Genomic DNA, 115,343 nt, shown 5'->3' with positions numbered 1-115,343 from the left:
TAGCAGGCGATTTGCTTAGCTTTGAGGGAGATGCTGCAATAACTTTTAAAATTGTTATTCAGTTGGGTGCAGTGATGGCAGTTTTAATTCTTTATTGGAAAAGGTATTTGAAGATTGGGGTTAATATGATTAGAATGGATTTTTCCAAAAGCAAAGGATTAAATGTCATTCATATGATTTTGGCTATGTTACCAGCATTAATCCTATATCTTCTCTTCAAGGACACAATAAAAAGCCAATTATTTGGCCCAACCCCTGTTTTGATCGGTCTAGTTGTTGGTGGCGTGTTGATGATCATTGCAGCGCGGAATAGGCGGACTGAAACCGCTGGTACTATCGATGGGATTAATTATAAACAGGCTTTCGGAATTGGTCTGTTCCAATGCTTGGCGTTATGGCCGGGATTTTCGAGATCAGGTTCGACGATTTCAGGTGGCCTGTTGCTTGGCACTAGCCAAAAAGCCGCTGCAGATTTTACATTCCTTATTTCTGTGCCTGTTATGTTTGGTGCAAGCTTGTTGGATTTGTACGATAGTCGTGATTTGCTGAGTTCTGACGATTTGCTTCTAATGTTAATTGGCTTTGCGACATCCTTTCTTGTGGCAATGATTGCAGTAGTGACGTTCATCAAACTGATTAAGAGACTTCGATTGGAGTGGTTTGCTCTATACCGGTTTGTTTTAGCAGCTCTCTTCTATTTAATTGTCATACAGTAATTGGGCAAATGTAAAGAAAATTGTAGCCTTAATGGATTACGGGGGAAACCCTATCGAAACCGTTATTCAAAATAGCGGAATGGAATGGACAATCTTAAGGCCGTCAGAATTTATGAAGAATGCATTATATTTTTGGGCAGAATCCATTCAAAAAGAAGGAATTGTAAGAACGGGATTCCCTGATGCTTTGGGCGTTAGAATTCACGAGGCAGATATTGCCGCTGTTGCAGTCAAAGTGCTCACTGAAGAAGGCCACCATGGGAAAATATACGCTTTAACTGGTCCGCAATCGTTATCTAACGGTATGTATTGTAAAATTACGAACTTCGCAACTTGCTAGCTTGCTAGCTTGCTAAATTATTCCTAAGGATAATTTGCTAATCAACTGCTTAAAGTTTATATACAAAATAGTCCAGACGAACCATACTTAACTTATTGATTCGAAAGTGCCGAAACCCTGCCAGATGGCGGGGTATTTCGTTATCAGGAGGTTATGAGATGTGAAGCAATGTATGATTACAAAAAAATGTATAAATTTTATATTGGAAAAACGATCTAAAGGTAAGAGACCAGTCTAAAGATTCGTTATATTACATAGGAATGATCATGTTGAGTAATGTATACAAAGTCCTTAAGACAGACTCTGAATTTTTAACGGCTGCTCTGTCACAGTCTCATATACTACGGGTCCATCAAAATTGCTGGAGCCCGGTTCGTTCGGGACCGATTTGAACTCAGAGCATACATAAAATAACCCCCCCAGTGAGTTTGCACTAGGAGTTCCAGTGAAGGAAACAAGGTTAGAGTTTCCTTATCAATATATGCACTATAAAGGTTGTAATCGGATATATTTTACTACCCAAAGCGGAAATGAAATAATACCATTACCTGTGTTTAAATGGACGAATTGGTCACTAAAATTTTCTTCGCAAATGCCTTCAAAGGTTTCGCCACTGATTAAGTATAGGCGCACTGGTGAATGTTCTTTTATTGACTCTTCGACTCTTTTGTTGATCAAAACAAGCCACCTCTTTTTTTAAGTGATTACATTATCACTAATGCTATACCTATAAACACATTTATCCCAACTCAACAATAAGTGTGAATTTATATGTGAAAAATAATACATATATTTATGTTTCAAAAGAGTATATACTGGATTCACTATCAAGTTGTGATTACCAACTAGAATTTTTTTGGTGAGTTTAGATCACATCTTCTTATCATTTGGGGAGGTGTCTTATTTGGAAAAAACCCTTAATTATGTACAAGATTTTAAATTGCTTGAAGAACGAATTAATGCATTTATAAATTATGATTCATGCATTGAATACGTAGAAGGATCTGAAGAAGTTGTAGCTGGCGGGGCCTTTGCCTGGACCAAGTTAAAATCGGCGGAGAGCTATAAACAAGAGCACATTGATGCTGACTACGTAGAATTAGCAGAAAGGGTACGTACAGTACTGGAAAACGAACATAGTCCTAACATTGAAAAGTTTGAGCGTAGTTATGAGCTAGTAATGAATTATATCCGACAAGATACTTTTCTCTGGGTACCTGGTTTGAAAAGTGTTATTGAGAGTATAAAATCTGAATTGGATTTGCAACAATTTTTTCTTAATCAATATAAATAGTAAATTTAATGCGTCAATCATAAGTGGTGACTAGCTATTTCATAGGTGTCTTATAAAAAGCTTAATTATATAAATTGAGAATGATACTTTTAATTCAATTAATTCTACATACAGTTTTCTTCCTTTGAATTTGGGAACAATACTAAAGCCTCCATTTATAACTTCATAAAAAAGCCCGTCAATTTTAAATGGTTGGCGGGCTTTTTTTGTTTATTAAATTGTATACTCACTGACTTCAAAGGTTAGTATTTTATCGTAAATGACATAATCTTTTCTACTGGTAAAAGGCCCCTTATTATTATCGTGCTTATTAATGGCATAAGATGCAGTTCCTGCACCAGTTTGTTTATTCTCATACCAATTTATAAAGGCATTAACCTCATCCATACTTAAATCAAATTCTTTTTCAAGTCCTGTATTCATTGTTATGACAAGTATAGCGCGATCACCAGTAGGTTGCTCCGGACCCGGTGTTGGTTCAGGGGTTGGTGTTGGTGTAGGAGTAACTTCAGGTATAGGTATAGTGATTGCTTCTACTGTTGATATAGCGGCAGTTTGATTCGAACCTCCGATGATAAAAATAGTGTTGTTAATTACCGCGGCTGAATTTTGAAATCTCCATGAAGTTAAGTTGGTAAAAACACTCCATGTATCAGTTTGAGGACTGTACTTCTCAACAGAAAGACCATAACCTAAATAATAGATCTCTCCATTTATTACAACTGCGGCACCACCGGATCTTTGAGTGGGCATACTCTTTTTTTCAGTATATGTGTCTAACACAGGATCATATTCATAAAGATTTTTGAAGAATATTGAAGCACCTGCTGCAACATTGGTCCCGCCAGTAATGTAAATTTTATCATTAACAGTAGCGATAAAAGGGCCATTCGGGTTAATAGGCATATTATTTTTAAAAGTCCATTGATTAGTTGATGGATCGTATTCCTCGACGGTAAATAATGAAAGTCCGCTGCTATCTTTTGATCCACCAAAAACGTATATTTTCCCATTGACTACCGCTGAACTTGACCATGATCTAGGAGTTTGTAATGGTGATTTTGTTTCCCAACTGTCTGCTATAGGGTCGTACATTTCAACAACGTTGGTTCTACCCCCGCTATAGTAACCTCCAATAACATATATCTTATCGTCTATAACTGCAGCAGTTGTTGCGGCTCTAGCAGTGGGCATACTTTTTCTTTCAGACCACTTGTTAGTTTCTGGAGTGTACATGTAAGTTTTATTTGTTCTTGTTCCTGTAGCTGCCTCTCCTGATCCATTTGCTCCCCCGAAAATATATATCTTTCCATTCAACTCTGCTGATGCTGATCCCATCAAGTTTATGGGCAAACTAGCTTTTGTTTCCCATTTTACAGTTTCTTCAGCGGATACAGAAAAGGCTGAGAACAGACTTAAGATAAGAATTATAGAACTAAGTAGTAATGTTGTTTTTTTTAACAAAAGAATACAACTCCTTATGTATATTAATAACTATACAAATTTATCTAACTCATCAAAGATTGTCCAAACATAAATTCCTATTTATGAAATATAGTGATAGATAATCAATATATTCTTTTATATTCCATAATAATAATAATTTGTTATTGTATAAAGAATGTATGTAAAACAAAGGGGATAAATATCATGCGGTGTATAACAATACGGCAGCCTTGGGCGACCTTAATTGCTCTTGGTGAAAAAGAGTTTGAAACTCGTTCATGGAGAACAGCCTACCGCGGCGAGTTAGGCATCCATGCCGGAGTGAGGATTGACAAAAAGATTTGTGAACAGGAACCGTACAAATCAGTATTGGCGAAACATGGCTATACAGCGAATAATTTGCCGACAGGAGCTATTATTGCTACAGGTCAGCTCGCGGGATGTTATGTGGTTACTCCAGAGGTGGATTTAAGGGAATGGATCAATGGGAACGAATATGATTTTGGCGACTATAGTGAAGGACGGTTTGCCTGGAAGCTTGAAGGGGTTCATCCATTAAGCCATCCAATTCCAGCTAAAGGTCGGCTAAGCTTGTGGGAGCACTCTACTCACTTCTGAACGGCGAACAATATTTTTAATGTAATTTTTATGTGCCTATCAGCTTTTTTTCAGGTTCGAGGTATATATTAGAGACACCAAACACCCCCCAGTGTTTTGTGGTATATCTCTCTCAGGTCTTGCCAACTCCCATGGTAAGGCCTATTTTTTTGTTCACTAATTGATTGGGGGGAGAGAGCGCAGCGGCTTCTATACAGCTTTACTTAATCTGGTACTGTTCTTCGTAACTCTTAAAAGATGAAATATCCAGCCCTAGATATCTGCGCATATGGATGGCAGCCTGAGCCGCAACAATGTCATTCAACAGCAGCATTCGTTCATGATAGCCACGACATATATACTTGGCTTCAATTCCCGTATTAAGTCTGTTTTGCTCATACACCTTGATTCCCCGTCTTCTCATTTCTGCACGAACATCCCTTAGATCTGTTGTAGCTACTGCAGCAGCTGTTCCAAGCACCTCCAGATAAGGGGCGGGTGTTCGTAAGTGTGTAGATAAAATGGCGGAGTCCCGTTCGAAAGCTGATAAAATCATCGGAAGCAATAAATAAGATTTCACCAGCATGTTGTCCCTGCTTTCTGCTCTATGCATGAATCTCATCACCTCTAATAGGAACGTATATTCGTATTCTACCCCGATATTCCAAAAATAATCAATGGTATTTCTAAACAGCTTATCCAATGTGATAAAATTCACAACTAAATAACGAAGAATAAATTATATTAAAAATTGTAATAATAAAAATTAATGTATCGAACGCAAATAAAGGAGAATTATGATGGAAAAAGAGGGCAGCCTCCAGCGTGGATTGTTTTTTGGTTTAATTCTGAGTGTTCCCTTATGGATATCCATATTGGGCTATATACAGTTACTTTAAAATTTAATGAAAAACCTTATGCGAAGCGCCTTTAGGCGCTTTTTTTGTGTGGTACTAATGCGGGGAATTATCGAAAGGAATTGATTGACAATTGTGGGTGTCGGGAGCTAAACTGTTATTAATTCAAAAGTATTAAAAGTCATAGACTGTTATTGGATAGAATGCTTCAGCTACCAGTTCTGGACTTGCAGTGTAATACATATATATAGTCATGATAATAGCAAACCGTCTGAAAGGGCGGGACGCAAAGTCCAGGAGTCTAAAGTGTCTTAAAGGCACAATGACCGTCCGACTGCCATGAGAAGGGAATTTCACTTCTTTTTGGCGGTCTTTTTTGTTGTTAGGTCCTTTAGAGTTTCTGGTAATTATTCTGATTAATATAAATCATAGTTTTAGGAGGTGTGCCATTTGAAAAGAAGAATAAAACCGTTACTCTCGCTTGTATTAGCTGGGATTTTGACGGTAGGTAGTGGGCTTTCCTCATTGGGAGCTGGAGTTGCTGGAGCTAGCAGTTCTTCTACATTGGGAATTGCAGCGGTCTACAACGTGTTTATTCTAGGGGATATAACGACAGTTTCGGATACGGAAGGAAGGTTTGCTGCTGGAGGTAACGTTAACTTAACCAACTATAGTGTTGGAGATAGGTTGACCGCTGCAGAGGTTTCCCTGACTGACACACTTGTTGTTGGAGGGAATCTTACTTTCAACGGAGGTACTGTTTATGGGAATATCGTGCACGGGGGAGATTTTTCAGGGAATGTAACGCTCCTCAAGGGTGGTACAAAAAGACAGGGGAGTACGATTGACTTTTCAGCAGTAGGTCAGTCTTTGAAGGACAAATCAGCAGAACTTGCAGCATTGCCGGCGAATGGAACAACAGTGTACCAATATGGCAGCCTTACCCTGACAGGTACAGATCCTGCGGTCAATGTTTTTAATGTTTCAGGAGATAACGTCTCTAATACCTACGGAATTACAATAAATGTTCCTTCAGGATCTACTGCAATTATTAATATTGATGGTTCTAACGTAAAAATGAAAAACTTCGGATTTCTACCTAATAACGTGTTGAACAGCAAGAAAATTTTGCTTAACTTTAGCCAAGCTGCGTATCTTGATATGGCAGGCATAGGTGTAATGGGAAGCATACTTGCCCCCTATGCTCATGTTGATTTTATTAATGGTCAGATTAACGGTACTTTAGTGGCGGCTTCACTCAAAGGTACTGGTGGTGGTGAATTTCACCACTATCCATACGATGGTGATGAACCCGGACCAACGCCGACACCAACGCCGACACCAACACCAACAGTGACGCCGACACCAACAGTGACGCCGACACCAACACCAACAGTGACACCAACGCCGACAGTGACACCGACACCAACACCAACGCCAACGCCAACGCCAACGCCGATAGTGACACCGACACCAACACCAACGCCAACGCCGACACCGACGCCGACGCCAACGCCTACAGTGACACCAACGCCGACGCCGACAGTGACACCAACGCCGACACCGACGCCAACACCATGTCCGACGCCGACAGTGACACCAACGCCGACGCCGACACCAACGCCGACAGTGACGCCAACGCCGACAGTGACGCCGACACCAACAGTGACACCAACACCAACGCCGACAGTGACACCGACGCCAACGCCGACGCCAACGCCAACAGTGACACCAACGCCGACAGTGACGCCAACACCGACGCCAACGCCGACGCCAACGCCTACAGTGACACCAACGCCGACAGTGACGCCAACACCGACACCAACGCCGACAGTGACACCAACACCGACACCAACACCGACACCAACACCGACACCAACGCCGACAGTGACACCAACACCAACGCCGACAGTGACACCAACGCCGACGCCGACAGTGACACCAACGCCGACGCCGACAGTGACACCAACGCCGACGCCGACAGTGACACCAACGCCGACGCCAACAGTGACACCAACGCCGACGCCAACAGTGACACCAACGCCGACGCCGACAGTGACACCAACGCCGACGCCGACAGTGACACCAACGCCAACGCCGACAGTGACGCCAACACCGACGCCGACACCAACGCCGACACCAACGCCGACGCCGACAGTGACACCAACGCCGACGCCGACAGTGACACCAACGCCAACGCCGACAGTGACACCGACGCCGACACCAACGCCGACGCCGACAGTGACACCAACGCCGACGCCGACAGTGACACCAACGCCAACGCCGACAGTGACACCGACGCCAACGCCGACGCCAACGCCGACAGTGACACCGACGCCAACGCCAACAGTGACACCAACGCCGACAGTGATGCCAACACCGACACCGACACCAACGCCGACAGTGACGCCGACGCCGACGCCGACGCCGACACCGACACCAACGCCGACAGTGACACCAACACCGACACCAACGCCGACACCAACGCCAACGCCGACACCAGCGCCAACGCCGACAGTGACGCCGACACCAACGCCGACGCCTGAAGCAACACCAACACCGACGGTAACGCCAGAGGTAACACCAACGGTAACACCAGAGGTAACACCAACACCAACGGTAACACCAACGTCGACACCAGAGACTTCGGTGTTCCCGACACCAACGCCATCATCCGTAATTGGCACTATAGTTCTTGCAGAAGATCCCGTGCCGCTTGGGCCTGTAGCTTCGCCGACACCAGCGCCAGTACCAACACCGTCGAATAGCACACAAGTACTTGTTGATGATGATGAGATCCCATTAGGTCCGGTACCGGCAGTGACACCAACGCCAACACCAACACCTGATGAAATCATCGTAGTGGACGATACGATCCCATTAGGTAAGCCACCTGTGAAGGAATTGCCAAAAACGGGTGAATCAAGTCCTGCACCTTACTATGTAGCAGGTTTAGGTTTTGCACTTATCGGATTATTAATGAGAACCAAGTTCTCCAAAAAGAATAAATAATAAAGGGTAGATCAACATAGAGTCGCTTTCGGGAGTGTTCCGATGGCGGCTCTATTTGTATGTCATGATTGCGATAGTTTGGTGCATTCTAAGTAGATGGTATACTCTTGTTGGAAAAGAAATGAAGAGGGGATGGCGAAGGCGAATTGATATGGTTCATTATTAGCGCTGTAATCATCATAGGGATTCTAATCTATGTGGGATTTTTCTTCTATGGTATTGCTATTAAACGAGCGCCAAAGGTATTTCTAAGTAATAATCCTAATCTGAAGGCTGATCCTCCGGTTGCCGGAGCTTCTTGGGGGGAGGGGAAGGATTGGGTCTCTCGCCAGAGCTTCGAGAATATTGAGATCGTATCTGCAGATGGACTTAAACTAAGGGGTTACTTACTCCAATCTAATCGTGCTGCGGGACGCACAGCCATTCTAGCCCACGGTTATTCAGGTAAAGCAAAGGATATGGGGGCGTACGCCAAAATCTACTACGAGACCTTAGGCTTTAACATCCTAATTCCCGATGCAAGAGGGCATGGAGATAGCGCAGGGGATTACATTGGTTTTGGTTGGCCGGAACGAAAAGATTATTTGCAATGGATTGAATACATGATTAAAAAGACTGGGCCCAGTGCTCAAATTGTGCTTCACGGCGTCTCTATGGGCGGTGCTACAGTGCTAATGACCTCAGGGGAAGATCTTCCGCCGCAGGTAAAAGCTATTGTTGCGGACTGCGCTTATACCTCAGTAAAAGCACAATTATCTTACCAACTACGACGCATGTATCGCTTGCCAAGTTTCCCTTTCGTTCAAAGTGCAAGTCTAATCACCCGCTTGAAGGCGGGGTATGGTTTTGGTGAAGCCTCTGCATTAAAACAAGTGCGGAAAGCGAAGGCTCCGATTCTTTTTATTCATGGGGATGCGGATAACTTTGTACCTTTTGCTATGATGAATGAATTGTATGAGGCATGCCAGAGTCCAAAAGAGAGGCTCATAGTACCGCAAGCGGGGCATGGATTGTCTTATGATACGGATAAGGCGGGGTATATAGATGTAGTAACAGCTTTTGTAAGTCGATATGTAAAATAAGTCCTGAACGTAGACAGCGCCCGATATCCGCTAGGTAGCGGTTATCGGGCGCCTATATTTTTCCACACATGACGTAGTCCTTGAATAAGGATCGTACCGTCATGCTTTCTCGTTATATTCATCCCCCGCCGTTCGTGAGTAACGGGTGTCTTGATTCCTTGTTATTTCCAGCAGCCGTGTGGCGAGAATAATCCTTCCAATACGACAAAAGCCCTACCTCTCTTTTGCCCTTGCGGCTCCATTGACCGCGCCAGTGTGAATCGGAATGCTATATTTCGAATTTAATCTCATAAAAAGGAAGAGTACTGCAAGAAAACATAAAGCCTCTTTGTCCAAAATGCCGATGTGTATAATAGTCGGCCTGACATCTTCTTGGTGGGGATATTCAATATATCGAAAAACAAATACCATATAAATATAACACACTATTGTTTAAAAGGCAAATATAATAATGAATTCCAAGATAAGGTTTATTTGATTCTAGAGAGGAACAAACCTCGATAAGGGGCGCTTAGATTTTGAAAGTAACTTAAATTGGGTTAATTGTGAATTATTCCGGAAAAGCTAGTATACCAGAGGAGATGGGCGATCTCGGTGCAAATGGGCTAAAATGTAAGTTGGATATTTTTGCAAACGCTACAAACTTCAACTGAAAATGCCAGAGACGAATGGGTTGTGTCTGCTGGGGTTATTTTGCGTGCCTATTTTGTGAACAGCTCTCTAAAACTGACAATAAACTCCAACATTGATTGAAGGATTGAGGGTAGACCGTTATAATTAATAAGTCTGGATTTTAATTAAAAAATAAGGGAGATTTTTATGAAACGCGCAGATGTGTGGCTGATTTCCATCGTATTGATTGCTGCGCTCGCTTTTCTCGTACCGAGATGGTTTTCGGACAATGATGACAAAGGTGGGGCCGGTAAAAATCTCATAGCCAATGTAACGGTGGACGGTGAGTTATTTAAAACGGTAAAGCTTACAAAAGAAGAACAAACCATTGAGGTCCGCACGGAACGCGGCTATAACATTTTGAAGGTGCATGATTACGGGATTGAAATGTACGATGCCGATTGCGCTGATAAAGTTTGCCTAGGTTTTGGTTTTATTACCCTGCCCAAACAGACGATTGTCTGTCTACCGCATAGAGTATTAGTCGAAATCACCAGTGCGTCGGGGGAGGATGATATAGATGCCTATGTCCAGTAGTGAATCTGCAACAGCTTTAAAAAGAACAGTGATTATTGCGATTTTCGCCGCAGTGGCAGTAGTGTTAAGTTTAATAGAGGCACAGATTCCGTTATCCGGGATGGGACTGGTGCCGGGTGCTAAGCTCGGACTGGCCAACATTATGATTTTGACTTGTATTTACTTTTTACGTGGACGGGATGCTTTGCTGCTTGTCATCCTCAAAACACTGCTTACTGCATTTCTGCTAGGTACCTTCTCAAGCTTGCTGTTTAGTTTATTTGGTTCACTTTTTAGCTTTGTTGTTATGTTTGTGCTGATGCTGATTAGTGGCAAAGGTAAGAGTATAAGCTTGATCGGAATTAGTATAGCCGGTGGGATTGCGCATAATATCGGTCAGCTGCTGGCAGCTTCTATGGTATTTGCATCACTTAGTATTTTTTATTATCTTCCCATGCTGCTGATCACTGGGGTAGTAACAGGAATTGCCGTGGGCTATGCAGTCCGTTATTTGGTGGCGTCATTGTCAAAAATATCGCTGTTTGAAGAATTTTTGGACTGATTAGTCACATCAGCGGAAGGATGACTAACATGAATGAATCATACGAAGGTCAAGACTTAGAGGGAGAAGGACAAGCAGTCATCTCTCTGGATGGGGTATCGTTTGGCTATGATCCCGAGCATCCGATTCTTCAAAATATAACGTTATCTATCTCTCAAGGACAATGGGTTAGCTTGGTTGGTCCTAATGGCTGCGGGAAGTCTACGTTGGTCAAGCTGCTCAATGCTCTGCTGCCTAAGGGGGCTGGTGAGATTGTGGTTAGTGGCATGCTGCTTAGTGAGGAAACGATCGGAAGCATTCGGCAATGTATCGGAATGGTGTTCCAAAATCCGGATAATCAGTTTATTGGAGCCACTGTAGAGGAAGATATCCTATTCGGCCTGGAAGGGCTTTGTTTGCCGTACGAAGAGATGGCTGAACGTTTGCACTCCTATACGACGAGACTAGGAATAAATCATCTGTTGTCCAAGCATCCGGGTGAGCTGTCGGGAGGTCAAAAGCAGCGTGTTGCTATTGCTTCCATTCTTGCTATGGAACCAGGCATCGTCATTTTTGACGAGGCCTCTTCTATGTTGGATGAAGGAAGCAGAAATGACCTTCTCGGTATTCTGCAGGATATGCGGGCAGAAGGGAAGTACACGATCCTCATGATTACGCATGATGCAGATGAGATTTTGGCATCGGATCGGGTGCTTGCGCTGCATGGAGGTGGTTTGGCTGCAGATGTTACACCGGCGGAGTTGTTCCGGAACGAGGAGCTTCTGGAAAAATGTCATCTGCGTGAACCTTATTCTTGGCGCCTTGCACGCGAGCTGCAGAACCAGGGCATTCATGTGGATGTTCCGACCAGTGAAAAGGAGCTTATAGATACGTTATGGCCATAGAATTACAGCAAGTAAGTTACACCTACGCTGACCGAAGCCTCTGGAAGCTGACGGCGCTCCGGGACATTAACCTCAGTGTACCCATTGGCTCGATGGTTGGTATTGCGGGGGCGACGGGCTCAGGTAAATCGACGCTGCTGCAATTGTTTAACGGGATACTGAAACCAACCGAGGGTACGGTAAAAGTACTTGATGTAACCATTCAGGCTGGTGAGAAGTCACCTAAGCTAATGCCACTGCGCCGCCGAGTCGGATTGGTATTTCAATTTCCGGAGCAGCAGATGTTCGAAGATACGGTCGAAAAGGATCTCATTTTCGGTCCCCTTAATTTCGGCATGAGTCTCGAAGAGGCAAAGTCACGTGCACGTCAGGCCATGTCAGATATGGGGCTGGATCTCGCACTGCTAGAGCGGAATCCTTTCCAATTGAGCGGTGGACAAATGCGTAAGGCGGCTATCGCTTCCGTGCTAGCTATGGACCCTGAGGTCATCGTTCTGGATGAGCCCACGGCAACGCTTGATCCCATTAGCCGTGCAGAGCTAATCAGCTTGCTGGAGAGATTATGTCGTGAGCAGGGCAGAACGATCATTATCGTTACGCATCGGATGGATGAGTTATTGCCCTATGCGGACAGCTGGGTTGTACTTAAAGAGGGCAGTACGGCGTTTCAGGGCAGTGTAAAGGCGCTTGCAGATGATCCTTCGATTCTGGAACAGTGTGGTTTGACGGTTCCGCAGTCCCTTCGTTACTGGCGTGCAGTTGCTGATCATTTAGGTCTTGTGGATGAAGCCCCCCGCTTGACGGCTGAGAGTCTGGCAGAGCTTATAGCTTCGCTGCCAGCGGAATCAATAAGCACTGGTAAGCCCGATGGAAAGAGGGATGACCATGAATGAGAAACTGATCTTAGGTCGGAGTATTGAGACCGGTTCGTGGGTGCACAAGCTGGATGCTCGTGCCAAAATCACTGGCATGCTATTATACGTAGCTGTTATCCTGCTCTCACGTTCGTGGATGGCCATGGCTGTGCTGGCTATTTTTTCGATAGCCGTTATGGCTTCAACGAAGATTCCGCTTAAATACTTCCTGAAAGCAGCTAAGCCTTTACGTTATTTAATGTTGTTTATCTTTATTGTGCAGGTGGTGTCTGTAAAGACAGGGGAGGTAATGCTGACTCTTGGTTCCTGGTCTATCTATGAGGGAGGGCTAAGATTAGGGGCATTTTCGGTCATCCGCATGTTCTTTCTTATCACCTTTACAGCGCTTCTGACCTTCACAACAACGCCGGGGAAGCTGAATCAAGGGCTGGAGGGGATCTTGATACCCTTCAAAAAGCTTGGCTTATCCCCTGACCGTATCACGCTGATGATCAGCATTTCACTTCGTTTCATTCCTACGATTCTAGATGAATCGCAGATCATAATGAAAGCGCAGGCCTCAAGGGGAGCCGATCTGAAAGAGCTGCCTTTGAAGGAAAAGGGACGGATGTTAGTCTCCCTGCTGGTCCCGATTATCGCCAGTGCTTTTAGGCGTGCTCAGGATCTGGTGTATTCCATGGAGGCCCGCGGTTTTCGCATGGATGCTCCCCGCAGTCGGTATCACCGCCTAAGGTGGGGCAAATTCGATACTGTTTTTATTGGGATGTTTGTGGTCATGGGAATTGCAGTAGCTTTGTTATAATACTCATTCCCTATTAGTAGTATCAACTTGGGAGGGAACTTGAATGGCACGTTATTTTAACGGTAGAGAAGTCGAATTACTCGCACCCGCAGGAACGTTTGAGATTTTCAAGGAAGTGATCCAATCACGGTGTGATGCAGTTTATTTTGGTGGACCTGTATTGAATATGAGAATGATGCGTAAAGGTTATAATCTTACTCATGAAGAGATCGTAGAGGCACTTGATATCGCACACCGTCTAGACAAAAAAGTGTATATCACTGTGAATAATCTTTTTAGTGAGGAAGATGTGGAGGAAGCTAGAGAATACTTGCGTTTCCTTGATGGTGCTCGGCCAGATGCCTTGATTGTTCAGGATATGGCAGTGTTGGAGCTTATTCGGGAGATGGAGCTTAACCTTCCTATTCACTCTTCTGTAATGATGAATGTTCACAACCTGGAGATGATCTATGCGCTGCGTGATCTGGGTGTAACTCGTGTAGTTACCTCGCGGGAAATGGACCTGCAGACAGCTAAGCTGCTTGGTCAGCGGAGTGGTATGGAGCTGGAATATTTTATTCACGGGGATATGTGCTCTGTGCATGGTGCAAATTGTTACTTCAGTTCCCATGTTTTTGGCATGAGCAGCAACCGGGGAAAATGTATGAAGCCTTGCCGCTGGGATTATCGGGTTAAAAAAGACGGATATGTATATCCTGCTGAATATCCACTGGCTGTCAAAGATATGTTTATGTATGAGCATCTTCCGGAATTGATTGAATCAGGTATTACTTCCTTCAAAATAGAAGGCCGTATGCGTGATAAGGATTTTATGGTGATGCTGGCGAATAGCTACGGCGAAGCCATTGACCGATATATCGATGATCCGATTGGCTTTGATCGTACGGTTGATACTAAAGAGCTGTACAACAACCGCAAGCGTGACTTTTCGACAGCTTATGCTTTTGGTAAACCAGGGTTAGCTAACATTAACCGTCGTTATGAAGGCACGGGCAAATTCTATAGCACTGGAAAAGTATTTAGCACCCCAACCGCAGAACGTGAGCTATCTGAAAAACGTGTAGAGGAATTGCGGGAACGTTTGGCGCAAGAAAAGAAACCTAAGGCAACAAAAGCGAAGCTGGCTGTACGTGTGAATAATATGGAACAGGCGCGCGTAGTATTGGAGCTGGGTGTGGATAGTTTATACTTGCCGGGGGATGTATTTGAACCGGACAGACCTTTTACAAAATGTGATATTAAGGAACTTGGTGAACTAAAAGGCGATAGCAAAATCTATTTAGGGTTGCCACGCATGATGACCGAGCTGCATTTTGATCAATATGATCAATTGCTTGGTGGAGAACGCTTGCCGATCGACGGTCTAATCGTTACTAATTTGGGAGCGATTCGCAGATACAGTTCTACAGGTTATCCGTTAATTGGAGATGGTAGTTTAAATGTCTACAATCATCTTTCAGCCCAATTATATGCAAAATTAGGTTTAACTCAGCTTTCGGTTTCACCGGAAATGACGCTGGAGCACTTTGCTACCTTTGCCTCGCGTTGTGAAACGCCTTTGGAAGTTGTTGTACATGGTACACCTGCACTAATGTATATGGAACATGATCTTTATGAGAATACTGAAGTAATGGAGCCTATTGCTGAAGAGGATAATCAATATGTGCACAATAATGTATTGGTTCTAAAAACAGACAAAGGTGAAAATCCGGTATATCGTGATCAGCACGGCCGTTGCCATCTTTTGTTCGCGAAAGAGCTCTGCTATTTGCCGTTGCTTGGTGAGATGATTGATCTAGGCATATCTAGTTTCCGTATTGAAGGAGCGACATATAGCGCTAAGCAGTTGCGTGAAATTATAATTTCTTATCAACAAGCTATGAATCGTACTGAAGTGAAAGATGATATGCTAGGTGGTCTTGAGCCCATTTATGCGGGTTATACTCTAGGTTCGCTGCAATTTAACTAATTCTATTTTTTGGGGCAAAATACCGTCTGCTAGTAAGAAGAATGCACAGTACTCTATGAATAAGTTACTATTTTCACAAGAAGAGAGGGAATCAATCATGGAACAACAAGAATTCATCGGAAGAGAAGCCGTAGCGGCAAAGCGTAAGCAATATTTCTATCCGTGTACACAGCATTTTTACCGCGATGCGCCTCAGCTTGTGCGAGGTTCGATGCAGTTTGTGTATGATGAAAATGGAAAACAATATACAGATTTCTTCGCAGGTGTATCTGTAGTTGCCTGTGGGCACTGCAATCCAGCCATAACTGAACGTACGATTGAGCAACTGCAGCAGCTGCAGCATACGTCTACGATCTATTTAACTCAGCCAAATGTGGATTTGGCTGAACGTCTGGAAGAGGTTATGCCAGGCGGTCTACGCCGAACCTTTTTCGTGAACAGCGGCTCAGAGGCTAATGAAGGCGCACTGCTGCTTGCCCGGATGTATACAGGACGCAAAGGGTTCATTGCACTGGAAAGTGGTTTACACGGCCGTACCAATCTAACTATGAGTGTGACAGGTCTGCCGATGTGGCGTACCGATAAATACTTGGATCATGACGTTGAGTTTATTCCTCGCCCATATTATCCAGAACTATCTCTAGAGGAAGCCGCTGCACTATCCCTGGAATCTCTGGAGCGAGTGCTTGAGGAGAAGGGGAATACTATCGCCGCAATGATCGTAGAGCCAATCCAAGGCAATGGTGGTATGATTATGCCAACGCCAACCTATTTCAGTGAGGTCAAAATGTTGCTGGAGAGATACGGCGTGCTTCTGATCGCTGATGAAATTCAAACTGGATTTGGTCGTACAGGCAAAATATTTGCTATGGAGCATTTTGACGTAATGCCCGATATTATTAGTATGGCCAAGGCACTGGGGAATGGAATTCCGGTGGCAGCCTTTGCGACAACGGATGAGATTGCACTCGCGCTGAACCGTCCGTCGGCTTCAACCTTTGGAGGCAATCCGGTATCTGCTGCAACGGCGCTGGCTGTGCTTGATTATATTCGCGATGAACGGCTTCCTGAACGCTCAGTGCTGCTCGGAGAACGATTGAAAGCAGGGCTAAAGACCCTTCAAGACCGTTATCCTTCGCTTATTGTGGATGTACGGGGAATTGGGCTTATGTTGGGAGCGGAGCTTGCTGGTGAGGATGCAGAAGGCTCTGCGGCGCTTACAGATCAAGTACTGGAAGCGATGAAAGACAGAGGATACCTGATCGGCAAAAATGGCATAGGACGCAACGTACTAGCCTTTCAACCGCCGATGATTATTACGGAAGAGGATATCGACGGGCTGCTTAACAACCTGAATGAAGTCCTTGCGGAGCTTAATGACTAATATAATGAATTTCAAGTAGCGAAGAAAGAGGAAAACGAATGGCTATTCTAAACATTTTTAAAACTGCAGGCCTAAAGCTTAAAATGTTCAGTGAACTGGTGATGTTCTCTCATACGCTTTTTTCGCTGCCGTTTGCCATTATCTCGATGGTGTGGGCTGCTGGGGGCTGGCCATCAGGGCATGTGATGATCTGGGGTCTGATTGCATTGATCGGTGCCCGTAATGGCGCTAATGCATTCAATCGGCTGGCAGACCGTACGTTTGATGAACAGAATCCTCGTACGGCACATCGGCATTTGCCACAACGGTTATTGGCAGAAAAAGAAGTGGTTGTCTTTGTTATTGTCAATTATGCCATCTTTATTGTGGCTTCAGGCATGCTGAACTTGCTCTGCCTGCTCTTATCGCCGGTAGCAATCGTGTTAATATCGACTTATTCTTATACAAAACGTTTTACCTTTCTAAGCCATTTATATTTAGGCTTTGTTATTGCTTCCGCACCGATTGGTGCATGGTTTGCCGTAACCGGAAATATCGCATTTACCCCGTTTGTGATCGGGACGGTAGTTATGCTCTGGATTGCCGGATTTGATATTATCTACGGCACTCAGGACATTGAATTTGACCGGCGGCATGGGTTATGGTCTATTCCGAGCTTCTTTGGATTAGAGAATGCGCTGCGTATCGCCAAAGGTCTACATTTCATTATGATTATGCTGCTATTATTTCTATACGTATGGCAGGATCTCGGCTGGGTGTATCTGGTTGGGATTGGCATCGCTACATTGCTCCTGATGACCGAGCATAAGATTATAAAACCTTCGAATCGTAAGCTGATGAAGGTGGCTTCTTATAATCTAAATCAGGTGATCAGCATAGTGATATTATTGTGTACGCTGATTGATTTTTTCTATGTTAGTTAGGGAGCGGGCTTTGGTGAGCCGGCTGGCTGAGCATTGGCACATTGCCCTCAAACTAACAACAAAAGACAATAGCCTACCCAAAAGGGGTAAGCAAGGGGATCGGAAAGCTGGCTACGCTAGCTTTCCTTTTTTGTGTTGACTCGGGTCCCCGCTCTGCAAGGGGGAAGCTACGAGTTGAATGCAAAGATTAGGGAAAACCTCCCTAATCTTATTGAGTTTTTTATCCTTTGACTCTGTATTAGGGAATTTCTCCCTGAAATATAGCTGGTTACTCTTAAAAGCATGCTAAAGTGGACTTTATTAGGGAGGAATTCCCTAATATCGTGGTTTTCGAACGATTATTAGCTAATTTTAGGGAGGTTTTCCCTAATTATATCCGATGGAGTAGAATGACTGAATTAGCTCATGTGCGCTACGCTGCGTTTGCGTGTTTAGCTTGTCCTGTTGAAGCGGAAAAATAGCAGTTGAATTGCGACAAGATCAATAAAATGATGTGTCTAAATCAAAAAAACGGATACCCCCAAGTGAATGGGAGGTATCCGTTTTTATTTGTATTAGATCGTACGCTTTAGCGATCACGGTCCGCAAAATATTGCAGCAACGTTTCCAGATCAGCATGCGCAGGGTAGGAGGAGAGCTGCTGCACAATAGCTGCAGCTTTATCCAGATAGTTCTGGCTGACCCGTTCAGCGCGAGCGAGGGCATCGCTATTGTTAATTAGGGTGAGCACATGTGCTACTTCAGCGTCGGAAGAATCCGGGCCGATTGCACGGATCACAGGCGAGAGCTTAGGGTCCTGCAAGGCGTACAGCACTGGCAGGGTGACCTGACCATGTCGCAGGTCGCTACCGGCAGGTTTGCCTAGGACATCGGCGGACTGTGTGAAATCTAGCAAGTCATCTTGTATCTGAAAGGACATCCCTAAGGCTTCTCCAAAATTATAAAGGAGATTGGCAACTTCTTCGGTGCTTTCAGTGGACAGTGCACCAACCCGTAAGCAGGTTGCCATAAGAAGAGCGGTTTTGTTTAAGGATTTCTCCAAATACTGATCCATTGTAATTTCATAATCAAAAGCATGTTCCATTTGCTGATATTCACCCAGACACAGCTGAGCGGTGGCTACAGAGGATAAGTCATGAACGTATCTGTTTTTATCTCCTGTATATTTGCTCAGCAGCTCGATGACCCGAGCGGACATGTAATTACCAACATGTACTGCTGACAATGTACCCGTCTTAATATGTAAGGCGGGTACGCCCCGCCGTAACTCAGAACGGTCAATGATATCATCATGAATTAATGAGGCGGCATGAATAAATTCAGCAGCAGCAGCTAATTGAAGCGCTCTGCGACCGGTATCCTTACGGCCAAACCGACTGCCAACAATGACCATGAGGGGACGAAGGCGTTTACCACCGGAATTTATAAGCTCTAGAACACTTTGCGCGAGCTGAGATTTCTTAGGTACATCTTTATCACGCGTCACAAGGTTTACGATTTCGCGGTTGATTTCATTTATGTCTATATTTAAGGCCTCATGCAGCTTCATTTATGGATCCCACCTGTCAAATGGCTTTGCTTGTGCGACTACGCTGTCTGCACTCTTGAATCAAGAACTCTTCGATTCCAGTAGCTGGATCATGTTCCGCGAAGTCTCCATTTGACCGTCTAATCTGCATTTTTTTGATCGAAGGAGCTAGATAAGCAACTAAGTCGAGCTCACGGCATTTCACCGCAAACTGCAGGTAAAAGCTATACAAATAATCTCCATCCAAAATGTTGCGTGTAAGGTCGGGATGATGTGGGATACATTCCATATGGCGCTCTGCTGCCAAAGTGAGAATAGTGTAAATACCCAGCAAATTGACTTTGCGGCTGTATTCCAGATCATGGCGTTCCAGTACCGAGATTAGCTGTTCACATGCAGCCGGAGAGGGCTGAAGCTCAATTCCGGCAATAGGTGACATTTCAGTATGCAACAACCGGAGGGTATCTTCTATGAGTTGTTTGTTCACAAGATTCTCTCCTTCTTGTCGGTTTTGCCGGAAGAAACCATACCCCGATCATCCCTACAAAACCATTCATTCAAGAAAAAACCACCATTTCCTAGGATTAGGAAGGTTATTTTCTTCTTGTAAATAAGGAGAGTAATGTGTCCTAGGGACACATTACTCTGAAGTATATCCATATTTAACCCTAATAAAATACAATTTGCACATATGTTCTATATGATAAATTACACAAATTCAGGGTTTTATTATCAGTCGGTGTATAGATACCATCGTCTGACGAGCGGAATTCTCTTCCACTGTTTCTTAAGCCAAGGAAGTACATAGTAGTCTAGACCAAGTGTGCTTCCCGATCCGCCGATGCAGGCAATACCAGCAGCAACGTACCATAACATTTCTGTCGAGGCCATTTTGGTTGACCAAATCATGACCGACATGCCTACGGTCGCTATAGAAGCAAGTGCTGTGAAGAGACCAACGATGAGCATAATACCGAAGACGATTTCTGCACATACCATACCGATTTGGAACCATTTCGCGAGGAAAGTATAACTTCCGTCGTTGTTGTAGAACATCAAATCCATGAACCAGTTTGTAATGTTGTATACGAAGTTAGGTACAGGCAACGCTTCAACTGCTTCTTTTGCAGTGGATACTGCTGAAGCTGCAGATTGTGCATCTACGGTGTCTTTAACTGCATCTACTGCAACACTGGCTGCTGATGAAGCATCCGTTGCAAAAGGAGCAGCTGGAATCAAGAAAATCTTATCTGGATCTTTCCAAATCTTTTGGATCTTCTCAATACCTTCGTATAACCACATACCCCCAAGTAGAACACGAAGTGGAACGAGCCAGAAATTAGGTGAACGTTTGGAGAAGTGACCACCCAAGAAGCTCTTGCGGTTCTCAACATGGAAGAATTCATGCATCATATATGTCCATACTTTATTGAATCCGACAACCTGAGACAGGTAGAACATATTAATAAAGTGTTTGGATAGCATTGCCATGAATCCAGTAAGCATAAAGAACTTACCTGGCAGACCAACGTTAGCTACGCCGTAGCGGCTACCAATGGAGACCATTGTACCGTGGAAACCTGGTTTGTAAGCTTTTTTAGCAGTATTCTGAATGTCGGCGGCAATGTTGCCAGCAACAATCGGAGCGGCTTGTTCAGCGTTCTCAACCATTTGTGGTACAGGACGAGTTTCACCTTCAGGAATGTAGAAAATGTTGTCCCCTACTACGTAGACGTTCTTATGATCTACACTTTCCAGGTTCTCATTCGTAACAATCCGTTTGCGGCCTTGTTGTTGAACTTCAAGTCCACCAACGATTTCGGAGCCTTCAACACCAGCAGTCCAAACAATTGTTTGGGAATCAACGACGTTTTTCTCACCAAGGGCAACACTACCATTGCCTACTTCGGTGATTTTAGCGCCAGTAACGATTTCCACGTTCAGCTTACGAAGGCGAGCTTCAGCTTTTTGAATCAGCTTATCTGGAAGGATAGGCAGAATCTTCGGAGCCATATCAGCCACAATCAGTCTTACTTCGGATGGGTCGATAAAGAACTCCTTGCATAATTCCTCGCGTTGTTCAGCCATTTCACCAACCAGCTCGACACCAGTAAAGCCGGCACCGATAATAACGAAGGTCAGCATAGCACGGCGTACAGCTGGATTTTTCTCCATAGCCGCTTTGGTATACATATCGCGGATTTGGCGTTTCAATGCTACCGCATCATCGTAAGACCAGAAGGAGAAGGTGTTTTCTTCTGCGCCTGGAATGCCGAAGAAGGTTGGTTTGCTACCTGTGCCGATTACAAGGTAATCGTAAGCGTAGGTAGCTTTATCGGACTTAAGTTTTCTGCTTTTGAAATCGATATTGCTGATCTCATCAAGAACAACATCTACTTTAAGGCCCGCAAAAATTTTCTTAAGATCGATCTTGATTGAATCCTCTGGAGCACGGTTCGCGGCAACCTCATGCAGCTCAGTCAATAGAGTGTGATATGGATTCCGGTCGATCAGTGTAATTTCAACATCTTTGTTTTTCTTAAATTTCTTTGCCAGTTTCTTAGCCGTGAGTACGCCGCCGTAGCCGCCGCCCAAAATGACTATTTTCTTCAAGAGAAATTCACCTCATTCGTCTGATTAGCTGCAGAAGGTCCTGCGAAATTATTTCGCGCCTTCGAGTGCTTTTTCTGCAAGTGTAAAATATTCACCAACATGAATACTCACGCCGGAAATTGCATCAGTTTTGCCTTCAGCATCAAGCGTTGGAGCAGTACCTTTGTTTTCAAGGAAGTATTTTTCAGCCAAAGCGATTTCTTCATGCCATTCAGCAGAAGCGCCGCCAGCTTTCATACCATATTTACCATCAACGGAGAATTGCTTCTTGTCATCGCCAGCAGCATTCAAACCACTGAATTTAACAGCTACAACATTACCGTTAGCAACAGTCAGGTCAACAGTGGATTTCCAACCGGATTCAGCGTCCATTTCGCCTTCAGCATGGTAGCCTCCGTCTTTATATTGACCAGCTTCTACTGGACCAGCAGCAAGAGCAGCTTGAGCAGCTTTTACAAAGTCAGATACGTGTACGGATACACCAGAGATGGCATCAGTTTTCCCCTCAGCATCAAAAGTTATAGCTGCTGGATCTTGTTTTTCGATCAGGAATTCTTCAGCTTTAGCTGCTTGCTCGTGCCATTCAGAAGAAGCACCGCCAGCTTTCATGCCATATTTACCATCTTCGGAAACTTTTTTCTTCAGGTCGCCTGCAGTGTTAACGTTAAAGGCATCCCAGTCAGCTTTAGTGATCTTTCCACCTTCTACAGTTAAGAGTGCGAAATATTGCCAGCCAGTTTTAGCATCAACGTCAGCAGTACCGTAGTAAACTCCGTCTTTGTACTGTCCAGCTTCAGTTCCAGCGTTACCGGAATTTGTTGCAGGAGCAGTTGTTTCAGCTGGTGCGTTAGTAGGGGCTGCGGCGTTGTCTGTGTTGTTACCACAACCTGCGAGCAATCCAAGGATAAGTGCGCTCGACAAGATAACAGAAGCTTTTTTCATTTCAAATGACCTCCAAAAATATAGTTTAAAATATATATATTAAAATGTAAAACATTTTAATAGTCGAGCGAAGTGATAAAAATCACTTTATAAATGATATTTGTCACTTTAATCTCATACCTTATTACCCGTTTGTAACAGTATCATGACTTATATCGGCATAGATTAGAAAAAAATTTAATGATGTTGTTTTATCTCCGATGGCATTCTAGCACATGGACTAGGAAAACATTTGTGAAATAAATCACTTAAAAAATTAAATATTTAATTTATATCTGGATTATATCAAATTTTAAAAGATTTGAATACATAAATTAAAAAATATATGTGACAGAATACGACTTAATTTGCTAATGCCATGAATGGTGGAAAGATTCATAGCGAATGGGGAAGGGTAAGTAAAGGTAACACGGGATAACGATCCTACCCTAATTAATTCAGCTAAGGAGATGAGCTTATAATGGACAACAATGTATTTAAAGGGAAATGGAAACAGCTCAAAGGCGAGGCCAAGAAGCAATGGGGCAAGCTTACAGATGATGATCTTGACGTAATTGATGGTGAAAAGGATAAATTAGTAGGTAAACTACAAGAACGTTATGGACACACGAAAGAAGACGCGGAAAAAGAGTACCAAACTTGGGGACGTTCCTACCGCGATTAATTCGTTACTAATGACGTCTATAATAAAATTCCAGAAGAAGAGCGCAAATCGCATCTGATTTGCGCTCTTCTTCTGCGTCCTTGGGCGGTTAGTTATCGAATAGGGCTTTAGTATGGTAGTATTATGAGATGAAAGTTGTAATTTATTTTGCCAAGGTGGGAGTGAATCTATGGGTTATCTTAAAATATTTTTTGGAAACACCGCGATGCTAATAGCTGTAGCCTATTTGGCTAATCTTATATATAAAAGCACCATTTCAAATGCAAGTGTAAGAATAAAGAAAGTAAGCTGGGTATTACTGGCCATCTTTGCCGGGTGGATTAGTACTCTCTTTGGATATAGGCTGGATGAGCATGTGATTTTTGATTTGCGTTTTGTGCCACTTATTATTTCAACGCTGGCTTATCCGCATCCTTTCATTCTTGTTTTGATTGGTATAGGAACAGGTCTTACACGGTTAACTTTTGGAGTAAATGAGGCAGCAATGGCTGGTACAATTAATTTGTCCATTCTAGGATTTGTTTGTGCTGCGCTTAGCTACTGGGTCAGACGATCTAGCTTATGTATAGTGAACAAAGGTTTGATCGTGATTCTAGTCGTAAATGTAATGAATGCAATCAACATTATGGTGTTTGGTGTGATTCCCGCCCCAGAGTACATAAGAGAGATTATGCCGATTACTTTCCCTGCGGGGTTGATTCTAAGTGTTCTATTCTCCTTAATTATTCGTGACTTTCAATTAGGACTCTTACGGAATGTGCAGATTCAGCGTGCTAATGAACAACTGTCTGCCCAGACGGAGGAGCTGCATAAGAATAAGATAGCGCTTGAAGAACGTGCCGATCAGTTAATGATGGCTTCGCAATTTAAATCCGAATTTTTGGCCAATATGTCTCATGAGCTTCGAACACCACTGAATAGCATCATTAATTTATCGCAATTAATTGAAGACAATGATAATTCTCTTACGGAAGCAGAAATGAGTGAGTATGCAGCCATTATCCGCCGTTCTGGTGAAGAATTATTGATGATAATTGGCGATATATTAGATCTGTCCAAAGTGGAAGCAGGTCGATTGGATATTATAAATGAAGATTTAAGTGTTATTGAGATCCCAGAGATCCTGGCTATGCAATTCGCTGTCACGGCTAAACAAAAGGAATTGGAATTTACTATTGCTATGGAAGAAAATATCCCGCAAATGATTCATTCCGATCCACAGCGGATTCAGCAGATCCTGCGTAATTTGCTCTCTAATGCTTTTAAATTTACAAAGTCTGGCCATGTCGCACTCCGTATTCGTCAAGAGGAACGTGGGGAAAGAGCTATTGTGAAGCATTGGATTGTATTTGAGGTAGAAGATAGTGGGATAGGTATTGCACCAGAGAAGCATGCCATGATCTTTGAAGCCTTCCAACAGGCGGATAGAACAATTAGTCGAAAATATGGCGGAACAGGATTAGGACTTTCTATTAGTAATGATTTGGCGAGACTGCTCGGAGGGTTCATTACTTTAGAAAGTGAGGAGGGTAAAGGGAGTCGTTTTTCGCTTTATTTACCCCTCGAATTCATAGAAGAGTAAGCTCCAATATTATTTGTTAATTTGGCGTATTGACAGTAGATTGATGCGGAGTAGAATGAAGCAAATGCCGCATCAAAGGAGTGTTACACCTTTCTATGAACAACATGGAAACTAAGCACACAGTTACTAGTTCAAAGCGTGTCCGTAAAACCTCAGTACATCGCAGGAATTTGCGCATTGCTACCTGGGAAGGTGTGCCATCGACCATTTTCCAGGTCCTGCTGCAAGGGCAGTTTCTAACAGGATTCCTGCTATATTTAGGAGCCACTTCAAGTCAAATTGGATTTGTGCTAGCGCTTACCACTTTGGTTAACGTGATGCAGATCGGGGTAGCTTTTTTGATTCAGAAGCTGCCAAGCCGCAAATGGGCTATGGTTACTTTTATCGGCCTGCATAGGATACTTTGGAGTTCTACGGGGCTAATTCCGTTTATTTTTCCTAAAGAGTATTGGGTCATGGCTTTTATAGCCTTATATACTACTGCATTTATTGCTAATACGGCAGGTGGTGTGCTATGGAGCTCTGTGATCAGCGATCTTGTTCCGGCACGTGTGCGTGGACGTTATTTTGGGATTCGTAATACGTTCCTGAATGCACTCGGTAGTCTGGTGATGTACGGTGGGGGTATCGTTTTGGATCGTTATCCCGGTAGCCATGGTTTTCTGATTCTTTATATTGTTGTGTGGATCTTCGCGATCTCTAACGTCGTTGTATTCTTTTTTTATCCCGACGTGCCTTTCGAGAAGTCGGAAGAACATAAATTTTTGCCGATGTTTAAGAAACCGCTTAAAGATACTTTATTTATGAAGTCTACTTTGTTTCTGGCCGCCTGGTTGCTGCTGCAGAATTTAACTGTTCCGCTATACTCGTATGTCATGTTGCAGTTACTTCATATAAATTATGAAACGTTATCACTGCTTAATGTGTCCCAGACTCTTTTTATGATGGCTAGTTTCTACGTTTGGGGTAATCTAAATGCAAAATATAGCAATAAACGTCTGTTGTTCTTTACGTTGCCGATTATTGCCTTGTCCTCGTTGATGTGGGGACTCTTGTCTGTGTTGCCGATGCTGTTGGTGTTGTTTGCCGCTCATATTGTTTTTGGTGTAGGTGTAGGCGGTTTCAACCAGCTGGCCTTTAATTTTATTATTGGAGACACACCGAAAAAAGAACGGCCTATGTATATGGCGACCTATGCGGCGCTTACGGGTTTATCATCCTTTTTTGGTCCGCTTATTGGGGGACAGCTGTATGAAAAAATTGCCCACTGGCCGCAATGGACCCAAGTATACGGTATGCAGTTGGTAGTGGGAACGCTTATGATCGCTCTTGCCTTCCTGCTGGGCCGTCGTATTCTAAAGGACGAATAGAAGTAAAGGGGACTATTCCATGTTAAGGATTGCGTTGGTATTAGGGGCTACTGGATTAGTAGGGAAAGCGGTTACGGAGGAATTGCTGAATCGTGAAGGTTGGGGTGAGGTGAGAGTGCTTGTACGGACTCCATTAGCTTTAGAACATCCTAAGCTTAAGCAAATCGTTGTGGATTGGGAGAGCCTGGCGGAGTATAGCGATTCGTTCGAAGGCGTTCATTCCATCTTCTGTTGCCTCGGGACTACGATCAAGAAGGCAGGTTCACAGGAGCAGTTCGAACGTGTCGATCTGGATTATCCGCTTGCAGCTGCTGCTATTGCGAGAGATCACGGTGTTAAACAGTTCTTGGTTGTTTCATCCATGGGGGCAGATGCCAAATCACGCAATTTCTACAGTCGGACTAAGGGGAGAGCAGAGGAAGCGTTAAGCAAAATCGGTTTTCAAGGGCTGCATTTGTTTCGGCCATCCTTGCTGCTGGGTCATCGTAAGGAATTCAGACTGGGAGAACGCGTCGCGGCTAGATTGATGAAAGCGCTGGAGTTTGTGATGGTTGGCAAAGCGGCTAAATATCGTGCCATACCTGGTGTAACTGTGGCGAGAGCTATGGTTAACATTGCCTCTGCTGACACGCATGGTTTGCATATCTACACGAATGAAGTAATACATGTGATTGGAAAACGTTAAGTTTTTCGGGCTGCTAATAAATTTGCATTACGGTGAGAACAGGACTTACAATGGACAATAAATGATCAGCGTTTAATGGAGAGGGGTAACAAGATGAGTAAAAAACAAGTAGCTACTACAAAAGCACCAGGAGCCATTGGTCCTTATAGTCAAGCCATTACCACCGGTAGTTGGGTATACACTTCAGGACAACTGGGCCTTAATCCAGAGACAGGGAATTTAGTTGAAGGCGTTCAGGAACAAGCTCGTCAAGCACTTAGCAATGTACAAGCTATTCTTGAGGAAGCTGGTGCATCACTGGATCATGTAGTGAAGACCACCGTATTCCTAAAAGATATGAATGATTTTGCAGCAGTTAACGAGGTTTACAGCACTTTCTTTAAAGAACCTTATCCTGCCCGCAGTGCCATTGAGGTTGCTCGGCTGCCCAAAGACGGACTTGTTGAGATCGAAGCGGTAGCACGTAAGAAATAAATATGATTTCGCACTTCTAGATTATTCTACAAAAAAAGGCGGGTTAAGGAGGATCACCTTCTTAGCCTGCCTTTTTATATTATCAAGAGGACAATCAGTATCTGCTGTATCTTCTGCGGCGTGGTGTGAGCAATAGCCAAATGCTGTAGAGCAGCAGAAGACCTGCCGTTAGGGTGCCCGTCACAAGGACTGCATTAGCCTCTCTATGTTCCAGGGCAATCGCGATGAAAGCCCATACGAATACCAGAGGATAGATGCTGTCTCGGTTAGGGTAGCTGACTAACACCGCAAGCAGTGTCCCCACGCAGAGCATGATCACGGCCCAGGTTATCCCGCTAAGTCCAAACCCATCCCAATGATTTTTCTCCAGAACAACGCTAACATTCACGATAGTCGCCACAGAGATCCAGCCAAGGTATATACTAAAGGGTAGCTTGATCAGCCATTTCTCACCTGAAGTAGGATTTGCGATCTGGCGCGTTCGGCGATAGATAACAATGATGGAAATTAACATTAACACCATGGCAATCAAAGAAAGCTCGAGGTATAGGTACTGCCAGAGGAAAAGCCAGCTCATATTAAAAACACAGCTCAGGATAAACCAGAACGAAATAGCTCGTACAGAATCCCTAGAACTTGTATAGGAGCGGAATTGATAAATAACGAAACCGGCTAACAAGAGGTAGATCAGCGACCAAATGGAGAACGCGTAGCCAGCAGGAGTCATGTAAGTCTTATATTTGTCAGAGATTTCTCCTGTACTGTTTCCGCCCAAAGGCAAGGTTACCGCCAGCACATTTACGATAATTACACCCACAAAGAATACGAGGTTCCACCATTTATAAGGATTATAACGTCTCAAATAATTCACTCCCTAGCTTTTTTAATAGGGTGTTGCTTATTTAGAATATACCCCTTTTTGGCCTAATTAAGACTATAAAAAGAAAAGAAGTGACTAGTGAGTCATAACATTCTTGGATAGCAGGGCAGTAGTGCGGGGTATTTTAAATGAATCAAATTACTGGGTGTTTCTATATCCTTCAACTTTATTTCATAAAAATCTACAGAAAATATGCAGAAATGTTTTTAAATCAGCGCTTTTTCGTATAAGATGAAGAGATGAAGATTCAAGAAAATATAAGTTTTGTCCTAGTTCTTTATCCTTATATTTACCGCAGGACCGCATTCCCTCTCTAAAAGAGGAAGAAGCGACTTCTACTTGTATAGCTTCAAAATTTATTTCTCGCGGAAAAGGTTGCAGTTACCCTTCCTGATGGTATGGGGCTGGTTCTTTTTTTGCTTGCTTAAAAGACAGGAGATCACCGATGACTAAGCATCTGTATGCAATATGGTTAGGGGACGTTTTATTTTGCTTCTCTGGCGAAACTTCGGAGCCGAAGGTTGACGCTTGGACTCGCGTAGTGAAGCGGATGGAGCTACAGGGAGGAGTGCGTCCTTTTGCAACTGCTGCTCTGCGTCTGGCAGAAGTGAAATATCCGGCTCCCCCTGTAGAGGGGAAGCCAGCCCGGCGCGGATTGCCCGGACGAACGTTCGAAGGGCTCGCCTTGGTTCCTAGCGATGCATTTCAACTGCTTCTGGCATGGGATGAGACGTTATGCCGAGATCAGGGAGTGGAGCCAGGCGGCGAACTGCGTTACTGGGCAGCAGCGGCACGTTTTGCGCTGGAGCTGATGGGTACGGGCGGGATTACGCCGGGTGCCTTGCCACCACGCCCTGTGGGCTCACGTCGCCGCGGCGGCGAACAGGCGGCGACGGTCTGCTGGTCGCCAGCTTTCCGAAAGCAGGAGGACAAAGAGATCTTTCTGCAGCTGGCAGCATCCATGCCTGTTCTTGCACTAGGAACGCATATCGCAGAGGCAGGGGATTTATCCTCTCGTGATGAGGCTGGAGCATATGTGCTTTACTCCTTTATGCAGGCTGTAATGACTGCTGAGATAAAAAAAGTAATTGCGGGCATTGAAAGTGAGTTAACCCCTTATAAAGCGAATTATCGCCGGGGTTATTCCCCTTTAACTGAACTGTGGTGGAATAGCCTTCTCACTGGAAGCCGAGATATACCCGTGCAAGGAACTCCAGCAGAGGTGACAGACCTTTTGGTCACTGTGAACGAGACCGCTGGCAGCGATGTGCCACATTCAGAGCCAGAGGAAGCACGGAGCGGGCAGCTGGGTCTTGGGCTACGGCTGGAGCCGCCAGAAGACAATGAAAACAATAATGAAGTCTGGCGGTTAACCTTCTGGGCGGAGAATAAGGAAGAAGGGGAATTCTGGTTTCCCGCCAAATCGATCTGGAGTAGTAAAGAACGAGAGTTTACGTTATGGGGTAAACGCTATCGCAATATCCAGCAGCAGCTGCTTATAGCGCTGGGCCGGGCTGCGAAGATATCGCCGGATATTCAGCGCGCTCTTGCTAAGCCTGCGCCTACGGGGGCGGATTTGGAACCGGAGCGTCTTTATTTCTTTTTGAAGGAGACGGTGCAGCAGCTGCGCGATCGGGGAATAACGGTGCAGATGCCTTCGCGCTGGAGCCGTGAGGGACGCCGCCGCATTGGCATGAAGATGAAAATGCAGCCGGGCGTGAACGGGGGCGATAGTCCGGCGCCCGCAGCTCTGGGTATGGAAGAGCTGATCTCGTTCCGTATTGAGGCCTCGCTTGGAGATAGTACGATTAGTGAGGAAGAATTAAATGCATTAGTAGAGGCCGGTGTACCTTTTGTGCGTTTCCGCGGGGAATGGATCGAGATAGATCCTAAAGAAATCCGCCAGGTTCTTAGATATATGAAACGCCATGAAAACGGAGAAATGACTGCCGCGGATTGGATGCGTCTAGAAGCCGAGGATGGTGAAGATCGGCTCTGGAAAGGAATGTCCGTCACTGGGATGGAGACATCCGGGCTGTTGGCATCGCTTATGCGCGGAGATGTATTACGTAATCTTCCGGTGCGTCCCGTACCTGAGGGTCTGCATGGAACTTTAAGACCTTATCAGGAGCGGGGTTATCAGTGGCTAGCCGAGCTCAGTGGTCTGGGTTTTGGGGTATGCCTCGCCGATGATATGGGTCTAGGTAAAACGGTGCAGGTTATCACCTGCCTGCTGGACCGGGCGTTAAGTGCTCCCCCTGAAGAGAAGCAGGAGCCTGTGCTGATTCTCTGCCCAACATCGCTTCTTGGCAACTGGCAGCGGGAGCTGCAGCGCTTTGCACCTTCGCTTAATGTACACATACATCATGGTGGACGCCGTGTTCGGGGAGATAGCTTCTTAGAACTGGCAACCAGTCATGATATCGTACTGACGACCTATCACTTGGCAGGGCGTGACAGCGAGGATTTAGCCAATGTCCAGTGGTCAACAGTAGTGCTGGATGAAGCTCAATATATTAAAAATCACCGTACGAAGCAGGCGCAGAGTGTGATGAAGTTATCAGCGCCGCATCGCATAGCTATGACAGGTACTCCGGTAGAGAACAGACTTGGCGAGTTATGGTCTATTTTCCACTTTTTAAACCCGGGCTATTTAGGAACCTATCATTCCTTCCGGCAGCGTTATGTGTCTGGTGAAGGTGGGGAACGTCTGCGGGAGCTACATCGCTTGGTATCCCCCTTCCTGTTGCGGCGTCTGAAGAGTGACCCGGATATTTCTAAGGATTTACCGGAGAAGCTGGAGCTGAAGTCTTATTGCCCGCTGACCGAGACCCAAGCTGCCCTGTATCAGGGTGTCGTGGATGAAATGCTCGGTGTGATCGGGGAGAGCAGTGGTATGGCTCGCCGTGGACTGGTGTTATCCTCTCTGACGAAGCTGAAGCAGATTTGCGATCATCCTCAGCTATTCCGGAAAGAAGAAGGACGGAGTCCACGCAATGAACATTCCGGTAAAATGGAGGTTATGTTCGAGGTGCTGGACAGTGTCGCTGAAGTTGGCGAATCTGTGTTGATCTTTACGCAATACGTAGCGATGGGTGAGCTGCTGGTGAGCAAGCTTACTAAGCGTTATGGTACATCGCCGCTGTTCCTTCATGGGGGGATTCCAAAACGGGAGCGGGACGAGATGGTGCATGATTTTCAAGAGGGCAAGGGTCCAGCCTTCTTCGTGTTATCTCTTAAAGCGGGCGGAGTAGGATTGAACCTAACCCGGGCCAATCATGTTATTCATTACGATCGCTGGTGGAATCCGGCAGTGGAGAATCAGGCGACAGACCGGGCTTTTCGAATTGGGCAGGATAAGAACGTACAAGTTCATAAGCTGATTTGCCAAGGAACGCTGGAGGAACGTATTGACGAATTAATTGAGCGGAAGAAAAGCCTTTCGGAGCAGGTTGTTGGTTCTGGTGAAACATGGTTGACCGAGATGTCTAATCATGAACTGAAGGAGCTTATTGAACTGCAGGATCAGGATTGGATGTAAAGAAAGACATGAGCAATACGGAGGGATCGAACAATGAGTGAACTGTTAGAGATGCGGCTGGAAGTTGTGCCTGGATTAGTAAAAGCAGCATGGACGGCTTCGCCCGGGAAAGTGACGGGAGGGTCGCGGGCAAAAGGTGAATGGAATGTCGGTACTTCTGCTGTTCCTCAGGGACAAAGAACGGAGCAACCTCTCTCTCTGAAGGTTCCAGTATGGCATGCTGCCCGTAGAAAAGAAATATTGCGGCGTCTGGCACTAAGTCCGGATGAGGTATTTGCTTTGCTGCAAGGGAGATTGACGGGTGGGCTGGCGGAACTGGAGCTTCTGCCTACAGATACTGAGCTGGAGCAAGCCCTCTTTGAGGGGGAAGGGTTAGAGAACCAGGCGGAGACTCTGCAGCTTATAAAAGAACGACTTGCTGAAGAGCCGCTGCTGGCGCTTTCTCTGAGAGGATTTACTAAGGGAGAACTCCTGGATGGAATATTTGCCCTTTGGGCTGAAACTGATATAGCTGCCGATGATTCTGAGACAGAGGCAGCCCCAGCTAGTGAGCTTGCAACAGAATTAGCACGGCTAGAGCGCAAGGGCCCCGCAATTTCTTCTGGGGAATGGCTTGCAGAAGCGGCTGCTGAAGGTTCGCTTCACCAGCCGGGACCGCAGTTCCATGAGATTACGGCTAGGCCATTTCCTTCATCGCCGGTAGTAGCAGCGGTAACGGAAGACTGGGGAGCTTTGCTGCCTCAGACACCTAAGGCTCTAGAAGGCCTAACTTTGATTATGAATCGAGTAGCAGAAGCTGCTGCCCGTCGTGCAAGTAAGGCGTAATTAAACAGCAGTGGAGTTTAGAGAAGCCGCATCCTATCTGAGGAGGCGGCTTCTTCTTTGTGTAATGCTTCTGTAACCTTTTACCATTAAACTCTGTCTATGATTATAGAATAGAAGGAAATGGAAAAAGGAGGATTTCATTTGAGACTATATGCCGTTTTTGCCCCGATAATCATTGCTGGGTTATTTCTGCAATCCTACATGGTAAACGATAATCTTGGTTTAGATTCGAGTATGGGGACAAATACCGCTGAGCTGAAGACGAAGATGAATTCTTTGCAGGGGTATCCTGCTAAATTTAGCATGAATGACATAAAGCTTGGATGGGGAATAGACGAGACTGGATTATGGACTACGAACGATGGAGGATGTAGTTGGTACCATCCGGACAGCAATATCGTCCCTATTCCACAAGAAACAGGCATCTTTGCCGCAGCAAGCTTTTTCCTGAATGCCACAAATGGCTGGATTATTAGTAGTCATGGTATGGGTCAACCTATTCAGATCTATCATACCTCTGATCAGGGCCAGACCTGGAAGGAGACAAAACTTCCCGTCACGGAGGATTGGGAGCAAGGATACAGTGGCGGTTTTATTCATTTTATCGATGTGAATAACGGGTATGTGTTGCTGGATTCAGAACCTGGTCTCGGGATGATGGAGAAATCCTTGTATCGCACGGCTGATGGCGGGAACAGCTGGAAGCGAATCGGAAATCTAACGGGGAGTATTAAAGCCTATCCAACAGGGATAACCTTTCAGGATTCCCAGAATGGCTGGATCACCTCCAGCAACCATGGGCAAGAATACATTTTAACATTCAGAACTACGGATGGCGGGAAGAGCTGGAAGCCGGAGCAATTAAAGAAACCAGCTGCTCTGGCAGCCTTTACTTACAGTAATAGTTATCCGCCTAAATTCTCAGGCAAAGACAATATGAAAGGCATCCTGCCGCTGGAGATCGTTGACGATGGGATTCGAAGTATGGTGTTTTACACAAGTGATAACGGAGGCAGGACATGGAAGCTTGGCCCTCAATTGCTCGGTACTGAGGCAGCGAGAACAACATGGCTGAACGCTCGTGAAGGTTGGGCTTTGCAGGAGGGCGGCAAACTGGTGGCGACTGTCAACGGGGGTGTAAGCTGGAGGTTGATTGCGACATCACAGCTATTCGCGAAGGCAGAAAACATTCAGTTCGTTACGCCGAAAAACGGTTGGTTGGCGGGTCCAGGATTTCTACAGACCACTACAGATGGCGGCGTTACATGGAAGCCTTTGGTTAGTAAGCCTTGAGGCTGAATATAGCGGAACGCCGGGTCATGATTAGCCGTTGGTTGAGGCTTAGGGACTCAGGAGTCGTTATTCACACATTTATCGCCTATCCAGTATGTTTTCGGACTCCAGTGCAGCTATTTTATATAGGAGGGCGCAGATCCGGCGTTTTTTATGCCGTTAGCGACTTTGGGGTCCGTTAGTATGCAAAATGGAGGATTATTTTGCGAATAAGATCGGCTGTGTCCGATAGCACCTTGCTTCGGCGGCGAAGGGTAACGATCAAACGGCCTAATCGATTAAAAAGAAGGGGGTGTCCCAGCAGCCATTGTCATGGCTTATGAGACATCCCCTTAATTTTTGAGAAATGTAGAAATATGAAAGCTTAAACCTGCCCGCCGGCAGGGGATTCCCCTTCTGCAAGTTCCAGAATCTCGCGGCGTAGGCGCAGCATTTTTTGATCCAGTTCATCGGCGGCGCGTGCGGCATCCTTCAATTCCTCCGCAACATGCGAAGGAAGCTGCTTATCGAATTTATAATACAGAATATGTTCCATACTTGCCCAGAAGTCCATGGCTAGGGTTCGCAGCTGTATTTCTGCTTTGACCCAGCGTGTTCCTTCCAGCAGGACGAGCGGAATTGCGACGATAAGATGCAGGCTTTGATACCCATTCGGCTTGGGATGGGCTATATAATCTTTGATCTCCAATACGCGAATGTCTTCGCGTGTGCTGAGGTGATCAACCAGACGGTAAATATCTTTAACAAAAGCACATACAATCCGCATACCTGCAATATCGTGAATGTGCTGCTCCATATTTTCCAAGTTGAACTCGAAACCTTTGCGCTCCATCTTTTGAAGGATACTCTTGGGTTCTTTAATTCGGCATTTAACATGCTCGATGGGACTGAAGCCGTCACGGACCTGCCATTCCGTTTTGATCACATCGATTTTATTCTCAAGATCATTTAGTGCATGGCGATAGAGTGCTGGCAGAGACTTGAACTCATTGATAAGATTTGTGAAATCCTCGTTATCCTGCCAATGTTGCAGATCCTTAACGTGTACCTGCATCTGTTTTAGCGTAAGCTGTGTGCTGTCATGTTCTTCCACTGAAACTCTCCCAATTTCGTTATTTGTGATTAATTCTATTTTAACCGATGTAGAACCCCTGACGCAAAATAACGTCTGAAATCAGGGAAAATAAGAATTTATAGGAACATTCTCCGCTAAATCGCGTATTAAAGCACATTAATGAATCTGTTCGATACATTTGGTATGATAGAAACACGTATCGCTGGAGAGGGAGGAACTGTAATGAGTTTTATGAAACGAATCAAAGATAGTGCGAGCCGGGTTACTGAAAAAGCACAAAGCTCTGTTGAGATCGGCAAGCTGAACGGGCTTATTTCCGATATTGAACGTGAGATGGAAGTGGAATTCACGAAAATGGGCAGGCTTTTTTATGAAGGGTATCGCTCTAAGGATATGTCTGTAGCTGAAGGCAAAATGGTAGAACTGGCACGGACCTGTTCCAAGCTTCAGGAAAAAATTGAAGTCCAACGCGCAAGAATTGCTGAACTGAAAAATGAACGGTTATGTTCTTGCGGCAATGTTGTGGCGCTCGATGCAAACTTTTGTCCAAAGTGTGGAAGTAAGCTGGAGGAGCTAACCACATCAAGAAAGATTCCGTCACCGCCGGTATTCGTCAAAACTGTGGATGAGGACGAAGAGGATGAGGATCAATACTATGGTGCGGATGAGCTAACGGATGAAGAGAAGGAGATTGCAATGAAGCTCCATCCGCAAAGTGTGGTGTATTCTGAGATCCTGCCTTCAGAGGATGATGAGCTGCCATTGGAGGAATATGCGGCGAACGAACATGACATTGAACGGGATCGCAGACATGCTGATCAGCTGGAACGGGAAAGACAAAGACAGCTTGAGCTGGATCGTCGCATCCGCGATTGGAACGCGAATGAACATCAGGAGGAGTCCGCAGTCACCCAGGACAGTGGTGTTCGTGATATGATTAAGTGTCAAATCTGTCGGAATGAATTGCCAAAGGGCTCCTTATGGTGCCCACGTTGTGGATCGGAGCAAATATAGTACAGATATCAGTCAGCTTAGGGCTTAGGGGGACAACAAGATGGAACAACTGCTGCTGCATCTGCGCAATCTGGGCTTCACGGAGATGGAGTCCAAAATCATGGTCGAGCTTGCGACTAAAGGTCAGGCTTCTGGCTATGAGGTTGCCAAACAGCTCGGAGTTTCAAGATCAAATGTGTATGCGGCGCTTCAGCGCCTAACACAGCAGGGATATGTACGATGTGGTGAAGGAGAGCCTGCGCGGTATAGTGTTCTCAATCCAGAGGAGCTGGCGACGATGATCTCGGGAAGAGTTCAAGCTTCGCTGGCTTATATGGAAAGTGAGATGCCTCGCGGAGGGCCTGTTAGTCCTTCTTTTTATAATGTAGAGGGCGACCGCAATGTAATGGGGGCGCTGATTCGCCAGCTTAACATGGCGGAGCAGGAAATTGTAGTGGATATGTGGCGCGAGGAAGCGTCGCTTCTGCGGAGCGAACTTGAACAGGCCGAACTGCGTGGCGTTAGGCTTTTATGGGCTTTTGACGGTGGCAATGCTGCTGCTGCCTCTTACCCGGTATGGCCGTCATTCGGAAAAAATTCGCAGCGGGCGGATGGACGGAAGTTCTCATTTGTGATTGACCGGAGCTGGTGTATGCTGGGGATGCGTTATGATGATGGATCCGCGCAAGCAGTGGTAACAGAGCACCCGGTGTTAGTGGAGCTGTTGTTGAATCATTTCACCCAGGAAATGGTCTTGTTCGAGCTGGAGCAGGATATGGGCGCAGAATTAGTAGAGCGTTATGGAGAACGTTACAGCAAAATTCATAGCAAATATGTTATGTATGATCAAGGCGATGATGGGGAAGAACAGGCGCAGTAGTTATTATCATAGGGAGGTGAGAAGCATGGAATGTATCGTTCATTTTGAAGTGGTGCACAATGATGGTCCTAAAAAATTGCGTGGACTGTTGTTTCTGGATAAGGGAGCATCTCCTGGAGAAGCAGAATTAGTCGAAATGTTTAAGGATATGAATTTTAACGTGAGACTGGAAGACCGCGAAAAATTGATTTTTAAACCGGTAAATCCGGGGGATTTCTTGGAGATTCGAATTACGGGTTATGATAACGGTCAGGAAAAGAGCAAGGATGATCATAATTTAAAATCGATCGTTGGAAATTTATTGCCTCAGAAGCCGACAGGTCTGTAATGTGGGGAGAATGGATTCAATGATGGGAGAAGGAGGAGCACTATGGAGCTGTTGAGACAAAAAGTGTTGAAAGAAGGTATTGTACTCGGGCAAGGAGTGCTCAAGGTGGATTCTTTTCTGAATCATCAGATGGACCCCTTCCTGATGCGTGAGGTTGGCCGTGAGTTTATCCGCCGGTTCGCTGGCGAAGAAATTACGAAGGTGCTGACTATAGAATCCTCGGGGATTGCTCCGGGGATTATGACAGCATTAGAGCTGGAGGTTCCGCTGATTTTTGCCCGTAAGCAGAAATCGCTGACGCTGACAGAAGACATTTACGTGGAGAAGGTCTACTCCTTCACGAAGAAAGAAACGAATGAAATTACCGTTTCGAAGAAATTCATTGCTCCCGGAGAACGGGTGCTGATTGTTGATGATTTCTTGGCGAATGGTGAAGCCGCCTTCGGACTTGCCCGTATTGTTGAGCAGGCGGGGGGAAGTGTGGTTGGAATTGGTATTGTGATCGAAAAAGCGTTCCAGCCAGGGAATCGGCTGCTGCAGGAAGCGGGATATCGCGTAGAGTCACTTGTGCGTATTGCTTCACTGGAGGACGGAAGAGTCACTTTCGTGGAAGACGAGGAAGAGCCTCTTGTTTGAGGCTTTTGGAATGCATTCTCAAACAAAAGCTATAGGATATACAAAACAGCAAGCGAACTGGTAATGAACCAGTCGCTTGCTGTTTTTTGTGTGTATGGTATGCACGGGTCAGGTTACCCGTTGCTGCCGCATGCCGCTGCAGTGTCGACGGGCAGCTGTACGCTGTCCGCCGCCAGCGGCGATAGCACCCGCAGCGCCCCCGGCTCGCAGCGAACGGCCAGCGGCCCTTTGCCGAGGCTCTCGCCGTCGCCGATCGCAGGCCGGGCCTCGGCAAAGCCCACAGCTACGCTACGTCCGCGCAGCATAGACACGAAGGGCAACGCCACATGCTTGCCCTTCAGTACCGTGGGGAACAACCGCAGCAGCTGCCCGCGGCTGCACCCATGCACGACGCAGACGTCAAGCTGGCCGTCATCGGCCTTTGCCTGCGGGCAGATCAAAAGCCCGCCGCCGTAGCTGGGCAGGTTGCAGATCGAGACCAGCCATGCCTTCTCGAAGGCGTGCTCCGTACCGTCGCAGACTACGCTTACCCGGCAGGGCTTGAACGTCATCAGCGTATGCAATATGCCGATGATATACGCGAGCTGGCCTGCTCCAATGGCATTGCACAGCCTTTTGTATCGGCTGGCATTCACATTCTCGGCCACTTGAGCATCAAAGCCATTGGCAACGGCTGTTACGGTCAGTCCGTTTGCTCCTGAAAGCAGGTCTGCTTCGATATACCGCTCGCTAAGGGCGGCCTCCAGCGCGGCTTCTATTGAAAGTGGAATGCCAAACCCCCGGGCGGTGTCGTTGCCGGAGCCGGCAGGAATCACGCCCATGGGGATATCTTTGCCGCAAAGTGCACCCAAAATGCTATGGAGCGTGCCGTCACCACCGATTACAATCACGGCTTTCCAATCCTCGCGATGCTTTAGTGTATTTAAAACAAGGGCTTCTGCACCCTCTACGCTGTGCGTAAACAAGGACATGAAAGGCAGCGAACGCTCCTTCATGAGCGCCTCTACAGTATGCCAGGTCCGGCCGCCTGCTCCCCCGCCGGAACGCGGGTTTATGATAAATAGATACATATGATTTCCTCCAGCCTGTAGAATTCCATTGATGCCCTTTCTACATTGTAAGGAGTGGATGGGCAAAAGGGAATACTTTTCAGCGATCAGAGGGGCTGCTTTTTGGGGGATTACAGATGGCGAATCTGACTTTCTGCGATATCACCTGCCCAAGGGAGTTTATACCACCTGCCACTTAAGGCATGGTAGATCATTAACAGCCACACCCCAAAGCTGCAAAGAGAGACGAGGGCACTCATCAAGGGACCGAGGAATGGGACCAATCCGGTTAGAACGTGGAGGATCATCAGCACCCCGAAGGTAATCAGTGATTGCAGCGAATGGAACAGCACAAAGCGGCTGCGTTTCTCCAATGCGAGAAAGACGACGCCGCCGAGAAAAGGGAAAAAGTAACACAACGCGCCCGCTATATTATCGGGCAATCCGGTGGATGATTTAAAAGGGGACAATGGGCTCACTCTCCTTCTGCTTGGAGAAGAAGGGGCTTGATTGTTCGAATCCTTCTTCCTTACAAGCCTATGACTTGTCAGGAAAAAGTATGTTTATCTCATTGAAGGGAGAACATACTTTTCAAGCAGCCTGCGAGGGTTCTTCCAGTTGTTTGTCTTGCTCTCTGCTGTAAAGACCAGTACAGCATCCAGATTGGGAAAGAGCAGAATCTGCTGCCCGCCATGCCCGTGGGCGAGCTTGTAGGGCTGCCCGCTCATCGTACCGATCCAAAACTGATATCCGTAATCACCAAACGCTGGATATCCCTTAGTTTGAGCGGTAAGTGCATCCTGCAACCAATGTTCTGGGATGATTTGCTGCTCTGCAAACACTCCATTATTCAGCAGGCAGATTCCGAATTTAGCCATATCCCGAGACGTTAGGTGCAAACCGATATGACCCATGCTATGTCCCTCGGGGCTAGGTAACCAAGCGGTATTAGCCATTCGGAGTGGAGTGAATAAATGCTGTGCTGCATAGGAAAATGCATCAAGACCTGTAGATTCACTAATCATTATCGAGATTAGATGTGAGTCGATGCTTCGATATTGGAACTGGCCGATTTGTTCTGGAATAATGTTCAAGCTAAGGCCAAAGGAACCCCAGCAGCGGCTGCGATGGAGGTTCCGAACAAGCGGTTCACCAAGCTTCTTCCCTGTGATCCAGCTAAAACCGGAAGTCATGGTAAGAAGATGACGGAGTGTGATTTTTGAGAGATGTGGGGAGTGAAGGTATGGAATATGCTTGCGAAGGACCTCGGACACAGAAATATGGAGATCAGGCATCTCTCCACGGCCGATAGCGATTCCCGTAAGGACACTGACAAAACTTTTGGTGGCAGAACGGAGATCATTTAATGCTCCAGCATGATGGTCGTTATAATAACGTTCGAAGATAAGTTTTCCATGACGCACAATAAGCATGCTATGCATCTTGGGGTATTCTTTTAGGATAGCTTGATGGGCTTGTTCAAGACCCTCCCGGCGTGTATCGGTGTCTTCTGGCGTTGCGGTAGTCATTAGGGGAATTACAGGCTGGGCCATAAAGATCTCCTTCTCATTTGTTGATAAATACAATTTCGCTTGCTGTATAGGTTATTGTATTTTAACCAGTTTGGAGACATCTGACTTACGAAGACAGCTGTAAAAAATAATATTTTTCAAATAGTACATTTTACAAGGAAAGGTGGAAGTTAATCCGGAATATGATACAATATAACGATAAGGCCCGAAAGGAGTGATTCAGTAAGTGGCTCTTCGGGTAATAAAAGTGTCAAGGAGCTATCGTTCATCAGGCGTCCTTACTCTCAGCCCAAATCACGACGAACCTGCTTCACCGGCTAGGCGGTGTCTCAAAGGCTAGATTTAGCTTTAGATTCCACGTTTTGACGGATAGTGCAAGCCACGTATGTGTAATGGATACTTCACTTGCATTCGAGGTTACGGCGTACTTTTCATCATGCATTCTCTACAACGGAGCATTCATTTTCAATGTTTTGGGAGGGAACTGATCATGGCAAGTAAAGGTCATAACGAAGTCAAGGAAAGTCTACGGGAAATGACACGCATTTTCCGGCCCAAAGATCCCAAGAAATTCGTAAAGGAGTACGTCCGAAAGTATCGGATTACAGGAGGCTATGAAGAAGAACTGACCATGGTCGTGGAACACGAGTTGGTACGGATGAATTCATCCGTCTCCTAGCTAACAGATACGTTTGTCACTTGCTTAACTTTAGACATCATTTTGAGTAATAACATCCACGAGGATTCTTATAAACCGTGCCCGAGCGACTTTTGTTGCTGGAATCGGTTTTTTTTGTATGTCCATTTACGAATAAGGAAAAGTCTTCCTCATAGAATAGTCAAATGAATTAATAGACACATTTTAAATTGAATGCGCTTTCTTTATTATTTTTTATTTGTTTGCGTTTTCATAAAATGCTATAAAATCCAGATGGGACAAGGGTTTATTGTGTCGAAAATTACAATGTGAACTAGTTGTGAACGATTGACAAAACTTTCCCTTAAACTTATATTAATAGTGATTGTTATAATTGACAGAAAAAAACAGGAATCTACGAAATCGGGAAAAGCGGGGTAGATCAATGATGAAAACGTGGCAGGCTGTAAAGCGACTCCTTCCCATGACCGCTATGTTTGGACTCTTTCTTGCCGGGTGCGGTCGTGAGGACTTGTCAGTACTCAGACCACAGGGACCTGCAGCAGACAGATCTTACGGATTAATGGAGCTGTCGATCAGCATTATGATCGTGGTGTTGCTGATTGTCTTTACGATTGCAGCTTATGTACTGATCCGCTTCCGCAGAAGACCGGGTCAGAATGAAATCCCTGAGCAGGTTGAGGGCAGTATGAAACTTGAGATTCTCTGGACAGTCATTCCGCTCATCCTTGTTGTAGTATTGGCCGTGCCAACGGTTAAAGCTGTGTTTGCCGCTGGAGATGATCATTCCAATGACAAGAATGCGATCAAGGTTAAAGTAACCGGCCACCAATACTGGTGGGAGTTTGAGTATACCGACTATAAGGTAACTACAGCACAGGACCTGATTATTCCGGTGGGCAAAGATATCGCCTTTGAACTGGAAACTAAAGATGTGCTGCACTCCTTCTGGGTCCCTTCTCTTTCCGGTAAAATCGATACTAACCCAGCTGGAACGATTAACCGCTTTAGCTTTAGTGCGCCTAATGAAGGCGTTTACCGTGGGAAATGTGCGGAGCTATGTGGTCCTTCTCATGGATTGATGGAATTTAAGGTGAAATCAGTTAGTGAACAAGAGTTTCAAAAGTGGATTGATTCTATGAAAGCACCTGTAGCTGTGCTGCCAGAGGATCCTGCTTTAGCTGAGAAGTTCAAAGCGGCATGTCTGACTTGCCACGCTGTAGGTGATCAAGGGATTAATAATGCGCCGAACTTGACCGGAATTGGTTCTCGGGAATCGATTGCTGGAATTCTTCTCAACGACGACACGAGGGAAGATGGTGCGCCGATTGAAGAGAATCTCAAAACCTGGCTGCACGACCCGCAATCCGTAAAACCAGGCAATCTGATGCCTAACCCCAAAGATCTGGGCCTGAGTGATGCTGAGATTGATGGCATTGCAGAGTATCTGGCCAACTATAAGCTGGACTAATGCCTTAGCCTAAAGGCGGGCAGAACTTTCGAAAAGGGGGGACGAACTTTGGCTCAAGCAGCGCATACCTTGAATTCATCCAAGCCTCTGGGGCACGGTCACAGTGTGAAGCGCCATACAGGACTTATGGATTGGCTAACAACCGTCGATCACAAAAAAATCGCGATTTTGTACCTATGGGCCGGAGGATTATTTTTTGGCATCGGGGGAATTGAAGCGCTTCTGATTCGTTGGCAGCTCATCAAGCCGATGAATAACTTTTTGGATGCACAAACGTTTAATGAACTCATAACTATGCATGGTACGACGATGATCTTCCTCGGCGTCATGCCAGTCATCTTCGCACTCATGAATGCCGTCATTCCGCTACAGATCGGTGCACGTGACGTAGCCTTTCCTTTTCTAAATGCACTTGGTTTCTGGACCTTCCTGTTCGGCGGGATTCTACTGAATCTTAGCTGGGTTATGGGTGGTGCTCCTGATGCCGGGTGGACCGCCTACACCCCACTATCTACGAGTACATACAGCACTACACACGGTGTAGACTTCTATACGATCGGCTTGCAAATTGCCGGATTAGGGACCCTCATCGGGGGGATTAACTTTCTAGCCACGATCATTACGATGCGTGCGCCGGGAATGACCTATATGCGGATGCCGATGTTCGCCTGGACTACATTTATTACTTCCGCCATTATTTTATTTGCTTTTCCAGCAATAACAGTAGGTTTAGTACTGCTGACATTCGACCGGATTCTAGGAGCCAATTTCTTCGAAGTTGGAGCCGGAGGAAGTCCAGTGCTATGGCAGCATATCTTCTGGATATTTGGTCACCCGGAAGTGTATATTCTCATTCTGCCTGCCTTCGGGATTATTTCCGAGGTCATCCCAACCTTTTCGCGTAAAAGACTGTTCGGATATAGCTCTATGGTGTTTGCAACCATCTTGATCGCCTTCTTAGGTTTTATGGTTTGGGCTCACCACATGTTCACAACTGGACTTGGACCTGTAGCTAACGCGTTGTTCTCCGTATCAACGATGTTAATTGCGGTTCCGACCGGGATTAAAATTTTTAACTGGTTGTTCACGATGTGGGGCGGGCAAGTACGTTTCACAACCCCTAACCTGTTCGCTGTAGGATTTATTCCTACATTTACTATGGGGGGAGTAACTGGAGTGATGCTGGCGTCCGCACCTGCTGACTTTCAGTTCCATGATACGTATTTTGTTGTAGCGCATTTCCACTATGTTATTGTAGGTGGTTTGGTGCTTGGCCTGTTCGCAGGTCTGCACTACTGGTGGCCCAAAATGTTCGGAAGGATGCTGAGTGAGACGCTGGGCAAGTGGACTTTCTGGACGTTTATCATCGGATTCCATCTGACCTTTTTTGTACAGCATTTCCTTGGGCTTATGGGGATGCAGCGCCGCGTATTTACTTATTTACCAAATCAGCAATTTGATTTGCTAAATCTAGTCAGTACCATTGGTGCAGGACTAATGGGCGTCGGTATGATTATTTTCTTGGTGAACATCTTCCTGACTTCCAGAAAACCAGCGGATGCAGGCAATGATCCGTGGGAGGATGGACGTACATTGGAATGGACCATTCCTTCACCGCCGCCAGAATATAACTTCAAGCAAACACCTCTTATTCGGGGGATTGATGCCTTCTGGAAAGAAAAAGTAGCAGGGAATAAAGGCATGACACCAGCAGAGCCGGTGGGCTCAATTCATATGCCGTCGGCAACGATTTTACCGTTTACGATGTCTGTCGGAATTTTTATCGCTGGGCTTGGCTTTATGTTTAGCCGTGATGAATTCGGCAATGCTTTTATGAGCTTCCTGTTTAATAATTATATCGTTACAGCCATCGGTCTTATTATTACATTTGGATCCATGCTGATGCGTTCGCTGTATGATGATCACGGATGGCATATTGAACCTGAAGAGCTGGAAGGAAGTGAGCGGACATGACAACGGCACATGCAGAAGCTTCTAAGGATACCTTTCCGCACGAGCCGGAAAAAGCTACGCTCGAAGGACGCAACAAGGTTCTTGCCTTTTGGTTGTTTCTAGGCGGCGAAGCGGTATTGTTCGGCACGTTGTTCGCAACTTTCCTCGCACTGCGTAATCAGACGAATGAGGGGCCTTCGGCGAATGAACTGTTTCACCTGCCGCTTGTAGCCGCTGCAACATTCATCCTGCTGGTAAGCAGTCTGACGAGTGTATTCGCTATTCAAGCGATGCACAGAAATCGGCCGGCACTGCTACGGAATTGGCTTTTAGTTACTGTAGTCTTAGGTTTAGGTTTCCTGGTTTTGGAGATCTATGAGTTTACTCAATATGTAAGACACGAAGAATTCGGAATGACCACAAGTGCATTCAGCTCGGCATTCTACACACTGGTAGGATTTCATGGTGCGCACGTAGCCTTTGGGATCGCTTGGATCTCCATCTTGATCGGGCAGCTCGCCCGCAAGGGGTTAACGGTAGTTACTGCACCAAAAGTGTATGTGTCAGCCATGTACTGGCATTTTATCGATGTAGTATGGGTCTTCATCTTTACGGTTGTATACCTACTCGGAAAGGTGGGCTAGGCACTATGACGACGGATCAGCATATGCCAGATAGCGGCGGGTATAAGCAACGTCATCGGCATGAAGGACCACAGAAACATATTGTTGTCTTTATTTTCTCCATTGTCTTAACATTGATTGCTTTCGCTGCTGTTGCGGCTGGAGGCGTAAATGCAACCTTTGCGATTATTTTGCTGCTGGTAATGGCTGTTCTTCAGGTCATTGTACAGATGGGCTTCTGGATGCATCTAAAAGATAAAGGGCATCTTCTGCCGATTCTTTTCATGCTGGGCGGCTTCTTTATCGCTGGGACCTGCATTGTTATGTCGCTGTATTGGGTTTGGTGGAATTAACGGACGATAATGAAAGAGGTGGGCTGCGATGCCCCCTCTTTTTGATGTTTAGATATAAAAATTCCTGCGCTTGGAGGTTGGGATTATGCTGGGATTAGAATACTTTAGTTTTGCTGAACTATGGAGTCCGCTTTTTCTAGCGGTAATGCTGCTGCTGACAGCAGGTTATTTTGTGTGGATTGGTCCGATTGCTGGGCGTTATGCCGATTCAATAACGGTACCATTTTGGCGTAGAGTGTTATTTGTCTGTGGGATGCTTGCCCTTTATCTGGCACAAGGAGGACCCATTAGCCTTTTAGGGCATATGATGTTTTCCTTCCACATGGTCAGTATGGCCTTGTCTTATCTGGTAGCGGTGCCGCTGATTATGCTTGGAATTCCAGATTTTATATGGCGCAGGATACTAAAGGTGAATCCGCTTCGGCGGTTATCTTTTTTAGCTCATCCGGTAGTAGCTGCTCTATTGTTTAACGGACTTTTTTCCTTGTACCATATTCCTGTTATTCATGATTATGTGATGCTGCATTTTACTGTTCATCGTATTTATTACATTGTTTTGTTCCTGACTTCTGCTTTAATGTGGTGGACACTGATTAATCCGCTGCCGGAACATCGTATGGCGAGTGGGCTTGGGAAGATTGGATTTATTTTTCTGAACATGGTATTGCTGACGCCGGCTTGCGGGCTGATTATATTTGCCGATCATCCGCTCTACGCCACTTACAGTGATCCAGAGACTTGGGCGCGTGCTATGGGCTATTGTATCTCGGGAGACCCCTCTGTTTTACTTCAGAATTTTGGAGGTCCTGCATTCTTTGAAGTGATGTCGCCGAAGGTAGATCAACAGGTGGGAGGCATCGCGATGAAGTTCATTCAGGAATTTATTTTTGCCTCTATGCTTGCTTATGTGTTCTATCATTGGTATAAAAAAGAGAACGGACAAGACGACGATGAATTGTCGACGCCATCCTCAACACTTCAGGAGAGCAACTTGAACCGTGCATAACTGGTAGACTGCCGAGGGGGAGAATCATGGATATTTTCACAGTGTTTCCGACTATTAGTACGTCATTCATCGTGATCAGCGCGGTGCTGGTGGCTATAGGTTGGTGGCTCATTATCAAGGGCAAACGCGAGGCGCATAAGAAAACGATGATTGCTGCCGCTATCGCTGCGCTGCTGTTTTTTATTGTTTACGTATCGAGAACGTTGTTTGTGGGAAATACCTCATGGGGCGGACCGGATGAACTGAAGACGATTTATCAAGTGTTTTTGATCTTCCATATCGTTCTGGCAACCGTAGCTGCGGTATTCGGACTTACTACGTTAACTCTTGGTTTCAAGGCGAAGTATTCCAAGCACCGTAAGTGGGGCAGAGTGACATCGATAATCTGGTTTATCACAGCGATTACAGGCGTTATGGTGTACGTGCTGTTGTATGTTTTGTATCCAGGTGGACATACCAAGCCGGTGTGGGAAGTTATTTTGGGAGCGTAAAATAAGTGCTTGAATAGAGCACAGAGTTTAGTGCGTTGAGCGAATGAACAGCACTAGAGTAGCAGAACCGTAAATAGTTATGAAATAAGCCTATATATCTGCATGTTCCTGAGTAGGGATTGCGGGTGATGGGCTTATTTTGGTTTGTAGAGCTTCGGGATCTGTCCCGAAACTGAACGAAGTTAGCTCGAAAAAGACGCAATTAGGGAAAACCTCCCTGATAATGCACGAAAGTAGCTAAAAAAGGCCATAATTAGGGAAATCCTCCCTGGAAGTGAATGGATTTAGCTCAATAACGGAGTAATAGCTGAAATTTTGGGGAGGATTTCCCTAAAAACTAATAATCTAAGCTCGGTTGGGCAGATTTTAGGGAGTTTTTCCCTAATGTTAATCCGCCCGGCAGTCGCCCACATCCGAACCCCCGCCCGAATCTGAACCCGAACCAGTATCCGCTCCGGCACTCGCCTCCATAACGCACATCACACCAACACGTTGCATAGAAGCAAGAGTGAGCTCTTACTACTTCATTTCCAGAATGAATTATCTAATAAACTCCATTATCCCAGCTACATTCGCCCCCGTAGCAGCATTCTGCCTCAATTCCCCCTCATTGTAGTTAATCTCAATTAATAAGCGTTACCTAACGTCTGAGAGTGTCTTCATAAGCTTGAAGTATGAGGTTGCCCAAACCTCCTATTTCTTTAGAATAATTTCCAGTTACAGGATTGACAATGAAAAACCAAGGTCATATACTGTGTATATAGATATATACAGTAAGCACAGGGATATGAACACCTGCTTCTGCTAGACGCTGAAGACATTGTAAAGCGAGGTTAGCATTAATGAGAACATTAAAAGATTCATGGTTTATGTTGCGCTCTGATTTTCGCGGAGACAAATTAAAAATATTAGGGACCCTCGTGATAACAGTTGTTTTTATGAGTTATCTTGGTGGACTGACTAGCCTGATAGCAAATGATGTACTAGGTGAGCAGGATCGGACGATGCTAGCGGATTTCTTATTTCTTTCCTTTATCCCCTTATTGGGATTAACATTCTCTCGCCGTTCCATGAAATATTGGAGTGAAGACTCATACACAAAAATGTTGGTTTACTTACGAACTTTACCGATTCCAGCTTCAGTAATATTATTGCGGAGAAAACTTCAGGGTGTGATCTCCTTTACTCTAAATGGCACGTTATTCTTCGGTATTATTTACTTGTTAGGAGAGAATTTTCGGGCAGAGCTGGCGGTTCCATCGTATATAGCTTTTGCGATTACTTGGCTCGGCTTCGGATTCATGGTCTCAGGTCTATATATTTTTATTGAATATCTTTTTAGCGGCAAAGCTTATCTATGGCTAACATTGCTTATCGTAGTTTTATCGTGGGCAACATCGTTCCTAGTTACACTGGGCGGAGGCAGTTTGTTCTTATACAGTATCTCCTATTCTAAGGAGTGGGGGCTGTTATCTCCGATCATGTGGGGGTCACTTCTGCTGGGAACAATATCTGTGCAGTTATTCTCTAAATGGACTATACATCGGCTGAAAAGTCGCAATCTCATATAAAAAATCGGAAATGGCAAGGACTGCGCTCTAGCACGCTAGAGTGGAAGGCGAGGTGTAAATAATGTGGATACCGGTACAAATCAACGAAAATAGTGCAGAGCCCCTCTATCATCAAATAGAGACTCAGCTTAGATCATTAATCATTAGCGGAGTCATTACAGAAGGTACGCTGCTGCCCTCGATTCGTGAGTTCGCAGGAGATCTGAAATGCAGTGTAATTACCGTGCGGCGGGTATATCAGGATCTGGAGAACGAAGGTTTGCTGCGAACGCGACAAGGAACAGGTACCTTTGTATCCCATGTAGGTGACGGAGCCATGGAAGAATATAAACGTGAAACGGTTGGCAAAGCACTTGAAAGTGCAGTGGATATCGCCCGATCGGTACATTGCAGCAAGGATGAACTTGAACAGATTTTTATGGAGATTGTAGAACGCAAGTATAGAGAAAAGGATTGAGAGGGGGCGCTTACTCATATGGTACAGATGGCTATAGAATTGCGGAATGTACTTAAACGGCGGCGAAACAAGACGATAGGGCCACTGACCCTGAATCTGCCTAAAGGATATATTACAGCTTTGGTAGGTCAGAATGGATCCGGCAAAAGCACGCTGCTGAATCTGCTGATGCAGCTGACTAATCCAGAGGAAGGCGAGATATATTGGTTCGAGAACAGGTATGATAGCGGGTTGTCTCTGGAGCTTCGCCAGACCATTGCCTATGTTCCTGAAACGTCAATTACTGAGGAGAACCACTGGAATGCAGAGGAGGCAGCACGATTTCGGAAGTATTGGTATCCAAATTGGGACGATCAGTATTTTCACGAGCTGATGGATCGCTTTGAGGTTCCGTATCATATGAGACTTTCGAAGATGTCTAAAGGGGAGCGCCGGAAATTCGAAATTGCTGCAGCACTTGCGGCACGGCCAAGTCTGCTGCTATTGGATGAACCTTCATCGGGTCTTGATCCTTTTGCCTGGAAGATTATGATCGAGACACTTCGTAAATATATGGATGAGCACAACGCAACGATTATCATCTCCACACACATTGTGGATGAGGTGCGACGGCTGGCGGATTATATCGTCCTTATGCATCGGGGAGAACTGCTGGGTATGGCTGAAAAAGACAGTCTGTTCGGTGCTTGGACCGAGGTTTGGGTGAATGCTGCGGATGAAGAGGAGCTTGCGGAGTTATCGGCTGAGTTGCCAGGAGGTTTGCACTTTACCATGGATACACCGGGTGTAGCTTCTTTTATCATAGAACAATTTTCTGAAAACGAGAAACGCATTCATGACTTGGGCGTAAAGGTTATCAAGAGCCGCAGTTTGGAACTGGACGAAATATTAAGTTTATGGACACAGGGTCATCGTCCTATTCTAATTGACCACAAGAGAGGGGACTAGAGAAATGGAAGCCTTAAAGCTGGAAAGTGTAGTTAAGCAATATGGAGAAAAAACCGCAGTAAACGGAATTAACCTAACCGTAGGTAAAGGGGAAATTTACGGATTACTGGGGGCGAACGGCGCGGGGAAAACAACCACGATGCGTATGGTGCTCGGCCTAATCTACCCTGATGAAGGCAAGATTTTGTATAACGGAAAACCTTTCAACAGTGAACTGCAGCAACTTATGGGTTATCTGCCCGAAGAACGTGGACTATATCCTAAGGTGAAGATCAGCGATCAAATCGTTTACTTGGCCCGCCTGCGTGGGATGTCAGCTAGTGATGCAGATAAGAGCTTGCGCTATTGGCTGGATCGATTCGAGGTTCCGGATTATTACAATAAAAAAATAGAAGAGCTTTCCAAAGGAAATCAGCAAAAAATGGGCTTTATCGCCGCTGTCGTTCATAAGCCGCAGATTCTGATTCTAGATGAAGCTTTCAGCGGGCTGGATCCAGTAAACGTGGAGCTGCTGAAAGATACGGTCAAAGAATTACGTGATTCGGGAACAAGTATCCTCTTCTCTACGCACCGGATGGAGCATGTGGAAGAGCTATGCCGTAACATTACGATTCTCGATCGATCCAATACGGTCGTTCAAGGGGATATCCGCACGATCAAGAATGGCTACCCGCGGGAAGAAGTATTGCTGCGTACAGCTAATGAGGTAAAAGGTTTGGAGTCCATCGCAGGTGTTACAGCAGTTAAACGGCTGGAGCGTGGGTATCTGTTATCGATCAGTGAGATCGGTGCAGCACAGCGTATTTTACAGCAGGCGATAGCACAGGGTGAAGTGGAGCATTTTGAAATCAAGGAACCTACGTTAAACCAAATCTTTATCAGAGCGGTGGGTGAATCTAATGAATAAGATGGGGACAATTATCGGCTTTACCTTTAAAAATAAAGTTAGAACGAAATCATTTATGATTACTACTTTGATTCTAGTATTATTGCTCAGCATAGGGATGAATCTTCCCTATATCATCGATCAGTTTAAGGGTGATTCGGCCAAAAGTGAAGTTACTCAAATTGCTGTGATTGCTGAAGAGGGAAATCAGGTTGCAGAATTGTTGAAGGCTTATACTGCGCCAGAGGGCATGCCACAGGCTAAGATAGTACAATATGCTTCTGCGGAGGATGCCGAGTTAAAGAAAGCATTAGATGAAGAGACCGTAGAAGGTTATGTTACTTTTGCGGAACCTACTGGTGAAGGGCTTCCACCCGTTACTTATCATAGTAATGATGGGGAACTAAACGGAGATGTGCAAGTTTATCTCCAAAATGCACTTCAGCAAGCAAACACACAATTCATCGTTGGCGACAAGCTGACCTCTGAACAGATTGCTGCAATGTCAACGCCTGTGCAGATTACTACACAACAGCTTAACGCAGGCGGTGGCAGTGAAAGCTCTCAGGAGGACACTCCAGCCATTAACTACATTATCGTATATGCCATGCTTATGTTGTTCTTTATGTCCATTATGATGACAGGCAACATGATTGCCGCAGAGATAACTTCTGAGAAAAGCTCGCGGATTATGGAGATTTTGATTACAAGCGCCTCACCTTTAGCGCAAATGTTCGGTAAAGTTATCGGTGTTTTCCTAGTAGGAATATTGCAAATTGGGATCTTTGTCGCAGCGATCGTCGTCAATTTGACGCTCCCACATAATGCGACTGTATTGGCTGATTTTGATCTCGATTTAGGCCAGCTCAATATTAACTTGCTGCTCTATGGATTTGTCTTGTACGTATTAGGTTACTTCCTCTATGCCTTGATGTATGCGGCTGTAGGTTCGATTGTCAGCCGTACGGAGGATCTCGGTCAGGCGGTAATGCCAATCATGATGTTAGGCTTCGTAGCGTTCTATGTTCCACTGTTCAGTATCTCCAATGCAGATACTCTAGTGGTTAAGATAGCGAGTTATGTGCCTTTCACCTCACCATTGACGATGCTGCTCCGAATTGGTGTCGGCGAGGTGGCGATCTGGCAAGTCATTGTATCGCTTCTGATCCTGCTTGTGACTACCTTCATCTTCGGATGGCTGGCAGCCAAGATCTATCGTACCGGCGTACTGATGTACGGCAAACGCCCAAGTATTAAAGAAATCAGAAAAGCAATGAAAGCTTACAAGATCTAAGAAGACCTCATATAACTTTTAAGGAGTGTTAATGATGTCTACAAGCGAACAATATACCATTATGCTTTTAATGAGTTCGGTATCGCTGGCTACGGTTAGTAGAATGCTTCCGGATGGCTCCACTTTTATGGATTTCGTTCAAGGCGTATTGACTGGTGTTGCTATAGTGGGGATGTTGGCGGGATTGTGGATGTACGGTAAGGCGCGTAAGAGTAAAGCGTAATAGTAGGCACTGAGTTTTCGGGGGTATCCTAACAGCCGTTTATGGTTGCTGGGATATCCCCGTTTTTGAGTTGGCAATCTCTTTGTATACGAGCTGATATAGCTAACGGACCCAGCAGCACTTAAATGCAGCAATCATCGAGATTTAGCAAGATATCGGACACTATAGTTGCTATTGGCATGAAAAATGGTGAATTAGTAGCTCTTTTAACCAAATAGTTGCACTGGAGTCCGATACTATGCTCAAAAGGCGATAAACGTGTAAGTAACGTCATCTGGGTCCGTAAGCCTTGGTGGAAGATGATTAGGGCTTGCTTTAAGACGATCCAAGACGTTCATCGCTCGGGATTTCTACTGGAGTCCGAACGCCGGCCATATTTGTGGAAAAGCTTCAATTAAAGGCTCCTGAGTCCGTTAGATGCTTCATGCGCTTAAAGATTGTCTGAATTCTAGTCAGTGACTAAATTATAGAAAGATTTGCGCTCGTTAGTATATCCGTTTGGGTGGTCATCTGCTCCCGTAGAGCTCTAAGCTGTGTTTTCAGTGCGGGAACACTTTTTTGCAGAATAATGCTTATTTGAGAAAGAGGCAGCTTTAGGCCGTACCACATGACCTTCACAAGCTGTTCCTCCCAAGGTAATGCCTTAGCCGATAGAAGGGAGCGCCGGGCAAAAGAATCAGCACACTGGTGAATACAAGTGCGGTAAGCGTGGATAGAGAATAACTGAGGATCAAAATCATCCTGACGATATATTTTATGAAGCTCTGTGAAGGTGCGGATAGTAATCTTGTCTGCCTCATTAGATTGTTCTAACAACATGGAACTAAGTACGTAGACTTCATTAGTATACTTTTGAACACACTCTGCAAATTTAGTACTGTAGGTGGACTCGGGAGGTAAGGGGTCAGGCATGGTGAACACGATCCTTTCAGATTGAGAGATTTGCTTGAATCTATAATATAGAAAAGTAAGAGATGGATTTATTGATGAGATCGGCGGTGTCTGGTTCCGGGCAACTGTGTTTCTGCTGGGAGGCAGTGGATAAAGCTTTTGAAGGCTTGTAGTAGAGCCGTTCACTTCTGGAATTGCTCCCCCCTGCTGCAACACTGTACAGACGCCCTTGCTGAATATGCCCTGCCAAGGATTTACCCTGGAGCTTGGCCTTTAAATCCTGCAAAGCACCCTGAACTAGCTCAAGCTTAACCTGCTCCCAATCTGAACCTTCGCGGCGGACCTTGTCCAGCGCTTCTTCAAGACGGCAATGACAGATGGCCCGTAAAAAAGAACTCCATTTAATGAGATCGAAATTTTTGGTGTTGGCAGAGATCAGACAAGCCCCCCAACTGCAGCCTCCCTTACAGGTGAGCTTCAGAATACCATAACGGCAGCCTTCAGCTCCTTCCATTCCATAGTGAATAGGCTCGGGTTCATCCAATACAAATACTTCAATGCGGGATAGTCTGCGCTGGTCCATAGTAGGGTTCCTCCTTAGATTTCCAAAAGCTTTAAGTCTACATGATGAGTGACACTAGCCCTTTCTACACAAGCGAGCATTTCCATTTTATTCTCACAGACTGCGGTATGCTCTAGCCATAGTCGGAACTTCTCTTTTCGTATAACAGATAGATGTAAGGGAAAGGTGCTGCGGGATCTCAAGACATACCAACCGGCGCTTACATCTTTCCAAGGCTCCTTGAAGGCTGTAAACCACGGGAGCTTTTGGTGTGATGACCAATCCTGCTGCTGCTGTTGTTCTCGAATTTTTTTATATATCTCATATACAATCTTAGAGTCTAAACAGTCTTTACAAGAAGAAGGTGTGCTGAACTGGCGAAGGGCTTGGATCTGGTTCTGGCCAAATGCATAGCCTACAATGTACCTGTGATTATGTTCTTCGAACCACAAGGCCCCGAAACAAACGTAATTTAGACTTATCGGCTCAAGCAGCCCTTGATGTATCCCTAAATAATAGTGCTTCAAAACATTCACCCCATCCAGCGTGCTATCACCTAATAAGCTCAGGTAACGCAAAAACCGCAGCAAGAGGAGGACCTCTGCTGCGGTTTTGGATTACAGGCAGATATACCTGGGCCAAAGCGTGGCGGATCAAGGGTCTCTCTCTTTACGCTTACGAGGTTAGCTGTCGGATTCGGACGGTGAGAGTCGCCCTACCTATTGAGACTTATGCAGTCTCCTTTGGATTCACCCCAAGTAGGCCAGGTGGCCTGATGGTTCCCCCGTTCCCTGCGAATGCAGGAACTCAGCGTTGATTGTTTTTCATGAATTAGATTCAACCCGAATCATACTCTTTTCAAGATTTTCTGTAAAAAACGGAAAATGTTCTTTTAGAGCAATTTTAACCATATCCTGCCGACTACGACTGAAAAACGAGGTAAATAGGTATTTATGGCGTGTTATCGCGCCTCTTTCTCGCTCAGCCTCAGCTTCTTGCGTTTCTACCTATAATGGGAATTTGCAGTATTTTCGCTCTAAAAAGGTGAATAAAATCACATGTATTATAGATAGCGATTAAACGCTCCAAACTCGAGTAAACAAGAGATATAGAGAGATTAGATATCAAGTAAGCGCTATCTAATGGGAAAATAGTTTTTAATTTGCATTATTTTGGCATCATTCAGGTTTTACAAGTCTTCGTGCATAAGAGTATGATTACTCCTGTTTCAACGACAATCGAATATTTGATCCGCTTAATTTCCGGTAAGGAAAGCGGGGGAACCAACAATCGGCAGCCGATGTGAGAGTCGGAAGCCGATTATGGGGTGAATCCTGTAGAGGGTGTGAGTGAGCTCGCATCTATACAGGTAGGGCGACTCTCACCGCCCGAATCCGACAGCTAACCTCGTAAGCGTATGGAGAGAGGATGAGTGCAATGTGACCGCTAGCGAGCCACAGAGGAGATCCTTTGTGGCTTTTTGCTGTGCTCTTAGAAGCAAAGCATTTATGGAGGCCTCCCCTAAGAGGTCGCTAAATTCATCATTAGCGGTATTTGTAAGGCAGCGTCTAATGACGTGACACAACCGAGCTTTAGGTTGTGCCCGAAAATGACGATAGGTCAACATCCTTTCGGAGATTTTCGTTGCCTCCTTGTTGTAAATGAGCAGGAGGAGAAAAAAAGATGACGGATCAGAATGAATATGTGCTTGTATGTGCGCCTACAAAGGCGGGAGAACATTTCATTAAACTTCTGAAGTTCAGGGGTATTAAGATGGCGGGATTAACCAACAATGTGGCTGAGAAAGCTTTACTTGAGGAGCTCGGGATTGAGCAGGTTATTCTAGTGGATACCCGTCATCAGAGCACTTGGTTTCGCCCATCGTTCCCGGTAGGCAGGGTATATCTGTTTGAGAGCAGCTTTCCGCTTTGCTGCCGCTATATTCAGATGTGCCGTACCTGGACGACACAGCCGATTTTTGTGATTACAAGTTCAATAAATCCTAGATTGGTCTATAAAAGACTTGGTGCGAGCTATGTAATCTATTCCCATAGTGGTGATGCTGATTTTCTAATCGATAGATCACCTCATCAAGGATAATGGAAGGAGTGCGGAAGATATGGTGGATCTGTATATGGTGGCTTCGTTAGCTGTAATTTACGGGTTATTTTATGGCTTTATGCGCTGGTGCGCAGGTGTAGTTGAGGATACGGGGAGGGATAAGCTGTGATTCTAGTAATCGCTGTTACCCTACTGTTGTTTATATATCTGGTTTACGCGTTGATTCATCCTGAGAAATTTTAAGGAGGGGCATTCATGGGCATTTTGCAAATAGTCGTCGTAATTGTAATTCTCATCTTGCTGGTCAAGCCGATGGGAACGTATTTATATCATGTATTTTCTAACGAACCGAATCGTACGGATCGCTGGTTTGCAGGCACAGAGAAAGGTATTTATAAGCTGATCGGCCTGAAAAAACGGGACGGAATGTCCTGGAAGAAGTATGCACTCAGCTTTGTTTTAACTAATATCGTACTGGTTGCTTTCAGTTATATTTTTCTAAGATTACAGCGGGGATTGCCGCTGAACCCGAATGGAATTGCCGATATGGAACAGACGCTTTCATTCAATACGGTGATCAGCTTTATGACCAATACGAACCTGCAGCATTATAGCGGGGAGACGGGACTATCGTATTTTTCACAAATGGCAGTCATCACGATGATGATGTTCACGTCTGCAGCGAGCGGATTTTCTGTTGCGGTTGCTTTTGTCAGAGGGATTACAGGACAGAAATCAGTCGGGAACTTTTTCGAGGACTTCGTAAAAGCACATATTCGTGTATTCATTCCATTAGCTCTGCTAGTTTCATTGGTGCTGGTAGGATTGCATGTGCCACAAACGCTCAAGCCATCGCTTGAGGTCACTACACTCGAAGGGCAGACGCAACAAATCGCTATCGGTCCAGTCGCTTCTTTGGAATCAATTAAACACTTAGGTACGAATGGTGGCGGCTTCTTCGGAGCCAATTCAGCGCATCCTTTTGAGAACCCTAATCCACTTACGAACGTTCTGGAGATTCTCTCTATGTGGATGCTGCCAGCCTCTTTGCCATATATGTACGGATTGTTTGCTAAGAACAAACGTCAGGGCTGGGTGATTTTCACAGCAATGATGACCTTGTTCGTATTACTGCTGGGATTGAATTATTATGCGGAAACCAAAGGCAATCCAGCTATCAATGCGCTGGGGATCGAGTCTTCGCAAGGCAGCATGGAAGGTAAAGAGGTGCGTTTTGGTATCCCGCAATCTTCGCTGTTCACTTCGGTAACAACGGCAGCTACGACAGGTAGTGTTAACAATATGCATGATACGCTGACACCGCTGGGTGGCATTACCCCTCTGGCCCTAATGATGCTCAACAACGTCTTCGGGGGAAAAGGTGTCGGACTAATCAATATGCTGATGTATGCCATCATGGGCGTCTTCTTATGTGGACTAATGGTCGGCAGAACACCAGAGTTTCTCGGGCGAAAGATAGAAGCCAAGGAGATGAAGCTGATTGCGATTGCTATCCTTGTGCATCCGTTCATTATCCTTGTACCAACAGCAGGTGCGTTCTTAACGGACTTGGGCAACGGTTCCATCACGAATCCCGGATTCCATGGACTTAGCCAAGTGTTATATGAATATGTCTCTTCTGCCGCGAACAATGGTTCAGGATTTGAAGGGCTTGCGGACAACACCACCTTTTGGAATGTTACAACCGGGATCGTAATGCTGCTTGGCCGTTATGTCTCTATAATCGCGATGCTGGCAGTAGCAGGCTCACTGATCCAGAAGAAGCCAGTTCCTGAGACGATTGGCACATTCCGCACAGACAATGGTCTGTTTACCGGAATTCTGATTGGTACCGTTGTAATTATCGGGGCTCTGACGTTTCTGCCGGTCATTGTGCTCGGCCCGATTGCAGAATATTTGACCTTACGGTAGGAAGAGGGAGAACAAGATGAGTACTGTAAAAAGAAAAAAGCTGCTGACGGGACCCATACTCCTAAGCGCTGTAAAGGATAGCTTTATTAAGCTTAACCCGGTGACGTTAATCAAAAATCCGGTCATGTTCGTAGTCGAAATCGGTACGATTATTGTATTGCTTATGGTACTGGCCCCCGGATATTTTAATGCAGAGAAATCGGTAGGCTTCAATATCACAGTGTTGTTCATTCTGCTATTCACAGTGCTGTTTGCCAACTTCGCTGAAGCGCTGGCTGAAGGCCGCGGGAAAGCCCAGGCGGATTCACTCAAGAAAACGAAACAGGATATCACAGCTAACAAACTCGTTGGAGGGTCTGTGAAGACCGTTTCTTCTTCCGAGCTTCGTAAAGGAGATATTGTCATCGTCAGTCAGGGAGAACTTATCCCTGGCGATGGTGAAGTAATTGAAGGGCTGGCCTCCGTAGATGAATCTGCAATTACAGGTGAATCTGCACCTGTTATTAAGGAAGCCGGCGGAGATTTTGGCTCAGTCACAGGCGGCACCCGGGTAGTCAGTGATGAGATTAAAGTCAAAATTACCAGTGATCCCGGTGAGTCATTCCTGGATCGGATGATCTCCCTCGTTGAAGGGGCGAAACGTCAAAAGACACCCAATGAAATTGCACTAAATACACTCTTGATCAGTCTGACGTTGATTTTCCTGATTGTAGTAGTGACCTTGCGGCCAATTGCTACTTATCTGGGCGTTGATCTAGATATTCCTGTTATGATCGCCTTGCTGGTCTGTCTGATCCCGACCACAATCGGGGGCCTACTCTCCGCTATCGGGATAGCAGGGATGGACCGCGTCACACAGTTTAATGTCCTTGCTATGTCAGGGAAGGCCGTTGAAGCTGCCGGCGACATTAATACAATGATTCTAGATAAGACCGGTACGATTACTTTCGGAAACCGGATGGCGAGTGATTTTGTGCCAGTTGGAGATGAAACGGAAGCTGAGCTTACGGCTTGGGCAGCTATTAGTTCGCTAAAGGATGAGACTCCGGAAGGACGTTCTGTTATTGAGCTAGCTAAGAAGCTGGAACGTAGCTATGACAGCAAACTTGCTGAAGGCGGAGAGTTCGTAGAGTTTAAGGCTGAGACCCGGATGAGTGGTATAGATCTGCGTGATGGACGATCTATTCGTAAAGGGGCAGTCGATTCCGTGAAGAAATGGGTACAGTCGAAGGGCGGAGTCATTCCCGCGAACCTCGACAGTAATTCCGATGCTATCGCTCGGATGGGGGGGACCCCGCTTGCTGTTGCGGTAGACAACCGGATTTATGGACTTATTTACTTAAAGGATACAGTTAAGCCAGGCATGAAAGAGCGGTTTGATGAGCTGCGAAAAATGGGAATCAAAACTATCATGTGTACAGGGGACAATCCGCTGACCGCAGCTACTATTGCCCGTGAAGCAGGGGTAGATGATTTTATTGCAGAGAGTACACCTGAGGATAAAATAGCAGTTATCCGCCGCGAGCAGAACGAAGGCAAGCTGGTGGCAATGACTGGTGATGGTACGAATGACGCACCTGCCCTTGCCCAAGCTGATGTGGGCTTAGCGATGAACAGCGGGACTACAGCCGCTAAGGAAGCAGCAAACATGGTTGATCTGGACTCCGATCCCTCGAAGATCATTGAGGTTGTAGCTATTGGTAAACAGCTACTGATGACGCGGGGCGCGTTGACAACGTTCAGTATTGCGAATGATATCGCTAAATACTTCGCAATTATTCCGGCAATGTTCATGCTCGCTATTCCTGAAATGGAAGCCCTGAATGTCATGGGATTGGGTTCACCTAGCTCGGCAATTATATCTGCATTAATATTTAATGCGATTATTATTCCGCTGCTGATCCCATTGGCTATGAAAGGTGTCTCGTATAAAGCGATGAGTTCTACGAAGCTGCTGGGACGTAATATTTTTATCTATGGTTTAGGTGGAGTAGTCGTTCCTTTTGCGGGCATCAAACTTATTGATTTGCTCGTAAGTGTATGGATATAACAACGGATTGACTAATCATTGAAAGGGTGAAAGCATCGTGAATAACAGAAAATCGATTGCGGACGCTGAAGAACAGTTGTCATCATCGAAGGGTGCTAATTTCTTTATTATATTACGGCTATGTCTAGTGTTTGTTGTTCTTTGCGGAGTGATTTATCCTCTGACTACTACAGCGATTGCTCAAGTTCTGATGCCATCGCAAGCAAACGGCAGTCAGCTGAAGAATGACGCTGGAGTAGTTGTGGGCTCAGAACTCATCGGGCAAAGCTTTACGGACCCGGCATTATTCCATGGCCGTGTATCCAGCATTGATTATAAAGCGGAAGCTTCAGGCTCCAATAACTACGGCCCATCCAACCTGGATATGCTGCAGCGGACGAAGGATTCCATTACACAGTGGCAGCTGGATAATCCGGATGTGCCTGTAAACAAGCTGCCGGTTGATTTAGTAACCAACTCAGGTTCAGGTCTTGATCCGCATATCACTCCTGCGTCAGCAATCGTGCAGATTCCCCGGATCAGTAATTTGACCGGGATTCCAGCTACGCAGCTGGAAGAGCTAGTGAATAAGCAGACCGAAGGTCGCGATCTAGGGCTGTTTGGTGAAAAGCGGATAAATGTTCTGAAGCTGAACATGGAGCTGCAGAAATTAACGAACAAATAAATATAGCTAATATCCCTGCCCGATTGTTCAAACTGGGTCAGGGATATCTTGCTTTCTGGCATAGAAGAGTGAATGGATGAACGGGTTATTAAGGAGTGGTCTTGATGGGAACATATCGGAGGAAGACGCCGGAGGAACTGCTGCTCTCTATTTATGAGCTGCATCGTGGACGCCTGAAGATCTATATAGGTCCGGTCAGTGGATCAGGCAAGACCTATCAGATGCTGCGTGAGGGTCAGGCGCTGAAAGCACAGGGCATCGATGTTGTAATCTGTGCGGTTTCAACCAACCAGAGTCCAGAAACAAGGGATCAGCTGGGTGACTTGGAACGGATTCCAAGTATTCATTGGTTTCAGAAGGAGATCGAGAAGAAGGATCTGGACGTGGAGGCCATTGTGGCACGTAATCCAGAGGTTGTACTGACCGATGGATTGGCTCATCATAATCGCGAGGGTGCGGAGAGATCAACTAGGCTGGAGGATATCAAATATTTATTGGGCTGTGGAATTAGTGTCATCACAACTGTAAACGTATACGAGCTGGAGGGCGCAGCAGATCTAGCGCGGAAGTGGACGGGGATTGAGGTGGAATATTCCTTGCCCGCGGAAGTGCTCACCCTTGCAGATGATATCGTTCTAATTGATGTGACTCCGGAAAAGATACTTCAACGTTTGTCCGAAGGACATTTGGGCAAGAAGCAGCGGACTTCGCTTTTTAACAAAGGGAATCTAAGCAAGCTGCGGGAGCTGGCGCTGAGAATGGTTGCGGAGGATGTTAATGGTTCGCTGGAGAAGCATCGGGAGGAGCAAGGATTGCTGGGGGCTTCGGGGATTGCCGAAAAAGTGTTGGTGTCTGCACAGTATTATTGGAATGGCTCGATTCATATCCGCCGTGGGCAGCAAATCGCTAAACGGTTAAACGGAGATCTGGCGGTGGTATCCTTCTGGAAGCAGGGCCTGACGCCCTCTAAGGAAGCAGCAACCTTCAAGCGATCCCTATGGAAGCTGACTGAGAAGATTGGGGCCTCGATGGAGGAGATTTCTTTTCGCTCGAAGAGGGAGATTCCGGGACTTCTAGTGAAATACGCTATCCAGCATAATATTACCCGTATCGTTATGGGTCACTCTAAGCAAACGGCGTGGCAGGAGCTGTGGAAGGGTTCGATTGCTAACTCATTGTTAAAGCAAATCCGCGGAGTAGATGTGTTTTTCGTGGCTGATCGTGCTGAGCGTGAGGGAGAACGTGTTCTTCCTACCCGGCAGAGCCGAAATGAGCGGAAAGCTGATGCTTATCACAGATTAAGCACTCAGGAAGTAAAGGATAAAATCGATGCGATTCGTGGGGGCACATTTAAAGTGTACATTGGTGCTGCTCCCGGGGTGGGCAAGACTTATAAGATGCTGCGAGAAGGAAATGATCTCTTAAAGAGAGGGATCGATGTTGTTATTGGACTACTAGAAACGCATGGACGTAAAGAAACGCTTGAACAGATCGGTGAGCTGGAGATCCTTCCGCGACTGAGCATTGACTATCGGGGGACTGTCCTTGAGGAAATGGATACGGCAGCTATTATTAAGCGTAATCCGGAGGTCGTACTGGTAGATGAACTGGCACATACCAATATGCCGGGCAGCAAGCATAAGAAGCGGTATATGGATGTTATGGAGTTATTGGATGCGGGGATCTCTGTAATCTCCACAGTGAATGTTCAGCATTTAGAAAGCTTGAATGATGCGGTAGAACAAATTACCGGAGTTAGAGTTAGAGAGACTTTCCCAGACAGCATTCTGCAACGGGCCGACGAAGTTGAACTTATCGATGTATCCCCCAAAACACTGCAAGAGCGGATGAAGGATGGAAAAATATATGCGATGACCAAAGTGGATCAGGCGCTGGGTGCTTTTTTCAAAATCGGCAATCTAATCGCCCTCCGTGAACTGGCGCTGCGGGAAATTGCTGATGATGTGGATGAACGTCTGGAGGCCTGGGAACGTGTCGGGTCGCTGCGGGGACCTTGGCGGCGGCAGGAAGTGATCTATGTGTGCATCACCTTAGGAGATCATGCGGAACGTCTGATTCGGCGCGGTTTTAGGATTGCCTATCGTCTAAAAGCTTGCTGGTATGTTACGTACGTACAGGAATATAAGCAGAGCGGGCCTTCTTACGATAAACGAATTAATGATTTGAAAGAATTGACGGAACGACTGGGTGGAACGTTTAAGATGATTCCTAACGTGCTCCCGGCACGAGTGTCTTCCTTGCTGCTTGAAAGGTCTCAAGCCTTACAGAGCACACAGATTATTATCGGCCAGTCCCAACGCTCATGGGTGCGCAAATGGCTACGCGGGGATGTCACTAAACAGATTTTGCGTTCGGCCAGAAATGTAGATGTACTGGTCGTGGCAAATCTTATGCGTGAGGAACCCTAAGCTTTAGAACAATGAAAAAAAGGGATTCCTTGCCGAGTGGCTGCTGGAATCCCCTTTTTTGTAAGCATATATCAAGTGCTAAATAATTAAACGAATGAATTACTGAGCAGCTTCGAGAAGTGCTTTCAGCTCGGGAAGATTGAATCCTTTGGTGGCGTGATCCCCTGCTACAGTAACAGGAACACCCATGAAACCAAGCTTTTCGACTTCCTCTTGATAGACGGTGCTAGTCATAACATCTCTTACTTCAAAAGGGATACCTTGCTCCGTAAGATATTGTTTGACCAGATTACAGTCGCTGCAGCCTGCTGTTGAATAAACAATTACTTGCTGGCTCATTGGTTCACAGCCTCTTTGATAGCATCTCTTGTGATCTTCCAGTGGGAAGTGTTCCAGCGAACCTCATTATCCTCAAGCAGGAAGAGCTGTGGAGATTCATGCTTAATCCCGAAATCCTCGGCAATTTGATTGGAAACTGGACGATCCTCGATGACTAGAACCACTGCTGCTGCAGTATCCGCATCCTTTAGATAAGCCTGGAATTCTTCATTAGCTTTGGCGCTAATCGGGCAGGTAGTGCTGTGTTTGAACAGCAGCTTCTTGCCAGGTTTAGCCACATACTGCTCAAGATCTTCCAATGAATGAAGTTGTTGAATAGACATAGATATCACCCTCCTGGGATCGTTATTTTACTAACCATTGTGTTGTTAACAACCTGTAATCATGATTGTAACATATATTAAATTTAAAACAAAAAGGATTCTGGAGCAGCTAATCCAAGGATGACCAAACCCTCATTTTAGCGCGTTGAAAAAAAGGGGATGGCATGCTAAGGTGAAAGGAAGACAACTTGCTTCAATAATTCTTACTAGGTAGGAGTGTTGATAAGAATGAACAGAGTCGCATGTGTGACTGGAGCTGATCGGGGTCTTGGATTGTCTCTTGTACACTCTCTTTTAGAGAAACAGTTCTCAGTATTTGCTGGACAATACATGAGAGACGCAGATGAATTGAAAGCGCTTAAAGAGGAGTATCCGGAACAGTTGGAACTTATTCCACTCGATATTGGTAGTAAGGATAGTGTAAAGCAGGCAGCAAGGGCTATCGCCAGCAGAACGGGGCATGTTGATATTCTTATTAATAATGCCGGAATTATTCATTCCGCAGATGATGCTACGATGCTGGTGGATATGGATGATGACGGCATGGCAGAGATTTATAATGTGAATACGCTAGGCGCGTTGAGAGTCAGCAATGCACTTATGGGACTTTTATTGCAAAGTAAGGATAAATTGATTGTTAATATTTCTTCGGAAGCGGGCAGCATTGGCAGAAATAAACGTATTAATATGTACGGCTACTGCATGTCTAAGGCGGCTCTCAATATGCAATCCTCCCTGATGCACAATCATCTAAAGACGCTTGGGGGTCAAGTGATGGTGTTTCACCCCGGCTGGATGAAGACTTATATGCATGGCGAAAAAAATGAGCAAGCGGATATTTCACCTGATGTGTCCGCAGACCAGATTATAAGTCAGGTTATGGAGTATAAAAAGCATCTAGGGGATGAGCCGGCCTATCTTGATGTGGATGGAAATACATGGCCTTGGTAGATGGTCTTCCTGTAATCAAAAAAGTACACGAAGAAAGGCGATGATAGGATGTCTACACTAAAAGCACTGGCACTCGGAAGTTATTCGGAGGTTAAATATCACCCATTTGCGGGAGTAGACTGGGAGATTGAGCAGATCCTTGCCAATGACCTGCAGGTATTCTCCTCGGAGGATTATGGGCTGCTTAATAAAGAAACATTATCTGATTACAAGCTGGTAATCTCCTATACCGAATTCTCTGATGATAAAATACCGGCGGAACAAAGCAGCGCATTGCTCTCCTATGTGGCTAACGGTGGCGGATTACTAGTGGTACATAACGGAATCTCCTTACAGCGTAATCAGGAGCTAGGCGCTATGCTGGGAGCGCATTTCACTCATCATCCAGAATTCACTTCGCTCCAGATGTCCATACCGGTACAGGAGCATCCCATTATGCAGGGAATCGAAGAATTTGTGATCGATGATGAGCCTTATTATTTTGAGCAGCATCCCTATTTCGAAACAACTGTGCTTATGGAATATCCTCATGATGGGGCAATGAGACAGGCGGCTTGGTGCCATGAATTTGGTCTAGGCCGGGTTGTTTATTTAATGCCTGGTCATCATTTGCCGTCATTTTCCGTAGAGCCCTTTCGCCAGATGATTCTTAGAGGTGGACTTTGGGCGGCAGGATTATTGTAGGATATAAGCGGATATACCTGTTGTAACATAAAACACGAGTCCAACTGCGGGTTAGCTGCGGTTGGATTTTTTTTGTTGACTCTAACATTGGTGTCAGGGTTTATACTGGTGTAGAACAATTCTCATGAACCCCGGGGAGAATGCTATGAAAATAGGTGAACTTGCTAAACTGACGGGCGTAAGCGTCCGTTCACTTCGTTACTATGAGAGTCAAGGATTAATCTCGCCGATCCGTCAGGCCAACGGATATCGGGAGTATTCTTCACTTGCTGTAGAGACGGTAGAAACGATTAAACTATATTTGAACCTGGGTCTGTCGACAGAGCAGATCGCGGGCTTTCTACATTGTGTCTTGAAGAACAAAGAAGCTTTCTGCGCAGAAGTGATGCCACTATACCGCAGTAAATTGGAAGATATTGAACGTCAGCTTGTAGAGCTGAATCAGATCAAGAGGAATTTGGAAGAACGAATGGCATCTATTCTGCAGGAGCAGGATGAGAGCAAGTTGGGAACGTGTCCACTGGAGAACTTGGAATAGTACTGCTGGTGTTGAAAAATATGAGGAGGAATGGCAAATGTCTATTATAAATGCCGATAGTGCGGATTGGGTGCGGTCAGAAATACGTGGTGGAGGAACGGTACTGGTGGATTATGGTGCGCCATGGTGCCCCCCTTGTAAGGTGCTGCTGCCTGTTCTGGAAGATCTTCACCAGGAATATGGAGACGATGTTTCTATTGTTAAGGTGAATTGTGATGAACTGCCGGATTTGGCTGGAGAAGCGGGTGTTATGGGGATGCCTACAGTCATTGTATATAAAGAGGGGCAGCCCGTGGAAAAGCTGGTCGGTCTGCGTCCGAAAGCAGCCTACCAAGGCATACTGAACAAGGTTCTTCAAGCATAAGGCGATAATTTTAAAGATGAAATTAGGGAGACTCCATATTGTGGGGTCTTTTTTGCGTGCATGATTTACCCATCTTCGGTAAAAAATACGAACACAGCTATAAAGGAGGTGATGAGGGTGTGGAATATTATTCTAGAGATAATTCCTAAATGGAGTGTGATTTTCCAAGCTATTATGATCTTTTTCGTTCCGTTTATTCTAATCCGGATAATGAGTTGGGCTAATGTAAAGGAAGATACGATAAGTACTAGAGCAAAAAAAGCTGCCGGCAGCATAGGTGGTGGGGTTCCTTACGGAGAAGCATCTCTAGGTTCTAGCAATACGAAAAAGGTTACTAAGGCGGACGATTCCGTTGGAATCAGTGAAGAATCTCCTACAGAAGCAAGCTATAGCGGTCAATTTCGGGAGGATTTGCAAAGATTTAAAGAGATGAGCACAGATATGCATGATGTGAGTTTTCGGGAGTTGCGTATCGGAGGTATAAAGCTGCAAGCGGCCCTTATATTTGTAGATGGACTGACAGATAAAGATAAAATGGATCGGAATATTCTGAAGCCTTTAATGGATGCCTATAAGGTTTTTAAAGATCCCCATACGATACCGGAAGCCAAGGATCTAAAAGATATTCTCATTCATGAGATCGTGCTTATTTCGGAAGTTGAGTTTACGGATAATGTGAAGCTCTCCCTTCAAAAGGTATTGTTCGGCTCTGTAGTGCTGTTAGTAGAAGGGATACCGGAGGCTATTGTGCTCAGCACCCCGAAGGGGAACACAAGAGGGATAGAGGAGCCTGAATCAGAAGCTGTCTTGCGGGGATCTCGAAGCGGGTTTAATGAGACGTTAAGTGATAACACGGCATTACTGCGCCGACATGGGCAGAGCACAGAGCTAGCCATGATTTCTTTTACTGTAGGAAAGAGGATGAAGAAGGATCTGGTTCTAACTTATATCAAAGATATCGCGAATGATGAACTTGTCGAAGAAGTTAAACGAAGAATTAGGACGATTGATATAGATGATGTGCAAGAATCTGGTTATGTGGAGCAATTAATCGAAGATAATAGCTTCACTCCATTCCAGCAGATTCAGAATACGGAAAGACCTGACCGCGTAATGGCAGCGTTATTGGAAGGGAGAGTAGCTATCCTGCTGGATGGCACACCCTTTGCCTTGATCATGCCCGTGTCCTTCGGGATGCTGTTGCAATCCCCAGAGGATTATTACGATCGGTGGATGGTGGGGTCGTTGGTGCGCTTACTGCGTTTTCTCGCCGCATTGATATCAATGTTTGCACCGGCACTATATATTTCCTTCCTCTCCTTTCAGCCGGGATTGATTCCGACAAAGTTGGCCATTTCAATCATCAGCTCCCGCCAAGGTGTACCTTTTTCGGTATTAATCGAAGCTTTGATTATGGAGACCTCAATCGAAATATTACGGGAGGCTGGACTCCGGCTACCTAAACCTATCGGTCCCGCGATGGGGATTGTTGGCGGTCTAATCATCGGCCAAGCCGCAGTAGAAGCGGGAATTGTGAGTCCAATTCTAGTCATCGTTGTTTCAGTTACAGCAATCTCCTCCTTCACCATCCCTATGTATAGTGCGGGAATGACGCTGCGTATGCTCCGTTTTATAGCGATGTTTTCTGCAGCAGTCTTTGGATTATATGGAGTTGTGTTATTTTTCCTTTTCCTGAGTGCCCATTTAATCAAGCTAAAAAGCTTCGGCATGCCTTATCTTGGCATGTTTATACCGTATAAGATTAAGGATTGGAAAGATTTTATATTCCGTATGCCACTGCAATTTCTAACAGGCCGCCCTACGCTGTTGAAGCCGAAGGACCCCCGACGCAAAGGGTGAGAGATCGAAGTAAAGGAGGAAGCGAATATGAGTACCGAGGTGAAGGACCGAATTACTGCTGTTCAAGCGACGATCGTACTAGCCAATTATACTATAGCGGCAGGGATACTTACACTTCCTCGGACGATTGCAGAGGCTAGTGAAACTCCAGACGTGTGGATCTCCGTTTTTTTAGGGGGAGTAATTACCTTTTTAACAGGTTTAATTATAGTGAAACTTAGCCAACGGTTTCCAGGTCAAACTATTTTTCAATTTAGCGGGAAAATCATTGGCAAGCCACTTGGAGTGATGCTCTCTATATTAGTGATTGTTTATTTTCTGTGTATAGCCAGTTTTGAAGCACGTTCCGTACAGGAAGTGACCTCTTTTTTTCTGTTGGAGGGAACCCCTCCTTGGGCTATTGTTGCTGTGTTTATTTGGATAGCCTTCTATTTATGCAGAGGAGGACTTAATGCTATCACTAGCATGTGTAGGTTGATTGTTCCGATTACTTGGACAGTTTTTGTTGGAGTATGCTTGCTTAGTATTGAAGTTTTCGATATCGATAATTTGCGGCCTTTCCTTGGAGATGGTTTAGGACCGGTATGGAAGGGCATCAGGCCAACCATTCTGACTTTTACTGCTGGTGAAGCGATGCTGTTCGTTGTTGCTTTTATGGATAAGCCACAAAAAGCAGTAAAGGTAATTATTGCTGGATCATGTATATCAACGTTCTTTTATCTTTTAGCTGTTGTAATGACTATTGGTGCGTTTTCTATAGATGGAGTGGTCACAAGAACTTGGCCATTTCTTGATCTAGTGAGAAGCTTTGAGGTGAATTATCTTATTTTTGAGAGGTTTGAATCGTTGCTACTGGTAATTTGGATTATGCAAATTTTCTGCACCTTCTGCATCACTATTTATGCTGCTGCTTTGGGAGTTTCTCAAATATTTCATAAACGATTTAATAGCTGCTTATTGGCTATACTTCCATTAGCCTATGTAGTTTCCAGAATGCCACCAAATGTGAATGCTCTATTTGCATTAGGGACAGTCGTAGGTAATTGGATGATCGTTTTATTTGGATTAATTCCATTGCCGCTGTTGATCATCGCACATTTCCGGAGGACTGCTTCATGAAAAAATGGAGAGTGTCGATTACATTTCTTATATTATGTACTTTGTTGACTGGCTGCTGGAGCAGCACACCTGTTGAGGAGTTAAGTATGGAGATTGGTGTTGCCCTGGACAGTGCGGAGGAGACAGGGGATGAGGAGGCAACCCAGCAAGGAGGCGGGGGAAATCCTATGCCTGCCCAAATAATGAGTACCTACCAGTTTACGATTCCTCAAGGCTCAGGAGGGTCAGGTATGAAGTCTGGGGCTTCCCCATCCTCAACCAGAAATTACTATAACATGAGTGAAGTAAGTGATTCGATGTTTGAAGCATTACGGGCACTTTCACTGCGTACTAGACGTACTCCAATCGGACATCACCTTAAGGTCATTGTGATCGGTGAGAAGCTTGCACGCTCCACCAAGTTTTCTGAGTTAATTGATTTCTTTAGCAGGGATAACGATATCCGTCCTAGTGTTCTACTATATGTCAGCAAGGGAAAAGCCAAAGATGTATTGGAAAATGCGCTGCCGGGCCAAACCCCTTCATTTGTATTAGAGGGGATTTTTGTGAATAGAAGTCGGAGCACGAGGATATGGGAGCCGGTTTCAATAGCTAAAGTAGCGGGTCCTTTGCATGGTAAAAGAAGTTTCATGTTGCAGAATGTAATTTCTTTAGAAAAAGAGAAGGAGACAAAGCTGGATGGAGCAGGCGTAATTAAAGGGAAAACGGGAAAGCTCGTTGGTTTTTTAGATGCATCGGAGCTGGAAGGAATGGTCTGGCTGACTGGAAAGGGAGAGGGGGGTGCTCTCAAAGCATACGACCCGTCTAACAATAAGCTCATTACCTATGAAATCAAATCCCTGGGTAGCAAGTATAAGGCCAATGTGAAGGATGGGAAGATCTCCTTTCATGTGAAAATAGAATCTACGGGGAGATATGGTGAGGCTTTTGCCAAGAGTGCAAAAAAGTTACATGACGGAATTGTAAAGGAGGATAAAGCAGTGCTGGAGAAGCATGTCTTAGACATGCTTCAGGTCACTGTGAAAAAAATGCAGAAGGAGCTGCATACAGAGGTTGCAGGTTTCGGCAACGCTTTGCGTATTCAACATCCAGCCGTATGGCGGAGCGTAGAGGATAACTGGGATGAAACCTTTAGCGAGATTCCGATTACCTATGAAGTGAAACTGAATATTGAAGAGTATGGTGCATCAGATACAACGGCTGAATAGAAAGGACCATTTGCAATGTTGTATGGAGCTACTTCGTTTGTGTCTGGATAGGAATGACATCATTATGATGCAGTGCATCGAGCACTTCATCCTTTAATTGCGACGTGAAGGCATTCCATGCTTTTTTACCGATGTCCAGCTCTTCACGTCCAATAGCATTCAGTGTTTCCAGCCATAGACGTTTGTCGTTAATCAGCCCAAGTTGATCTTGAATCTCCTTATAGATCTCCTCATGCGCATGAAATTTCTGATTTAACGCAAAATCGGCCGCACTCGCGGTATAACGCAGTTCCTTAGCAGCGATTCTTAGCTGGTGCAAAGCGTCGAAGGCGTCTTTAGATTCGGCATTGTCTTCATGGAAAATAGCTTTACAGGTTTTTTTCTTCTGCTCATAAGCGATCTCAAGCTCACGCATAACAACGTTAACATTCTTTTTGGCGGCTAGGGCTTCAAGCTGCTCGCTTAGGAAGGTCTTCCACTTTTCCTCGAGGTCTTCATTGATTAGTTCAGGCAGCTCCTTAGCGAGCTTCTTGCGGTAAGTTTTGCGCTTGTCCTTTTGGTAAGCAATCACTGCCTTTAACAGGTCTGCAGTTTTGGAATCTCCGTTCTCCTTCGCTTGCTTGCACTTGTTCTTGAAAGATTCTATTAGAACATCTGCATCTCTCACTTTACCTAATCTCTTTTGCGCTTTTTTGAAAATAGGGTACAGGCCTGAAGTGTGCCGCGGATCAAGAATGGATAATAGACTTAGCAGCTTACGGCAGTTCACTCTTGCCTGGTGGATATCTTCATCCGCGAATTTATTTAATGCGTCATGGCTGTAATCCCAAAAGTTGATATAAAGGTGGTTAAGGGCTTGTTCCCATTGCTTTGTTTTGGTTAGCTGTCGTTCTTTGGTCAGCTTGTCTCCTGTCATGCAGCATCACTCCTTAACGTTTGGGATAGCATGAATTTAGGTCTTCCCCTATTATGCTCTGGGGCAAGTCCATTTACTATAAGAATAGCGTTATCATAACCTCATTTCAATTCTCTACTCACAGCATGGAGACAGATCGGTTACAATATTACTATCATTATTTATACGGATAGGCTTGGATCCTTAGCTGGTAGAGAATAGCAGGTCTCGTGGCTCATATTCGGGAAAGAGGGGCTTTGGTGGATACTCGTGAGTATGATTCAATATTTAGTAAACTTCCTTCAGAAATGGGGCTCTTTCAACATCTGAGTGCAAGGGATGAGAGCAAAGGTACAGAAGCAGGGAGCTTAGAGGATATGCTGGTCCCGTTCGCTTTTGAGGAAACCTTATGCCGGGATGTTGGAGCGGGACTTATACCTCCTAGCTTACATCTGTGGAGTCATTCTGGTGGTGTGGCACTTGGACTTCGGGACAGTAAGCTACCGTGTGCAGCTCAGGCGATGCTTACGCTTGAGGCGCAAGGGATTAGAACGGCGGTTAGGCATTCCGGCGGGGCTGCGGTGCCTCTGGATGCAGGGATCATTAATGTTTCTCTAGTTCTGCCCAAAGGACGTGGAAAGCTGGACTTTCATGATGACTTTAAGCTCTTGGCTGCTTTGATCACGGAAGCGGTTGCTATAAGTCATCCACAGGCTGCGGCGCAAATTGAGGCTGGTGAGATTGTTGGTTCTTACTGCCCGGGTGATTTCGATCTGGCCATTGGTGGCCGGAAGTTTTGTGGTATTGCTCAGCGTAGGCAGAACAATGCCTATTTTGTACATGCATTTGTTGTAGTTTCTGGCTCGGGACAAGAACGCGGTGAACAAATTCGTAATTTCTATGCGCAAGCCTCCGGAGGAGACTCCTCACTATCATATCCACGGGTTCGTCCAGAGACGATTGCTGGACTGGGTGAACTTGGTGGACCTGAAGTGGCGAAAGTGTTTGTGGAGGGGATTATTCAGGCTTTAATTCGTCGTGGAGTCTCTCTTAGAGCATCCCGCATTTTGCAGCAAGAGACAGGATACAGCTTGGACTATGATGATCCACGTGTGCTCGATGCAACGCGGGTGCTTCGCGAGCGGTATTCCTGAGATCTAAGCATGGGTTGGAGTCTGTTAAAAAAGGACGTAACGGAAAGCTGGCTAGAGCCAGCCTACGTAACGTCTTTTTTAATATTCAACAATCACGCTCTTTTAATTATACAACTCAGGACGTCTGTCCGAAAAAATCGGAATTTGTTTCCTAATCTCACGCACCTGATGTAAATCGATCTCTCCGGTTAGAATTTGTTCCTCTTCAGAAGCCTCACACACAATATCTCCCCAAGGATCAATAATCATTGAATGCCCAGCAAAGATATTGGCAGGATCGCTGCCTGCACGGTTGCAGGCTACAACATAACATTGATTCTCGATGGCCCGGCTGATCAATAGCGCCCGCCAGTGGGACACTCTGGACAGTGGCCATTCAGCACAGACGAACAGGATTTCCGCCCCTTGTGCAGTATGGGCGCGAACCCACTCCGGAAAACGAATATCATAACAGATTAGCCCTGCACATAACGTTTCGTCTAATATAAATAGTCCTTTGGCTTCTCCCGGCTGCAGATACAAATGTTCATCCATCAGCTGGAACAAATGCAGCTTGCTGTATTGTCCGACGAGCTCACCTGATCGATTAAATACATACATACGATTAGTTACACCAGTATCATTTCGGCTAGCGACAGAACCAGCGATGATATTGATGCTATATTGTTTAGCTAAGCTGGAGATGAATTCCTTGGTAATTTCTCCTTCCGGATCGCCAATATCTTCTAAGCGAGTTAGATCATAACCAGTGGTCCATAGCTCAGGGAGAATCAGACAATCGGGGGCAGCGACAGCGGCTTCATTTATTTTCTGGGCAACAGCAGCATAATTCATAGTGGGATTGCCAAATGCTATATCCAGCTGAATCAGGGATATTCTCATAGGTATCCTCCTCTTTTGTTCAAGCGTATAGCACCGGATGAGGATAAGCAATGTTGATTTTTTACAAATGATTTGATATATTAGTTGACGGGTCAATGATTATGCGTTAGTATAATTTCATACAAAACAATTGCATGCAATTAAATATAGAAAGGAGGTATATTTTGACGGAGTACTGTCCTGAGGAAGAACATATATTTGAACTGCTGCAGGCCTTAAACAAAGGAATCTCTCCAAAATTCGAACGTTGTGCAGGGATCAGTCCCACACGGCTTCGCCTCCTGCATGAACTGTTTCGGGTAGATGAAGTCAGCCAAATCAGTCTGCAAAAGGAAATGGATATTGATGCGGCAGCCGTCACACGTCATCTGAAGGGATTGGAAGAGAGTGGCATGATCGCTCGCCGCAATAACCCAGCCGATAACAGGGTCACATTGGTCTCATTAACCGATCAAGGTCGGGAAAGAATGGTTAAATATAGCGAAGAGAAAAGGCGGTTTATCGCTACTCTGCTAACAGGTTTTAACGATCAGGAGCGAGCAGTGCTCATTGATATGCTCAATCGTCTGCAATCTAATATCATTCTGTTGTAACTTACAAAACACACTCAAAGGAGAATTAATCATATGAACGCTACACAAACAAATGATTTTCAAGAAATTATTACAGGACGCCGCTCTATCCGCAAATATGATCCATCCGTTAAAATCAGCAAAGAAGAAATGACACAGATCCTTGCCGAAGCTACACTTGCTCCATCTTCAGTGAACATGCAGCCTTGGCGTTTTCTGGTCATTGAAAGTGACGAAGCTAAAGCTACCTTAGCGCCTCTCGCTCGTTTTAATAACGTACAAGTAGAGACTTCTGCGGCTATGATTGCCATCTTTGGTGATTTGAACAACTTCGATTACGCTGAAGAAATTTACGGTACGGCTGTTGAACGTGGACTTATGCCTGCTGAAGTAAAAGAAAATCAATTAACCAGATTATCCGCTCATTTCGCTAACCTGCCACGGGAAATTAACAGAGACACCGTGCTTATCGATGGCGCACTTGTTGCTATGCAGCTGATGCTGGTTGCTCGTGCACATGGTTACGATACAAACCCAATTGGTGGATTTGAAAAAGACCAAATCGCTGAAGCGTTTGGTATGGAAAAAGATCGTTATGTTCCTGTAATGCTGCTCTCCATTGGTAAAGCTGTTGATGCAGGTTACCCCTCTGTTCGTCTGCCTATCGATAAAGTTGCTGAGTGGAAATAATTATTAAAGTTAGTAAAACGCGCTACCATAAACACTAATCTTAGGAGGAATATACAATGATCATTATTCATGCTGTACTTAAAGTTAATCCAGAGCGTCGTGAACAGTTTTTGACGGAGTCTAAAGCATTACTGGCTGCTACTCATGCTGAAGAGGGTAACCTTTCTTATGAGCTATATGAGAATGCTGGAGAAGCCAACTCATTTATTATGATTGAGCAATGGCGTGATGCTGAAGCAGTATCCAGCCACAATACGAGCGCTCATTTCACTGCTTTCTCAGCTAAAGCTGGCGAATTCTTGGCTGCTCCTCTAGATGTTAAAGTATTTAGCGCAGAACAGGTAAAATAAGCTGTCTCCATTCTTAGCGAATTCTATTTAAACCTAAACAGGGATGATCCATAGCCATAAAGGCTGTGGGGCATCCCTATTTTGCATTTCACCCCGTTTATAAAAAGGAGATCTAGGGTATCTATCCTTACCTTGATTCAAAGGCATGCAATATAAACGATGGGGGACTTTACATATGAAGACACAGAGAAATATGATTGATTTCTTGAATTATTATCTATCCGGCGGATCGCTTGCCCGTATTATGGGTGTAGCAGGAGAAGAGGTGGAGCGTAAGCTTGAGGGGATAGACCTAGAGGCTGCCAGAGCCTATCGTCAGACGCTTGGCGGAGTCATTACGACAAGTCAGCAGCTATTCCAGCTTCCTGGATTTAGCCCAAGCTTACTGGAACAACTTACTGAAGTATTGGGCAGACTAGACTCAGGCAAGCTAAAGGTTCTGGCTCCGCAGACTACGTGGAATAATCAAGTAACACCTTACGTGAATGGTCCGGAGTGTCTAGGAATGATATTAGAGGAGATCAGAAAAGCGCAGCATTATATCCACCTGTCTGTCATGCTTTTTTTTAATGATCGCTCGGGCAATCTGGTTGCAGATGAACTGTTTTATGCTCTTAAGCGTGGCGTTAAGGTAAGGGTTATGGTCAATTACACATTGACGGCATTGGGGTACGGAAATAATCTGGAGTACGGCCAGTTCTCCAAGATTGCTGATCAGCTCGAGAATGCAGGCGCCAAGCTGTTGAATACCTTCAATTCGTATTATTCAGCTATTGAATGGCGGGTGAAACGAAAGGCGCTGGAGCAAGAGGGAGTGCCGGAAAGTATCCTGTTTCTGCAGGATAAAGTGCAAGAGGATGTTGAGGTCACAGGACTGAATGTCATCGATCATCGGAAGTTTATGGTCATAGATGGGGTAACCTCGATTATAGGCAGTGTAAATATTGGTGACCAATATACGTATGAGACCCCAGTGCAGGCATCCTCTGCAATGAGTATAGATGGACATCCACAGGGGATTCCTAGTAAAGAGGCTGAGTGGCATGATGGCTGCTTCCGGATTCGCGGCGCTGCAGCGCAGCCTTTGAATGCGATGTTCTATTCTCGCTGGCTGCTTCTAGGCGGAGATCATTTTGATGTGAATGATGTCTTTTATTATCCGGATGTGGATTATCATTTTGGTGAGGAAGAATGTACGCTGTTAGCAAGCTTTCCAGGTAACCCGGTTAACCTGATTCAACAATATTATCTGGATTTAATTACTTACGCGGCTGAAGAGACTATCATCGTGAATCCTTATTTGATTGATCAGGATTTTTGGGATCGGCTCGGGCTGCTTGGTCCAGAATGCTCGTGTAATTTGAACATTTGTAACCCGCTGGAGGTTAATGATCATCCTACAAATCGCGCGGCGGTAAGAGGCAATATGTATATGCCGTTTATTAACGGTGTTTCCTTCTATGACTACAGTGCCACCGGTCGATTTTCCCATTGGAAAATTACCTATGATCATAGATCACAAGCCGTTTTTCATGGTTCATATAATATCAACGAAAGAAGTGCCTGCCACGATTTTGAGCTGGGAATGCTGGTAAAAGGGGAGGCCTTTGCAGAGCAGATAAAGTCTATGATCGATTATGACCTGAGTGTCTCGCGGAAGATTACCAGTAAAAGTGAGTTCTTTAAGCATCCTTGGTTACACCCTAGTACTTATCTGAATAAGGCAACCCAGAATTATACTTGATAAATTGGGCTAATTCTCATGATATAATGATCGTTATAAATCATTAGGGTGGAGTATGGGCTATGCAAATCAAAATTACAAAAAGTGGTTTGAAAAAGGACGAGGTATTTTTTCTCACAGAATTTGGGGAGGGCCGGGGAATCTGGTGTGGTGCTCCTGTGAATCCAGGGGCAGAAATGGATGTGGAATTGGAGCTTTCGGAGCTGCTTATGAGGTGGGTGGATATCCATCCTGTGCCTGCAGGTGAGTTCAACATCAGGCTCGAACAGGATAGGGTTATTTTTACGGGCGTGTTGGAGAATATTGAAGAAGATGGCACAGGATTTTTACGAATAGGTGAAGGGTTAGTGATGTTCGAGTGTCTCGGTGAACCTATGGCACTGGGTGTGTTCGTAGAATTGCAGGTCCGTGATGTGCGAATCTATCCCTTCAGTATTTGACGCTTCTTAGGGACTAAGATAACATACAAAGATAACATTAGATTCAGAAAGTTAAGCATGAGGAGTAGAAAGCTATGAACACCGAAATTCAGCAATTTAAGACCGAATTCTTCAAGGCGCTGGCTCATCCGATGCGTATTCGTATTCTGGAGCTGCTTAGCGAAGGTGAGAAGAATGTGAATGAACTGCAGGCTATTCTCGGCTCGGAAGGTTCTGCTGTATCCCAGCAGCTAGCTGTTTTACGCGCCAAAAATGTAGTAACCAGTGTGAAAGAAGGCACCACAGTCATTTATGCCTTGCGTGATCCTCTGATCAAGGACCTTCTGGTCGTGGCCAAACAAATATTTGATAACCATCTCGTGAATACCATTTCATTGCTGGAAGGCATGCGCGGCGAGTGAAAATGGAATAGATTAACGTTATTTTGGCGTTGACAACAGTCGCGTCCTAGAGTAATGTTCTTCTTATATTCAAATAATCAGATATTTAAAGAAAAGAAGGTTTGAACATGACAGGGCGGGGTCGTTATAAAGGCTACAACATGAACGCTTTTCGCAAGGATTTGATATCAGGGACAATCGTCGGGGTTATTGCCATTCCTTTAGGGATGGCATTTGCTATTGCTTCTGGTGTAAAGCCGGAATATGGCATTTATACGACAATCGTTGCCGGCATATGTATTTCATTGTTCGGGGGATCGAAATTTCAGATTGGTGGACCGACAGGTGCATTTATTCCTATCTTGTTCGCCATTGGGATGCAGTATGGTTATGAGAACCTGCTGTTAGCGGGGATGATGGCGGGGGTTATTTTAGTCCTCATGGGATTGTTAAGGCTGGGTGTACTGATTAAATTTATTCCGAAGCCGGTCACGATTGGTTTCACAGCAGGAATAGCGGTTATTATCTTCACCGGACAGATTGCTAACTTCCTTGGGTTAAGGGATATTGAACGGCACGAGAGCTTTGTAGATAACATGAAAGAAATTGGACTTCATCTATCGACGATCAATGGATATAGTATCCTGACCGCCGCGATTTGTCTGGCCGTTGTTATCCTAGCGATTCGCTTTGCTCCGAAGGTGCCGGGTTCATTGGTCGGTCTTCTTTGTGCAACTGTCATAGCAGCGTTATTTTTTAGCGGTAAGGTGACTACGATTGGTTTGGCCTATGGGAATATCCCTAATACATTGCCAAGCTTCCGTTTTCCGACCATTACCTGGGAGCGGATTATACTGCTGATTCGTCCGGCCTTTATCATCGCGATGTTGGGTGCTATTGAATCCTTATTGTCAGCTGTCGTAGCTGATGGGATGACGGGCAGCCGCCATAACAGCAACCGTGAACTGATTGGTCAGGGAATCGCCAATATTGCAGCTCCATTGTTTGGAGGAATTCCAGCCACGGGTGCCATTGCCAGAACCGCCACAAATATCAAAAGCGGCGCAGTTTCTCCGATCTCAGGGATCGTTCATGGGGTAGTGGTATTCCTAATTCTTCTGTTGTTTGCACCCTATGCTTCTAGTATTCCGTTGGCAGCGATGGCTCCTATCTTGATGGTAGTAGCTTGGAATATGAGTGAGCGTAAACAATTTCTTCATTTGCTTAAAATCAAAACAGGTGATTCTTTGGTGTTATTCATCACCTTCTTGTTGACGATATTTGCAGATTTAACGCTGGCTGTAGAGGTGGGATTGATTCTTGCGGTGATTTTGTTTGTGAAACGGATGGGAGAGGTTCATCTGGTATCCAAAGTATTGCCTGATCCTAATTCCGTCAAGGTAGGAGCACATATGGTAACGGAGAGTCATGATTGTCCGCAGATTGGGATTTATACCGTGGAAGGGCCGCTGTTTTTTGGCGCTGCGTATAGATTTGATGACACCATGCCGGGTTATGGCTCCGATCAGCCGAAAATTATATTAATGCGGATGGGAAAAGTGCCATTCATGGATACTACGGGCGAATCCAATCTGGCGGAGCTGGTGCGGCATCTCCATGCTGTTGGAGGGAAACTGATGATCTCCGGTGTTCAGCCGCAGCCGCTTGAGCTACTTAAGAGAACCGGGCTATATGACAAAATAGGAGAGGCACAGTTCTATCATCATACCGGTGAAGCGATCAATGAAGCTCTTAGCAGTATTAATCACAATAAATGTATCGGATGCAGTCATGCGGCGTTTAGGGAGTGTACGGCATTATCCTGTCAGGAGGATGCAGGTGGACTACGAGGTCTGACAGGACGCAAGAAGCCAGCATTGCCTCTGAACTAATCAGCGGTACTTGAGCTTAATAAATAAAGTCGGCCTGGGCGCTATTCTTGCGTCTGGGCTTTTGTATTAAAATTGGACTTCGGAATTCTGAATTTGTACAATTAGGTATAAGTTTAATGTAATCAATATCGATAAGGAGAATATAAGCTCATGAAGGAATTGAATTATCCGAAGGTGTTTATGCTCTTGGCGGGATTGTCTGTCGCTACATTGGCGGTATATCGTGTAGTGTCACTTCAGACGGATTCGTTTTACGGTTTTTTAATTTGGAATTTGTTCTTAGCATGGATTCCGTTTTTATTCTCCATGGCTGCTTATGAGCTAGACAAAAGGAAGATAGGCGGTCTATTACTTCTTCCTTTGGGTGTCGCGTGGCTGCTGTTCTTTCCCAACGCGCCTTATCTCATGACTGACCTGGTGCATTTAACGGTAAGAAAAAGTAGATATATCGTGGAGGGAGCCATTCAGAATCGCTACTGGTATGACTTGGTCACTCTTTTATTGTTCACCTGGAGTGGATGGTTGACCGGTTTTTTCTCATTGTATCAGTTCCAGACGGTCATTTATCGTAAAAGCAACCTGCTGTGGTCATGGGTATTCGTGCTTGCGGCATGTATGCTCGGGGGATATGGTGTACTGCTTGGCCGAGTCTACAGACTCAATAGCTGGGACGTCCTGACGGACAGGCATCAGTTGTATCAACTTGTTCTGGATAGCCTGAATCTCCAGTCCGTATTTTTCAGCTTGTTCATTGCCTTTGTCCTGCTGGTCATTTACGCGACGATGTATTGTCTACTCAATGCTCTTGGCACCGGAGAAAGACGAAGAGTTACCAGAGGGTACTAATCGGTACACTCCGGCTCAAACTGGAATTGTTTCAGATCTACCACACCTTTTTCATTAAAACTAACTCCCTCTCCCTGTAGATAGAGCCTCTGGAGGGAGTTAGACTCATCCTCAGTTAGTGCGATCATTCCTTTAGCATTAATGACCCGATGCCAGGGCAGCTTATATTTTTTGCTCATGGAATGAAGGATGCGAACGACCTGCCTCGCTCCTCTTGGGCTGCCTGCCGCGCGGGCAACTCCTCCGTAAGTCATCACTTTACCTTCTGGTATAGACTGTATGATATGAATAACTCTCTCAGTAAATGGTGTCATAGCAAGCTCAAGCTCCTATATCTTATTTTTATCCAATGAACAACAGATAAATCAATTCTAAACGAAACGGGGGACGAACAGGAGGATTTTTTGAGAATAGCAAAAAAGGGGTTGCAAAGCAATAAATACGCGTGGTATATTTTAACTGTAAAAATAATCTAAACGTTTAACAACGTGATTAAAAGAGTTCCCATAATAAGATAGGAGAAGGTGTAATGAGGAAAACCAGCATTAAAGACATAGCCGCAAAGGCTAATGTTTCGATTGCTACAGTCTCCTATGTGCTTAATGGTACCCGCAATGTACGTTCCGATACAAGGGAACGAGTTGTTGCAGCCATTGAGGAGTTGAATTATAAGCCGAATGCTATTGCGAAGAGTCTCAAACTCAACCGTACGAATACAATAGGTGTTATTGCAGAAGATGTGACGGTATTTAACACCCCCGATATTATCGATGGAATTAATGATTTTGGAGATCGTAATGATTTGCATATTTTACTGGTGAATCTTCGTTTGGACAAGCGTATCGGCCGTAACTTCTCGAATACGGAAGACTATCGAAAGTATGCCGCTAATGCGGTTGCCGAACTGCTCAGTAATCAAGTGGATGGGATTATTTATATCGGTGTTCATCCCCGTGATTTAACGGGTTTAATCGATACGGAAGGTAAGCCTATTGTGTATACCTACTCTTACACACAGGACGATATCTCTATCCAGTATAATGATGAGCAAGCTGCTTACCAAGCCATGTCCTACTTGGTTAACCAAGGACATAGCAGAATTGCTGTAATCAGTGGTTTGATGGATTCAATCCCTTCCAGATTAAGACTGAACGGTTATTACAAGGCCGTTACTGAATATCAATTACCGTTCGATCCACTGTTAATTAAGATGGGAGACTGGGAGAGGGAATCAGGGTATCGTCTTACCTCCGAGTTGCTCGCTTTGCCGGAGCCTCCAACCGCGATTCTTTCCATGAATGATGTAATGGTTGTAGGTATTTTGCAGGCGGCAGAGGAAAAAGGGTTTAAAATACCGGATGATCTGTCGGTTGTCGGTTTTGATAATCGTGAATTCAGTGATTACTTACGCCCGCGTATAACAACAATGGGACTTCCGCTACATGAGATGGGCTATCAAGCTATTGAGGTTTTGTTCAATTTAATCAAGGGGACGAAGATGGATTCACTGACCATGCCGGAGTGCCGGTTGATCGAACGTGATTCTGTGGCTACGTTAAAAAATGCTGTGAGACAAAAATAAGTTTCACAGCTCCTTTTTCCTCATAAATCTAAACGTTTAACTTAAAATATTGAAGAGGTGCTAGGCAATGACGATTCTAGGCAACGAAAATTTCAGGATGGAGCTAAGCGACCGCGGAGCACTTCAGTCTCTGATATTACAGGGCGACCCTAGTGAAATGAATTGGGTAGTTGATCCGTCTTATTTGAAAGAGGCAGGTTATGCGGATACAGATAAGCTATTCGGAGAATGGACAATAGAGCTAGACGGGAATATCATAAAAAGCACTGATCTGTTGCCCAAAATCACACCAGAAGGAAAAAACCGTGTATTTGTGGATTTTGAAGGTGCGCCGATTGCAATCAGACTTACATATTCTTTGGAAGATGAGCGACTAAGATGGACTATTGAAGCTATGAACCGATCAACACAGTCTGTAAGAATTAATGGTCTTCATGTGTGGTTTTCGCTCGCTTATGTCATGTACCGAGATGAAAATGTGCAGCGCAATATGAGTCAGTCCTGTGCAGTATTCCCCCATCTTGGTGGAGATTTCGCTAAAATTGCTGCCATTCGACGGAGCAACGAAGCACCACATCTGGGTGTTTATGGTGTTCAGGGCAGAACAGTAACCGTAGGTACTTATTGTAGTTATAAGAATCGTTTTCTTGAGCAGGTTTCCCCTTCTTTGGATGGTCTGCTGTATCATCGGCTATCGTTGGTGGAGGACGGATCATCTATGACCGAATCTGCAGCTGCCGACTGGATATATGGTGGCGCTTACAGTCCGCTGGATCTTGACGCTGGAGAAACCTCCAGCTGGGAATACATATTCCATCCCTGTCAGAATCGAGATGATTTCTATAGGCAGGGTATGGCCTATGGACATCCGCGCTGGAGCTATACGCCTGTATTAACCCGGGGAGGAAGGTTCGAAGCTGTTGTTGATCTGCCGCAGGGCCAGGCTCTACGTGAGCTGCGTTTGTATAGCACTTCAACGGCAACGGAGCTGATCCGCCAGGAGAATATTACGAACGAAGCTGTACGGTTGGAGTCAGGCAGCAGCTACACTATATCTTTACAGCGTTTGGAGCCGGGAGAACATAAGCTGGAGCTGGGGCTAGAAGATGGACGGACCGATATCCTGGTCTGGAATGTACTGGAGTCGATTGACCTGATTCTGGAAAAGAGAGCCGAGTGGTTGGTAAATAACAACTTTGGAGGGACAGGTGAGGCTGAGAGGCCATATGCCTTCCGTCCGCTATCGAATCAGGGAGAATCGCTGGGTAAGGTTGCTTTTCTTCTGATGAAGAATAGCATGGCCAAGGCTGTCCCCGAACAAGTAGCTAAGGCCGAGATTGCCGCAGTATTGGATGTGAAGGAGCATTGGTTTGAAGGCGGAGATTTCAATCATCCGCGTCCCTTGTATGGAGAATTCTACCGCATTTATGATCTGGATTATATTGGGCATGTCTTTTATCTATTGTCACGAATGGATGGTTCATTACTTAAAATTCATTCTCCTAGAGAATATCTACAATGGACTGCCGAAATCATGTGCCTTCGCCTAGACCCTGATCGGCATAGTGGGCAGCGTGAACAGGATGAGAGCCGTCTAAATGGTATATTTGTGCTCTATATTCTTGATTTATTAGAGGCACTGAAGCAGAGCGGTCTTTCAGAAGAGTATAAACGTCTACTTACCTTATGGGAGCAATTTGGCAGAAATCTGGAGACAGGGATACAGCAGTATGAGGGAGCTATAACGGAGCATTTTTACGATAATGCAGGATTTGGTCCTACCTGTGAAACATTGTGTCACCTTGGAAATAAAGAGGAGGCTCAGCGTTATGGGCAACTAATTCTGGCAAATATCGGATTCAGCAATGATTACAGAGTGCAGAATCCGGATCGCTGGTGGGAAGCTTTGTCGTATATGATTCATTCCCTTTGGGGTGGATTGGTAGCAGGTGCATCCCGGGTTGCCTATGAATTCCTTGAAGACCCTGAATATTTGGAAGCCGCTTACCGTTCTACGATGGCAGTATTCAATTGTTACGATTGGAATGTACGCTCTACTCCACGCCGTTTGTTGCCTGGAGAGGCAGCCTCTACATATAGTGTGGCAGCTCCTAACCTGAACATGCCAGAATTGTCGCGAAACCGTTTTGGGCAATCCGTATTTGTGGGGGCAAGTGATTCCTTGTTTGCTTCGCTGTTCTCGGGTGTGACAGGAGATGATTGGGATATGGGGGAGGAGCTAGTGGCCTATCTAATGGGCTTCGGGACAACCACATATTTGTACAGGGATCCACGCGGAAAGATGCGCTGTATTAACGGTTATATTGAAGAAGACTCGGAGGGCTGGAACGTAACAAGTTACGCTGCATATCCGTCAAGATATGTGCTGCTTGAGGATAAGCTCGAATATCGCACAACTGAGGGGATACTAGAGCCTCGCGTAAGACTGGCAGGCGGAGGAATATTCAGCCCTTGTCTGTAATCGCTAAGAATGACAAACCATGATGATTTTAGGCTAAAGCTTTAAATGCTTGGCTTGAAATAAATAGATATGAAAAAAAGGGAGGCAACAAACATGAAGTTTGGAAAACGTACTCTAGTTCTATCTTTAGCATCAATGATGGTTTTTTCCGCACTGGCAGGCTGTTCGGGCAATTCCAACAACGCGGCTCCAAAGGCATCTGAAGGGTCTGGAGCAGCCAACAAGGAAACTACGCCTGATAAAGATGTAACCTTGGAATTATTGTATTGGGGTGATGATGTACAGAAAAAGCTGGTAGAAGCGGCAGCAGAAAAATATACAGCCGACACCGGAGTGAAAATCAATGCACAAGTACTTCCAGCAGATGGCTCCTTTGATACATTTATTCAGACCCGGCTCGAATCCGGTGAACTTCCAGATATCAGTTATATGGGTGAAGGCGATATCCAAAAGTACAATGAAATGGGAATTATCGAAGATATCAGCGATTTATTAGCGGACGGAAGCATTCCTGAAAAACTATCAGCGATTACAATCCATTCACCTGAGCAAAAAGTGATTGGAGTCGGCCTATCCAACCAGTTGGAGCTGCTTTACTATAGCAAGTCCAAATTTGATGCAGCAGGTCTTGAATATCCACCCTCCAAAGTTGAAAATGCGTGGGATTGGGATACATTCGTGACAAACGCGAAAAAGCTAACGACAGATACTAAAGGAAAAACAGCGGCAGATGAAGGCTTTGATGCTGCTCTGACCGAGAACTACGGGCTTGGTATGACAGCGGGACGGGAGTTCCACCACTTCTGGGCAGCTTATGCCAACGGTGGCGGGATTGTTTCCCCGGATGGAAAGGAGTTTCAATGGGATTCTCCCAAAACGGTTGATGCCATCCAGAAGCTAGCTGACCTCGTTAACAAAGACAAGGTTGCATCCGCTTTCAATTACACTTGGAATTCTGGAATTGGTTCTGCGGTAGACGCTTTGAGTGGTGGTTATGCCATGGCAATCAGCGGATCTTGGGATCTAGCTAATATCAAAGGTAATGAAGATATCGGCGTTGGCGTTCTGCCTAAGATGGAAAAGGCAGTAACGATGAACTGTGGTGCTCCGCTTGTTGTGTACAATACATCGAAGCACATTGAGGAAGCCAAGAAATTCTATGCTTACATGGTCAACCCTGAGAACAGTCTGGAGCTGCTGAAGAGTGGTGCGTGGTTGCCGAACCAGGCAGATTGGTATACCGATCCTACCTTGGTTGAAAAGTGGACCTCCGATCTTCCTGAAAGCGCAAAAGAAACTATCCTTAGTTATTCCACAACGAAAGACGCTATCGCACAATGGCCTGCATATTACGTTCCTGCCTACCTCAAGATGAATACTGAATATGAGAAATCTATTGATCAGGCGTTGGCAGGTAAGAAAAGTGTTAAAGAAGTCTATGACGCGATCATGCCAGCGATCAAGCAGTTGTTCGAGAGCGGCAAGGTTTCCTAATTAGAGCTTATATTTGAAAAGAGGGCTATTGCTTATGAACCCAGAGAGCAAAACCGAAACGGCTGCGGTCTATGTTAAAAAGCATGCCAGAGGTGTCACCAAAGAGGCGGTGGCTGGATATTTGTTTGCAGCACCGGCCATTATTGGATTTTTGGTATTGACGCTTTATCCGATGTTGGCCAGTTTGTTTTACAGCTTTCATAAAATAACGATTATGAGCGGAAGCCAAGTTATGGAGTGGATTGGACTGGATAATTTCCGGTACATATTCACCAATACCAGCTCCGAATTCAAAAAATCCATAACGGTAACCTTGATTTATGCCTTCATTAACGTGGCGCTTGTAATCACCTTTTGTCTGATTGTTGCACTCTTATTGAACCGTAAATTTATCGGCAGAAACTTGATGCGGGCTATATTCTTTCTGCCGTCTGTAGTTCCGATGCTGGCGACAACAATTGTGTGGCAGATGCTTCTACAGAACCAAGCCAAGGGTGGATTGCTTAACTGGATTTTATTGCAGATAGGAATAGCCCCTGTTGATTTCCTGACAGATCCCATCCGTATTTTTGAGACATTGTTTATCATGAGCTTGTGGACCTGTGGTGGGACGATTGTTGTGTTCATCGCTACGCTGCAGGATGTTCCGGGAGAATTGCTGGAAGCTATCGAGATGGACGGGGGAAATGCTTGGCACAAGTTCCTCAAAGTAACCTATCCGACGATCAAGCCTGTCCTCTTTTTCCAATTGATTATGTGCATGATGACCTCTATCCAGATTTATACGCAAAGTGTGGTGTTGTCCAGAAATGGTGCACCCGATCGGATGACTTATTTTATCAACGTTATGATCTATGACCATTCATTTGTTCAGGTAGGGATGCGCGGTTTGGCGTCTGCTGAGGCATGGGTCGTCTTCCTAATCACTATGGCCATTACTGGTGTGCTGTTCTACTTCCAGGGCGCATTTAAAAGGGACGATTCGATGGGCAAAAGAAAGAAGGCGAGATAATGGCGGCTACCGCAATTATGAATTATACAAGTATCCAGAAAAAAAAGAAAAGAGCTAAAGCCATCAATACCGGGCTGATTCTGCTCTCCTGTATACTCGCAGTGGTGTTTGCTTTTCCGCTTTATTGGCTGCTGCGAGGTGCCTTCGTGAGCCATACAGAAATACTGGCGCGGCCGCCTGTGTTTTTCCCCGAGTCACTAAATGTCGATAATTTTCGGCTTGGATTGGAACGTATTCAGTTCCTGCGGCAGCTCTGGAATTCAGTTTCGATTGTAGTTCCTTATGTGATCGGGACGGTGCTGACGACAAGCTTTGCTGGGTATGCCTTTGCTAAGCTGAACTTTCCGCTGCGCGGGATGTGGTTCGTGCTGGTCATCAGTACGATGATGCTGCCTAGTGCCGTAACCCTGCTGCCACAATATTCTCTGTACACTTCTTTGGGACTAGCTGGCAAACCTGCTCTTATTATTCCGGCCTTTTTCTGTGCAGGCGGCAACGCGTATTTTGTCTTTTTGCTCCGGCAATTTTTCATGACGATTCCACTAGAACTCAGTGAAGCTGCCAAGATTGACGGTGCGGGTTATTTCCGTATCTACTCCCGCATCATGCTGCCGCTTATACGTCCCGCAATGATTGTTGTGGCGTTGTTCAGCTTTATCAACTGTTGGAATGAATTTTTCTACACCATGATTTATTTAAAGACTGAAGCAGATTATACGCTGCCTATGGGCTTGTATATTGTGAACGGGATGCGCATTCCGAACTATGAACAGGTCATGGCACTGGCGCTCGTCGTTACAGCTCCTTGTCTAGTATTTTTCTTGATCGGCAACAAATATTTTGTTGAGGGCATTACATTAACAGGAATCAAGGGATAAAAAGGAGGAATTCATCCAAATGTCAAGTCATAAATGGCCCAGAAGAGCTTCTGTAGCGGCATTATGCGCGGCTGTGGTATTAAATGCAGGGATTGTTCCCGTATCGGCTAACTACACGACTGATTTCTATCATGAAGGTGTAGGCACCGATTACGGGCAGGCGAAGTGGAAGGATAATTCTATTGTTAAGGAAGGCGTTAATTTCAGCGATGTCACCGTCGGAGAAATGATGCAGGCAATTGAAGCTTTTGATTTTGAGGCTTTTGCAAAAGATAATTCCGATTTGCCTTGGCTTGACGCCTTGCTAGTTAACGAAGGTGTCATTCCGGATGATGTCAACGACGAAGTTAGCGCCAATACTCTATTCAGCCGGGGAAGCGCTTTGTACATAAAGACTCAGGATAATACCAAGCTGGGTTTTGTGGGAACAGTGCATTACGCGGATACTTTGAACAAGGACACGATGTATAACATCACCCTTTCTACAGGAGACTTGGCAGAACAGAAAAATGTGCGGAAGAACTACCCGAGTCATGAGAATCAGACCTACACAAGCGGAGGCCTGGAGATTAACCAGCGGAAATTTATTTCCAGCTATAACAGTGCTGTAACGCTGCTTCAATTGAAGAATCCTACAGCCAGCGATATAACGTTGACGATGAAGGTTAAATCACCTTTCGTCTCAGCGGCTGAGGGTGATGAGCTGGTGGGTTACAGAGTGGCTGCTCCGCTAATGATAGGCAAAGCCGGGCAAAAGGTAGTTGAAGCAATGTCCTACGTGGATGTTCACCTGAGCGGAAACGGCATGAGTCCTTCCGGAAATGAACTGGTTAAAGAGATTACAGTGCCCGCCGGTGGCTCCGTTGACCAAAAGGTAGTCATGGGTTGGCTCGCGGATGAAATACCAGGCTCAAAGCTGCATTATGAGAGCTTTAAGGCTGCTGACAGCAATGATACAGCCTTCTCCGCACAGGTGCGGGAGTACAACGAGTGGTGGGCAGAGAACATTCCATATATCGATGTTCCCGATGAGAATGTGAAGAAGGTACTTTATTATCGTTGGTGGTGTAACCGCTTTAATTTGCTGGATGCCAACATTCCGGGCAATGACTGGCAGTTCCCGATGAACATGGAGGGCGTTCTCGGCTACAACAACGGGATTACGGTCAGTGTACCTTGGGCGATGCAGGATCTGAAATGGCTGCGTGATCCTTCCTACTTGTATGGAACCTGGCTGGCTCAAGGGGAATATTCCGAGAATAAGAACTATAAAAATAATCCCGGACGTCCTAACATCTGGACTTGGGATATGATGCAGAACACGTCGCAAGTAGGCTGGGATGCTTACAAGATTTACGGTGGTGGTCAGGAAATACTGAAGAAGTTCGCTGATTTTTCCGCCACTGATGTTACCGGCACACTTGAACATTTTAAAGGCACTAATCCAAATCTTGTTTATTATAACCATGGTCCGATTACAGGTAATGACGGAGATACCGTATCCATGCACTGGAATGGCAGTGGTAACTATGCCCGGCTGGATGGTTCTTCTACTACCTACGCCAATGCAGTGGCAACAGCGAAGATGTACGAGCAGCTTGGGGATACTGCGGGTGCAGCTAAAATGAACACTGTGGCGCAGAATATTAAGAATTCAATTCTGAATGAGATGTGGTACGACAAGGCTGACTTTGATGGTGACGGTGTGGCAGATACGAATGGTACAGGCAGCTTTTTGCACAAAAAAGTTGTGGGTGGTACCGATGTATTCAACCCTTGGCGGGATAATAACATGTTTGTCTTTAACTTTGGTGTAGTACCAACTGAAGGTGAAGAAGGATATGAGGCGAAATATTTATCCCAGTTGTCTGATTACGCAGATCCGAATTATTATCCGATCTTTCCCTTCTTTACAGCGGATCAGAACAGCATTATGAAGCGGGTGGAAGATTTCAAGAATGGCAAGACGGATGCCTTCGGTACAGACCAGTTCGCATGGTGTAACTTCGGCAACTATATTAATACCGTTCGTGCCTCTCTGCGCTATTATCCTATAGATAACATCAACAGTGACGTTTACAAAACACTGTTTGATTGGGGCGCTTGGTTGCATACAGTGGAGCCGGGCAATACGGACCACCTGGACTCTAATGAATTTTTCTGGCTGGAGGATTACTTCTTCGGCACGCCATGGACAAAAGACAATCCTCCTAACCCTAGTGGAGATATGGTACGGGCATGGATTCACCACGATACGCTTGGCATGATGAATTACACTGTGGTTGAAGATATGGCGGGTATTCAGCCACGGACAGATGACAAGATCGAGCTATGGCCGATTAATGTTGATTATGACTATTTTGCTGTAGATAACGTGCGTTATCATGATGCTAACTTATCTATCGTATGGCAGGATCCTGCTAAATACAGCGACAATCCTCATTATCAAGGTATTCCAGCAGGTTATTCGCTCTTCATTAATGATGAACTCGTAATGACAACTAACGAAATGTCCCATCTGATTTATGATACAGCTACTGGTAAGGTGGAAAAACCTTCAGGTGATGTAACTGGGGCTGTTGGCGATAACTCGAAGACACAGGTGTTATATGAAAAAGGCAGTGCTACGACACTTGCTGCGGCAGATCAAACATCCCTAGCCAGCAATGAGAAGACTGTCGATATGTTTAATAAAGCAGGCGTAGATATTGTTAATGACGGTACGAATCTGGCTGTTGCTTCAGGCACTACTGTTGAATCGACTTATATCAAGAGCGGTTCGAACATCCGCAACCTGGCGGACAATTCGACAATCGCATCGATTAATCATACGTCAAACACAGCTTTATTCGGAGGTTCGCCGAATTCCGTCGATACGGTTACGTTCAAATTTGATGGAGTCCAGGCTGTGGACAATGTAAAAGTCTATTTCTATAATGACCGGCTTCTGAACGGTTATGGTACACCACAGACATTCGGTGTCGAATATCAGGATGCTGATGGAAGCTGGAAACCAGTGGAGGGGCAATTCCGCTATCCGGAGTATATTGCTTCCAACTATAACAATGTAGAGTTCCAAAAGGTTAACACTGCAGCGATTCGCATTCATGTGACGCATTCGCTGGAACTTGCGACCGCCATAAAGGAGATTCAGATCTACAACAATAATCTGGAGGTTAAGGCGGCTGCCAATCAGGCACCAAAGGTTTATCTAGAAACACCATTGAAGGTTGAGCAAAATGCGCCTCTGACGATTATGCCGCAAATCGTTGATGATGGATTGCCAAGTGGCAAGCTGACTTATACCTGGGAGAAGATTTCAGGTGAAGGAGAAGTAGAGGAGACAGGGCTTGATAAGGCCATGCTGCAAGCAACCTTTAAGGCGACTGGTGAATATGAATACCGCCTGACTGTCAGCGATGGGGAACTTGAAACTGTCGTGAAGGTTCCAGTCACCGTATTTGTAGCTACTGCAGAACTGACAGAGATGATCGCGAAGTTTGCGGATCGGGATTCCGGCAGACTTGTCCGGAACAAGGATGATTTTACTGCGGCAACATGGCAAGAGCTGCAAGCTGCACTGACTGCTGCCAAGGCATTACTGGCTCAGGGAGAATATACACTGGAAGAGATCAAAGTGGCAACGGATCAAATGCGGATGGCGGTGGATAACCTTAGATACAGAAATGCTGCCCTTTTGGCTACCCCTAGTGCCTCTTACACTTCGGCATGGGAGTCTGTGTATGGCATTAATGATGGTTATATCCCTTATACTTCAGCAAGTATTTACAATAGCGAAGCAGAAACTCAGTATGGGAACTGGGGCGGCCCCGGTGAAAGCCACTGGCTACAACTGACCTGGAAAGAGCCCGTAACTTTGTCAGGCAGCTCCGTGTACTTCTATGATGATGAAGGCGGTGTACAGGTACCGGGAGATTACAGCTTCGAATATTGGGATAAGGATGCCGGAAAATACGTACCGGTAACGGGCTTGAGCGAGAAAGGCAAAGCAAGAAATGCATTTAACGAGGTAACCTTTGACGAGGTGAAGACGGATAAACTCCGTTTGATTCTTAATAAGCAGTCCACTAGTATTTGGACAGGCGTTAAGGAATGGCGGGCAATTTCGTCTAAGCCAGAAGGAGAAGTTCCTGCTCCCGGCGACCATGGTGCGATTGTAAGCATTGAACAGATTGCGGTGAGTACGACAGTTAACGTCGTGCCTAATCTTCCAGCTAAGGTTACGGTAACTTACGCCGATAAAACGACAGGCTTGGCAAGTGTGGTATGGGAGGAAATTCCCCTTAACAAACTCACCATTGCTACAGACTTCACTATATTTGGTAAAGTGGCGGGCACCGATATTGCTGCCAACTGCCGCATCAGTGTGAGGTACGATAAATCTAAACTTAAAGCAGCCATTGATACAGCGGAAGATCCTTCGATAAATGAAGAGAATTATACCGGAACGCCTGAGCAATGGGAGGCACTACGCATTGCACTAGAGGCTGCTAAAGCCACTTATGCAAATGACGGTGCTACCGATGGTGATATTAATGTGGCATATTCCAATTTGAAAAATGCCTTTGAAGCCTTACAGCCTGTCGAAGCTCATGATGCAACGATCAGCGGAATCACAATTCCGGGCGGATCTATTGATCAGGTAGCCAAAGAAATTATTTTACCGGATACGACTACACTTGATGAGCTGAAGGAAGGACTTACTGTGCCGGTAGGGGTTACCTTCGCTGTGTATGAACCCGATAGCATTACTATTGCGGGAGAAATTCAAACGGGTTACAAGGTCATTGTGACGGCACTGGATAAAACAACGACCAGAACGTATACCTTAACATTAGTTTCTGTAAATCCACCTCTCATAACGGCAGCCTTGGAGGAGAAGCTTAGAGCAATAGAGGCTCTGGATAAGAGCCTTTATGTAGAGGAGAGCTGGAATACTCTTGAGAAAGAGGTAGCACGTGCAGTGATGTTGCTGGAGAGTGGAACTGCTACTCAGGCAGACATTGATGAGGCATTAAGTCAGCTTACTGCGGCGGTTGCGGGCCTGAAGTTGCTTTCAGAAGCTACGCCAACACCTACGCCAACATCAACACCTGCACCGACAACGACACCAACGCCAACGGCAACGCCGAAACCAACAGATGCACCGGGTACTTATGTGCCGGTAGCCACGGCAAAACCGTCGCCTAGCGCGTCTGCGACAGCTGCCCCTGCTGTAAGCAATGGTAAAATCGTTGTCCAGACGGTCATCGGAGCAGATGGAAATGCATTGGCTGAACTGGCTGCCGCAGATGTTGAAAAGGCAGCAAAGGATGCAAAGGATGGTATTCTGTCCATTGTCGTGAATCCTACCGGAAACGCGAAACAAATTGTAGTTGAGCTGCCACTGCAGTCACTGGCAGCAGCGGGGAATGTTAAATCCCTCAAGATTGATACAGGAACAGCAAGCATAATGCTGCCGGAAAATTTCCTGAAGACTTACAAAGATGCTAAGAACGGCAAACTTAAGCTTATTGTGGGCACTGGAGATATATCCGGATTGCCACTTTCGGTAAGCAGTCAGTTGAATGCAGGTACAATTAAAGACATCAGTCTTAGCGTAGATGGTGTGATTATTCCAGGCGATGTACTGAAGACATCGGGGATCAAGCTGGCACTTCCTTATACGCTGAAGTCTGGTGAGAAAGCACATAAAGTAGTGGTTTATTACTTGAACAGTAATCAGCAACTAGAGATCGTTAAGAACGGAAGATTTAATACAGGGACACAGATGCTTGAGTTAAATTTGCAACAGCTTGGCAGTTATGTAGTGGTTCACTCGAATGTTTCATTCAAAGATACCGCTACAGCTAATTGGGCGGTAAACAGTATTGAAGCACTCGCAGCACGAGGCGCAATCCAAGGGATGGATGCTGAACACTTTAATCCAAGTGGAAATGTGACCCGTGCAGAATTCATCAAAATATTGATGAACGCTTTTGATTTACTAGATGAGACGGCTGTAAGCACATTTACAGACGTTAAGGATGGGGCATGGTATGCCAGTCCGATTGCGAGCGCTCAAAAGCTCGGTATTGTTAAAGGCAAAGCGGATGGCAACTTTGGTGCAAGCGAGGAGATTACTCGTCAGGAAATGGCGGTCATGATTTATCGTTTGGCTCAGACGATTAATATCCCATTGACCGACGGAACAAAGGCTTCTGGTGAAGCATTCTCTGATGTGAACCAGTTGTCTGCGGATGCAGCCAAAGCTGTAGAAGCGATGCGTATTAGTGGAATTATTAACGGTATGACATCCAACCAATTTGGACCAAACGGCAAGGCTACAAGAGCGCAAGCAGCGACCGTGATCTTCCGCCTGTTTGAGCAGCTTCAATAATCATGCAGCAATACAAGATATAAAAAATCGTGCAGCAATACAAGATATAAAAAAGACGCAGGTGTCCCGTAGTCATGATCATGACTGCTGGGCACCTGTGTTTTTTTGCTGCCAACCCCAAACGCCTAATCTCATGCTCGTATCCACCACGCTCTTAAAACAAACTTTGCTTCATGGTATGTAATTTGCACGCAAGAGATCGCTAACGGACCCAGGAGCCCCTAAACGTTGCATTTATCGACTTTTGGTGTGCTATCGGACCCCATAGTCGCTATTGGCATGAAAATCGCCCGATTAGAGCCACTTTTGATGAGATAGCTGCACTGGAGTCCGAAAATGTGCCCAAAAGGCGGTAATTGAGCCAATAACGCCTCCTGAGTCCGTAAGCGTCTGAGGATGTACTCGGTGTTATCGTATCTGAGTCCGTAAGCCTCAGGGGATGTGTTCGGTGTTATTGCGCTAGGTCAGTAAGCCCAAAGGATGAGTGTGATTCGGCGGTAACGGACCCAGTAGCCCCTAAACGTTGCATTTATCGACTTTTGGTGTGCTATCGGACCCCATAGTCGCTATTGGCATGAAAATCGCCCGATTAGAGCCACTTTTGATGAGATAGCTGCACTGGAGTCCGAAAATGTGCCCAAAAGGCGGTAATTGAGCCAATAACGCCTCCTGAGTCCGTAAGCGTCTGAGGATGCACTCGGTGTTATCGTATCTGAGTCCGTAAGCGTCTGAGGATGCACTCGGTGTTATCGTACCTAGATCTGTAAGTACTTGAGAGTGTATTCGTGTTATCGTGCTAGGTGCGTAAGCCCAAAGGATGAGTGTGACTCGGCGGCAACGGACCCAGTAGTCCCTAAACGTTGCATTTATCGACTTTTGGCGTGCTATCGGACTCCATAGTCGCTATTGGCATAAAAATCGCCCGAACAGAGCCACTTTGAATGAAATAGCTGCACTGGAGTCCGAAAATGTGCCCAAAAGGCGGAAAATGAGCCAATAACGCCTCCTGAGTCCGTAAGCGTCTGAGGATGTATGCGGTGTTGAGTGCCTGAGCCGAAAGTGTCTGAGGATGTATGCAGTGAGTCGCTCGCTATTGGCATGACCCCAAGGGCTGATTTAGTGACTTACCTGCGGAACCCAGCTTATGGAGCAGTCTCATTTTCTTTCTTGTTGATCCCTTTTCAGTATAATTTTGGCGGATAGGATTTGGAGAGACGGGGGATAATTTCTAGGAAACCTAATTCTGACAGGAGTGACTACTGTGGAGGAACGGCCAGCAGGTGGGAACAGCAATACGTCTCAAAAAAACACAAAATCTGAGCAGACTCTGAGTACGTCACTGGATGAAATGATGACTGTGTTTAGAGACATATTCAAGAACGATGGAACGCTTAGAATCAGAGTGTTTAGCAACATGTTTAGTGATAGTCTTCGCTTTGGATTAGTCTATGTTGACGGAATGGTTGACAAACATATGATCCAAGAGGGGATTATCAAGCCCGTCATGGCATTTGATTTTACCGAAAAGGATTGTGGCAATAAAGCCGAGCTGATGGAGAACATCCGGACGCAGGTCATTAGTATTAGCGATGTGGTTGCCTCTGAGAATTTTGATGAAATGATCTATGCGATTATAGCTGGCAAGACCTTACTGTTGATGGACGGTTATGCCGGTGTTCTGAACATTGGTGCACAGGGTTGGGAGACGAAAGCTCTTGCGGAACCGGTTACCGAAAAAAGTGTGAAAGGTCCAAGGGAGGGATTTACGGAATCACTGTTAGTAAATCTCACTCTTATTCGGCGCAGGGTACAAGATTCCGAGTTAAAATTTGTTTTTAGTTCACTGGGAACACGGTCCAAAACACCGATATGTATCTGTTACATGGAGGGGTTAGCATCACCGGCTATTCTCAAAGAATTACAGAATCGAATGGAACAGATTGACATAGATCTTATTCTAGATACGGCATCTCTGGCGGAATTAATTAGAGACGAGCCCTATTCGCCCTTTGAAATGACAGGAAGTACAGAGCGCCCGGATGCTGTAGTCAGTAACATGATGGAGGGCAGAGTTGCCGTGCTCATTGAAGGCAGCCCGTTTGCAATGACTGTCCCCTATGTATTTGTAGAGAATTTTCAAGCCAGCTCGGATTATTACATTAACTTTTATTTTGGTTCCTTCAATCGAATGTTGAGAGTTTTTGGAGCTTTTTTGTCGATCAGTATACCTGCTCTTTACGTAGCTTTAGTTACCTATAGCCAGGAAATGATCCCAACCATGTTGTTGCTCAGTATTTCTACAGCAAGAGTAGCAGTCCCTTTTCCTACAATAGTAGAAGCGTTATTCATGTTAACTATATTTGAAATATTAAGAGAGGCGGGTGAGCGGATACCTACCTATATAGGACAGGCTATCAGTATCGTAGGCGCTCTCGTGTTAGGACAAGCAGCAGTGGAGGCTAGAATAGTTAGTGCTCCAATGATTATTGTAGTCGGTTTAACAGGAATCATGACGCTACTTAACCCTAGGTTGACCGGTCCTTTAATTATCGTAAGAACATTGCTGCTGGGTGCGAGTTTTTTTCTAGGGATATACGGTTATTTTCTTGGAATGCTTGGTTTAGTAGTTCATTTGATGAGTCTGCGTAGTTTTGGGGTTCCATACATGCTTGGAGTAGGCTCAATCCGTCCTCAGGACATTAAAGATACAGCGATCAGGGCGCCGTGGTGGCATATGTATCTGCGTCCGGCGTTAATTGGGGCACGAAATATGAGGAGAAAAGGTTCCAATAAAATAAGGAGAAGACCATGAGCAAGCTGAAAAGGATACTTCTGATTGTTACATCCATGATGCTTCTGATCTGCAATACAGGCTGCTGGAACTACTTTGAAATTGACGATATGTCGATTGTTGCCGGGGTCGCGATTGATAAGGGGAAAAAAGACGGTCAGTTATTGGTGACAACAGAGATTGTAGATACGAAGGAAGGAATGAAATCAAGTCAGGCTGGCTTCAAAATGATCACGCTCGCGGGCGAGACCATGTTTGATATTGTGAGGGGAATGATCTCGATCACTGGAAAAAAGTTATTTTGGAGCCATTCTAAGGCGATTATCCTTAGTGAGGAGATTGCAAGGGAGGGAGTCACCAAAGTAATAGATTGGTACAACAGGGATACGGAAACCCGATCGGATGTGTATATTTTTGTCGCTAAAGAGAAGTCGGCTCAAGAAATCATAAGTCTCAGCAGTTCGACTGAGAGTATTATGTCCTATGCACTTGCACAGCAGATGAGGACTGAGAAAAATGTAAGTACAGCGCCGGTTGTGGAAATTTGGGACTTCATAGATAAGCTCGAGGCTTCTGGTGAATATGCCATCGCTCCATTAATTTATGTTCATGAACAAAATAAGACGAAGAATGCACGAGTTAGCGGAACAGCTATTTTCAGGATGGATAAAATGATCGGTATGATCAGTGGCGAAGAAACGAAATACATGTTGTTTGCCAACAATCAAATCGAGGGAGGTGTGTTAATCGTAAAGGATGAAAGTGGAGAACCTGCCTTTTCCCTCGAAATTTTATCCAATCGTACAAAAATAAAACCTGTATGGATAAACGGTAAACTCCAAATAAAGCTTAATACACTGACACACGCAGGACTGGACGAGGTTAAATCTTCGGGGGAATTCAATAATCTGGACAGCAAGAAGACTATAGAAAGGTGGGCTGAAAAAGAACTGGAGGAGCAGATTCTCTCCGTTATTCATAAGGTTCAGAAGGATTACCATGCAGATATTTTTGGATTTGGAGAGCTTCTTCATGAGAAAATGCCACGGACCTGGGAGAAAATCGAGAAAAACTGGGGGAAGGAATTTTCCAACGTAGAGATAGTAGTGAATTCCAAGGTGATTATCGAGAGCAGTGCACAAACGTCAAGGTCTATCAAGATTCATCAAAAATAGGTGATAAAATTGGTTGTTGTGGTCATATTTATCTATGCGGTAATTGTTTTGAGTGATCTTTATGGTCTATGGAAACAGGGGATGAAGCGGGATTTTTATGTTTCTTCCGCACTATGTCTGGTATCATTCTGTATTGCTTTTGCATTGGCAATGAGATGGTCACTCCCTAGTCCTTCACCATACCTAGAACACTGGATTAAGATGCTATTTTAGGGGACAAGCCTAAAGGGAGAATAGAGTATGAACAAAGAGATCGTATCAACAGGGCATGCTATTAGTATTGCTGTCTTGTTTATTATGGGGACTTCAATATTTATGGGTGTGCCGGGAGAATCCGGTAACAGTAACTGGATCGCCGTATTATTAGCCATGGTACTGGTGGTCCCACTGCTGCTGATATATGCCAGACTACACATCTTATTACCAGGCAAGGATCTATTTGATATGTTGATTACCGTGTTTGGAGGCGTCTTGGGTCGAATCATTTCTTGTCTCTATATTTGGTATACCTTTCATCTAGGGACACTAATTCTTAGGGTTTTTGGAGAATTCAGTAGATCCGTTACTTTAACCGAAACACCAATGATAGCACCTATGGCATGTCTTGGACTGTTGTGTATATGGATAGTTAAGGCTGGGATTGAAGTGCTGGGGAGAAGTTCTAAGCTTCTATTACTGTTCGCAATATTTGTTAATCTAGTCATTGTCACCTTAGCTTTTTCCAAAATGGAATATCATCACCTACTTCCGCTGTTGGATAAAGGCTGGAAGCCATTATTTAACGATACGCTGGGCACATTTTCTTTTCCATTTGCAGAGGTTGTAGTCTTTCTGGGGGTATTCGGTAATTTATCGAAGAAGAGCTCAGCGAAGAAGGTATTATTTGGTGGCGTAGCGATTGCTGGGGCAATTATTATTATGGCTACACTACGGAACCTATTGATGCTGGGTCCTGAGGTCTTGTCTAGTTTATATTTTCCGGCTTATGTGTCTGCAGGGCGTATTAATGTAGGAGATTTTTTGACCCGAATTGAAGCGTCATCGGCAGTGGCTTTTGTAATCACAACATTTATAAAAGGAAGTTTATGCCTTTACGTATCTTGCATTGGAGTAGCTAAAGTATTCAAGCTCAAGAGTTACCGCTCCGTTGTGCTTCAGATGGGACTACTCATGATCTATTTTGCGGATTTTGTGTACAAGGATATTATGGAAATGTACTATTTCTCTTACCATATTTATAAAATATACGCCTTTCCTTTCCAGGTGATTATTCCGTTGATATTATGGATTTGCGCTGAAATTGTTGTGAGCCGAGGTAAAAATAAACAGATAGCGCCGCAGTCGCAGCAATAGCTCTAAATAGGAGGATACAGGTGTCTCGTGAGCCATAAAAGGTGGCTGTTGGGGTGCTTGTGTCCTTTTTGTTATGAGTAATTAGGTGAAATCCCACATTCGGAATCTTAGCGGAGCGCATAGTTGTTATTGATTAGCGTCCTCTGAGTCCGTAAGTTTCAGGAGAGGGCGATGATGCTATAATGATAGATACATAGAATAGAGATTACTTTTTTTGAGAACAGGGGAGCTGATCTATCATTGAATACATATATTCTTATATATGATAGCTTTGTGCAGTTTGAGGTTACATTGGCAGCTTATTTTATGAAAACAAAGGGTGAGGTTTATACCTTAGGTTTGGAAGATAAGGCGTTAATCTCCTGCGAGGGTTTTTCTGTGAATCCATCCGTATTGGTTGAAAATGTGGACGTTAGCACCATAGATTTATTGATTATCCCTGGTGGGGAAACAGATAATTTAATAGGGCAGGAGGCTCTATTAGATTTAATCAGAAGCCTGAATGGAGCAGGCAAAGTCATCGCGGGCATTTGCGGTGGGGTATCCATTCTTAAGGCAGCCGGAGTACTGGATGGTAAGGTTTATGTGGACAATGAATCTGGCGTATCTAACGTCGTTGTCGATGGAACAATCATTACCGCTAAGCCGAATGGATATGTAGATTTTGCGCTTGAAATTGGGCGAGTAATGAGTATCTATAAAGATGAGGCAGATTTGCAAGAAACGATAGATTTCTTTAAACATTTTAAATCCGTCTAAGGAGTAGAAGAGGGGAAACATGTATGAACGTTAGCAATATCATTATGTCCTCTTATTGGGGTAGAGAGGTTAAACATAAATATATCACCCAAGGTTCCAAAGCGCTGGCTGTTATTTTTCCGGGTAAAAATTATTCAGCTGATCGCTCTCTGCTGGATTATGCGGCTAAAGCTGCCCGGGAGCATAATTGTGATGTTCTGCTTTTAGAATATGGTTACCAGAGTGCTAGGGTGGATTTCAAGCGTGAAGAAATGAGTATTATCATTGAGGAATGTAAAGCCGTGATTGCTTCTCTGCCGGATTATAAGAGGTTTCTTTTTATAAGTAAAAGCATGGGAGCTGTTATTGCAGGTAGAATAGCTGAAGAGCTAGAAATACAGAAGAAGACGTCTCATCTATATATCACCCCGTTGCCTGAGGCGGTGCCGCTGATTCAGCGGAGTCGGGGGACTGTAATTTATGGTGGCAGTGACCCCTTATTTGGTGAAGAGCATTCGGGTGAAATTAGTGGGCTGAATCATTTGAAGGTGTATAGAATCGATGATGCCAATCATTCGCTGGAGGTAGGCAGTGTCAACGAGTCACTAGCAATACTGCTGGTCATCATTAATTTCTATCATGAATTTTTCCGGGATGCTTTAAATTAATAACTTTAGGAGATGATGAGTGTGATTTTGGAAGCTGCGATGCTGCAAGTGAAGCCTGGTTTGACTACTGAATTTGAGCAAAGCTTCAAGGAGGCATCAAGCTTAATCTCCTCGATAGAAGGTTATATGGGCCATGAATTACAACATTGCTTGGAGGATGATCATAAGTATCTGTTGCTGGTGAAGTGGAGAACGCTTGAAGACCACACTGTTGGTTTTAGAGAATCCAGCCAATATCAGGAATGGAAAGCACTCCTTCACCATTACTACGACCCATTTCCGGTAGTTGAGCATTTTACCCGCATTAATCTGGACTAAATGGAGGATACCGAATGAAGGCCAAGCTTGTTGGGGAAGGCAGAACAGCGGAGATCTGGCAGCATGACGATCAGAGGATTCTTAAATTGTATCGGGAGGATATAGCAGAGCAACACGTCAGCCGGGAATATAAAATCAGCCAGTTTGTACATGCGCGGGGTGTTCGGACCCCCCAGCCTTTTGAGCTTATTTCTGAACAGAATCGACAAGGTATCGTTTTTCAACAAATTCAGGGTCCCTCTTTACTAAAGGTGATGGGTGAGAAGCCTTGGAAAGTTACCCAATATGCCAGGCTGATGGCGGGGCTTCATTGTGATTTACATAAGCTTGAAACTACAGAGGAAATCGGCCAGCAAAAGGATATGCTGAAAAGTCAGATCATGGTTGCCCCTATGCTGAGCGAAGAGGAAAAATCCGTCATTTTGAAGTATCTGGAGAAGCTGCCGGAAGGCACTCGTTTATGTCATGGGGATTTTCATCCCGACAATGTGCTTATGGATGAACAGCTCTGGGTGATCGACTGGATGACGGGTGTAGTGGGAGAACCTGCTGGAGATGCTGCGCGTTCCGTAGTGATGTTCAGTTTGGGAGCTATGCCTCCGGGAGCTTCGGCCTTCTCCAAATTAATGTTAGGTTTTATAAGAAAAAGATTAACTAAGGGATACATTCAAGAGTATCTCAGATTATCAGGACACACTTATGAGGACGTAGACCGCTGGATTTTGCCGATCGCTGCCGCACGTCTGGTGGAGGGGCTTTCGCCTCCAGAGAAGGAGCTGCTGGTAAATGAAGTTCGTAAACGTCTACACACCTTAGCCGCAGAGGTAAGCTGATCATGGCACAAAAACGGAGGCGTATTCTATGACTACCTATATAGCGCTGCTGCGTGGAATTAACGTCGGCGGGAACAAAATTATTAAAATGTTGGACCTGAAGGCGATGTTTCAGTCTCTTGGATTTGCAAATGTACGAACGTATATTCAGAGTGGAAATGTCGTTTTTGAGAGTGATGAAGGTTCGGTAAGCCTGCTTAGAGGAGTCATTGAACGTCAGATTCATGAGGTTTTTGGATTCGAGGTCTCTGTTATTATCCGTACTTTAGCAGAAATGGAGAATGTGATCGCTAACGATCCCTTTCAGCTGTCCGAGCCAGAGGAATTCAAAAGATGGTATGTTACTTTTTTACCAGCCGAGCCTTCAGGGGAAGCATTGGATAAACTGTGCACTTATGAGAATGGACCGGATAAAGTGCGTTTTGTCGGCAGAGAGATGTATATATTATATGAGGTCAGTGTGAGCCAATCATCGCTTTTTAAAGTCCCTTTTGACAAAATACTCGGGATGCCCATTACCGCACGCAACTGGAACACGGTGAATAAGCTTGTTGCCATAGGCAAGATGGAATAACATAGTTTGGATTGAACAGGGTACCGAAAGGCTCCACATTGTGGGGTCTTTTTTGCGTTCCGGCAGCCTCATTTATTCAGCAAACATTCAGCTTGCACTCATTGAGAGTTAAGGTATGGATGAAATAATACACCTACGGAAAGCTTGGGCCGGAGTTACAGAACTGCCGGCATATAGAATGATCAAGGGATAGGAGTGAAATGGAGATGAGTTTTGCTAGAAAAATAAGCTCGGATCTTATACTGTGGCTCATTTTAATACTCGCTGCTTTTTTGTACGGTTATGGAGTTTGGAATGACCACTATGTGAATACATACTACACCACTGCCGTGGGAAGTATGCTGCAAAACTTTCATAATTTCTTCTTCGCTTCACTCGACTCTGCAGGTTCAGTCACGGTGGATAAACCACCGGTCACCTTTTGGATTCAGACTCTTAGCGCACTCATTTTCGGGCTGCATGGCTGGAGTGTAATTTTACCTCAGGCGCTTGGGGGCGTGGGCTCCGTGTTGCTCGTATACCTTCTGGTAAAACCTACCTTTGGTAAAGCAGCAGCTCGTTTAGCAGCGCTGGCCATGGCAACAACTCCAGTAGCGGCGGCTGTTAGCCGGACGAATAACATTGATGCTTTGTTAGTATTCACGTTACTGTTGGCGGTTTGGTTTTTATTTAAAGGAACGAAGAGTAATAAGCTGGGCAGTCTCCTTGCCGCATTCGCTTTAATCGGTGTTGGGTTTAATGAGAAGATGTTGCAGGCTTATATGGTATTGCCGGCTTTTTATCTCTTTTATGTCTTGGCTGCGAAAGTGAACTGGAAGCGAAAAACCGGAGTATTAGCGGCCTCGACAGCTATATTACTCGTGGTCTCGTTATCCTGGGCAGTGATAGTGGATTCGATTCCCGCTAGTAAACGACCTTATATCGGCAGCAGCGGTACTAACTCCGTGCTCAATCTTGCCTTTGGTTATAATGGTGTCGCCCGATTGACGGGTGATCGGGGGACAGGTGGTGGCGGAGGTGGAATGCCTTCAATGAATGGTGGTGAGATGCCGAACATGAATGGCGAGATGCCAGCTATGAACGGTGAAAGACCCGCTATGAACGGGGCAGATGCTGAAAATGGTACGGATAGCGGACGTGGATCATTTTCGGGTCGGCAAGGTATGAATTCAACCTCAGACAGTCAAAATGGCGCCGATGATGGAGGTTCTCCAGGGCAACCACCCGGCGGTGGAACAGATAATCAAAACCGGCAATTTGGTGGTGAAGGTGGGGGTCAAGGACAACGCGGCGGCATGAATGGCGGCGGAGGTGGAATGTTCAATACTGGAACCGCAGGTCCACTGCGCCTGTTCCAATCAGAGCTGTCAGGTCAGGCAAGCTGGATGCTGCCTTTTGTATTGTTTGGTTGTATTGGATTATTCGCTAATCTGCGGAGAAGGAACTTTACGCAAGGGCATAAAGAAGCTCTATTCTGGTTAGCATGGCTGGTGCCGGTGATGGGATTCTTCAGTATTGCGGGATTCTTCCATCAATATTATCTGGTGATGATGGCTCCGCCGATAGCCGCGCTGGTCGGTGCAGGCTGGTCAAAGCTCTGGAGTCTGTATCGTGAGCACTCTGGTTGGCTGTCATGGCTATTGCCAGTTGCGACGCTGGTTACAGCAGTTTTTCAATGGTACATTATTCATCCTTATGACGATACGATTGGCAGGGGCTGGTCGATTGGCATTCTGGCTGCCGGTATAGTTGTTTCTTTGGTGCTGGTCGTTCTTAAAGGCAAGCAGAAGCCATTTGTTTTCTCGGCAAGTATTGTTGCTGTACTAGTATTGTTAATTGGCCCGCTCTACTGGGCAGCTACCCCAATTACTTATGGCCTGAACAGTCAAACCCCTGAAGCAGGACCAGGCAGCAGTGAGGGCAGAGGAGGAATGGGCGGCAATTCTAGCAACTTTGGACGTAATAGCGCCACAAGTGCGAATGAGAGTCTGTTGTCCTATCTGGAGGAAAATAATACCGGGGAGCCTTATCTGTTTGCCGTATTGGATTATGGCACAGCAGCTCCTTATATCGTCGATAAGGGGGCATCGGTTGTTATTCTGAACGGTTTTTCCAATTCGGACACAGTATATACCACAGATACCCTAAAGGCGTTAGTAAAGAGTGGAAAGGTGAAATACTTCCTGCTGAGCAGCGGCGGTATGGGTGGTGGACGTGGAGGGAATTCTACGCTCTCTACCTGGATTACCGACAATGGCACAGAGGTTCCAGCAGCGGATTGGGCAGGAAATGACGCTGGCAACAGCGGAACGTTATACAAAGTTACAGTTAACTAGTTCAGTGTTTTAGAGTACGAAGCGTGCTAATACATTTGCAGGCACGCTTCAGCATTTAAATTAAAGGAGGAGCTGCTCATGAGTATCAACGTGCGCTATTCCATTATTATACCGATGTTTAATGAAGAGGCAGTCATTCAGGAAACGTATCGCCGTATTAAAAAAGTGATGGCAATGACGGAGGAAGTGTATGAGCTGATCTTCGTGAATGACGGCAGCACCGACAACTGTGCCCAGATGATCGAGGAATATAGCTACTGGGATGAGAGTGTGAAGCTGATCGATTTGTCACGTAACTTTGGACATCAGATCGCTATTACTGCCGGAATGGACTATGCCCTTGGGGATGCAGTTGTCATTATTGATGCTGATTTGCAAGACCCGCCTGAGCTGATCTTGGACATGATTGCGGAATGGAAGAAGGGGTATGAAGTTGTATATGCTAAGCGGGTGAAGCGAAACGGTGAATCCCTATTCAAAAAGTGGACGGCCAGCCTCTTTTATAGAATTCTGCGTTATTCAACCGATATTTCTATCCCTGTGGATACGGGTGATTTTCGGCTTATAGATCGTAGGGTCTGCGAAGAGCTCAAACGTCTACCGGAGAAAAACCGTTTCGTGCGCGGACTGGTCAGCTGGGTTGGTTTCCGTCAGAAGGCGATTGAATATGAACGGGATGAACGTCTGGCGGGGGAAACTAAATATCCACTAAAACGTATGATCAAGCTCTCTTTGGACGGAATCACCTCCTTTTCCTATAAGCCGCTGAAGCTGGCAGGATATTTGGGCGCACTGCTGTCGGCTTCTGGTTTTCTGTACCTTATGTATGTTTTGTACCTGGTGATTTTTACAGACTCAGTTGTTAAGGGCTGGGCTTCGATGATTGGAATTACGCTGACCTTCAACGGATTTGTACTCATTATGCTAGGAATACTAGGTGAATATGTCGGCCGGATTTATGACGAAACTAAGGGACGTCCGCTTTATATTGTCCAAGAGTTCTATGAAGGTAAGGGGCAGCAAAAGAACATTCGTGAGCACCCTGTGACCCATCTCCGTAAATAAACTGCAAGGGAGGGATTCATGATGAAGATTAGAAAAGCTGTCATTCCCGCCGCGGGCTTAGGCACTCGTTTCCTGCCTGCCACTAAGGCTCAGCCAAAAGAAATGCTGCCCATTGTGGATAAACCAGCGATTCAATATATCGTAGAAGAAGCCGTCCGCTCTGGTATTGAAAGTATTATCATCGTGACCGGCCGCAATAAGAAGTCGATTGAAGATCATTTTGATAAATCGGTGGAGCTGGAGCAGACGCTTTTGGAAAAAGGGAAAGAGGATCTACTTCGTGAAGTCCAGCTAATCAGTGAGCTAGCGAGCATCCATTACATTAGGCAAAAAGAGCCGCTGGGACTAGGCCATGCCATCCTTTGTGCGGAACAATTTATCGGTGATGAACCTTTTGCTGTTTTGCTTGGTGACGATATTATGGTTTCGGAGGACCCGGCGCTGCTGCAGATGATGAGATTGTATGAGCAAGAGGAGCAGACTATCGTCGGTGTGCAGCAGGTGCCACGGCAGGAGGTTAACAAATATGGGATTATAGCTTCCAGCGGCTCACTAAATGGAGTTCATGAAGTAAAAGGATTGGTAGAGAAGCCCTCGCCTGAAACAGCACCTTCAGAATACGCCATTATGGGGCGATACATTTTGGAGCCTTCGATATTCTCAGTACTGGCTAACCTCGAACGTGGAGCGGGCGGTGAATATCAACTGACGGATGCTTTGCACGAGGTATGCCGGCAAGAAGGATTGCTGGCGCTGGATTTAATCGGCAAACGTTATGATATTGGTGATAAATTTGGTTACATTAAAGCCACGCTGGAGGTAGGTTTGATGCGGGAGGATTTGCGCCCATTATTGGTTCCGTATTTGCAGGAGCTGGCTGCTAGTCTTAAGGGAAGAGAAGAAGAAGTGGATTCCTTGCATTGGAGTATACACAGTTGAGGGAGAGAAACTGTTTCAAACGATCATAACATCGGCTTCGGTGGTGGGATGAGGTTTTGAAGCAGTTTTTTTGCGTGTGGTGTTCAAAGGACGGTGAGGGACGAGCAAATAAGTGTACTTTATACAATTAAAAGTATGGGGGACAGCTGCAAATCGATTTAGTTGCACTTGATACATCTATATCTTTACATTTTAGCTAGAATGCTCAGTTAGCCTGTTTTTAGTTGCATAAAATACACTTAAAACAGCCGTGTGGGTGTTATTGTATGAAATAGCTGCATCAAGTGCAGTTATTTTTAAATTTCGTAACTTGTTTCTCCTGGGTGACGAAAAAATCCGAAAGACCGATTCCTAAGAATCATCCTCCGGATTTATGTTTTGAGTATAGATTAAGCTTTCAGCACATCATGATCAACGTAACGCGCACCATTTAACTCGCTAATTACATTAATAGCTACCTTCGCACCATCGCCTGCGGTAATAATGGCATGTACACTTACTCCAGCAACAGTACCAGCAGCCCAAATACCTGCGATATTCGTTTTGCCTTCAGCATCAACGGCTACTACAGTTTTGATTCTTGGCTCTGTACCATCCTTAGTCTCCACACCAGCTTTGGCAGCTAGATCTGTAAGGGCGCCTGTGGCAAGAATGACATGTTTTGCTTCATAGATAATTCCATCTTCAGTTTCAATGACAAAACCATTGCCGCTGGAGGTGAGGTTGATAGCCTGTTCGGAAACCAGCTCAGCGCCAAATTTAACGGCTTGCTTATGCCCGGTTTCGACCAGCTCAGGACCACCTACTTCGGAAATTCCATAAAAGTTCTCAAACCAACCTCTGCGGGTCATGCCCTTATCGTTGTCGATCAGCAGCGTTTTTTTGCCCGCCTTGGCGGCGAACAGGGCTGCGCTTGCACCGGCAGGACCGGCGCCAATTACGGCGATTTCGTACATGTATTTACCTCCTAAAAGTTTTGTGGAGCGATGCTCCTTAGAATGGACTACATAGCAAAACTGGCAACGAAATCATACGCTTGGTTTTGTGAAGCAAAACTCACTTCGAAAGCATACGCTTAAGTTTTGTGGAGCGACGCTCCAGTTCCTCTTAATTATAACGGTTGTTACTCTTCCTTGGCTAATCCTTCCTCGCAAGGCAGACTAACCGTAAACGTTGTGCCCTCCCCAACGGTGCTATTTACACTAATCTTGCCGTGATGTGCCTCGACAATAGATTTTGTAATGGAGAGGCCTAACCCTGATCCGCCGTATTTACGTGTACGAGAGGAGTCACTGCGGTAGAATCGATCAAAGATATGTGGGATGTGCTCTCCGGGAATTCCGTAGCCATTATCCCGCACGCTTAATAGAGCCTGATTTCCTTCCGCTTGTAAAGAGAGATGAATGCTCCCTGTCGTGGCATTGGTATGCTGAACTGCATTGTGGAACAGATTCAGAATCACCTGCTTGAGCTTATAGGGATCATATTTACCACGGATGCCATAGGAGATATCAAAAGTAACTTTACGTTGATCTGCGAGCAAAAGCAGATGCGGCTTCATTTCGTGAATTACCTCGCTGAGAATCAGATCAGTCATCTGCAGTTGTGGAGCTCCGTCCATCCGAGCGAGCAGTAGCAGATCCTCGACCAGCTTATTGATCCGTTTCGATTCACCATGCATGCTCCGCAACGAGTTATATAACTGTTCTTTATTATCGGCGGCGCCCCGCAGCAAGACCTCAAGAAAACCGTGTATTGAGGTAAGCGGAGTTCTAAGCTCGTGGGAAGCATCGGCAGCGAACCTGCGCATCTGCTCCTTGGCCTCCCGTTCATTATGAAAGGATATTTCGAGACGTTCGAGCATACCATTGAATGAATGAGCAAGCTTGTCGATCTCGGCCTGTCCTTGGTCAACTGGAAACCGAATGTCCAAATTACCGGCATTAATGATCTCAGCCGATTCTCCCATATTAGATAGAGGAACTAACGTCTTTCGCAGGGCCGGCAAGTATAGGAATAATCCAGTCAATAAAGCAATCACTGACAAACCTGCGTAGATCAGCAGCTGCTGCATTATCACATCCGTCAATGGCCCCGTGCTCACACTCATTTGCAGCAGCAATCTAGTATTTCCAGGCCTATAAAGATTCATGAATATGGCTAGATGTTCAGTTCCGTCTTCAGCTTGGATGAGCTTGTAATTTCCTGTTGCCCTATCCGTGGTGTGAATCAGCAGCGCATCGTATTGCTCATTGGTCAGCCTGGGTGCTGCTATATCTGAGAGGGTTAATTGCTGTAAATCCCTGAAGGTGCCATCCGAGCTGTACATGGCGAGAGTTGTATGGGCATCAAGCAAAAGCGGACGCCGGTTCTCGCCAGTTCGCAGCCCACTTGGCATTTTATTCATGTCTTCTCTTTCCAACGGGAAATTGCTGTTAAACTCGTTGTTCGTGTCATTTATGCCTGTGCTGTCCTCGTCATAGGAATTAAAAAAGTTAAAAAACATCTCACGGGGGACAGAACGTATTTGCGCTTCCATAGACTCGGCTCTATTGCTGTATATAAAATCTCGCATAAGGATATATTGTAAGACTCCAATTAGCAGCAGCAATCCTGATAGAATAAGCAGCGATGTGGCAAGCAGCTGTTTACGCAAGGAACGTGGTGCAGGCAGTCTGCGAAGCCATCTGAAGATGGGAGTGCTCATAGATCCACCCGGTAGCCTGCGCCCCGCAGGGTACGGATAATACGGTGCTCCTTATCTCCGAGCTTCTCACGAAGCGAACGGATATAGACCTCAACAATATTTTCCTCACCGCCAAAATCATAGCCCCACACTTTATCAAGAATCATAGGCTTGCTGAGTACAAGGCCGTGATTGATAACGAGATACTGTAATAACTCGTATTCCGTAGGGGAGAGTTCAAGTACTTCCTCCCTGAAGCGAATTTCCTTTCGCCGACTGTCAATTCGGAAAGGACCGCAGCGGACCTCACCTAGCAGCCCCGGAAACTGATTCCGCAGCCGCGCTTGGATCCGCGCTAGTAATTCATCAAAGCTGAAGGGCTTGACCATATAGTCGTCAGCACCAATAGATAGTCCTTTTACGCGATCATCCACTTCGTCTTTTGCAGTAAGCATGATGACAGCTACCTCTGTCTCTTCTGAGCGCAGATAGTGACATACCTCGAATCCATCCATACCCGGCATCATAACATCCAGGATAGCTACATGGGGCTTGAATTCAGCTGCAATCGAAATGGCGCTTAGCCCGTCCGACGCGGTTCGTACTTCAAAACCTTCGTTAAGGAGACCCAGCTCCAGGAACTGTAATATATGAGGCTCATCATCTACGAGCAGAAGTCGAACTCCTTGTACTGCTTTCATCATAGGTTCCTCCAAATCGGTGATAGATAGCTTCATTATGCCATATCCGGTTGAATGTTTGCTGAAGACCGAATGATTCTTTTTCTAGAATAAATGAGTGAATTTCTTTCACATGGCTTTAAATTGGTTAATCTAGTTATAAGGAATATTAACGTGTTTAATGACAAACAGGGTTAAAAATTCCGGATTTTCGGAATTGCGATAAAGGGTTTTGACGAAGAATATAGAACACTTTACAATAAGGATAATCTCCTGATTCAGGCTCCTGATTTTGGAGAATGCTCTCCCTATTTTAGGTTAGATCATCCGAACGTGTAAAATTTCCTTCCTCGTTTTTTCAACTTTGTCATCTTCCTATCAAGGCTCATTTCTTTCTGGTGTATTTCTTTTCTAATTCACTTCTTTTTGGAATTCTGTTCATTCATCCTAGGTTTGCTGAACTTTATATTACCCATAAGTCAAGGGAGGCTTTTCCATGAAGAAAAAAGAAATGGTAGCCATGCTATTGGCTGGAGGCCAAGGCAAAAGATTGAAAGGTTTAACCAAATCGCTTGCCAAGCCCGCTGTCTATTTTGGGGGCACTTATCGGATCATCGACTTTCCTTTAAGTAACTGCTCCAACTCGGGTATTGATACTGTCGGTGTATTGACACAGTATGAGCCACTTATACTACATTCTTACATCGGAGTAGGCAGTGATTGGGATTTGAACCGTAAGAATGGTGGAGTATTCGTATTGCCACCGCATGAACGTGAGAATGGAAGCAGCTGGTATCGGGGAACAGCCGATGCGATTTATCGAAATCTTAAATTTGTAGATCAGTTCGACCCCGAGCATGTTCTTATTCTATCCGGTGATCACATTTATAAAATGGATTATCATGCTATGCTGCAATACCACAAGGAGAGAAATGCAGATTGCACGATTTCTGTGATTGACGTTCCGCTGGAGGAAGCAAGTCGATTTGGAATCTTAAATACGGAGGACGATCTGAAAATTTACGAATTTGAAGAGAAGCCTGCACAGCCAAAAAGCACGCTAGCTTCTATGGGTGTGTACATCTTTAAATGGGAAATTCTCCGCAAGCATTTACTGGAGGACGGAGAGAATATAGGGTCATCTCACGATTTTGGTAAGGATATCATTCCTTTGATGCTGGAAGACGGGAACTCTTTATTTGCGTACCCTTTTGAAGGGTATTGGAGAGACGTTGGTACGGTAGCAAGCCTGTGGGAAGCGAATATGGATTTACTGAGCGATAATCCACCGCTTAATCTAAATGATCCCAGCTGGCGCATATTTACACGCAATCCGAATCAACCTGCTCAATATGTCGCACCTGGGGCGAAAGTGTCAGGATGCATTATTAATGAAGGCTGCATTGTGCATGGTGAAGTGAAGCACTCGGTTCTTTTTTATGGCGTAGAAGTAGGTGAAGGCAGTGTGATTACGGACTCCGTAATTATGCCTAAGGTTAAGATTGGTAAGAACGTACGCATTCATAAAGCGATTATTAGTGAAAATACGGTAATCGACGATTATATGGAAATAGGCATCGAGCGGGAGAACGAGAACGAAATTCTGCTGATCGACAATAAAAGCAAAAAACGTAAATCAGCTGTGGCCAAAACCATATAATCAAGCTAAAACGCCTTCGGCGTCCTTCTAGGGACGGTAAGCGTTTATGCGAGATTTATAAGGATAAAGTATATAGTGAAACTTATACTTTCTTATAAATTATAAGAGGACGGTGGATTCCGATGAAGCAACTCATGGGTGTAATTAATCTGGATCATGAACTCGATAAACTAAATGAACTCACTTATTTCCGCTGTGGTGCAGCCGTACCTTTTGCCAGTCGTTATCGGTTGATAGATTTCGTGCTTTCCAATATGATGCGTGCGGATCTGGAGAGCGTGGGCCTGTTTGTTCGCCGTAAATACCGTTCTTTAATGGACCATTTGGGTGACGGGAAATCTTGGGATATGAATCGCAAGCATGGGGGACTATTTATTTTGCCTCCGGACTGGAATGATCCCACCGATACTTCTCTTGGCGACCTTCAGCATTATCATAATAATCTGGATCTTTTTAAACGGGGATCTGCTAAATATATTGTGTTTTCCGGCAGCCAGCATATTAATACTATCGATCTCCAGGACTTGTACAGCTACCATTTGGAGAAGGGTGCCGATGTTACAGTAGTATACAAAAAAATAGAGCAATTACAGCCAGAGCATGAGTTATGCCAGCGTATTGAAGTGGACGAAGAGAATAATGTGACCAATATCCATCATGAGAAGGATCATCCCAATTTATATCTCGATATCTTCATTATGGAGAAAAAACTGTTCCTGGAGCAGGTGGAACATTGCATTGCACATGGGGAGAGTTACTTTTTCCGTGATGTGATCCAGAAAAACCGCCATAAATTCAAAATCGCTGCTTATGAGTATCATGGCTATCATGCCGTAATTAATTCATTGGAAAGCTATTATAAGAATAGTCTGGAGCTGCTTCAGCAGGAGAATTACTTTAGTCTGTTCAAAGAAAGTCCAGTGCAGACGAAGATTAAATATGAGGCTCCTACCCGATATTTAGAGAGCGCAAATGTCAGCAATTCACTGGTGGCTAACGGCTGCATTATAGCTGGAACGGTGGAGAACAGCGTGATCTTTCGTGGGGTTCAGGTACGTAAAGGAGCGAAGATCATCAACTCTGTAATTATGCAGAAGTGCATTATAGAGGAAGATGCTGTTATTGAGAATGTGATCATGGATAAGGACGTACATTTAAGTAAGAATCGAATTCTCGTCGGGGATAGTAAACGTCCATTTGTGATCGCCAAGAGCAGCAAAATATAAACCAACTGGATTAGATGAAACGAAACAGTATAACCTATCTGATCTACAGGCATAGTCTAATGCATCCCTAAAAAAAGCTTTTGTCAGGAGGAACCTGCTGTTGTTTAACGATAAAGAAACTTTCAAACAGGTGTTTCGCGAGACGCTCATCAGTAAATTGGGCAAACCTTTGGAGGAAGCCTCGAATGCTGATGTCTATAAAATATTAGGCAACATGATTCGCGAGAATGCCGGGAAAAATTGGGCGGATACCAATCAAAAGTACAAGACGGATAAGGATAAGCAGGTATACTATTTTTCTATGGAGTTTCTGATCGGAAGACTTCTGGGGAACAATCTGCTGAATATGGGCGTGCTGGAGGTCGTGCGTGAGGGATTGGCCGATCTTGGTTTCTCGCTGCAGGATATAGAGGAGGTAGAAGCCGACGCTGGGCTTGGCAATGGAGGACTTGGACGTCTAGCTGCTTGTTTCTTGGATTCACTGGCCTCCCTGCAATATGCGGGGCATGGTTGCGGCATACGTTATAAATACGGCCTGTTCGAGCAGAAAATCGTTGACGGGTATCAGGTGGAACTGCCCGATTACTGGCTGCAAAATGATAATGTATGGGAAGTGCGTCGTGAAGACAAGCAGGTAGAAGTAAGGTTCTGGGGTGTGATTGAGACTCGGGAGGAGAACGGGCGGCTTATCTTTGAGCATAGTCAATATGAGGCCGTTCGTGCAGTTCCGTATGATGTGCCTATCATTGGTGCAGATCGGCGGCATGTGAATACACTGCGCAACTGGAGCGCGGAGTCCATCACCCAGCCTACCAGAACCTTTGGCTCTTTTGCCGGATCAGACTATCATAAATTCCTGGAATATAAGCGTTCCGTAGAATCCATCTCGGAGTTCCTGTATCCGGATGACTCTCAATACGAAGGCAAGCTGTTGCGGTTGAAGCAGCAATACTTCCTCTGCAGCGCTGGCCTGCAAAGTATTCTGCGAACCTTTGGAAAGCTTGGACTCCCTATACAATCGCTGCCCGACAAGGTTGCGCTTCATATCAATGATACACATCCGACGCTTGTAATTCCTGAATTGCTGCGGATTCTGATGGATGTACATGGATTAGGATGGGATGAGGCGTGGAGTATTACAACTCGTATGGTGTCCTATACAAATCATACGATCTTGAGCGAAGCCCTGGAGAAATGGCCTATTCAAATGGTCAGGGACTTGCTTCCACGTATTTTTCTTATCATTGAAGAGATTAATGCCCGCTTCTGCGGCGAGCTGATGAGTCGTTATCCCGGCGATCAGGACCGGATTTCACAGATGGCAATTATTCATGACGATCAGGTTCGCATGGCTCATCTGGCGATTGTGGCGAGCCATAGTGTCAATGGGGTAGCAGCGCTGCATACAGAAATATTGATGAAACGCGAAATGCGGCTCTTTAATGAAATGTACCCGCACCGCTTCAATAATAAGACGAATGGGATTACTCACCGGCGTTGGCTGATGCATGCCAATCCGGATCTGGCTAACCTTATCAATCAATCGATAGGAACCCGCTGGATGAGCCATCCGCAAGAGATGATTGGCTTGATTAAATATTGTGAGGATGCTTCCTTTCAGGAACAAGTAGCCAGCATTAAACGGCGGAATAAGCTCAAGTTGGCTGAATACATTTACAGCAAGCATTCAGTACATGTAGACCCCGACTCTATCTTTGATGTTCAGGTGAAGCGCCTGCATGCTTATAAGCGGCAGCTGCTAAATATTTTGCATATTCTGCATATGTACAACCAAATCAAAGATAATCCTTCGATGGATATGGTACCGCGCACGTTTATATTCGGAGCAAAGGCGGCACCAAGCTATCATTTGGCGAA

Annotated in this window: 105 protein-coding genes and 3 riboswitches (2 of these 108 running past the window's edge); of the genes, 81 read left to right on the top strand and 24 right to left on the bottom strand. The window is 45.3% G+C overall.

Annotated features, from left to right (window positions below):
• Both MHH63_RS21755 and MHH63_RS21750 read left to right on the top strand, forming a co-directional pair.
• Positions 1–716: the 3' portion of an undecaprenyl-diphosphate phosphatase gene (locus tag MHH63_RS21755; protein WP_339281613.1), read on the top strand. The gene continues 88 nt to the left of window position 1, outside the view; only the last 716 of its 804 coding nucleotides appear in the window; its start codon lies off the left edge, out of view; the stop codon is at positions 714–716.
• Positions 717–795: 79 nt separating this feature from the next.
• Entirely contained in the window at positions 796–1,056 is a 261-nt protein-coding gene (locus MHH63_RS21750; RefSeq protein ID WP_341172102.1) for an SDR family oxidoreductase, read from the top strand.
• Between the two features lie 486 nt (positions 1,057–1,542).
• Here MHH63_RS21750 and MHH63_RS21745 read toward each other — a convergent pair whose 3' ends face one another.
• Entirely contained in the window at positions 1,543–1,734 is a 192-nt protein-coding gene (locus tag MHH63_RS21745) for a hypothetical protein (protein ID WP_339170976.1), read from the bottom strand.
• Between the two features lie 226 nt (positions 1,735–1,960).
• Between MHH63_RS21745 and MHH63_RS21740 the strand changes: the two genes are divergently transcribed.
• Positions 1,961–2,350 (top strand): hypothetical protein, encoded by a 390-nt coding sequence (locus MHH63_RS21740; RefSeq protein ID WP_339170978.1) that lies wholly within the window; start codon positions 1,961–1,963, stop codon positions 2,348–2,350.
• Positions 2,351–2,563: 213 nt separating this feature from the next.
• Here the strand turns inward: MHH63_RS21740 and MHH63_RS21735 are convergent, their stop codons facing one another.
• A complete protein-coding gene (locus tag MHH63_RS21735) occupies positions 2,564–3,814 on the bottom strand; it encodes a Kelch repeat-containing protein (RefSeq protein WP_339170980.1) in 1,251 nt (416 codons plus the stop codon).
• A 186-nt stretch (positions 3,815–4,000) separates the two neighbouring features.
• Here MHH63_RS21735 and MHH63_RS21730 point away from each other — a divergent pair, with 186 nt between their 5' ends.
• Positions 4,001–4,414, top strand: a complete 414-nt coding sequence (locus MHH63_RS21730; RefSeq protein WP_339281615.1) for an ASCH domain-containing protein — start codon at positions 4,001–4,003, stop codon at positions 4,412–4,414.
• 199 nt (positions 4,415–4,613) lie between these two features.
• Here MHH63_RS21730 and MHH63_RS21725 read toward each other — a convergent pair whose 3' ends face one another.
• Entirely contained in the window at positions 4,614–5,006 is a 393-nt protein-coding gene (locus MHH63_RS21725) for a hypothetical protein (protein WP_051491249.1), read from the bottom strand.
• Between the two features lie 495 nt (positions 5,007–5,501).
• A riboswitch (cyclic di-GMP riboswitch) is annotated at positions 5,502–5,592 on the top strand.
• Between the two features lie 108 nt (positions 5,593–5,700).
• Here MHH63_RS21725 and MHH63_RS21720 point away from each other — a divergent pair.
• The 10 genes from MHH63_RS21720 (at position 5,701) to MHH63_RS21675 (ending at position 17,931) form a co-directional block, all read left to right on the top strand.
• Positions 5,701–8,262, top strand: coding sequence for a choice-of-anchor A family protein (locus MHH63_RS21720; RefSeq protein ID WP_341172101.1), 2,562 nt, complete (start codon positions 5,701–5,703; stop codon positions 8,260–8,262).
• 146 nt (positions 8,263–8,408) lie between these two features.
• A complete protein-coding gene (locus MHH63_RS21715; protein WP_341172100.1) occupies positions 8,409–9,344 on the top strand; it encodes an alpha/beta hydrolase in 936 nt (311 codons plus the stop codon).
• Positions 9,345–10,163: 819 nt separating this feature from the next.
• Complete coding sequence (locus MHH63_RS21710; protein ID WP_036681022.1) at positions 10,164–10,553, top strand: NusG domain II-containing protein; 390 nt, start codon at positions 10,164–10,166, stop codon at positions 10,551–10,553.
• Positions 10,537–11,094 (top strand): Gx transporter family protein, encoded by a 558-nt coding sequence (locus MHH63_RS21705; protein WP_076124520.1) that lies wholly within the window; start codon positions 10,537–10,539, stop codon positions 11,092–11,094. The genes MHH63_RS21710 and MHH63_RS21705 overlap by 17 nt, the downstream gene beginning before the upstream one ends.
• A gap of 29 nt (positions 11,095–11,123) precedes the next feature.
• Positions 11,124–11,978 (top strand): ATP-binding cassette domain-containing protein, encoded by an 855-nt coding sequence (locus MHH63_RS21700; RefSeq protein ID WP_248549089.1) that lies wholly within the window; start codon positions 11,124–11,126, stop codon positions 11,976–11,978.
• Entirely contained in the window at positions 11,969–12,871 is a 903-nt protein-coding gene (locus MHH63_RS21695; RefSeq protein WP_076124517.1) for an energy-coupling factor transporter ATPase, read from the top strand. Before MHH63_RS21700 ends, MHH63_RS21695 begins: the two co-directional genes overlap by 10 nt.
• The gene (locus tag MHH63_RS21690; RefSeq protein ID WP_076193689.1) at positions 12,864–13,655 is read left to right on the top strand and encodes an energy-coupling factor transporter transmembrane component T family protein; all 792 of its coding nucleotides are present in this window, start codon (positions 12,864–12,866) and stop codon (positions 13,653–13,655) included. Before MHH63_RS21695 ends, MHH63_RS21690 begins: the two co-directional genes overlap by 8 nt.
• Positions 13,656–13,698: 43 nt before the next feature.
• Positions 13,699–15,624: a peptidase U32 family protein gene (locus MHH63_RS21685; RefSeq protein ID WP_341172099.1), complete on the top strand. Its 1,926-nt coding sequence runs from the start codon at positions 13,699–13,701 to the stop codon at positions 15,622–15,624.
• 97 nt (positions 15,625–15,721) lie between these two features.
• Complete coding sequence (locus MHH63_RS21680) at positions 15,722–17,008, top strand: aspartate aminotransferase family protein (RefSeq protein WP_341172098.1); 1,287 nt, start codon at positions 15,722–15,724, stop codon at positions 17,006–17,008.
• 38 nt (positions 17,009–17,046) lie between these two features.
• On the top strand, positions 17,047–17,931 hold the full coding sequence (locus MHH63_RS21675) for a UbiA-like polyprenyltransferase (RefSeq protein WP_076179740.1): 885 nt from the start codon (positions 17,047–17,049) through the stop codon (positions 17,929–17,931).
• A 568-nt stretch (positions 17,932–18,499) separates the two neighbouring features.
• On the opposite strand, the gene MHH63_RS21670 is transcribed toward MHH63_RS21675, so the two are convergent.
• From MHH63_RS21670 to MHH63_RS21655, 4 genes are all read right to left on the bottom strand, one after another.
• Positions 18,500–19,480, bottom strand: coding sequence for a polyprenyl synthetase family protein (locus tag MHH63_RS21670; RefSeq protein ID WP_076124510.1), 981 nt, complete (start codon positions 19,478–19,480; stop codon positions 18,500–18,502).
• A 16-nt stretch (positions 19,481–19,496) separates the two neighbouring features.
• On the bottom strand, positions 19,497–19,946 hold the full coding sequence (locus MHH63_RS21665) for a hypothetical protein (RefSeq protein ID WP_076124508.1): 450 nt from the start codon (positions 19,944–19,946) through the stop codon (positions 19,497–19,499).
• Positions 19,947–20,191: 245 nt separating this feature from the next.
• Positions 20,192–22,072, bottom strand: coding sequence for an FAD-dependent oxidoreductase (locus MHH63_RS21660; protein ID WP_076124507.1), 1,881 nt, complete (start codon positions 22,070–22,072; stop codon positions 20,192–20,194).
• A 48-nt stretch (positions 22,073–22,120) separates the two neighbouring features.
• Entirely contained in the window at positions 22,121–23,014 is an 894-nt protein-coding gene (locus MHH63_RS21655; RefSeq protein ID WP_076124505.1) for an FMN-binding protein, read from the bottom strand.
• A gap of 460 nt (positions 23,015–23,474) precedes the next feature.
• Between MHH63_RS21655 and MHH63_RS21650 the strand changes: the two genes are divergently transcribed.
• The 5 genes from MHH63_RS21650 to MHH63_RS21630 all read left to right on the top strand — a co-directional run bounded on the left by MHH63_RS21650 (position 23,475) and on the right by MHH63_RS21630 (position 27,789).
• On the top strand, positions 23,475–23,678 hold the full coding sequence (locus MHH63_RS21650) for a CsbD family protein (RefSeq protein WP_036682530.1): 204 nt from the start codon (positions 23,475–23,477) through the stop codon (positions 23,676–23,678).
• A gap of 169 nt (positions 23,679–23,847) precedes the next feature.
• Complete coding sequence (locus MHH63_RS21645; protein WP_076179738.1) at positions 23,848–25,260, top strand: ATP-binding protein; 1,413 nt, start codon at positions 23,848–23,850, stop codon at positions 25,258–25,260.
• A 95-nt stretch (positions 25,261–25,355) separates the two neighbouring features.
• A complete protein-coding gene (locus MHH63_RS21640) occupies positions 25,356–26,630 on the top strand; it encodes an MFS transporter (RefSeq protein ID WP_051491245.1) in 1,275 nt (424 codons plus the stop codon).
• 19 nt (positions 26,631–26,649) lie between these two features.
• Positions 26,650–27,315: an oxidoreductase gene (locus MHH63_RS21635; protein WP_339246153.1), complete on the top strand. Its 666-nt coding sequence runs from the start codon at positions 26,650–26,652 to the stop codon at positions 27,313–27,315.
• Positions 27,316–27,408: 93 nt separating this feature from the next.
• Positions 27,409–27,789: a RidA family protein gene (locus tag MHH63_RS21630; protein ID WP_076185190.1), complete on the top strand. Its 381-nt coding sequence runs from the start codon at positions 27,409–27,411 to the stop codon at positions 27,787–27,789.
• A gap of 94 nt (positions 27,790–27,883) precedes the next feature.
• On the opposite strand, the gene MHH63_RS21625 is transcribed toward MHH63_RS21630, so the two are convergent.
• Entirely contained in the window at positions 27,884–28,651 is a 768-nt protein-coding gene (locus MHH63_RS21625) for a TspO/MBR family protein (protein WP_341172097.1), read from the bottom strand.
• A 463-nt stretch (positions 28,652–29,114) separates the two neighbouring features.
• Here MHH63_RS21625 and MHH63_RS21620 point away from each other — a divergent pair, with 463 nt between their 5' ends.
• The 3 genes from MHH63_RS21620 to MHH63_RS21610 all read left to right on the top strand — a co-directional run bounded on the left by MHH63_RS21620 (position 29,115) and on the right by MHH63_RS21610 (position 34,328).
• Positions 29,115–32,210, top strand: a complete 3,096-nt coding sequence (locus tag MHH63_RS21620; RefSeq protein ID WP_339246155.1) for a DEAD/DEAH box helicase — start codon at positions 29,115–29,117, stop codon at positions 32,208–32,210.
• Positions 32,211–32,243: 33 nt separating this feature from the next.
• A complete protein-coding gene (locus tag MHH63_RS21615; protein ID WP_076124497.1) occupies positions 32,244–33,035 on the top strand; it encodes a hypothetical protein in 792 nt (263 codons plus the stop codon).
• Between the two features lie 141 nt (positions 33,036–33,176).
• Entirely contained in the window at positions 33,177–34,328 is a 1,152-nt protein-coding gene (locus MHH63_RS21610) for a WD40/YVTN/BNR-like repeat-containing protein (protein ID WP_340394953.1), read from the top strand.
• Between the two features lie 364 nt (positions 34,329–34,692).
• Here the strand turns inward: MHH63_RS21610 and MHH63_RS21605 are convergent, their stop codons facing one another.
• On the bottom strand, positions 34,693–35,382 hold the full coding sequence (locus MHH63_RS21605; protein ID WP_051491247.1) for a GTP pyrophosphokinase: 690 nt from the start codon (positions 35,380–35,382) through the stop codon (positions 34,693–34,695).
• 243 nt (positions 35,383–35,625) lie between these two features.
• On the opposite strand from MHH63_RS21605, the gene MHH63_RS21600 reads away from it, so the two are divergent.
• The 4 genes from MHH63_RS21600 to MHH63_RS21585 are packed head-to-tail and all read left to right on the top strand — an operon-like array spanning position 35,626 to position 38,240.
• Positions 35,626–36,417, top strand: a complete 792-nt coding sequence (locus MHH63_RS21600; protein ID WP_076193702.1) for a zinc ribbon domain-containing protein — start codon at positions 35,626–35,628, stop codon at positions 36,415–36,417.
• Between the two features lie 40 nt (positions 36,418–36,457).
• A complete protein-coding gene (locus MHH63_RS21595) occupies positions 36,458–37,276 on the top strand; it encodes a TrmB family transcriptional regulator (RefSeq protein WP_076124492.1) in 819 nt (272 codons plus the stop codon).
• Positions 37,277–37,301: 25 nt separating this feature from the next.
• The gene (locus tag MHH63_RS21590; protein WP_038568522.1) at positions 37,302–37,604 is read left to right on the top strand and encodes a hypothetical protein; all 303 of its coding nucleotides are present in this window, start codon (positions 37,302–37,304) and stop codon (positions 37,602–37,604) included.
• Positions 37,605–37,646: 42 nt separating this feature from the next.
• On the top strand, positions 37,647–38,240 hold the full coding sequence (locus MHH63_RS21585) for a xanthine phosphoribosyltransferase (RefSeq protein ID WP_076101352.1): 594 nt from the start codon (positions 37,647–37,649) through the stop codon (positions 38,238–38,240).
• A gap of 113 nt (positions 38,241–38,353) precedes the next feature.
• Here MHH63_RS21585 and MHH63_RS21580 read toward each other — a convergent pair whose 3' ends face one another.
• The 4 genes from MHH63_RS21580 to MHH63_RS21565 form a co-directional block, all read right to left on the bottom strand.
• On the bottom strand, positions 38,354–39,310 hold the full coding sequence (locus MHH63_RS21580) for a diacylglycerol/lipid kinase family protein (protein ID WP_052096739.1): 957 nt from the start codon (positions 39,308–39,310) through the stop codon (positions 38,354–38,356).
• A gap of 110 nt (positions 39,311–39,420) precedes the next feature.
• Entirely contained in the window at positions 39,421–39,759 is a 339-nt protein-coding gene (locus tag MHH63_RS21575; protein ID WP_036682511.1) for a DUF4870 domain-containing protein, read from the bottom strand.
• A 93-nt stretch (positions 39,760–39,852) separates the two neighbouring features.
• Entirely contained in the window at positions 39,853–40,818 is a 966-nt protein-coding gene (locus MHH63_RS21570; RefSeq protein WP_341172096.1) for a serine hydrolase domain-containing protein, read from the bottom strand.
• Positions 40,819–41,131: 313 nt separating this feature from the next.
• Positions 41,132–41,263, bottom strand: a complete 132-nt coding sequence (locus MHH63_RS21565) for a hypothetical protein (protein WP_341172095.1) — start codon at positions 41,261–41,263, stop codon at positions 41,132–41,134.
• 48 nt (positions 41,264–41,311) lie between these two features.
• On the opposite strand from MHH63_RS21565, the gene MHH63_RS21560 reads away from it, so the two are divergent.
• The 13 genes from MHH63_RS21560 to MHH63_RS21500 all read left to right on the top strand — a co-directional run bounded on the left by MHH63_RS21560 (position 41,312) and on the right by MHH63_RS21500 (position 52,755).
• The gene (locus MHH63_RS21560) at positions 41,312–41,500 is read left to right on the top strand and encodes a hypothetical protein (protein WP_019913840.1); all 189 of its coding nucleotides are present in this window, start codon (positions 41,312–41,314) and stop codon (positions 41,498–41,500) included.
• A gap of 403 nt (positions 41,501–41,903) precedes the next feature.
• Entirely contained in the window at positions 41,904–42,950 is a 1,047-nt protein-coding gene (coxB, locus tag MHH63_RS21555) for a cytochrome c oxidase subunit II (RefSeq protein ID WP_076124488.1), read from the top strand.
• 126 nt (positions 42,951–43,076) lie between these two features.
• Positions 43,077–44,924 (top strand): cytochrome c oxidase subunit I, encoded by a 1,848-nt coding sequence (gene ctaD / locus MHH63_RS21550; RefSeq protein WP_076185229.1) that lies wholly within the window; start codon positions 43,077–43,079, stop codon positions 44,922–44,924.
• A complete protein-coding gene (locus MHH63_RS21545) occupies positions 44,921–45,547 on the top strand; it encodes a cytochrome (ubi)quinol oxidase subunit III (RefSeq protein ID WP_076101357.1) in 627 nt (208 codons plus the stop codon). Before ctaD ends, MHH63_RS21545 begins: the two co-directional genes overlap by 4 nt.
• Positions 45,548–45,552: 5 nt before the next feature.
• Positions 45,553–45,879 (top strand): cytochrome C oxidase subunit IV family protein, encoded by a 327-nt coding sequence (locus MHH63_RS21540; RefSeq protein WP_036682505.1) that lies wholly within the window; start codon positions 45,553–45,555, stop codon positions 45,877–45,879.
• An 85-nt stretch (positions 45,880–45,964) separates the two neighbouring features.
• Positions 45,965–46,885 carry a cytochrome c oxidase assembly factor CtaG gene (gene ctaG, locus MHH63_RS21535; protein WP_341172094.1) on the top strand — a complete coding sequence of 307 codons (921 nt, stop codon included), beginning with the start codon at positions 45,965–45,967 and terminating at the stop codon, positions 46,883–46,885.
• A gap of 26 nt (positions 46,886–46,911) precedes the next feature.
• Positions 46,912–47,376: a DUF420 domain-containing protein gene (locus MHH63_RS21530; RefSeq protein WP_076124485.1), complete on the top strand. Its 465-nt coding sequence runs from the start codon at positions 46,912–46,914 to the stop codon at positions 47,374–47,376.
• A gap of 842 nt (positions 47,377–48,218) precedes the next feature.
• Positions 48,219–48,947, top strand: a complete 729-nt coding sequence (locus MHH63_RS21525; RefSeq protein ID WP_076185183.1) for a hypothetical protein — start codon at positions 48,219–48,221, stop codon at positions 48,945–48,947.
• Between the two features lie 61 nt (positions 48,948–49,008).
• Positions 49,009–49,404, top strand: a complete 396-nt coding sequence (locus MHH63_RS21520) for a GntR family transcriptional regulator (RefSeq protein WP_076124482.1) — start codon at positions 49,009–49,011, stop codon at positions 49,402–49,404.
• An 18-nt stretch (positions 49,405–49,422) separates the two neighbouring features.
• Positions 49,423–50,352, top strand: coding sequence for an ATP-binding cassette domain-containing protein (locus MHH63_RS21515; RefSeq protein WP_076124480.1), 930 nt, complete (start codon positions 49,423–49,425; stop codon positions 50,350–50,352).
• A 4-nt stretch (positions 50,353–50,356) separates the two neighbouring features.
• A complete protein-coding gene (locus MHH63_RS21510; protein WP_036676693.1) occupies positions 50,357–51,259 on the top strand; it encodes an ABC transporter ATP-binding protein in 903 nt (300 codons plus the stop codon).
• The gene (locus MHH63_RS21505) at positions 51,252–52,532 is read left to right on the top strand and encodes an ABC transporter permease (protein WP_076124479.1); all 1,281 of its coding nucleotides are present in this window, start codon (positions 51,252–51,254) and stop codon (positions 52,530–52,532) included. Before MHH63_RS21510 ends, MHH63_RS21505 begins: the two co-directional genes overlap by 8 nt.
• 34 nt (positions 52,533–52,566) lie before the next feature.
• Positions 52,567–52,755 (top strand): hypothetical protein, encoded by a 189-nt coding sequence (locus MHH63_RS21500; RefSeq protein WP_076185179.1) that lies wholly within the window; start codon positions 52,567–52,569, stop codon positions 52,753–52,755.
• 459 nt (positions 52,756–53,214) lie between these two features.
• On the opposite strand, the gene MHH63_RS21495 is transcribed toward MHH63_RS21500, so the two are convergent.
• From MHH63_RS21495 to MHH63_RS21485, 3 genes are read right to left on the bottom strand one after another with little or no spacing between them, the layout of a single operon-like run.
• Complete coding sequence (locus MHH63_RS21495; protein WP_076124475.1) at positions 53,215–53,667, bottom strand: hypothetical protein; 453 nt, start codon at positions 53,665–53,667, stop codon at positions 53,215–53,217.
• Between the two features lie 40 nt (positions 53,668–53,707).
• The gene (locus MHH63_RS21490; RefSeq protein WP_051490930.1) at positions 53,708–54,229 is read right to left on the bottom strand and encodes a hypothetical protein; all 522 of its coding nucleotides are present in this window, start codon (positions 54,227–54,229) and stop codon (positions 53,708–53,710) included.
• Positions 54,230–54,243: 14 nt separating this feature from the next.
• Positions 54,244–54,786 (bottom strand): hypothetical protein, encoded by a 543-nt coding sequence (locus MHH63_RS21485; protein WP_139330148.1) that lies wholly within the window; start codon positions 54,784–54,786, stop codon positions 54,244–54,246.
• A gap of 80 nt (positions 54,787–54,866) precedes the next feature.
• A riboswitch (cyclic di-AMP (ydaO/yuaA leader) is annotated at positions 54,867–55,031 on the bottom strand.
• A gap of 419 nt (positions 55,032–55,450) precedes the next feature.
• A riboswitch (cyclic di-AMP (ydaO/yuaA leader) is annotated at positions 55,451–55,640 on the top strand.
• A gap of 251 nt (positions 55,641–55,891) precedes the next feature.
• Here MHH63_RS21485 and MHH63_RS21480 point away from each other — a divergent pair.
• The 6 genes from MHH63_RS21480 to MHH63_RS21460 all read left to right on the top strand — a co-directional run bounded on the left by MHH63_RS21480 (position 55,892) and on the right by MHH63_RS21460 (position 63,344).
• A complete protein-coding gene (locus tag MHH63_RS21480) occupies positions 55,892–56,308 on the top strand; it encodes a hypothetical protein (protein WP_076124472.1) in 417 nt (138 codons plus the stop codon).
• 126 nt (positions 56,309–56,434) lie between these two features.
• Positions 56,435–56,512 carry a K(+)-transporting ATPase subunit F gene (gene kdpF / locus MHH63_RS28640; protein WP_076101420.1) on the top strand — a complete coding sequence of 26 codons (78 nt, stop codon included), beginning with the start codon at positions 56,435–56,437 and terminating at the stop codon, positions 56,510–56,512.
• Between the two features lie 12 nt (positions 56,513–56,524).
• Positions 56,525–58,201, top strand: a complete 1,677-nt coding sequence (gene kdpA / locus MHH63_RS21475; protein ID WP_076141854.1) for a potassium-transporting ATPase subunit KdpA — start codon at positions 56,525–56,527, stop codon at positions 58,199–58,201.
• A 16-nt stretch (positions 58,202–58,217) separates the two neighbouring features.
• The gene (gene kdpB / locus MHH63_RS21470; protein WP_341172093.1) at positions 58,218–60,251 is read left to right on the top strand and encodes a potassium-transporting ATPase subunit KdpB; all 2,034 of its coding nucleotides are present in this window, start codon (positions 58,218–58,220) and stop codon (positions 60,249–60,251) included.
• Between the two features lie 76 nt (positions 60,252–60,327).
• Positions 60,328–60,915, top strand: coding sequence for a potassium-transporting ATPase subunit KdpC (gene kdpC / locus MHH63_RS21465; protein WP_405169576.1), 588 nt, complete (start codon positions 60,328–60,330; stop codon positions 60,913–60,915).
• Between the two features lie 104 nt (positions 60,916–61,019).
• Positions 61,020–63,344 carry a histidine kinase gene (locus MHH63_RS21460; RefSeq protein WP_076220122.1) on the top strand — a complete coding sequence of 775 codons (2,325 nt, stop codon included), beginning with the start codon at positions 61,020–61,022 and terminating at the stop codon, positions 63,342–63,344.
• 99 nt (positions 63,345–63,443) lie between these two features.
• On the opposite strand, the gene MHH63_RS21455 is transcribed toward MHH63_RS21460, so the two are convergent.
• Positions 63,444–63,683: a glutaredoxin family protein gene (locus MHH63_RS21455; RefSeq protein ID WP_076124465.1), complete on the bottom strand. Its 240-nt coding sequence runs from the start codon at positions 63,681–63,683 to the stop codon at positions 63,444–63,446.
• The gene (ytxJ, locus tag MHH63_RS21450) at positions 63,680–64,006 is read right to left on the bottom strand and encodes a bacillithiol system redox-active protein YtxJ (protein WP_076185173.1); all 327 of its coding nucleotides are present in this window, start codon (positions 64,004–64,006) and stop codon (positions 63,680–63,682) included. Before ytxJ ends, MHH63_RS21455 begins: the two co-directional genes overlap by 4 nt.
• Before the next feature lie 228 nt (positions 64,007–64,234).
• Here ytxJ and MHH63_RS21445 point away from each other — a divergent pair, with 228 nt between their 5' ends.
• The 7 genes from MHH63_RS21445 to MHH63_RS21415 all read left to right on the top strand — a co-directional run bounded on the left by MHH63_RS21445 (position 64,235) and on the right by MHH63_RS21415 (position 70,730).
• Entirely contained in the window at positions 64,235–64,957 is a 723-nt protein-coding gene (locus MHH63_RS21445; RefSeq protein WP_076185172.1) for an SDR family NAD(P)-dependent oxidoreductase, read from the top strand.
• A gap of 48 nt (positions 64,958–65,005) precedes the next feature.
• The gene (locus MHH63_RS21440) at positions 65,006–65,641 is read left to right on the top strand and encodes a ThuA domain-containing protein (RefSeq protein WP_341172092.1); all 636 of its coding nucleotides are present in this window, start codon (positions 65,006–65,008) and stop codon (positions 65,639–65,641) included.
• Positions 65,642–65,786: 145 nt separating this feature from the next.
• Positions 65,787–66,179: a MerR family transcriptional regulator gene (locus MHH63_RS21435; protein ID WP_076185170.1), complete on the top strand. Its 393-nt coding sequence runs from the start codon at positions 65,787–65,789 to the stop codon at positions 66,177–66,179.
• Positions 66,180–66,216: 37 nt separating this feature from the next.
• Positions 66,217–66,543: a thioredoxin family protein gene (locus MHH63_RS21430; protein WP_076124458.1), complete on the top strand. Its 327-nt coding sequence runs from the start codon at positions 66,217–66,219 to the stop codon at positions 66,541–66,543.
• Positions 66,544–66,654: 111 nt separating this feature from the next.
• Positions 66,655–68,403, top strand: coding sequence for a spore germination protein (locus MHH63_RS21425; RefSeq protein WP_341172091.1), 1,749 nt, complete (start codon positions 66,655–66,657; stop codon positions 68,401–68,403).
• A gap of 27 nt (positions 68,404–68,430) precedes the next feature.
• On the top strand, positions 68,431–69,522 hold the full coding sequence (locus tag MHH63_RS21420) for a GerAB/ArcD/ProY family transporter (protein ID WP_076279642.1): 1,092 nt from the start codon (positions 68,431–68,433) through the stop codon (positions 69,520–69,522).
• Positions 69,519–70,730, top strand: a complete 1,212-nt coding sequence (locus tag MHH63_RS21415) for a Ger(x)C family spore germination protein (protein ID WP_076279643.1) — start codon at positions 69,519–69,521, stop codon at positions 70,728–70,730. The genes MHH63_RS21420 and MHH63_RS21415 overlap by 4 nt, the downstream gene beginning before the upstream one ends.
• 28 nt (positions 70,731–70,758) lie before the next feature.
• Here the strand turns inward: MHH63_RS21415 and MHH63_RS21410 are convergent, their stop codons facing one another.
• On the bottom strand, positions 70,759–71,646 hold the full coding sequence (locus MHH63_RS21410; RefSeq protein ID WP_341172090.1) for a CHAD domain-containing protein: 888 nt from the start codon (positions 71,644–71,646) through the stop codon (positions 70,759–70,761).
• A gap of 287 nt (positions 71,647–71,933) precedes the next feature.
• Between MHH63_RS21410 and MHH63_RS21405 the strand changes: the two genes are divergently transcribed.
• Positions 71,934–72,779: a lipoate--protein ligase family protein gene (locus MHH63_RS21405; RefSeq protein WP_341172089.1), complete on the top strand. Its 846-nt coding sequence runs from the start codon at positions 71,934–71,936 to the stop codon at positions 72,777–72,779.
• Positions 72,780–72,881: 102 nt separating this feature from the next.
• Here MHH63_RS21405 and MHH63_RS21400 read toward each other — a convergent pair whose 3' ends face one another.
• Positions 72,882–73,757: a carbon-nitrogen family hydrolase gene (locus MHH63_RS21400; protein ID WP_370510691.1), complete on the bottom strand. Its 876-nt coding sequence runs from the start codon at positions 73,755–73,757 to the stop codon at positions 72,882–72,884.
• Positions 73,758–73,825: 68 nt separating this feature from the next.
• Here MHH63_RS21400 and MHH63_RS21395 point away from each other — a divergent pair, with 68 nt between their 5' ends.
• From MHH63_RS21395 to MHH63_RS21360, 8 genes are all read left to right on the top strand, one after another.
• Entirely contained in the window at positions 73,826–74,254 is a 429-nt protein-coding gene (locus tag MHH63_RS21395) for a MarR family winged helix-turn-helix transcriptional regulator (RefSeq protein WP_076304354.1), read from the top strand.
• Between the two features lie 33 nt (positions 74,255–74,287).
• Entirely contained in the window at positions 74,288–74,923 is a 636-nt protein-coding gene (locus MHH63_RS21390; protein WP_076223389.1) for a nitroreductase family protein, read from the top strand.
• A gap of 56 nt (positions 74,924–74,979) precedes the next feature.
• Positions 74,980–75,273: a putative quinol monooxygenase gene (locus tag MHH63_RS21385; RefSeq protein ID WP_036676736.1), complete on the top strand. Its 294-nt coding sequence runs from the start codon at positions 74,980–74,982 to the stop codon at positions 75,271–75,273.
• A 175-nt stretch (positions 75,274–75,448) separates the two neighbouring features.
• Complete coding sequence (locus MHH63_RS21380) at positions 75,449–77,017, top strand: phospholipase D-like domain-containing protein (protein ID WP_339281626.1); 1,569 nt, start codon at positions 75,449–75,451, stop codon at positions 77,015–77,017.
• Between the two features lie 62 nt (positions 77,018–77,079).
• Positions 77,080–77,457, top strand: a complete 378-nt coding sequence (locus MHH63_RS21375; RefSeq protein ID WP_076279647.1) for a hypothetical protein — start codon at positions 77,080–77,082, stop codon at positions 77,455–77,457.
• 74 nt (positions 77,458–77,531) lie between these two features.
• On the top strand, positions 77,532–77,858 hold the full coding sequence (locus MHH63_RS21370) for an ArsR/SmtB family transcription factor (RefSeq protein WP_036676741.1): 327 nt from the start codon (positions 77,532–77,534) through the stop codon (positions 77,856–77,858).
• 107 nt (positions 77,859–77,965) lie between these two features.
• The gene (locus tag MHH63_RS21365; RefSeq protein ID WP_076279648.1) at positions 77,966–79,729 is read left to right on the top strand and encodes a SulP family inorganic anion transporter; all 1,764 of its coding nucleotides are present in this window, start codon (positions 77,966–77,968) and stop codon (positions 79,727–79,729) included.
• Positions 79,730–79,879: 150 nt separating this feature from the next.
• On the top strand, positions 79,880–80,575 hold the full coding sequence (locus MHH63_RS21360) for a DUF1361 domain-containing protein (RefSeq protein WP_038568569.1): 696 nt from the start codon (positions 79,880–79,882) through the stop codon (positions 80,573–80,575).
• On the opposite strand, the gene MHH63_RS21355 is transcribed toward MHH63_RS21360, so the two are convergent.
• Positions 80,572–80,889 (bottom strand): MGMT family protein, encoded by a 318-nt coding sequence (locus MHH63_RS21355; RefSeq protein ID WP_036676747.1) that lies wholly within the window; start codon positions 80,887–80,889, stop codon positions 80,572–80,574. The two genes, MHH63_RS21360 and MHH63_RS21355, sit on opposite strands and share 4 nt — an antisense overlap.
• A gap of 215 nt (positions 80,890–81,104) precedes the next feature.
• Between MHH63_RS21355 and MHH63_RS21350 the strand changes: the two genes are divergently transcribed.
• The 17 genes from MHH63_RS21350 (at position 81,105) to galU (ending at position 107,213) form a co-directional block, all read left to right on the top strand.
• Positions 81,105–82,157: a LacI family DNA-binding transcriptional regulator gene (locus MHH63_RS21350; protein WP_076193723.1), complete on the top strand. Its 1,053-nt coding sequence runs from the start codon at positions 81,105–81,107 to the stop codon at positions 82,155–82,157.
• A gap of 67 nt (positions 82,158–82,224) precedes the next feature.
• A complete protein-coding gene (locus MHH63_RS21345; protein ID WP_341172088.1) occupies positions 82,225–84,639 on the top strand; it encodes a hypothetical protein in 2,415 nt (804 codons plus the stop codon).
• A gap of 93 nt (positions 84,640–84,732) precedes the next feature.
• Complete coding sequence (locus tag MHH63_RS21340; RefSeq protein WP_076304356.1) at positions 84,733–86,133, top strand: extracellular solute-binding protein; 1,401 nt, start codon at positions 84,733–84,735, stop codon at positions 86,131–86,133.
• A gap of 34 nt (positions 86,134–86,167) precedes the next feature.
• The gene (locus MHH63_RS21335; protein WP_081383334.1) at positions 86,168–87,145 is read left to right on the top strand and encodes a carbohydrate ABC transporter permease; all 978 of its coding nucleotides are present in this window, start codon (positions 86,168–86,170) and stop codon (positions 87,143–87,145) included.
• A complete protein-coding gene (locus MHH63_RS21330) occupies positions 87,145–88,023 on the top strand; it encodes a carbohydrate ABC transporter permease (RefSeq protein WP_081386388.1) in 879 nt (292 codons plus the stop codon). Before MHH63_RS21335 ends, MHH63_RS21330 begins: the two co-directional genes overlap by 1 nt.
• 19 nt (positions 88,024–88,042) lie before the next feature.
• Complete coding sequence (locus tag MHH63_RS21325; RefSeq protein ID WP_341172087.1) at positions 88,043–94,423, top strand: S-layer homology domain-containing protein; 6,381 nt, start codon at positions 88,043–88,045, stop codon at positions 94,421–94,423.
• Between the two features lie 1,261 nt (positions 94,424–95,684).
• Complete coding sequence (locus MHH63_RS21320; protein ID WP_139331104.1) at positions 95,685–97,235, top strand: spore germination protein; 1,551 nt, start codon at positions 95,685–95,687, stop codon at positions 97,233–97,235.
• A complete protein-coding gene (locus tag MHH63_RS21315) occupies positions 97,232–98,389 on the top strand; it encodes a Ger(x)C family spore germination protein (protein WP_076193734.1) in 1,158 nt (385 codons plus the stop codon). Before MHH63_RS21320 ends, MHH63_RS21315 begins: the two co-directional genes overlap by 4 nt.
• 240 nt (positions 98,390–98,629) lie before the next feature.
• Complete coding sequence (locus MHH63_RS21310; RefSeq protein WP_076303404.1) at positions 98,630–99,742, top strand: GerAB/ArcD/ProY family transporter; 1,113 nt, start codon at positions 98,630–98,632, stop codon at positions 99,740–99,742.
• 240 nt (positions 99,743–99,982) lie between these two features.
• Complete coding sequence (locus MHH63_RS21305) at positions 99,983–100,501, top strand: DJ-1/PfpI family protein (protein ID WP_076186261.1); 519 nt, start codon at positions 99,983–99,985, stop codon at positions 100,499–100,501.
• Positions 100,502–100,524: 23 nt separating this feature from the next.
• Positions 100,525–101,148, top strand: coding sequence for a hypothetical protein (locus MHH63_RS21300; RefSeq protein ID WP_076138393.1), 624 nt, complete (start codon positions 100,525–100,527; stop codon positions 101,146–101,148).
• A 21-nt stretch (positions 101,149–101,169) separates the two neighbouring features.
• Positions 101,170–101,466, top strand: a complete 297-nt coding sequence (locus MHH63_RS21295) for an antibiotic biosynthesis monooxygenase family protein (protein WP_036676767.1) — start codon at positions 101,170–101,172, stop codon at positions 101,464–101,466.
• A gap of 14 nt (positions 101,467–101,480) precedes the next feature.
• Positions 101,481–102,299, top strand: a complete 819-nt coding sequence (locus tag MHH63_RS21290) for a phosphotransferase family protein (RefSeq protein ID WP_248549070.1) — start codon at positions 101,481–101,483, stop codon at positions 102,297–102,299.
• A 28-nt stretch (positions 102,300–102,327) separates the two neighbouring features.
• A complete protein-coding gene (locus MHH63_RS21285) occupies positions 102,328–102,873 on the top strand; it encodes a DUF1697 domain-containing protein (RefSeq protein WP_076186269.1) in 546 nt (181 codons plus the stop codon).
• A gap of 206 nt (positions 102,874–103,079) precedes the next feature.
• Positions 103,080–105,209, top strand: a complete 2,130-nt coding sequence (locus MHH63_RS21280) for a glycosyltransferase family 39 protein (protein ID WP_248549069.1) — start codon at positions 103,080–103,082, stop codon at positions 105,207–105,209.
• A gap of 78 nt (positions 105,210–105,287) precedes the next feature.
• The gene (locus tag MHH63_RS21275) at positions 105,288–106,274 is read left to right on the top strand and encodes a glycosyltransferase family 2 protein (RefSeq protein WP_076138397.1); all 987 of its coding nucleotides are present in this window, start codon (positions 105,288–105,290) and stop codon (positions 106,272–106,274) included.
• Between the two features lie 18 nt (positions 106,275–106,292).
• On the top strand, positions 106,293–107,213 hold the full coding sequence (gene galU, locus MHH63_RS21270) for a UTP--glucose-1-phosphate uridylyltransferase GalU (protein ID WP_179089473.1): 921 nt from the start codon (positions 106,293–106,295) through the stop codon (positions 107,211–107,213).
• A 389-nt stretch (positions 107,214–107,602) separates the two neighbouring features.
• On the opposite strand, the gene MHH63_RS21265 is transcribed toward galU, so the two are convergent.
• From MHH63_RS21265 to MHH63_RS21255, 3 genes are all read right to left on the bottom strand, one after another.
• Complete coding sequence (locus tag MHH63_RS21265; RefSeq protein ID WP_036676776.1) at positions 107,603–108,169, bottom strand: FAD-dependent oxidoreductase; 567 nt, start codon at positions 108,167–108,169, stop codon at positions 107,603–107,605.
• A 167-nt stretch (positions 108,170–108,336) separates the two neighbouring features.
• Positions 108,337–109,920 carry a sensor histidine kinase gene (locus MHH63_RS21260; protein ID WP_076186276.1) on the bottom strand — a complete coding sequence of 528 codons (1,584 nt, stop codon included), beginning with the start codon at positions 109,918–109,920 and terminating at the stop codon, positions 108,337–108,339.
• Positions 109,917–110,600 (bottom strand): response regulator transcription factor, encoded by a 684-nt coding sequence (locus tag MHH63_RS21255; protein ID WP_038568592.1) that lies wholly within the window; start codon positions 110,598–110,600, stop codon positions 109,917–109,919. The genes MHH63_RS21260 and MHH63_RS21255 overlap by 4 nt, the downstream gene beginning before the upstream one ends.
• Before the next feature lie 475 nt (positions 110,601–111,075).
• Between MHH63_RS21255 and MHH63_RS21250 the strand changes: the two genes are divergently transcribed.
• The 3 genes from MHH63_RS21250 to MHH63_RS21240 all read left to right on the top strand — a co-directional run.
• Entirely contained in the window at positions 111,076–112,239 is a 1,164-nt protein-coding gene (locus tag MHH63_RS21250; RefSeq protein ID WP_038568594.1) for a glucose-1-phosphate adenylyltransferase, read from the top strand.
• Positions 112,240–112,361: 122 nt separating this feature from the next.
• Positions 112,362–113,465: a glucose-1-phosphate adenylyltransferase subunit GlgD gene (glgD, locus tag MHH63_RS21245; protein WP_036676786.1), complete on the top strand. Its 1,104-nt coding sequence runs from the start codon at positions 112,362–112,364 to the stop codon at positions 113,463–113,465.
• A 100-nt stretch (positions 113,466–113,565) separates the two neighbouring features.
• Positions 113,566–115,343, top strand: the 5' portion of a protein-coding gene (locus MHH63_RS21240; protein ID WP_036676789.1) for a glycogen/starch/alpha-glucan phosphorylase. It continues 655 nt past the right edge of the window; 1,778 of the gene's 2,433 nt are visible here — the first part of the coding sequence; the start codon lies at positions 113,566–113,568; its stop codon lies beyond the right edge, outside the window.

It is taken from the genome of Paenibacillus sp. FSL H3-0310 (assembly GCF_038002785.1).
Lineage (GTDB): Bacteria > Bacillota > Bacilli > Paenibacillales > Paenibacillaceae > Paenibacillus_AQ > Paenibacillus_AQ odorifer.
Note: the sequence above shows the minus strand (reverse complement) of the source record. Positions and strands in the feature narration are given on the sequence as shown.

Excerpts from the sequence above, each read along its gene's own strand:
- MHH63_RS21750 (WP_341172102.1), top strand. The coding sequence starts at position 796 with ATGGAATGGACAATCTTAAGGCCGTCAGAATTTATGAAGAATGCATTA.
- MHH63_RS21730 (WP_339281615.1), top strand. The coding sequence starts at position 4,001 with ATGCGGTGTATAACAATACGGCAGCCTTGGGCGACCTTAATTGCTCTT.
- MHH63_RS21725 (WP_051491249.1), bottom strand. The coding sequence starts at position 5,006 with ATGCATAGAGCAGAAAGCAGGGACAACATGCTGGTGAAATCTTATTTA.
- MHH63_RS21710 (WP_036681022.1), top strand. The coding sequence starts at position 10,164 with ATGAAACGCGCAGATGTGTGGCTGATTTCCATCGTATTGATTGCTGCG.
- MHH63_RS21705 (WP_076124520.1), top strand. The coding sequence starts at position 10,537 with ATGCCTATGTCCAGTAGTGAATCTGCAACAGCTTTAAAAAGAACAGTG.
- MHH63_RS21700 (WP_248549089.1), top strand. The coding sequence starts at position 11,124 with ATGAATGAATCATACGAAGGTCAAGACTTAGAGGGAGAAGGACAAGCA.
- MHH63_RS21695 (WP_076124517.1), top strand. The coding sequence starts at position 11,969 with ATGGCCATAGAATTACAGCAAGTAAGTTACACCTACGCTGACCGAAGC.
- MHH63_RS21690 (WP_076193689.1), top strand. The coding sequence starts at position 12,864 with ATGAATGAGAAACTGATCTTAGGTCGGAGTATTGAGACCGGTTCGTGG.
- MHH63_RS21685 (WP_341172099.1), top strand. The coding sequence starts at position 13,699 with ATGGCACGTTATTTTAACGGTAGAGAAGTCGAATTACTCGCACCCGCA.
- MHH63_RS21680 (WP_341172098.1), top strand. The coding sequence starts at position 15,722 with ATGGAACAACAAGAATTCATCGGAAGAGAAGCCGTAGCGGCAAAGCGT.
- MHH63_RS21675 (WP_076179740.1), top strand. The coding sequence starts at position 17,047 with ATGGCTATTCTAAACATTTTTAAAACTGCAGGCCTAAAGCTTAAAATG.
- MHH63_RS21670 (WP_076124510.1), bottom strand. The coding sequence starts at position 19,480 with ATGAAGCTGCATGAGGCCTTAAATATAGACATAAATGAAATCAACCGC.
- MHH63_RS21655 (WP_076124505.1), bottom strand. The coding sequence starts at position 23,014 with ATGAAAAAAGCTTCTGTTATCTTGTCGAGCGCACTTATCCTTGGATTG.
- MHH63_RS21650 (WP_036682530.1), top strand. The coding sequence starts at position 23,475 with ATGGACAACAATGTATTTAAAGGGAAATGGAAACAGCTCAAAGGCGAG.
- MHH63_RS21645 (WP_076179738.1), top strand. The coding sequence starts at position 23,848 with ATGGGTTATCTTAAAATATTTTTTGGAAACACCGCGATGCTAATAGCT.
- MHH63_RS21640 (WP_051491245.1), top strand. The coding sequence starts at position 25,356 with ATGAACAACATGGAAACTAAGCACACAGTTACTAGTTCAAAGCGTGTC.
- MHH63_RS21635 (WP_339246153.1), top strand. The coding sequence starts at position 26,650 with ATGTTAAGGATTGCGTTGGTATTAGGGGCTACTGGATTAGTAGGGAAA.
- MHH63_RS21630 (WP_076185190.1), top strand. The coding sequence starts at position 27,409 with ATGAGTAAAAAACAAGTAGCTACTACAAAAGCACCAGGAGCCATTGGT.
- MHH63_RS21620 (WP_339246155.1), top strand. The coding sequence starts at position 29,115 with ATGACTAAGCATCTGTATGCAATATGGTTAGGGGACGTTTTATTTTGC.
- MHH63_RS21615 (WP_076124497.1), top strand. The coding sequence starts at position 32,244 with ATGAGTGAACTGTTAGAGATGCGGCTGGAAGTTGTGCCTGGATTAGTA.
- MHH63_RS21605 (WP_051491247.1), bottom strand. The coding sequence starts at position 35,382 with ATGCAGGTACACGTTAAGGATCTGCAACATTGGCAGGATAACGAGGAT.
- MHH63_RS21600 (WP_076193702.1), top strand. The coding sequence starts at position 35,626 with ATGAGTTTTATGAAACGAATCAAAGATAGTGCGAGCCGGGTTACTGAA.
- MHH63_RS21595 (WP_076124492.1), top strand. The coding sequence starts at position 36,458 with ATGGAACAACTGCTGCTGCATCTGCGCAATCTGGGCTTCACGGAGATG.
- MHH63_RS21590 (WP_038568522.1), top strand. The coding sequence starts at position 37,302 with ATGGAATGTATCGTTCATTTTGAAGTGGTGCACAATGATGGTCCTAAA.
- MHH63_RS21585 (WP_076101352.1), top strand. The coding sequence starts at position 37,647 with ATGGAGCTGTTGAGACAAAAAGTGTTGAAAGAAGGTATTGTACTCGGG.
- MHH63_RS21580 (WP_052096739.1), bottom strand. The coding sequence starts at position 39,310 with ATGTATCTATTTATCATAAACCCGCGTTCCGGCGGGGGAGCAGGCGGC.
- MHH63_RS21570 (WP_341172096.1), bottom strand. The coding sequence starts at position 40,818 with ATGACTACCGCAACGCCAGAAGACACCGATACACGCCGGGAGGGTCTT.
- MHH63_RS21565 (WP_341172095.1), bottom strand. The coding sequence starts at position 41,263 with ATGCATGATGAAAAGTACGCCGTAACCTCGAATGCAAGTGAAGTATCC.
- MHH63_RS21560 (WP_019913840.1), top strand. The coding sequence starts at position 41,312 with ATGGCAAGTAAAGGTCATAACGAAGTCAAGGAAAGTCTACGGGAAATG.
- coxB (WP_076124488.1), top strand. The coding sequence starts at position 41,904 with ATGATGAAAACGTGGCAGGCTGTAAAGCGACTCCTTCCCATGACCGCT.
- ctaD (WP_076185229.1), top strand. The coding sequence starts at position 43,077 with ATGGATTGGCTAACAACCGTCGATCACAAAAAAATCGCGATTTTGTAC.
- MHH63_RS21545 (WP_076101357.1), top strand. The coding sequence starts at position 44,921 with ATGACAACGGCACATGCAGAAGCTTCTAAGGATACCTTTCCGCACGAG.
- MHH63_RS21540 (WP_036682505.1), top strand. The coding sequence starts at position 45,553 with ATGACGACGGATCAGCATATGCCAGATAGCGGCGGGTATAAGCAACGT.
- ctaG (WP_341172094.1), top strand. The coding sequence starts at position 45,965 with ATGCTGGGATTAGAATACTTTAGTTTTGCTGAACTATGGAGTCCGCTT.
- MHH63_RS21530 (WP_076124485.1), top strand. The coding sequence starts at position 46,912 with ATGGATATTTTCACAGTGTTTCCGACTATTAGTACGTCATTCATCGTG.
- MHH63_RS21525 (WP_076185183.1), top strand. The coding sequence starts at position 48,219 with ATGAGAACATTAAAAGATTCATGGTTTATGTTGCGCTCTGATTTTCGC.
- MHH63_RS21520 (WP_076124482.1), top strand. The coding sequence starts at position 49,009 with ATGTGGATACCGGTACAAATCAACGAAAATAGTGCAGAGCCCCTCTAT.
- MHH63_RS21515 (WP_076124480.1), top strand. The coding sequence starts at position 49,423 with ATGGTACAGATGGCTATAGAATTGCGGAATGTACTTAAACGGCGGCGA.
- MHH63_RS21510 (WP_036676693.1), top strand. The coding sequence starts at position 50,357 with ATGGAAGCCTTAAAGCTGGAAAGTGTAGTTAAGCAATATGGAGAAAAA.
- MHH63_RS21505 (WP_076124479.1), top strand. The coding sequence starts at position 51,252 with ATGAATAAGATGGGGACAATTATCGGCTTTACCTTTAAAAATAAAGTT.
- MHH63_RS21500 (WP_076185179.1), top strand. The coding sequence starts at position 52,567 with ATGTCTACAAGCGAACAATATACCATTATGCTTTTAATGAGTTCGGTA.
- MHH63_RS21495 (WP_076124475.1), bottom strand. The coding sequence starts at position 53,667 with ATGCCTGACCCCTTACCTCCCGAGTCCACCTACAGTACTAAATTTGCA.
- MHH63_RS21490 (WP_051490930.1), bottom strand. The coding sequence starts at position 54,229 with ATGGACCAGCGCAGACTATCCCGCATTGAAGTATTTGTATTGGATGAA.
- MHH63_RS21480 (WP_076124472.1), top strand. The coding sequence starts at position 55,892 with ATGACGGATCAGAATGAATATGTGCTTGTATGTGCGCCTACAAAGGCG.
- kdpA (WP_076141854.1), top strand. The coding sequence starts at position 56,525 with ATGGGCATTTTGCAAATAGTCGTCGTAATTGTAATTCTCATCTTGCTG.
- kdpB (WP_341172093.1), top strand. The coding sequence starts at position 58,218 with ATGAGTACTGTAAAAAGAAAAAAGCTGCTGACGGGACCCATACTCCTA.
- MHH63_RS21460 (WP_076220122.1), top strand. The coding sequence starts at position 61,020 with ATGGGAACATATCGGAGGAAGACGCCGGAGGAACTGCTGCTCTCTATT.
- MHH63_RS21455 (WP_076124465.1), bottom strand. The coding sequence starts at position 63,683 with ATGAGCCAGCAAGTAATTGTTTATTCAACAGCAGGCTGCAGCGACTGT.
- ytxJ (WP_076185173.1), bottom strand. The coding sequence starts at position 64,006 with ATGTCTATTCAACAACTTCATTCATTGGAAGATCTTGAGCAGTATGTG.
- MHH63_RS21445 (WP_076185172.1), top strand. The coding sequence starts at position 64,235 with ATGAACAGAGTCGCATGTGTGACTGGAGCTGATCGGGGTCTTGGATTG.
- MHH63_RS21440 (WP_341172092.1), top strand. The coding sequence starts at position 65,006 with ATGTCTACACTAAAAGCACTGGCACTCGGAAGTTATTCGGAGGTTAAA.
- MHH63_RS21435 (WP_076185170.1), top strand. The coding sequence starts at position 65,787 with ATGAAAATAGGTGAACTTGCTAAACTGACGGGCGTAAGCGTCCGTTCA.
- MHH63_RS21430 (WP_076124458.1), top strand. The coding sequence starts at position 66,217 with ATGTCTATTATAAATGCCGATAGTGCGGATTGGGTGCGGTCAGAAATA.
- MHH63_RS21425 (WP_341172091.1), top strand. The coding sequence starts at position 66,655 with ATGAGGGTGTGGAATATTATTCTAGAGATAATTCCTAAATGGAGTGTG.
- MHH63_RS21420 (WP_076279642.1), top strand. The coding sequence starts at position 68,431 with ATGAGTACCGAGGTGAAGGACCGAATTACTGCTGTTCAAGCGACGATC.
- MHH63_RS21415 (WP_076279643.1), top strand. The coding sequence starts at position 69,519 with ATGAAAAAATGGAGAGTGTCGATTACATTTCTTATATTATGTACTTTG.
- MHH63_RS21410 (WP_341172090.1), bottom strand. The coding sequence starts at position 71,646 with ATGACAGGAGACAAGCTGACCAAAGAACGACAGCTAACCAAAACAAAG.
- MHH63_RS21405 (WP_341172089.1), top strand. The coding sequence starts at position 71,934 with ATGGGGCTCTTTCAACATCTGAGTGCAAGGGATGAGAGCAAAGGTACA.
- MHH63_RS21390 (WP_076223389.1), top strand. The coding sequence starts at position 74,288 with ATGAACGCTACACAAACAAATGATTTTCAAGAAATTATTACAGGACGC.
- MHH63_RS21385 (WP_036676736.1), top strand. The coding sequence starts at position 74,980 with ATGATCATTATTCATGCTGTACTTAAAGTTAATCCAGAGCGTCGTGAA.
- MHH63_RS21380 (WP_339281626.1), top strand. The coding sequence starts at position 75,449 with ATGAAGACACAGAGAAATATGATTGATTTCTTGAATTATTATCTATCC.
- MHH63_RS21375 (WP_076279647.1), top strand. The coding sequence starts at position 77,080 with ATGCAAATCAAAATTACAAAAAGTGGTTTGAAAAAGGACGAGGTATTT.
- MHH63_RS21370 (WP_036676741.1), top strand. The coding sequence starts at position 77,532 with ATGAACACCGAAATTCAGCAATTTAAGACCGAATTCTTCAAGGCGCTG.
- MHH63_RS21365 (WP_076279648.1), top strand. The coding sequence starts at position 77,966 with ATGACAGGGCGGGGTCGTTATAAAGGCTACAACATGAACGCTTTTCGC.
- MHH63_RS21360 (WP_038568569.1), top strand. The coding sequence starts at position 79,880 with ATGAAGGAATTGAATTATCCGAAGGTGTTTATGCTCTTGGCGGGATTG.
- MHH63_RS21355 (WP_036676747.1), bottom strand. The coding sequence starts at position 80,889 with ATGACACCATTTACTGAGAGAGTTATTCATATCATACAGTCTATACCA.
- MHH63_RS21350 (WP_076193723.1), top strand. The coding sequence starts at position 81,105 with ATGAGGAAAACCAGCATTAAAGACATAGCCGCAAAGGCTAATGTTTCG.
- MHH63_RS21345 (WP_341172088.1), top strand. The coding sequence starts at position 82,225 with ATGACGATTCTAGGCAACGAAAATTTCAGGATGGAGCTAAGCGACCGC.
- MHH63_RS21340 (WP_076304356.1), top strand. The coding sequence starts at position 84,733 with ATGAAGTTTGGAAAACGTACTCTAGTTCTATCTTTAGCATCAATGATG.
- MHH63_RS21335 (WP_081383334.1), top strand. The coding sequence starts at position 86,168 with ATGAACCCAGAGAGCAAAACCGAAACGGCTGCGGTCTATGTTAAAAAG.
- MHH63_RS21330 (WP_081386388.1), top strand. The coding sequence starts at position 87,145 with ATGGCGGCTACCGCAATTATGAATTATACAAGTATCCAGAAAAAAAAG.
- MHH63_RS21325 (WP_341172087.1), top strand. The coding sequence starts at position 88,043 with ATGTCAAGTCATAAATGGCCCAGAAGAGCTTCTGTAGCGGCATTATGC.
- MHH63_RS21315 (WP_076193734.1), top strand. The coding sequence starts at position 97,232 with ATGAGCAAGCTGAAAAGGATACTTCTGATTGTTACATCCATGATGCTT.
- MHH63_RS21310 (WP_076303404.1), top strand. The coding sequence starts at position 98,630 with ATGAACAAAGAGATCGTATCAACAGGGCATGCTATTAGTATTGCTGTC.
- MHH63_RS21300 (WP_076138393.1), top strand. The coding sequence starts at position 100,525 with ATGAACGTTAGCAATATCATTATGTCCTCTTATTGGGGTAGAGAGGTT.
- MHH63_RS21290 (WP_248549070.1), top strand. The coding sequence starts at position 101,481 with ATGAAGGCCAAGCTTGTTGGGGAAGGCAGAACAGCGGAGATCTGGCAG.
- MHH63_RS21285 (WP_076186269.1), top strand. The coding sequence starts at position 102,328 with ATGACTACCTATATAGCGCTGCTGCGTGGAATTAACGTCGGCGGGAAC.
- MHH63_RS21280 (WP_248549069.1), top strand. The coding sequence starts at position 103,080 with ATGAGTTTTGCTAGAAAAATAAGCTCGGATCTTATACTGTGGCTCATT.
- MHH63_RS21275 (WP_076138397.1), top strand. The coding sequence starts at position 105,288 with ATGAGTATCAACGTGCGCTATTCCATTATTATACCGATGTTTAATGAA.
- galU (WP_179089473.1), top strand. The coding sequence starts at position 106,293 with ATGATGAAGATTAGAAAAGCTGTCATTCCCGCCGCGGGCTTAGGCACT.
- MHH63_RS21265 (WP_036676776.1), bottom strand. The coding sequence starts at position 108,169 with ATGTACGAAATCGCCGTAATTGGCGCCGGTCCTGCCGGTGCAAGCGCA.
- MHH63_RS21260 (WP_076186276.1), bottom strand. The coding sequence starts at position 109,920 with ATGAGCACTCCCATCTTCAGATGGCTTCGCAGACTGCCTGCACCACGT.
- MHH63_RS21255 (WP_038568592.1), bottom strand. The coding sequence starts at position 110,600 with ATGAAAGCAGTACAAGGAGTTCGACTTCTGCTCGTAGATGATGAGCCT.
- MHH63_RS21250 (WP_038568594.1), top strand. The coding sequence starts at position 111,076 with ATGAAGAAAAAAGAAATGGTAGCCATGCTATTGGCTGGAGGCCAAGGC.
- glgD (WP_036676786.1), top strand. The coding sequence starts at position 112,362 with ATGAAGCAACTCATGGGTGTAATTAATCTGGATCATGAACTCGATAAA.